The sequence below is a fragment of the Dulcicalothrix desertica PCC 7102 genome, assembly GCF_003991905.1.
In the GTDB taxonomy this organism is placed as follows: Bacteria; Cyanobacteriota; Cyanobacteriia; order Cyanobacteriales; family Nostocaceae; genus Dulcicalothrix; species Dulcicalothrix desertica.
Genome location: NZ_RSCL01000032.1, coordinates 1 through 92,416, shown reverse-complemented (window position 1 = coordinate 92,416; position 92,416 = coordinate 1). Strand labels below are relative to the sequence as shown.

71 protein-coding genes, 1 tRNA gene and 5 pseudogenes are annotated in these 92,416 nt (G+C 38.3%); 41 read left to right on the top strand and 36 right to left on the bottom strand.

All coding sequences use genetic code 11. The annotated features are described in order from the left end of the window. Positions 1-56: 56 nt before the first annotated feature. From DSM106972_RS43110 to DSM106972_RS43100, 3 genes and pseudogenes are all read right to left on the bottom strand, one after another. Positions 57-626, bottom strand: a pseudogene (locus DSM106972_RS43110) (JAB domain-containing protein); the annotation flags it as partial. A gap of 200 nt (positions 627-826) precedes the next feature. Continuing rightward, positions 827-1,765 carry a phosphoribulokinase gene (locus DSM106972_RS43105; RefSeq protein WP_127086475.1) on the bottom strand — a complete coding sequence of 313 codons (939 nt, stop codon included), beginning with the start codon at positions 1,763-1,765 and terminating at the stop codon, positions 827-829. Positions 1,766-2,034: 269 nt separating this feature from the next. Next, on the bottom strand, positions 2,035-2,283 hold the full coding sequence (locus DSM106972_RS43100; protein WP_127086474.1) for a hypothetical protein: 249 nt from the start codon (positions 2,281-2,283) through the stop codon (positions 2,035-2,037). A 254-nt stretch (positions 2,284-2,537) separates the two neighbouring features. Between DSM106972_RS43100 and DSM106972_RS43095 the strand changes: the two genes are divergently transcribed. After that, the gene (locus DSM106972_RS43095; protein WP_127086473.1) at positions 2,538-3,206 is read left to right on the top strand and encodes a class I SAM-dependent methyltransferase; all 669 of its coding nucleotides are present in this window, start codon (positions 2,538-2,540) and stop codon (positions 3,204-3,206) included. 43 nt (positions 3,207-3,249) lie between these two features. Here DSM106972_RS43095 and trhO read toward each other — a convergent pair whose 3' ends face one another. After that, positions 3,250-4,131, bottom strand: coding sequence for an oxygen-dependent tRNA uridine(34) hydroxylase TrhO (trhO, locus tag DSM106972_RS43090; protein WP_127086472.1), 882 nt, complete (start codon positions 4,129-4,131; stop codon positions 3,250-3,252). 63 nt (positions 4,132-4,194) lie between these two features. Here trhO and DSM106972_RS43085 point away from each other — a divergent pair. The 3 genes from DSM106972_RS43085 to DSM106972_RS56215 all read left to right on the top strand — a co-directional run bounded on the left by DSM106972_RS43085 (position 4,195) and on the right by DSM106972_RS56215 (position 5,624). Continuing rightward, positions 4,195-4,267 (top strand) — tRNA-Ala (locus DSM106972_RS43085). Between the two features lie 101 nt (positions 4,268-4,368). Beyond that, positions 4,369-5,235 carry an AIM24 family protein gene (locus DSM106972_RS43080; protein WP_127086471.1) on the top strand — a complete coding sequence of 289 codons (867 nt, stop codon included), beginning with the start codon at positions 4,369-4,371 and terminating at the stop codon, positions 5,233-5,235. Between the two features lie 17 nt (positions 5,236-5,252). Further along, positions 5,253-5,624, top strand: a complete 372-nt coding sequence (locus tag DSM106972_RS56215) for an AAA family ATPase (RefSeq protein WP_475395207.1) — start codon at positions 5,253-5,255, stop codon at positions 5,622-5,624. 180 nt (positions 5,625-5,804) lie between these two features. On the opposite strand, the gene DSM106972_RS43065 is transcribed toward DSM106972_RS56215, so the two are convergent. From DSM106972_RS43065 to DSM106972_RS43045, 5 genes and pseudogenes are all read right to left on the bottom strand, one after another. Further along, a complete protein-coding gene (locus tag DSM106972_RS43065; RefSeq protein ID WP_127086470.1) occupies positions 5,805-7,262 on the bottom strand; it encodes a hybrid sensor histidine kinase/response regulator in 1,458 nt (485 codons plus the stop codon). A 74-nt stretch (positions 7,263-7,336) separates the two neighbouring features. Beyond that, on the bottom strand, positions 7,337-10,030 hold the full coding sequence (locus tag DSM106972_RS43060; protein WP_127086469.1) for a hybrid sensor histidine kinase/response regulator: 2,694 nt from the start codon (positions 10,028-10,030) through the stop codon (positions 7,337-7,339). Between the two features lie 116 nt (positions 10,031-10,146). Next, positions 10,147-14,535, bottom strand: a complete 4,389-nt coding sequence (locus DSM106972_RS43055) for an amino acid adenylation domain-containing protein (protein ID WP_127086468.1) — start codon at positions 14,533-14,535, stop codon at positions 10,147-10,149. Between the two features lie 615 nt (positions 14,536-15,150). Then, positions 15,151-20,511: a trifunctional serine/threonine-protein kinase/ATP-binding protein/sensor histidine kinase gene (locus DSM106972_RS43050; protein WP_127086467.1), complete on the bottom strand. Its 5,361-nt coding sequence runs from the start codon at positions 20,509-20,511 to the stop codon at positions 15,151-15,153. A 122-nt stretch (positions 20,512-20,633) separates the two neighbouring features. Beyond that, positions 20,634-20,834, bottom strand: a pseudogene (locus DSM106972_RS43045) (undecaprenyl-diphosphate phosphatase); the annotation flags it as partial. Between the two features lie 344 nt (positions 20,835-21,178). Here DSM106972_RS43045 and DSM106972_RS43040 point away from each other — a divergent pair. The 4 genes from DSM106972_RS43040 (at position 21,179) to DSM106972_RS43025 (ending at position 24,802) form a co-directional block, all read left to right on the top strand. Then, the gene (locus tag DSM106972_RS43040; protein ID WP_127086466.1) at positions 21,179-21,829 is read left to right on the top strand and encodes an HAD-IB family phosphatase; all 651 of its coding nucleotides are present in this window, start codon (positions 21,179-21,181) and stop codon (positions 21,827-21,829) included. Next, positions 21,810-22,457: a methylthioribulose 1-phosphate dehydratase gene (gene mtnB / locus DSM106972_RS43035; RefSeq protein ID WP_127086465.1), complete on the top strand. Its 648-nt coding sequence runs from the start codon at positions 21,810-21,812 to the stop codon at positions 22,455-22,457. The genes DSM106972_RS43040 and mtnB overlap by 20 nt, the downstream gene beginning before the upstream one ends. A 25-nt stretch (positions 22,458-22,482) precedes the next feature. After that, entirely contained in the window at positions 22,483-22,773 is a 291-nt protein-coding gene (locus tag DSM106972_RS43030) for a putative quinol monooxygenase (protein WP_127086464.1), read from the top strand. A gap of 313 nt (positions 22,774-23,086) precedes the next feature. After that, the gene (locus tag DSM106972_RS43025) at positions 23,087-24,802 is read left to right on the top strand and encodes an alpha/beta hydrolase (RefSeq protein ID WP_127086463.1); all 1,716 of its coding nucleotides are present in this window, start codon (positions 23,087-23,089) and stop codon (positions 24,800-24,802) included. A gap of 59 nt (positions 24,803-24,861) precedes the next feature. Here DSM106972_RS43025 and DSM106972_RS43020 read toward each other — a convergent pair whose 3' ends face one another. Continuing rightward, positions 24,862-25,761, bottom strand: a complete 900-nt coding sequence (locus tag DSM106972_RS43020) for a hypothetical protein (protein WP_127086462.1) — start codon at positions 25,759-25,761, stop codon at positions 24,862-24,864. A gap of 245 nt (positions 25,762-26,006) precedes the next feature. On the opposite strand from DSM106972_RS43020, the gene DSM106972_RS43015 reads away from it, so the two are divergent. The 3 genes from DSM106972_RS43015 to DSM106972_RS52875 are packed head-to-tail and all read left to right on the top strand — an operon-like array spanning position 26,007 to position 26,377. Further along, positions 26,007-26,195, top strand: a complete 189-nt coding sequence (locus tag DSM106972_RS43015) for a DUF6888 family protein (RefSeq protein WP_127086461.1) — start codon at positions 26,007-26,009, stop codon at positions 26,193-26,195. Next, positions 26,179-26,247 (top strand): DUF6887 family protein, encoded by a 69-nt coding sequence (locus DSM106972_RS56075; RefSeq protein ID WP_411675394.1) that lies wholly within the window; start codon positions 26,179-26,181, stop codon positions 26,245-26,247. Before DSM106972_RS43015 ends, DSM106972_RS56075 begins: the two co-directional genes overlap by 17 nt. After that, positions 26,225-26,377, top strand: a complete 153-nt coding sequence (locus DSM106972_RS52875) for a hypothetical protein (protein WP_201800858.1) — start codon at positions 26,225-26,227, stop codon at positions 26,375-26,377. The genes DSM106972_RS56075 and DSM106972_RS52875 overlap by 23 nt, the downstream gene beginning before the upstream one ends. A gap of 124 nt (positions 26,378-26,501) precedes the next feature. Here DSM106972_RS52875 and DSM106972_RS43005 read toward each other — a convergent pair whose 3' ends face one another. Further along, positions 26,502-28,088, bottom strand: a complete 1,587-nt coding sequence (locus DSM106972_RS43005; RefSeq protein ID WP_127086460.1) for a S8 family serine peptidase — start codon at positions 28,086-28,088, stop codon at positions 26,502-26,504. Between the two features lie 128 nt (positions 28,089-28,216). Between DSM106972_RS43005 and rpe the strand changes: the two genes are divergently transcribed. The 6 genes from rpe to DSM106972_RS42975 all read left to right on the top strand — a co-directional run bounded on the left by rpe (position 28,217) and on the right by DSM106972_RS42975 (position 35,497). Next, the gene (rpe, locus tag DSM106972_RS43000) at positions 28,217-28,924 is read left to right on the top strand and encodes a ribulose-phosphate 3-epimerase (protein ID WP_127086478.1); all 708 of its coding nucleotides are present in this window, start codon (positions 28,217-28,219) and stop codon (positions 28,922-28,924) included. A 317-nt stretch (positions 28,925-29,241) separates the two neighbouring features. Continuing rightward, positions 29,242-30,021 carry an HAD family hydrolase gene (locus DSM106972_RS42995; protein WP_127086459.1) on the top strand — a complete coding sequence of 260 codons (780 nt, stop codon included), beginning with the start codon at positions 29,242-29,244 and terminating at the stop codon, positions 30,019-30,021. Between the two features lie 118 nt (positions 30,022-30,139). Further along, complete coding sequence (locus DSM106972_RS42990; protein ID WP_186538345.1) at positions 30,140-30,556, top strand: hypothetical protein; 417 nt, start codon at positions 30,140-30,142, stop codon at positions 30,554-30,556. Positions 30,557-30,713: 157 nt separating this feature from the next. Next, positions 30,714-31,922, top strand: a complete 1,209-nt coding sequence (locus DSM106972_RS42985) for a DNA double-strand break repair nuclease NurA (protein WP_127086458.1) — start codon at positions 30,714-30,716, stop codon at positions 31,920-31,922. A gap of 165 nt (positions 31,923-32,087) precedes the next feature. After that, on the top strand, positions 32,088-34,250 hold the full coding sequence (locus tag DSM106972_RS42980) for a response regulator (RefSeq protein ID WP_127086457.1): 2,163 nt from the start codon (positions 32,088-32,090) through the stop codon (positions 34,248-34,250). A gap of 197 nt (positions 34,251-34,447) precedes the next feature. Next, positions 34,448-35,497: a mechanosensitive ion channel family protein gene (locus tag DSM106972_RS42975; protein ID WP_127086456.1), complete on the top strand. Its 1,050-nt coding sequence runs from the start codon at positions 34,448-34,450 to the stop codon at positions 35,495-35,497. Here DSM106972_RS42975 and DSM106972_RS42970 read toward each other — a convergent pair. From DSM106972_RS42970 to DSM106972_RS42960, 3 genes are all read right to left on the bottom strand, one after another. Further along, a complete protein-coding gene (locus tag DSM106972_RS42970) occupies positions 35,477-36,259 on the bottom strand; it encodes a TspO-related membrane protein (protein WP_127086455.1) in 783 nt (260 codons plus the stop codon). The genes DSM106972_RS42975 and DSM106972_RS42970 overlap by 21 nt on opposite strands. A 25-nt stretch (positions 36,260-36,284) precedes the next feature. Further along, complete coding sequence (locus tag DSM106972_RS42965) at positions 36,285-39,395, bottom strand: two-partner secretion domain-containing protein (protein WP_127086454.1); 3,111 nt, start codon at positions 39,393-39,395, stop codon at positions 36,285-36,287. 165 nt (positions 39,396-39,560) lie between these two features. Beyond that, positions 39,561-40,958: an amidohydrolase gene (locus DSM106972_RS42960; RefSeq protein WP_127086477.1), complete on the bottom strand. Its 1,398-nt coding sequence runs from the start codon at positions 40,956-40,958 to the stop codon at positions 39,561-39,563. Positions 40,959-41,061: 103 nt separating this feature from the next. Between DSM106972_RS42960 and DSM106972_RS42955 the strand changes: the two genes are divergently transcribed. The 3 genes from DSM106972_RS42955 to DSM106972_RS42945 all read left to right on the top strand — a co-directional run bounded on the left by DSM106972_RS42955 (position 41,062) and on the right by DSM106972_RS42945 (position 43,355). After that, entirely contained in the window at positions 41,062-41,832 is a 771-nt protein-coding gene (locus tag DSM106972_RS42955) for a cysteine hydrolase family protein (protein ID WP_127086453.1), read from the top strand. Between the two features lie 91 nt (positions 41,833-41,923). Further along, positions 41,924-42,367: a cupin domain-containing protein gene (locus tag DSM106972_RS42950; protein ID WP_127086452.1), complete on the top strand. Its 444-nt coding sequence runs from the start codon at positions 41,924-41,926 to the stop codon at positions 42,365-42,367. Positions 42,368-42,578: 211 nt separating this feature from the next. Then, positions 42,579-43,355, top strand: coding sequence for a hypothetical protein (locus DSM106972_RS42945; RefSeq protein ID WP_127086451.1), 777 nt, complete (start codon positions 42,579-42,581; stop codon positions 43,353-43,355). Positions 43,356-43,709: 354 nt separating this feature from the next. Here DSM106972_RS42945 and DSM106972_RS42940 read toward each other — a convergent pair whose 3' ends face one another. Continuing rightward, positions 43,710-44,759, bottom strand: coding sequence for a type IV toxin-antitoxin system AbiEi family antitoxin (locus DSM106972_RS42940; protein WP_127086450.1), 1,050 nt, complete (start codon positions 44,757-44,759; stop codon positions 43,710-43,712). A 734-nt stretch (positions 44,760-45,493) separates the two neighbouring features. On the opposite strand from DSM106972_RS42940, the gene DSM106972_RS42935 reads away from it, so the two are divergent. Further along, complete coding sequence (locus tag DSM106972_RS42935) at positions 45,494-47,140, top strand: alpha/beta hydrolase (RefSeq protein ID WP_127086449.1); 1,647 nt, start codon at positions 45,494-45,496, stop codon at positions 47,138-47,140. An 835-nt stretch (positions 47,141-47,975) separates the two neighbouring features. Here DSM106972_RS42935 and DSM106972_RS42930 read toward each other — a convergent pair. Beyond that, the gene (locus tag DSM106972_RS42930) at positions 47,976-48,302 is read right to left on the bottom strand and encodes a hypothetical protein (protein WP_127086448.1); all 327 of its coding nucleotides are present in this window, start codon (positions 48,300-48,302) and stop codon (positions 47,976-47,978) included. A gap of 308 nt (positions 48,303-48,610) precedes the next feature. On the opposite strand from DSM106972_RS42930, the gene DSM106972_RS42925 reads away from it, so the two are divergent. Then, a complete protein-coding gene (locus DSM106972_RS42925; RefSeq protein WP_127086447.1) occupies positions 48,611-48,997 on the top strand; it encodes a helix-turn-helix domain-containing protein in 387 nt (128 codons plus the stop codon). A 24-nt stretch (positions 48,998-49,021) separates the two neighbouring features. Here the strand turns inward: DSM106972_RS42925 and DSM106972_RS56175 are convergent, their stop codons facing one another. Beyond that, positions 49,022-50,869: a sensor histidine kinase gene (locus DSM106972_RS56175; RefSeq protein ID WP_127086446.1), complete on the bottom strand. Its 1,848-nt coding sequence runs from the start codon at positions 50,867-50,869 to the stop codon at positions 49,022-49,024. Between the two features lie 512 nt (positions 50,870-51,381). On the opposite strand from DSM106972_RS56175, the gene DSM106972_RS42915 reads away from it, so the two are divergent. Next, positions 51,382-51,558, top strand: coding sequence for an NblA/ycf18 family protein (locus DSM106972_RS42915; protein ID WP_127086445.1), 177 nt, complete (start codon positions 51,382-51,384; stop codon positions 51,556-51,558). A 64-nt stretch (positions 51,559-51,622) separates the two neighbouring features. Here DSM106972_RS42915 and DSM106972_RS42910 read toward each other — a convergent pair whose 3' ends face one another. After that, positions 51,623-52,045: a COG3650 family protein gene (locus tag DSM106972_RS42910; protein WP_127086444.1), complete on the bottom strand. Its 423-nt coding sequence runs from the start codon at positions 52,043-52,045 to the stop codon at positions 51,623-51,625. A gap of 170 nt (positions 52,046-52,215) precedes the next feature. Next, positions 52,216-54,306, bottom strand: a complete 2,091-nt coding sequence (locus DSM106972_RS42905; protein WP_127086443.1) for an NAD(P)/FAD-dependent oxidoreductase — start codon at positions 54,304-54,306, stop codon at positions 52,216-52,218. 160 nt (positions 54,307-54,466) lie between these two features. Between DSM106972_RS42905 and DSM106972_RS42900 the strand changes: the two genes are divergently transcribed. Continuing rightward, on the top strand, positions 54,467-54,697 hold the full coding sequence (locus DSM106972_RS42900) for a hypothetical protein (RefSeq protein ID WP_127086442.1): 231 nt from the start codon (positions 54,467-54,469) through the stop codon (positions 54,695-54,697). Between the two features lie 143 nt (positions 54,698-54,840). Here the strand turns inward: DSM106972_RS42900 and hisC are convergent, their stop codons facing one another. Next, on the bottom strand, positions 54,841-55,911 hold the full coding sequence (gene hisC, locus DSM106972_RS42895; protein ID WP_127086441.1) for a histidinol-phosphate transaminase: 1,071 nt from the start codon (positions 55,909-55,911) through the stop codon (positions 54,841-54,843). 384 nt (positions 55,912-56,295) lie between these two features. Beyond that, entirely contained in the window at positions 56,296-57,912 is a 1,617-nt protein-coding gene (cimA, locus tag DSM106972_RS42890) for a citramalate synthase (RefSeq protein WP_127086440.1), read from the bottom strand. A gap of 81 nt (positions 57,913-57,993) precedes the next feature. Here cimA and DSM106972_RS42885 point away from each other — a divergent pair, with 81 nt between their 5' ends. The 6 genes and pseudogenes from DSM106972_RS42885 (at position 57,994) to DSM106972_RS42865 (ending at position 63,728) form a co-directional block, all read left to right on the top strand. Then, the gene (locus DSM106972_RS42885; protein WP_127086439.1) at positions 57,994-58,332 is read left to right on the top strand and encodes a 2Fe-2S iron-sulfur cluster-binding protein; all 339 of its coding nucleotides are present in this window, start codon (positions 57,994-57,996) and stop codon (positions 58,330-58,332) included. 51 nt (positions 58,333-58,383) lie between these two features. Further along, the gene (locus DSM106972_RS42880) at positions 58,384-58,719 is read left to right on the top strand and encodes a hypothetical protein (protein ID WP_127086438.1); all 336 of its coding nucleotides are present in this window, start codon (positions 58,384-58,386) and stop codon (positions 58,717-58,719) included. Positions 58,720-58,938: 219 nt separating this feature from the next. After that, positions 58,939-60,064 (top strand): annotated as a pseudogene (gene thiO / locus DSM106972_RS56060) (glycine oxidase ThiO); the annotation flags it as partial. 65 nt (positions 60,065-60,129) lie between these two features. Beyond that, positions 60,130-60,909, top strand: a pseudogene (locus DSM106972_RS56055) (thiazole synthase); the annotation flags it as partial. 109 nt (positions 60,910-61,018) lie between these two features. Beyond that, positions 61,019-61,189, top strand: a complete 171-nt coding sequence (gene psb34, locus DSM106972_RS42870; RefSeq protein WP_127086436.1) for a photosystem II assembly protein Psb34 — start codon at positions 61,019-61,021, stop codon at positions 61,187-61,189. Positions 61,190-61,517: 328 nt separating this feature from the next. Continuing rightward, positions 61,518-63,728: a tetratricopeptide repeat protein gene (locus tag DSM106972_RS42865; protein WP_127086435.1), complete on the top strand. Its 2,211-nt coding sequence runs from the start codon at positions 61,518-61,520 to the stop codon at positions 63,726-63,728. 272 nt (positions 63,729-64,000) lie between these two features. On the opposite strand, the gene DSM106972_RS42860 is transcribed toward DSM106972_RS42865, so the two are convergent. Next, a complete protein-coding gene (locus DSM106972_RS42860) occupies positions 64,001-64,381 on the bottom strand; it encodes a helix-turn-helix domain-containing protein (protein WP_127086434.1) in 381 nt (126 codons plus the stop codon). Next, the gene (locus tag DSM106972_RS42855; RefSeq protein WP_127086433.1) at positions 64,342-64,548 is read right to left on the bottom strand and encodes a hypothetical protein; all 207 of its coding nucleotides are present in this window, start codon (positions 64,546-64,548) and stop codon (positions 64,342-64,344) included. Before DSM106972_RS42855 ends, DSM106972_RS42860 begins: the two co-directional genes overlap by 40 nt. Between DSM106972_RS42855 and DSM106972_RS42850 the strand changes: the two genes are divergently transcribed. Continuing rightward, complete coding sequence (locus DSM106972_RS42850; RefSeq protein WP_127086432.1) at positions 64,541-64,789, top strand: hypothetical protein; 249 nt, start codon at positions 64,541-64,543, stop codon at positions 64,787-64,789. The two genes, DSM106972_RS42855 and DSM106972_RS42850, sit on opposite strands and share 8 nt — an antisense overlap. Before the next feature lie 151 nt (positions 64,790-64,940). Beyond that, complete coding sequence (locus DSM106972_RS42845; RefSeq protein WP_127086431.1) at positions 64,941-65,912, top strand: nucleoside hydrolase; 972 nt, start codon at positions 64,941-64,943, stop codon at positions 65,910-65,912. A gap of 80 nt (positions 65,913-65,992) precedes the next feature. Here DSM106972_RS42845 and DSM106972_RS42840 read toward each other — a convergent pair whose 3' ends face one another. After that, complete coding sequence (locus DSM106972_RS42840; protein ID WP_127086430.1) at positions 65,993-66,865, bottom strand: NAD(P)-dependent oxidoreductase; 873 nt, start codon at positions 66,863-66,865, stop codon at positions 65,993-65,995. Between the two features lie 424 nt (positions 66,866-67,289). Then, on the bottom strand, positions 67,290-68,453 hold the full coding sequence (locus tag DSM106972_RS42835) for a class I SAM-dependent methyltransferase (RefSeq protein WP_127086429.1): 1,164 nt from the start codon (positions 68,451-68,453) through the stop codon (positions 67,290-67,292). Between the two features lie 194 nt (positions 68,454-68,647). On the opposite strand from DSM106972_RS42835, the gene DSM106972_RS42830 reads away from it, so the two are divergent. Further along, positions 68,648-69,835, top strand: a complete 1,188-nt coding sequence (locus tag DSM106972_RS42830; protein WP_127086428.1) for a PAS domain-containing protein — start codon at positions 68,648-68,650, stop codon at positions 69,833-69,835. 194 nt (positions 69,836-70,029) lie between these two features. On the opposite strand, the gene DSM106972_RS42825 is transcribed toward DSM106972_RS42830, so the two are convergent. Then, a complete protein-coding gene (locus DSM106972_RS42825) occupies positions 70,030-71,214 on the bottom strand; it encodes an NAD(P)H-quinone oxidoreductase subunit H (RefSeq protein ID WP_127086427.1) in 1,185 nt (394 codons plus the stop codon). A 366-nt stretch (positions 71,215-71,580) separates the two neighbouring features. Here DSM106972_RS42825 and rsmH point away from each other — a divergent pair, with 366 nt between their 5' ends. Beyond that, positions 71,581-72,495, top strand: a complete 915-nt coding sequence (rsmH, locus tag DSM106972_RS42820) for a 16S rRNA (cytosine(1402)-N(4))-methyltransferase RsmH (protein WP_127086426.1) — start codon at positions 71,581-71,583, stop codon at positions 72,493-72,495. Between the two features lie 227 nt (positions 72,496-72,722). On the opposite strand, the gene DSM106972_RS42815 is transcribed toward rsmH, so the two are convergent. From DSM106972_RS42815 to DSM106972_RS42795, 5 genes are all read right to left on the bottom strand, one after another. Continuing rightward, positions 72,723-74,045 carry a PAS domain-containing sensor histidine kinase gene (locus DSM106972_RS42815; protein WP_127086425.1) on the bottom strand — a complete coding sequence of 441 codons (1,323 nt, stop codon included), beginning with the start codon at positions 74,043-74,045 and terminating at the stop codon, positions 72,723-72,725. Between the two features lie 121 nt (positions 74,046-74,166). Continuing rightward, entirely contained in the window at positions 74,167-75,492 is a 1,326-nt protein-coding gene (locus DSM106972_RS42810) for a PAS domain-containing sensor histidine kinase (RefSeq protein ID WP_127086424.1), read from the bottom strand. A gap of 100 nt (positions 75,493-75,592) precedes the next feature. Further along, a complete protein-coding gene (locus tag DSM106972_RS42805) occupies positions 75,593-77,452 on the bottom strand; it encodes a CheR family methyltransferase (RefSeq protein WP_127086423.1) in 1,860 nt (619 codons plus the stop codon). A 5-nt stretch (positions 77,453-77,457) separates the two neighbouring features. Then, positions 77,458-78,027 carry a chemotaxis protein CheB gene (locus tag DSM106972_RS42800; RefSeq protein WP_127086422.1) on the bottom strand — a complete coding sequence of 190 codons (570 nt, stop codon included), beginning with the start codon at positions 78,025-78,027 and terminating at the stop codon, positions 77,458-77,460. After that, complete coding sequence (locus DSM106972_RS42795; RefSeq protein ID WP_127086421.1) at positions 78,020-79,075, bottom strand: chemotaxis protein CheB; 1,056 nt, start codon at positions 79,073-79,075, stop codon at positions 78,020-78,022. Before DSM106972_RS42795 ends, DSM106972_RS42800 begins: the two co-directional genes overlap by 8 nt. A gap of 240 nt (positions 79,076-79,315) precedes the next feature. Here DSM106972_RS42795 and DSM106972_RS54325 point away from each other — a divergent pair, with 240 nt between their 5' ends. From DSM106972_RS54325 to DSM106972_RS42780, 4 genes are all read left to right on the top strand, one after another. Beyond that, positions 79,316-79,468, top strand: a complete 153-nt coding sequence (locus DSM106972_RS54325) for a DUF4258 domain-containing protein (RefSeq protein WP_233786984.1) — start codon at positions 79,316-79,318, stop codon at positions 79,466-79,468. Beyond that, positions 79,428-79,583 (top strand): hypothetical protein, encoded by a 156-nt coding sequence (locus DSM106972_RS54320; RefSeq protein ID WP_233786983.1) that lies wholly within the window; start codon positions 79,428-79,430, stop codon positions 79,581-79,583. Before DSM106972_RS54325 ends, DSM106972_RS54320 begins: the two co-directional genes overlap by 41 nt. Before the next feature lie 285 nt (positions 79,584-79,868). Next, positions 79,869-81,605 (top strand): transposase, encoded by a 1,737-nt coding sequence (locus DSM106972_RS42785; protein ID WP_127086420.1) that lies wholly within the window; start codon positions 79,869-79,871, stop codon positions 81,603-81,605. Between the two features lie 72 nt (positions 81,606-81,677). Next, on the top strand, positions 81,678-81,875 hold the full coding sequence (locus tag DSM106972_RS42780) for a DUF2283 domain-containing protein (protein ID WP_127086419.1): 198 nt from the start codon (positions 81,678-81,680) through the stop codon (positions 81,873-81,875). Positions 81,876-81,897: 22 nt separating this feature from the next. Here the strand turns inward: DSM106972_RS42780 and DSM106972_RS42775 are convergent, their stop codons facing one another. From DSM106972_RS42775 to DSM106972_RS42765, 3 genes are all read right to left on the bottom strand, one after another. Further along, on the bottom strand, positions 81,898-82,758 hold the full coding sequence (locus DSM106972_RS42775) for an alpha/beta fold hydrolase (RefSeq protein WP_127086418.1): 861 nt from the start codon (positions 82,756-82,758) through the stop codon (positions 81,898-81,900). 432 nt (positions 82,759-83,190) lie between these two features. After that, positions 83,191-85,062: an ABC transporter ATP-binding protein gene (locus tag DSM106972_RS42770; protein WP_127086417.1), complete on the bottom strand. Its 1,872-nt coding sequence runs from the start codon at positions 85,060-85,062 to the stop codon at positions 83,191-83,193. A 996-nt stretch (positions 85,063-86,058) separates the two neighbouring features. Then, a complete protein-coding gene (locus tag DSM106972_RS42765) occupies positions 86,059-86,646 on the bottom strand; it encodes a chromophore lyase CpcT/CpeT (protein ID WP_127086416.1) in 588 nt (195 codons plus the stop codon). A gap of 211 nt (positions 86,647-86,857) precedes the next feature. On the opposite strand from DSM106972_RS42765, the gene DSM106972_RS42760 reads away from it, so the two are divergent. After that, positions 86,858-88,075, top strand: a complete 1,218-nt coding sequence (locus DSM106972_RS42760; RefSeq protein WP_127086415.1) for a tetratricopeptide repeat protein — start codon at positions 86,858-86,860, stop codon at positions 88,073-88,075. A 95-nt stretch (positions 88,076-88,170) separates the two neighbouring features. On the opposite strand, the gene DSM106972_RS42755 is transcribed toward DSM106972_RS42760, so the two are convergent. Then, a complete protein-coding gene (locus DSM106972_RS42755) occupies positions 88,171-89,418 on the bottom strand; it encodes a glycosyltransferase family 4 protein (RefSeq protein ID WP_127086414.1) in 1,248 nt (415 codons plus the stop codon). Positions 89,419-89,694: 276 nt separating this feature from the next. Between DSM106972_RS42755 and DSM106972_RS42750 the strand changes: the two genes are divergently transcribed. After that, positions 89,695-90,516 (top strand): SDR family NAD(P)-dependent oxidoreductase, encoded by an 822-nt coding sequence (locus DSM106972_RS42750; RefSeq protein ID WP_127086413.1) that lies wholly within the window; start codon positions 89,695-89,697, stop codon positions 90,514-90,516. 7 nt (positions 90,517-90,523) lie between these two features. After that, positions 90,524-92,059: an FAD-dependent oxidoreductase gene (locus DSM106972_RS42745; protein ID WP_127086412.1), complete on the top strand. Its 1,536-nt coding sequence runs from the start codon at positions 90,524-90,526 to the stop codon at positions 92,057-92,059. A gap of 91 nt (positions 92,060-92,150) precedes the next feature. Here the strand turns inward: DSM106972_RS42745 and DSM106972_RS42740 are convergent. Beyond that, positions 92,151-92,348: pseudogene (locus DSM106972_RS42740) on the bottom strand (DUF2141 domain-containing protein); the annotation flags it as partial. Positions 92,349-92,416 lie beyond the last annotated feature (68 nt).

Sequence of the window (92,416 nt, the reverse complement as noted above, 5' to 3'; positions counted from 1 at the left end):
TTTGAGCATTATTTATATTAGGATGCCTGAAAGTATTGAAAAATCGTTGTTTTCTTGCTACCAGAAGGATGATTGTGTGCAACTATTAACCTAGTGGCGCCTTGACGTATGACTTCGCGGAAGATTTCTCTGGGTGGTGCAAGAGTTTCTGTTGCTGAACCGATAGTTATGACTTGCTTTCCTAGCATTTTATTTTTCACGTCTAGTAAAATGACGGCAAATCTTTCTTGCGGATACCACATTAAGTCTTGACTCAACACTGCTGCTGCATCTGCTGGACTCTCTACTGGAATCCGTTGATCTGGACTTGCTTGGAACGCGCGCTTACCTAATTCAACAGCAGCTAGAATAGTTGTTGCTTTTGCTGGCCCTATTCCTTTTATATTCATCAATTCCGAAGGATTTACCTCACGTAGAGCTGCTAAAGGGTCACGTTCACACTTTGACAACTCAGATATTATATGTTGTCCTAAACCTACTGCAGATAACTTTCCGGCGCCTTGACCTGTAGCTAGTAAAATTGCAATTAACTCTGCTGTGGATAGTAATTTAGAACCGTGTGCAAGCAAACGCTCTCGCGGACGCTCGCATTCTGCCATATCAATCACTCGAAGATTATAAGCCATATATTAGGTAGAAGCTTATTAAAACACAAATGTACCTATGTACATTTATCGTCTTTTTTTTTTCAAAAATCTCAATTTGACAGAATCTTCAATTAGTTTAAATGTACGCTTCATTAAGTTATGTATCAAAATATGACTATATATAAATTTAATTGAATATTTATGATGAGGGGACGGGCAAGGATGCCCATCCCACAAGACTATGGGTGTACTTGTGTTGCTTTTAGCATGTGGTAGGTTACTAGCAGTTGAGTTAAAGCTAAGGGATAACTTTGAATTGTTTCGCCTGTAGTACCAGAAACCTTACCTAGTTCGGGATTTGATTCACGGTCGCAGACGCTCTTTAAATGTGGCATATCTGAACAAATCATTTGTTCAAGTTTATTTACTTGTTCTAACGTTGCGTGTCCGTCAACTCCCAATACATCGACGGGTTTTCCCATATCTCGGTCTAGTTCTAATCGAATTGCTGAACTGAGATTGCCATTTCCAGAGGCTAGTACTTGGGTAAAATCGGGATGAGGTATTGTTGGACGAAGTACTAAGCGTACATTTAAATGTCCGTTAGCTTGGTCGATATCATCGTTAGGAGGGCAAAAACTAACTACAATATCTGACCATTGACGCTGCGGACGAATGTACTGTTCAGAATCTGGTTCTCGCTTTTCTAATTCTGCTAATACTTGCTCTTCGGTATAACCCCGCTTTTGGGTATCACGTTTAATTTTCCATTTTGCTCGCAGTCCTTCGGGAGGAGCTAGATATACTTTAACGTCGTAACAGTCTCGCGCTGCACGAGTCGAATATCCTAATAATCCTTCGACTATTACAAATTTACCAGGCTTTATATACTCCGGCGCCTCAAAGGTTCCTGTTTTGTGGCTATAAATAGGCTTTAGAATTGCTTGCCCCATTCGCAACAGTGATAGTTGCTGTTGCATAATATCTAAATAGTTACAATCTGGGTGAAGCGCTGTAATACCGATTTCTGCACGCTGCTTGCGGTCATACCTGTGATAATCATCAGTGCAAATCACCGTCACATTCTCCGGCCCTAGTACCTGAGCAATTCCTTTCGTTAAAGTTGTCTTACCTGCTGCACTATCACCAACAATACCAAGTATAATCGGACGGCTCATCGTACTTCTCCCAAAAACGCAGAAAATGGAGCTGGAAATTGTATTTTATTTTACCAATTATCATTAAAATAATCATTGAAATAATTATGCAAACCTTGACATTCTGCCAATGCTCAATAGCCTAATAGCTCTACAACCACGAATTATCAAGTTTATTAGAGCTAGCAAGTCTATTTATTTATTATTATTTTGTTTCATAACGTTTTGTAACGTGTAGAGACTAAAAATGTTATGCCTCTACACGTGATATTATTTATTTTTGGGAGGATTTACCTGTAGTTAGTATCTAAATAATTGAATGCATCTTGTGGAGTTTTGAAACTACCCACTATTTGCGGCGCCTGACTAAAAGGATGTTTTCCTGACCTACTGACTTTCAAGTAGTAACCAATACTATCTTCTGTATTCCATATTTCATAGCTGTAATCACGATTGTTTCCTTTTTTCACTAGGGGGCTGGTATTGTTTAATACAGGCGCGTTGAGCAAGTTTAATGCAGCTAAGAAATGTTCAGCCATTGTCTTTCCTGATTATTCTACAATAAGAGATTTTATATTTTTAATGATATTTTGTTAAAGAATCAAAAGTATGAAGTAGATTTGTATTTTAAGTAAATTAATTTTGTTTTTTTTAGCTTTTGATATTAGAAAATTAGTTAGATTCACTGATAAATATTTTGATTATGAAGAATTAACACAAACAAAATGTATAAAAAATTAAATGTATTAATGTATTAATACGCAGGTATTGACTGGAAGAGACGCTTATTAATATGACAAAACAAACGCTTGGACTTGATAATAACCTTCGTGATTACTTACTTTCTGTGTCGGTACGAGAACCAGAAATATTGATGCAGCTAAGACAGGAGACAGCACAGCACCCAATGGCAATAATGCAAATTGCTCCTGAACAGGGACAATTAATGAGTTTGCTTGTACAGTTAATTGGTGCGAAGAAAACTTTAGAAGTCGGTGTTTTTACTGGATATAGTGCTTTGGTAGTAGCGTTAGCTTTGCCACCTGATGCTAAGGTTGTAGCTTGCGATATTAGTGAAGAGTATACACAAATTGCACGGCGTTATTGGGAGAAAGCTGGAGTATCACATAAGATAGATTTGCATATTGCTCCGGCGGTTGAAACGCTCGATAAGTTAATTCAAACAGAACTCGAAACGTTTGATTTTGCTTTTATTGATGCAGATAAAAGTGCTTATGATGATTATTATGAGCGGTGTTTGCAACTTGTGCGTCCAGGTGGTTTAATTGCAATCGATAATGTATTGTGGTTTGGAAGGGTGGCCCAGGAAGAGGTGCAGGATAATAGAACGAAGAAAATCCGCGCGTTGAATGCGAAGTTACATCAAGATGCGCGGGTTAATATTAGTTTAGTGCCTGTTGGTGATGGGTTGATGTTGGCTCAGAAGAAGCACTCGTTGTAAGCACTCGTTGTAAGCACTTCAGTGCTTGTCTAAAACGAAAGCACTAAAGTGCTTTATTACGAAGACTTTGGCGCCTTTTTTCTTCCAAACCTGCGCGTTTTTCGGGGGTTAGGGTGTCAAAACAATGATGGCAACAAATTCCTTCAGAGTAGTGAGGGGAAAGTTTATCTTCGTCGTTAATAGGGTGTCCGCATCCTACACACATGTCATGGGTTCCTTGTTCTAACCCGTGTTGCACTGCGATGCGCTCATCGAATACAAAACATTCTCCCGACCAAAGACTTTCTTGCTGTGGTACTTCTTCTAAATATTTCAAAATACCGCCTTGAAGATGGTACACTTGCTCAAATCCTTGAGACATCATATAAGAGGAAGCTTTTTCGCAGCGAATACCCCCTGTGCAGAACATTGCTACTTTTTTATGTTTTTTGGGGTCGAGGTGATGACGTACATAGTTGGGAAACTCTCGAAACGAGTGAGTCTCTGGGTTAACGGCGCCTTTAAATGAACCGATTTTTACTTCATAATCGTTACGGGTATCTATAACAACTACATCGGGGTCAGATATAATAGCGTTCCAATCAGATGGTCTAACGTAGGTTCCAACTTGTTCAGTAGGGTTAACAGGTAAACCTAACGTGACAATTTCTTTCTTTAACTTTACCTTCATGCGTTCAAAGGGTGGTTCTGAAGCTGAAGATTCTTTATGTTCCAAGTCAGTTAGGCGAGAATCTGAACGCAGGTAAGATAATACTGCGTCAATAGAGTTACGCTCACCCGCTATAGTACCGTTAATACCTTCAGGCGCCAGTAAAATAGTACCCTTAATTCCTTGAACAGTACAAAATGCCAGTAAAGGGTCTTGCATCTGAGCAAAATCTGGCAGTTTAGTAAATTTATAAAATGCAGCTACTACCAGAGTCATTTTTCTTATAACCTCTTTCTTTTAAGGAAACTATCATATATAATCTAATTTATCAAAATGAAAGGGGGTTTAGCTCAGTTGGTAGAGCGCCTGCTTTGCAAGCAGGATGTCAGCGGTTCGAGTCCGCTAACCTCCATATGTATGTACTATAAAATCAATTAAATGTAGAGACGTTACATGTAACGTCTTTACAAAACAAATGGCACAATGTATTTGTAGCAACTGGGGCAAACTGCTATGGTAAATCCAGCGGATAAAGGTTTCATAGAACCTTATAAAGGCAAAAGCGCTTCTAAATTAGAAGTACTCAACTGCGTATCAGGGGAAAGGTTTAAGGTTGAAATTCTTGGTTACAAAACATTATCGGGAATAAACGACCCAGTAACAGCCCAAGCAATATATTACGCAAACCAAGCTGGAATGCAGCTTAAACAAATTAAAATTACTCTCCAAGGAGGAGAAGCGCAAATCGAAGCAGGCGCCTTACAGTATTTACATGGCAACATTCAAGTTGAGAATAGAGCGGGTGGAGTCGCTGGACTCGGAAAAGCAATGCTGAATAAGTTGCTTACCAACGAATCTATATTTATTCCTCGCTATCGTGGTGATGGAGTTATATATCTCGAACCGTCGTTTAGTCATTTCATGGTTTACTATCTCAACAACGAAGAACTTATCGCTGATAAAGGTTTATTTTACTGTGGTGAAGGCGCCCTTGAGGTTGGTGCCTTTATGCAAAAGAATGTTTCCTCAGCATTGTTGGGTGGTGAAGGTTTGTTCCAAACTCGTATTCGTGGTACAGGTATATCCATCTTTGAATTACCAGTACCTGCTGACGAAGTACATTGTGTACATTTAGAAAACGAAACGCTTCGAGTTGATGGTAACTTTGCTTTGATGCGAAGCGGTAGAATTGAGTTTACTGTCGAGAAATCAACAAAGAGTATTTTAGGCTCTTTAGCGAGTGGTGAGGGACTGTTGCAAACTTTTCGAGGTACAGGTAGAGTTTGGTTGGCGCCTACTCAAGGTGTTTATGAGCAAATTCGTCTTGGTGGTATCGATAGTTTGACCCAGGCACCGAAATCGTCGAATACGTATACTTAATTATGGTTCAGAATTGAATACGTTATCATTACCGCTTTGTTTATTGTTTATACACACTTAATAATGGTAAAGTTCTCATCTTTGATGAGCTTGACGCACGACTTCATCCATTGATTAGTTTTGCTATTGTTAGTTTATTTAATTCTAATGAAACAAATCCAAATAATGCTCAACTCATTTTCATGACTCACTATAAAAATTTACTTAGTAACAAACTGTTTCGTCGAGACCAAATTTGGTTTACAGAAAAAAATAGGTATGGTGCAACAGATTTATACTCACTAGCTGAATACAAAGTCCGTAATGATGCGTCATTTGAAAGTGATTATATTAAAGGTCGATATGGCGCCATTCCATATATTGGATATTTAAATTCTCTAATATCATAAAAAACAGCGAGACAATTTATGATGAACTATTAAATAAGCAAAGTACTGCTATTAAAAATGCCGAAAACCTTCTCAAGCAATATGAATCTCATAACCCAGCAAAGGATAATCCATCAACGGCAGTACATATACTTGTTAAAGAGCTAAATAGGTTTATTAGTTGATGAGAGTTAGTCAATATCAACATGCTCCGATTGTAACTGGGCTTTTGTATGTAATACTTTTAGTAACATTTTGAGACTGGCGCCAGTTTGTATCAGTTCGTTTTTGCTGTTGAATAGGAATTTCGATGATAAATTCGGCGCCTTTGCCTGGATTTGAAATACATTGTAATGTACCACCGTGTAATTCGGTTATAATTTGATGGCTAATGGACATACCTAACCCTGTACCTTTACCTACAGGTTTAGTTGTAAAGAAGGGTTCAAATAGGCGTTTTTTTACATGCTCTGGCATTCCTGGTCCGTTATCAGAAATCCGAATTTCAATGCGATTGTTCCTCAAAACCTCTGTGCTAATATAAATTGCAGGTGACATGATACAAGTGTCGTGGTTATCTAATTTGTCTTCCAAAGCTTCAATAGCATTGCTGAGAATATTCATAAATACTTGGTTGATTTTTCCTGCATAACATTCCACTTGCGGCAGGTTACTATATTTTTTAACTACTTGAATTTCCATATGATTTAATTTTGGCTTCAAGCGGTTGCGAAGAAGCATCATTGTACTTTCAATACCATCATGGATATCTACAACTTTAACGTCAGCTTCGTCATGACGTGAAAAGTTACGGAGAGACTGGACGATATCGCAAATTCGCTCGGTTCCAACTTCCATAGATGAGAGAATTTGAGGTATGTCTTCAGCTAAATAATCTAAATCTATTTCTTCTTGCTTCGCTAGAATTTCTGGGTTTGAAGAAGGACAATGTTTTTGGTAGAGCTTTAATAATTCTAGCAAGCCCTTAGTATATTGATTAACATGATAAAGATTTGCGTGTACAAAGTTAACTGGATTGTTGATTTCGTGAGCAATACCTGCTACTAACTGACCGAGTGTAGCTAATTTTTCTGCTTGTACTAGTTTAATTTGAGCAGTTTGTAAGTTATGCAGCGCTTGCGAAAGTTCTTGAGTTCTATCTGCTACTCTTTGCTCTAATCCTTGAGTTAATTGTTGTAAGGATGCTTCTGCGTTAGTTCGTTCTGTTATTTCTTTCTTGAGACAAATATTTTGTTCTTCTAACGTTAAACTCATGTTCCGCAGCTTCATATGAATTTGGATACGAGCTAGCACTTCCGCTTGTTGAAACGGCTTTGTGATATAATCTACGGCGCCTAAAGAAAGACCTTTAACTTTATCTACAGTATCAGAAAGAGCAGTCATAAAAATGACTGGCACATCTTTTGTAAGTGGATTTTGTTTAAGACGACGGCAAGTTTCAAATCCATCAATTCCTGGCATCATTACATCTAGCAAAATTAAATTTGGTAGCTCATATTCAACTTGCTGAAGTGCTATTTCTCCACTAGTTGCCACTGCAACTTCAAATCCAGCATCAGTAAGAGTTTCTGAAAGTACCTCTAAGTTTGTAGGGGTATCATCGACAATCAAAATTACGTTTGTTTCTGAGGTATACATGGCTAACTCCCTGAAATTATTTAAAAGGTGTATTGAATGGTGAGTACTTAGAGGTTAAATATTGATTAGCTTAATTATAGATATTTGTCAATGAATATTTTGATTTTTTCCATTTGAAAACCTTGAGCTAGTTGATTAACGTGTTTTACAAATGTAACAAATTTTTTGTCTGTTTGCTCTATCTCCTCTAACTTTTTGTAAATGCTTTTTATTCTACCCTTTAATACTAATTCTCTTAACAAAATTAATTCCTCTGTTGGTGGAGGAATCATTTCTTTCTCATCAATTGATAAGTGATTATTTTCTAATGTGTGAATTTTTGAATTTTGAGAAGTAGTAGTAGTATCTAGATTTGTTTCTTCATAAATCCATTCTAGTTCTAAATATTTCTGTAACTTTTCTAGTAGTTCAGGTGCTTGTATAGGTTTAGGAAGAAAGTCATCGGCGCCTGCATCTAAACTCTTCTGTCTATCCTCCTCAAATACACTTGCTGATGAAACTATAATTTTGAGGTTTTGTAATTCTGGCAAGGTTCGTAAGTTTTGTATCATTTCATATCCATCCATCAATGGCATCGAAATATCAGTAATCATTAAATTAGGTTTCCACTCAATGGCTTTTGCTAAACCGTTCTGACCATTTGTTGCCTCTGCTAGCTCAAAACCAATAGGTTCTAATAAATTAACAAGAACAGAGCGATTTTCACAAATATCATCTACTACCAAGATTTTTAGTGTTTGTCCTTTGTAAGCGGAGATAGTTCCCTGTTGGGAAATTCTAGATGTATGTGCCCATTCTTTTGATTCCAATATATCTGACTCAAACCAAAAAATAGTACCTTTGCCTACTTGGCTTTGTACTTCTAAATTGCTACCCATCATGGCAACAATTTTTTGACTGATAGATAATCCCAACCCAGTTCCTTCTGATTGCTTCTTGATATTGCCAACCTGTTCAAAGGGTAAAAATATTGTTTCTAATTCATCTTCGTTCATACCCACACCAGTATCTTCTACTTGGAAGCGAACTTTATAGATTGAGTCTTTATTCTTGACTAGCTCAACTTTAAAATATACACTGCCAGTATCTGTAAACTTGATAGCATTACTTAGCAAATTTATCAAAACCTGCCGCAAACGCTTTTCATCTGCTTGAACACCAATGGGGAGTAGTTCATCACATTGACATATAAATTCAATACCTTTTTGTTCAGCTTTAATTCGACATATTTCAGCAACACCTTGGAGAAATGAAGGAAAATGGAAACTTGTAGGATACAGTTCCAATTTTTGAGCTTCAATTTTAGAAAGGTCTAGAACATCATTAATGAGAGTTAGTAAATGTAAGCCACATTGATTAATGATATTGATACCTTTACGCTCTTTCTCAGTAATATTTTTTGAACCTTGAATAATTTGGGTGTAGCCTAAAATACCATTGAGAGGTGTGCGTAATTCATGACTCATATTAGCGAGAAATTCACTTTTGGCTCTATTTGCACAATCAGCAGCTTCTTTTGCTTCCTTTAGTTCTGTAGTACGTTCCTCAACTCGCAGTTCTAAGTCCTCCAATGACTCCTGTAATTGAACTGCCATTTGATTAAAAGACTGTGCCAAAATTTCTATTTCATCAGCATCCTGCAACTCAAACTTTTGGGTTTTGTGGCTATTAGCACCCCCTGTACCATCTTGGCCCAAACGAAGCGCCCTTTGGGCATCAGCTTCTGCTAGCTTCTGGCACTCTTGAAGAATGGGTTGCAAGCGATTATTCAGTCGGCGGATAAACAAAGTAACGACTAATGCTAGTACCATACCAGCGCCTAAAGCACCACCAACTGCAATAGATAATACTGGGACTAAAACAACCGACTGGGATACTACTGCTAGCATCAACCAGTTAGTACCTTTGACTTTTTGAAATACCCAGTATTTACCTTTTGCCTGCATAAAACCATCATCATCGTTTTCAATCTCCTGCCATACATTCTTTAGCTCTGGAATGTCTTTATAGGTTGCTAGTGACCTAGCTTTCTCCCCATCGGGTGGATATGCTAGCAAATTGCCTTTTTCACTTACAATTACAAACCAACCTTCTCCTCTAGTTACAGATTCTTTGAGTTGTTTACCTAGAGCCGTTACACTAATATCTACCCCCGTAACACCAATAACTTGATTACGATCATCGAATATAGGACCGGTGTAGGTTGTTAAAGTCAGTCCGTACCATTGATATGGCTCTAACCAAATACCTTTTCTGGATGCTACTACGGATGTGTAATAATCTTTTGTAGAGTAATTATCCTGTTGAACATCCACGTAGCGTATGTCTTGATGCGGTGCTGGTAAAAGCTCACCTATTTGATCTGATGTTTTTTGGTCAACATAAAAGTATGGCCAATACCATTGACGATCTTTTGCTAATTGAAAATCAGCCTGACCAAAACCAAGACCCATAGTCAGTGGTGAACGTTCCTGAAAGAGATCAAAAGCTAATTGCTTATAAGCTTCTGGTTTTATGATTCCCTGACGCTGCATAGTTTTGACTGAAGCAGATACGTCACCCATAGATTGTTCTACTCTAGAAAGCTCTCCTTCAATCAACTTCACTTGCTTACTGAGATTACCTCTAATCTCATTCTTAGCCTGATTTTCCAGCGCTTTATAAAAGAAGTATGACATGGCACTTAATCCGACTAAAGCACCACTTAATACGTAAAAAAATAGCCTCGAACCAATAGAATTATGTATGAGTTTTTTTCTAATTTTCATAAGTCATACCCTGATGCAACTGCATGATTTAATCACTTATATCTATTTACTCCCCTAATAGATTGCTAAAATAATAATTGCGAAACAATTCTTTAGATAGTAACATAATAACTTAACTAAGGTTTGAAATGTTGTTTGGTACTAGTTTTTATATTCAAAGAGGGTGCTACAATCATCCCATTTGGTTGCTGTTTCCAACGCTCCTTAGTGGTCGAGCTATTTTCTTCAAAATTGCCAAAAGGAGATGCCAAAAAACCACACCGTATGAAGTAAGAAAAGTATGCACTTAAAAGCTTGCTATTTGCGGGTGGGCAGACTATGGAAGTTCCTTGAAGCCCATTCAGGGTATTTTGATAGTCAAAAGCTTGACCCGTCAGTAGGAAGGTTTCCAAATAGGTCATTTGGGTTTGAGAGTGTTTCTCAGTGAACAGTGATTTAATAGGATTTAAAACATTTTCTTGGGAGCTATCCAATTGAAGTAACTCTGCTTGCCATTTATCAATTGGCTGCAATTGAATTGAGTAGCCAAAACTGCGAATTTCGCTCACAAGCTGTTTCCAGGGCAATGGGTTAGGGTTGACAATATGGAAGGCTTTCCCTAGCGATTCTTTTTGTCTTGATAGATGCACAATTGCTTTACTGGCATAGTCTATTGGAGTTATATTGACCCATTGATCTAGATCGGGCGCAGTTCCTAGTTGAATCATGCCTTTGATAATTCTGCCCATCAAATCGTTTGTGTGATAAGTGCCTGTTACACTATCACCTGAAATCATTCCTGGTCTGTAAATGCAAGCAGGAATTCCCCGCGATTGGGCTGCCATTACTAGCTGTTCGGCAACCCATTTAGTTTGAGTATAACCACTAGTTAGTTTTTCACAATCTACTAATCGTTCTTCTTTGATCGGTGTTGGATTGTTAAAGATCAGAGGCTCAAGTACATCAATCGTCGAGATAAAGTGGACAGGAGTGACTTTACCCAAACTGGCTAACCTGAGAATTTCCTGAGTTCCCTGTACATTGGTAGCTTGCAGTGCGTTGTAAGGATAAACTAGGTTAACGAAAGCCCCAGCGTGATAAATTAGGTCGAGCTTACTAGCTAATTCTTGGAACTTTTGATGATTTAACCCCAAAAAAGGCTTTGATAAATCGCCTAACAGTGGAACGATCCTAGAATTTAACTCGCCACTCCAAAGCGTATAACGCTCTAGATTGGTTTGAATTTTGTACCGACCCTCTTCAAGATTAGAGGAACGAACAAGACAGTAAATATTGGCTGATGTTTGTTGCAGAAGTTCGTTTAAGAGAAAAGCACCCAAAAAACCTGTTGCACCTGTTAATAATATATACTCTGGTTCGGTTGTCGGTTCAATAAACGGTATTTTAGGGCGAATTGTTGGGTCTAAGATAGCTTCAGCTAGTAAATCCACCTTTATGACTTCCTCAACAGGTTTAGTAGAATCCAAATTTTGTAAGACATCAATCGATTTGATTAATCCAGCTATTGTCGGCTCTCTAAGAAAGTAGAACAAGGGTAATTTAATGTGAATGACCTCTTCTATTTGGGCAAGTAGCTGAACTGTCAGCAGAGAATGTCCTCCAAGTTCAAAAAAGTTATTGTAAATGCCCACTTGCTCTATTTCTATTCCTAAAATCTGAGACCAAATTTTAGCCAGATGGTTTTGTATTAAAGTAGAAGGCGCGACGTATGGCTGTGTTAACATGGGTTGCTCTTTTGTCGGTTCAGGCATAGATCGCCGATTAATCTTCCCATTTGGTGTCAAGGGTAGGGTTTTCATAACTACAAATGCTGAAGGAATCATGTAGTCAGGTAGTTTTTCCTTTAAGTAAGTACGTAGTTGAAGAACCAAATTGCTTTTCTCGTTTACTTGAAGAGGATTATTGGCATAAGCACTCAATGGTTTTAACTCTAATGGTTGCTCCGGCAGGACAACAATAGCCCTTTGTCCTGTTGCTTTCAACTGGCTTTGTAACACAACGTCATATGTACCTGGAGTGCTTAACTCAGACCAAGTGATATGGACGTTATAGGGTAAATATTGACTGATATTCCAAAATTCCTCTGGATTGACACTTGCTTGTTCACAGATTTGTCCTAGGGCTTCCCTTATCTGTCCTACAGTTGCCGATTGATTGGCGCCCGCTAATAGTTCCACTGCCTTCACATCTAGGAAAACCCGGGCATTAGGCACATTGATGATCTTGAAAGTTTCTGGTTGTTTCTCTTGAAGAAATTTGCAGATTTGTGGTATTGATATATCCTGTTGTTGCCAATCCCAACATAAAGGCTTTGCATCTGGATAGACATCAGTCTCTACATGAAGAATAACATCAGACCGAAACCTAATAAGTTCGTTTTGAGACTGACCTCGTTTAAGTAAGTTTTGAATATGACTGATGCGAGGGATATGATGCTTCAGGGTAGGGAAGAAGTCTGGATGAATTACTAGTTCTCTGTCGTGGAAAATTCGTTCCCGGATCATCTGTTGGAGCTTGTCACTGGAAAGAGAAGAAATAGCTTTGCTGAGTTGAACTGCGGTATGAAAAGTTTCTAGTAACGGTAAACTACGAACATCACCAATAAAAATCTGCCCTCCCGGTTTGATCAACTTGACACTTTTGTCGATCACTTGCAATAAATAATCCACACTGGGGAAGTACTGAATCACAGAGTTAATAATCACCGTATCAAAGCTGGCTGGTTCTAATCCTTCAAGTTCATGAGCGGCGCCCTTGAATACTTTTACATGAGAATTATTTTGTTGATTGTTTTTTAATTGCTGCTCAATATGATATATAGCTTCTGTTGAAATATCCGTACCCACATAGTGACTACAATGAGACGCAATACGAAATAGAAGTAGTCCCTTTCCACATCCAATCTCTAACACTCGTTGCGGACGTAAAGAAAGAATCCGCTCAACAGTGCCGTCAACCCACTCACACACATCATTAGTAGGCATGGGTAGACCAGTAAAACTATCATTCCAACCAGCCCAATCTTCAGAGTAGAGACTGTAGGTATTGCTCCAAACTGTTTCCCACTGCTGAAGTTGTTGATTATGGGACTCAGCAATTGAGGTTGATGAGTTCAAATTACTGTCAGTTTTTGGAACAACATAGCCGATCAGGCGTTTATTACCAAAATTATCTTCTTTTGCAATCACAGCAGCCTCTCTTACTTCTGGATGCTGGCTCAAAACTGTTTCGATATCACCTAATTCCACGCGAAAGCCACGGATTTTAACTTGATTGTCAATCCGACCAATAAACTCAAGATTTCCATTTGGCAGATAGCGAGCTAAATCTCCGGTTTTGTAAAGGCGTGCTTCGGGTTCGTTACTGAAGGGATTATAAACAAACTTGTCGTGATTTAACTCTGGACGGTTGAGGTAGCCTCGTGCAACTCCATCTCCACCAATATATATTTCTCCTGGGGCGCCAATAGGAACTGTTTTGATTGGATCATTTTTCCGGCGTGCTGGTTCCTCTAGTAAGTAAATTTGTGTGTTAGCAATAGGGCGCCCAAGAGGTACGGAATTGCTCCCAGGTTCTACTTTGTAAACCATTGACCAAACAGTAGTCTCCGTGGGACCATACATATGCCAGAGAGAGCCTGCTTTTTCTAGCAACTGATTAGCTAGCGCTCGCGTTAGGGCCTCTCCACCACATAATATTTTCAGTCTTTTGTTCCCTTGCCAGCCTGCTGCTAGAACCAGTTGCCAAGTAGCTGGGGTCGCCTGTACAAATGTAACTTCTGGCTCAGATAAAATTTTTGCAAGTTCTGCCGCATCGGATGCTACTTGTCGCTCAATCAGCTTAATACGGGCGCCTACGACCAAAGGTAAGTATATATCTGGAACTGCCATATCAAACGAAATTGTCGTAATTGCTAGCAGTGTATCTTCCGCCGTTAGTCCTGGTTCCCGCTGCATGGAATTTAAGAGGTTGACTACTGATTGGTGTGTAATTTGGACACCTTTAGGTTTACCTGTAGAACCTGAAGTATAGATGGTATAAGCTAAATTTTCGCCAGTTACTCCACTATCGACATTTTCTGTGCTGTATTGCGTAATCACTTGCCAATCTGTATCGATACACACGACCTGTACATTTTCTAGCCGTGGTAATTGCTCAATCAGATGCTTTTGAGTCACCAATATTGGCATCTGAGAGTCTTCTACCATAAATTCCAAGCGTTCTTGGGGGTAGCTAGGGTCAAGGGGTATATAAGCTCCACCTGCTTTCAATATCCCTAATAACCCTATGAACATTTCTAGTGATCTTTCTATACAAACCCCTACTAAACTCTCTGGTTTAACCCCTAGGGTTTTCAAATAGTGTGCTAGTTGATTTGCTTTTTGATTAAGCTCTTGATATGTTAATTGCTTATCTTGAAAAATTATTGCTACAGCATCATGGGTTTGTGAGACCTGTAATTCAACCATTTGATGAATGGAAATATTTTTGAGATCATAAAGCATGGATTTTTTCATATAACCCAGATCTTGAGGTGGAAATGCTCAGAGTATTTAGCAGTAATATTTTGAAGTCTGTGGCAGTGTATACCCTATTTACTTTAGGATATTTTTTCTTGGAACACTCTAACATTTTACGTGTCAGTTCTGCTTAATAGCTTGAGTAATGTCACTGATTGCAGCGCAAGATACTTTATAGGCTATTTCATCTATGTTTTTTGGTAATTTATCAGTGATTTCATGCTGAAATCCACAAATAGTTTGGTTTAGATGTAAAGCTTTTAATTGTTAGAAATTGCTTCAGAGTAATATAACTGCTTTTATTACTTTTACTAGCAATATTTAAATTTTGTGTTGATAAGTATTATTTACTAGAGTTAGGGTGTGATTGATTAAAAATAGATAAAGAGTTTATAAAGTTTTTAAAAACTATAATATAACTATATGAGTTGTAAAACCTCTTCTTTTCTTCCTTTGCGTTCTACCCTGCGGATTATGTGTCTTTGTGGTTTATTACTAAATTATAAATTTTACGAATGATTTAGTACTGCTATGGCTTCTTTTATAAAGATATAGGGGTTTATGTTGGGTTCCGTTGCACGGAACCCAACCTAATTTATATTAATCTACGGGGATTTCAATGATAAATTCGGCGCCTTCTCCTGGTGTAGAATTTACTTTAATATTGCCGCCATGTTTCTCTATTATAATTTGCCGTGCAATTGCTAGTCCTAGTCCTGTACCTTTACCAACTGCTTTGGTAGTAAATAACTTGTCGAAGATGCGTTGTTTGACTTCTTCGCTCATTCCTTTACCATTGTCTTTTATATAGATAATTATTTTTTGTGCGTCTGTGCTTAAGCTGGTTTTGACGGTAATACAATTGGGGTTAAGTTGAATTTCCTCGAAGCTGCGTTCGGTGTTTGATTCTTCTAGCGCATCTATGGCATTAGCAAATAAGTTCATTAGTACTTGATTTACTTGTCCGGGAAAGCAGCGAATTTGAGGTAATTTTGCATAATTTTTGACTATTTCTATTTGGGGACGATGTTCGTTTGCTTTGAGACGGTGTGAAAGTATCATGATGGTGCTGTTGATACCATCGTGAATGTCAAAGGGAATTTTTGTTTCTGTGTCCGCACGCGAGAATGTTCGCAAGCTATTTGATATACTACGAATACGTTGCACACCTTCTTTCATGGAAGAAAGTAGTTTTGGTAGGTCTTGACGTATGTAGTCTAAATCTATTGTCTCTATTTCTTCGCTAATTTCGGCGCCTGGGTCTGGAAATTTTTGTTGATATAAATCTAGTAGTCCAAATATATCATTTACAAAGTTGAGCGCAGGTTGAATATTACCAGCTATAAAACCAACGGGGTTGTTTATTTCGTGTGCTACACCTGCAACTAAGTTTCCTAATGCTGACATTTTCTCGCTTTGGACGAGTTGAGTTTGAGCTTCTTGTAGTTCTTCGAGTGTTTGCTGTAACTCGTTTGCTTGAATTTTCTGCTCAGTAAGGTTTTGCTCTAATTTAATAGCGTAGTTTTGTGATGTTTGGTAAAGAGTTGCGTTGTCAAGCGATATTGCAGCTTGTGAACAAAGTAAATTTAATATTTCTACCCGGTCTGTTGTAAATGCTTCTCTAACTAAGTTATTTTCTAGATACAATACGCCAACTAAGCGAGTTTTATTTATAATTGGGGTGCATAGAACACTTTGTGGATGGAATTTTTCAAAGTAACCGTCTTCTTTCCACTCTGTACTGGCGTCAACATCATTCATTATTACCGATTTTTTCGCATAGCGCGCGTAGTTAATCAGATTCTCTGGTAATAGTACATCTATTTCATCATGACTGTGAGCAGCAACTCCCAGGATATTGTTCTTTAGTAGTAATAATATACCTTTGTCGGCGCCTGCGTTTTCTAACACAACCTGCATTAATGCTGATACTAAATTATCAAGTTGAATTTCACTTGATAAACTTTGAGATGCTTTGAGTACAGCTTTGAAATCTAAATATTCAGTAGCTGTTGTACTATGACTGCTTATAGTGGCAAATTTATCGGTTTTAACTGGAGATATTGTAGATTGGAATGAAGTTAGTAATTGAGGATAGTTTGACATCAAGTGGGTAAGTTTGGTTTTTGCTCCCCAGTGCTGATATGCTTCGTATGCTTTAACCATATAAGTTTGCGCGATTATTCTTTTACCCCATTCCAGATAGAATTTAGCTGCAAGTTCCCAACATAATGCTTCTTCGTTAATATATCCGTTCTCTTGAGCAAGAGCAATGGCTTTATCATAAAACTCTATTGCCTCAACTTTATTATTTAACACTCGATGCTGTTCTGCTTCTATTAAATACCATTTATGTAAATGGTTCATTGGAGCATGGTTTGCCCAGTTCTTGATTTTATCTTGGTTTTGTTTAACTTGGGTTAAAATGTTTTGCTGCTCTGGCGCCGTTTGTGTTGAATAAACTCCCAGTTGGCACAAACAACTATAAAATGGTATCAACGCTGAGTAATATGTTCCAGCAATGGCGCCTGCATACTGTTGGGCTAAAATAGAATTCTCTACTCCGTATTTGTTATCACCAAATAATACACATAACATCAACTTGTGTAAGTATAATGTACCAATTGAATAACTATCACCTGCTTCCGTGTGAACTGGCATCATTTCTAACTCGTTATATATTTCACCGTTTAATGATATTGGATTTGTATTATTTGTAGTGAAATTTAATGCTGCCTGGTAAAAAATACGCTGAAAGTTGCGCGCGCTTTCCTGCTTAAGTTGTAACATTGCTTGGTTATATAAATCCATTTCGTCTACTAACCAAGCTAAATTTTTACCTGACCAATATGATAAATTACAGTAATTAAAAGCACAATAGGCGCCGAATTCTAAATCTCCTGTTTCTAAACCACTGTGATAACCTTCTAATAAAGGCTGAATATTTGTTTGTAAATGAGTTTTCCAAGACAGAACAAACGGATATACTAAGTTAATTACTTTTGCTTTGAATTCACTTGCTCCTTGTAAAAGTTTTAATGCTGCATTTCCAGAGCGATAACCAGCTTCAATATCATTTCCAAAAGCACATAATATTAACCCATACGTTGCATATGCATATGTTGAACTAGGAGCATTACCATATTGTACTGATATACTAACTTGTTTGAGGATAATTAACGGGTAAAGTTGAGCCATACCAATATAGGCAGCAGATGCAACGCTTGATAAAATCCTCATTGCTGCTAGCATATCTTTTGACTGCATTGGCGCCAATACCGATAAGTCATTGATAGAATTCTCTGATATATATGTAGCAACTTCTGTCATCGCTTGCTGAAAGTGTTCTGGTGTAGGCAATTCAGGAAATTCTATTCCAAAACGCTTTAATATAACTAAGGCAGTTGAAATTGCATCTGCAAATCGATTTTGAGATATATACGCTTGAATTTTGATTTCGTGTACTTTAATTTGATGTAATAGTACACGGGTGTTATGGGTAACTTGATTGATAAAATACTCCATTTGCTCTAAGTCACCGCACAAGTAAGCTATTTCGGCACCAAGTTCGTGCAAAGCTAGTGTTGTTTCATAATGTCGTTCCCAGCTATCTTCTCCTAAAAGCTTAATTCCTTCTTTTGCATACTCTCTAGCTGCACTATACGCAGTGGCACTTTTAGCTTTATGACAAGCAATAAGATTTAGCTGTGCGAGTTCATCACGTTCAACTTGGTATGTTATTAACTCAACTCCATAATTTAGCTGGTTAACTATTTCAAATATTCGCTCTTCTCTAGTTGCTGATACAATACTCTTTAATAAAAGGCGCCCGATTTTTAAATGTGTACTTTTTTTATCGGCTTCTGAAATCAGTGCATATGCTGCTTGCTGTACACGGTCGTGCAAAAATTGAAATGTAAATGCTGATTTGTCATTATTGTCTGTCACCATACCATCAGCTTTTGATTGGTAGTACTTATAAACTTGACTAGTTGTCAATATCAACCCTTCCTGAATTGCTTTCCATAGGGCAGCAGCATCAATATCGGATACGGTAGATAATATGTCTAAGTCAAATTGATTGCCAATACAAGCTGCTAGTTTTAATATATCCTGAGTTGCAGTTGGTAAAGAAAGTAACTTCAATACTATAAACTCAACGATGTCATTACTTAAAGGCAAATTGTGAGCAACGCTCTCATCCCACTGCCATATACTTTTTTCGTAATCAAAGTAAATAACTCGTTCAGTATAAAGTGTGTTTAATAATTCACGGGTAAAAAATGAATTGCCTTGAGTTTTACTATATATATACTGCGTTAGCGAATAAGTTTTATCTGTACTACATAACAGCGTATCAGCGACTAATTTATTTACAGCATCGAAACTCAAAGCGTTTAATGTAATCGTTTCTATCGTTGCACCCGCATTTTGAATATCATCGATTGTTGACATTAAGCGATGCGTACTGTTGACTTCGTTATCGCGATAGGCGCCAATTAGTAATAAATACTCAAGCTCAACTGCTAAGAGATGAATTAATTGTAATGAAGCAGTATCAGCCCATTGTAAATCATCGAGGAATATTACGAGCGGATGTTCTGCACTACAGAAAACGCGAATAAAGTTTTTGAATATCAAATTAAAACGATTTTGCGCTGCTGTTACATCTAACTCTGTAGATGGTGGTTGTTTGCCAATGAGTAATTCAACAGATGGTATTGCATCAATAATTACCTGTCCATTGTCACCGACAGCATCCAATATAAGATTTTTCCATTTTAGAATTTGCGATTCGCTTTGAGTTAATAGTTGTTCAATTAAATCGCCAAATGCCTGTATTATCCCAAATAATGGTACATTGCGCGCGAACTGGTCGTATTTACCTTTGATAAAATAACCGTGATGCTGGGCAATTGGTTTTTGAACCTCTTTAACTAAAGCTGTTTTGCCTGTTCCTGAAAACCCACGCAATAAAAGTATTTCCACACCTGTTGTAGATACACGTGCGAATGCTTCTAGCAAAGCTGTAACTTCTTTGTCTCGACCGTATAATTTATTGGGAATTAAGAAACGGTCGGAGATATCTTTGGTTCCTAGAGGAAATATTGTATTACTGGCGCCTTCATTACTATGGTATAAATTTAAACAAGCTTCTAAGTCATACTTTAAACCAAGTGCGCTTTGGTAGCGTTCTTCAGGGTTTTTTGCCATTAACTTAGAAACTATCACTGCTAAAACTTTGGGAATATTTTTGTTGATAGCGTCAACTGCAACGGGTTGCCTGGTAATATGGCTATGTACTAACTCGCTTGGTTCATTACTAATAAAAGGTAGTTGCCCAGTTAGTAACTCATAAAAAGTCACACCTAAACTATAAAAATCGCTGCGGTAATCGACACCTCGGTTGATACGTCCGGTTTGTTCGGGTGAAATGTATGCTAATGTCCCCTCTAATATATTGCGTTGTAGTTGTTGAGTTTCGCGTATTAGCAAAGATGAAATACTAAAATCGGTAATTTTGATTTGTTGAGTGTCTGGGTTAATTAGGATGTTGGCAGGTTTGATATCTTTGTGAATAACACGGTTACGGTGTAGTTGGTCAAGGACAGTTGTAATTTGAATGGCAATTTTAAGGAAGTGAGGTATTGATAGTTGGGTGGATACTAACCAATCTTTGAGCGATATTCCTCCAAACTCCATGATTAATGCGTAACCGTTACCGTATATCTCTAAACTGTAGGGTTGAACGATACCGGGAATATTTAGGTTAGCAGCAATGGTGTACTGGTTACGAAAGTACACTATCTCGTCAAAGCTGGGGTCTGGGTTTCGCATTAACTTGATGGCAACAGGCGCCTGGTCTTGTTCGCGTACAGCTTGATATACAATTGTTCTAGCTCCGACATAGATTCTTTCGCTAATGCTGTACCCAGGAATCTTGATTGCTGCTGTCACCATTACCACTACCCGTAAAATTCAAGCTACCTCTACTAAACTATTATTCCCACTTTATAAAGATTTATATCAGGTTCATAAAGAAATTGAGATTTTATATAAATTGTGTTTATTTAAAGATTTAGTGCTGAACCTGGGTCTGTCCATCCTAATAATGCTGGTACTATTCTTAAATGAGCAGTACTGCTAATTGGTAATAATTCGGTAATTCCCTGCACAATTCCTAAAATTATTACCTTAAACCAACCTAGTTCTACAAACCCTAAATCTACATCACTATTTGTAGAAGCAGTAGCGATAAATGTATCCATGAAGCTGTTAATCATATTAGTTGTATAAGTTAAAATTACAAAGTGTAATATGTCATTCTGAGCGTAGCGTAAACGGAGTTTTCCCGCAGGGTAGAATCTCTTTTAGCTTGAAAATTTATGAGATGCTTCACGTAGTGAGGCATGACAGTATCGATAATTTATGAGATGCTTCACGTAGTGAGGCATGACAAGGGTTCTATTTCCATATTTATTTTCCAAAATCTTGACCGATAGTTTATCTATACAAGCCACACCAAGAATTTGACTAACTAGATTGTGGATTATTCTGCGAAAATAACTATAAATAATTTGCAAGTTTTTTTAATCTTGTCGGAAGGTATAAAATACTACAAGTAAAAATGAAGAATATAGTTTTTTGTGATTTTGATGGCACGATAACCGCACAGGAAACTTTTGTTGCGGTACTAAAGGAGTTTGCACCTGAACTTGCGGCAGAGTTAATTCCCCAAATGTATGCTTTAAAGGTGACGTTGCGTGATGGTGTACGTCGTATATTAGAATCTATACCATCATCATGTTTACCCGAAATTCTTGAGTACACTCGGCGCCAACAAATGCGTGCGGGACTTCTTGAGTTATTAGATTTTTTGGAAGAGCGAGATGTACCGTTTGTGGTGGTGTCGGGTGGGTTACGTTCGATGGTATGCGCGGTATTAGATTCTTTGGTGGAACGCGCACACGCTATTTATGCCATAGATATAGATACGAGTGGTTCGCATTTTCGCGTTGTATCACCATATGAAGGTGAAACTGAGTTGGTTGATAAAGTCAAAGTTATGGATTTATATGACGCAACGAATACTAAAATAGCAATTGGTGATTCTGTTACCGATTTAAATATGGCTACTTCGGCGCCTGTGGTTTTTGCTCGTGACCGTTTGGCTAAATATATCGATGAACGAAACTTTCCTTATATTGCTTGGAACGATTTTTTTGATATTCGCAACGCTTTAATAGAAATTTGGGACAATGAAGCAACAATTACTTGATACAGTCAGTATTAATTATGACCCGCGTGTAGAACTTATCGGCGCCGCTAGTTATTTCCATGCACAAGGCTGGATGTTAGGCACAGCAGGGAATTTATCAGCAAAAATGCCTGATGGTAGCTTTTGGATTACTGGAAGTGGTAAGTCTAAAGGGAAACTATCTCAAGAAGATTTTGTTCGTGTTTATCCTGATGGAAGTATACAGGCGCCACTTGAAGAATCTGTAAAACCATCGGCAGAAACTTCTATTCACTCTAGCATTTACGAACTGTTTGCCGATGCACAAGCTTGTTACCACGTTCACTCAGTCGATGCAAATTTAGTATCGAATTTTATTAAGGGTGATGAAATACCATTGCCACCTTTAGAAATGATTAAGGGTTTGGGTATCTGGGAAGAAAATCCTAATTGCGTTATGCCTTTATTCGATAATCATTTAAAGGTTCCACAGATTGCCTCGGATATCAAAACCCGCTTCTTGGCACAAAAACCCCAAATACCTGCTTTACTAATTCGCAACCACGGTGTTACAGTCTGGGCAAACTCTCTTGAAACCGCACGTAACTATATTGAAATTACAGAGTTTGTATTTCGCTATATGGTCGCGGCAAGAAAAGCTGGAATTTAGCTAGATATTCAACTAAGTACTAACTATGACTCTTCGCGTTGTTGCCCGTGTTGTGACGTTACCTGGTAAAGAAAGTGAATTTAAAGCTTTGGCATTACCTCTTGTTGAAGCTACAAGACTTGAAACCGGGTGTATTAAGTATGAACTTCTGCAAAATTTAAATGACCCGACTGATTTTACGTTTGTGGAAGAATGGGTAAATGATGCTGCTTTGAATTTACACTTACAGGCGCCGCATTTTGTTGAAGCTGCTGGAAAACTTGATGGTTTGGTTGCTATGGCGCCTGATATTCGTCGCTATGAGGTAATATTTTAAGTATATTCACGGTATATTTTCTCGTTACTTACTTATAATTTGAGCAACCTTGTTGTAACAAGATTGCTCAAAGTGGTTCAGTATATAGTTTGGCTTTAGAAGGTTCGTAATATATTTCATTTTATAAAATATAAATATTCAAATAAGCTTCAGTGAAAATACTAATTTATCGATTTTGTTCGTTACATCCTCCGAAAATATACGTGGTTTCTCTACTCAGTAAGCCAAAATCAACCGATACGGTGATGCTAGGATGCGATATTTAATGAAATAATGAGTTTGCTTGATTTATCTCTAATAGTATATTTGTTTTATGAGTTTTTCTGTTAGTCGTAATATTACTTATAGAGAGAAAAAACAGCACAAGTGGCAAAATACTATAGTTGGCGCCTTGATTGGCGTAGTATCAACATTCGTAAGCGCAACTCCAGGTAATGCTGCTGAACGTATTGCTTTTTATTACCCTCCGTTTGGAGAGTTTACAATTTCTACCTTGGATATAGAGACTTATGCGGAGTCTGGTAGGGTAACAAGAGATTTTGCTTTTTATCTAAATCGTGTACCTTCGTCTCAACGCGCACAATTTCGGCAGTTGCTTAGAACTTATTTCAATTTAGATGCTACTTTAGTTTCGCAGGTTACTTACTCAGCGCTAGGTGAGAGTGTAGTGCGACGGTTATCTGAGTTGATAATGACAGAAAGTAGGCAAGGTAGCTTTTATGCATTGCGTTCAGCGTTGATATTATCTGCGACTAACCCCAAAGGGTTAAATATTGTTGAAGTAATTCGTCGTTATCCATCTAGTACCATTCGTCTTAACTTAACTGAAGGACAGTCCATACTTACTAATTTTTCTGAGTTAATACGAAGAAGAGATAGGGTTGTCGGTGGTCTTAAAGAAGTTGCCACTGCGGAAGCTTCTAACCAAACTACCGATTTTTCACAACAGCAAGATTTACAAGTACCAGGTAGTCTTGGTTATAAAGTAGTATCTTGGGAGATGAACGATGTTGCCCGAAGTCGCGCTTTTCCTGTAGATTTATATTTACCACAGAATAACAATAACCGTTCAGGTGGCGCCTCAACTTCGGTTAAACCACCATTTCCATTAATTGTAATTTCCCACGGTGTTGCAGAAGACCGAGAAACTTTTGCTTATGCAGCACAGCATCTTGCTTCGTATGGTTTTGCTGTTGCAGTTCTCGAACATCCAGGTAGTGACGCTAAAAAAATTCAGCAATATTTTGAAGGTTTAGCAAGTCCACCCGAAGCACGCGAATTAATAAACCGTCCTTTAGATATTAAATTCTTACTCGACCAACTCCAACGTCTGAATAAATCAGGTTCAAATTTTGTTGGACAACTCAATGTTCAAGAAGTCGGTGTAATTGGACACTCTTATGGAGGGTATACAGCTTTAACATTAGCAGGCGCCACAATCGATGTTAACTCTGTTAATAAACAATGTAACCCTAACAACTCATTGAATTTATCAGTATTATTACAATGTCGAGCTAACGAATTATTACAAGGCAAAACACCAATTCCATCATTCCAAGACACGCGCGTTAAGGCTGTAATGGCTTTAAATCCTTTTGGTAGCGTTATTTTGAATCAAAAAGGATTTAGTAAAATACAAGTCCCGATAATGTTTATGGGAGGTAGCCAAGATGTTATTACACCAGCAGTACCCGAACAGGTAATTCCTTTCACTTGGGTTGCATCACAAAATAAGTATTTAGCATTAATTGAGAATGGAACTCATTTTTCAACTTCTGAAAAATTAAACGCTTCAAAACCTGTTCTACCAGTGCCTAGAGAATTAATTGGCCCCAATCCTGCTATTGCTCAAATGTATGTTAAAGCATTCAGCGTAGCATTTTTTCAAACTCATCTTGTAAACCAGCAGCAATATAGCCCATATTTGAGCGCAGCTTATGCTCAGTATATTAGTAAGGCGCCGCTCAATGTAGATTTAGTACGGTCATTAACAAGTGAACAATTAGAAAAAATCTTTGAAAATAATTAGTATATACGTGTAGAGACGTTACATGTAACGTCTCTAAGCGGGTTTTTGCTGATTTACGATTAGATAAATCTATTTAGCAATTCCTCGCGCGATAGCTGCTGTATCAATGGTATAAACTCCTCTTCTCCCAACGCTGACAAAGGTTGAATAATTTGATTGAGTTCATCATCTAGAGACCCAAACTTGAATTGCAGTAGCTTTTCGACAACGCTATATAAAGATTCTTGTCTCCCTTCTTGTCTCCCTTCTTGTTTAACTTCTTCGAGCTTTTGTAGATAAATGGGTGATAAAGTCATAATAAAGTCCTCATCCTCTGGTTCTTGGGGTTGCTTCAGTTCTAAGGTAGTCCTTAAATTTAATAATAGTTCAACTGCTTTTTCTCGTAACGGGTCACCTGTTGGTAGTGCTTCTAACTCAGCTATAGCTCGTTTTTGGGTTCCATCTCGACCTAAAATCCTTAACCATAACGTTTCAGGAGTTTCAAGCAGTTGATGAACGACAATAATGGCAGTTCTAGTATTGTTGCCTAAAAAATATATTCCTTTACCCCAGTTTTGCTCATCGGGTGTTGCATGAAAACCGTCACCCAAAAAAAGGTCTGATGCTGTCGGAGATATAATCCATAACCGTGGTAAGTCACCCATTCTTAAGGGGGTTTTTTCTCGGTTGCTTTTACGTTCAGCTTCAGCGAACGTGGAGAATAGTTTACCCATACAGCTACAAACTTCTAGAGGTTGCACTGCATTCCGAAACGGTTCAAACAATGCTGCTGTATCTGCGAATCTTCCCAATAATCCTAACTCTACTGAAGATTCAGGTGGGTGGGGAGATGGTGCAAAGTAAACGTCGATTTCTCTAATTTCTGATGGAACTTTTTTGTCTGTCTTTACTTCTCCTACTGTCCCTAATAGTGCTTGCAGATAATTTTTGGAAAACTCGTCGTATGGGAACTGAGTCATTTTGTCATTATTTTTAATCCAATAGAATTATTTTAAATACAAGTATATGTATAAAGGTACTAAACAAAATTATAATATAGCTGAACATTCCGGTTAAAATTTTCGTTTTACTTTTAGATTATGTTTGTGATTTATATTACTTTTATTGGTGAGGTAAAATAGGAATTATAAGCAAGTTGGCAACGGATTATGTAGCGGATTTAACGGATAGATTTATCAGTTAAATTTGATACATTTATTTATATATGAGTAAAAATGAACAAGCACATGCCTGTATGAGAGTCTGTCAGATGCTGTCTAATAGTTACCGCAACATCGAGATTTACCGTTTTGATGAATATATGGGAGTTGTGTTTATTTTTGCCAGTGAAGAACTTCAAATTATAGTACCACCCAATGGACAATGGAGGTTTTTAAATGCAACCGAACTTTGAAGCGATGACAAATAAAGAATTATTAGCTTATGCTCTTGCACATCGCTCTTGATGCTTCCCCATTACGTGAATTATACAGGCGCCGGACACCCGATGAGGAAGCAACTTGGTACGGACGATTTGTAACAGCAGATGGTACACCAATACAAGAAAATATTCGTATTGCACTTATAAGCTATTAAACAACGAATTGAGCAAGTTAATAAAATAGTTAATTAAGTTTTTGTTGGGTTACGCTGTACACGCTCCACCCAACCTACGATTTTATATTTGACTCAGGACTCAGCACTCAGTACTCAGCACTTTCTACTGTACTGTCCACCATGCTAGTGCATAGAGTTGTTTTGCTTCGTTGATTTGTTTTTTGTATTGAATGCGAATTTTATATTTACCTGCGGTTGGAACTGGGCAAAATATATGTTCTACGCTATCTACTTCGCTAACTGATGAACATGCTATTGATGTCGAACCGTTAGGAGTGTCTTGGACTAAATATAAATCTAGATTGTTTAAACCTCGGTCGCGGAAGTTTTCTTCTTCGTCGTACATTTTATTGTTATTTTTGTCTTCGAGTTCAACTAATCTATCCCAACTCAAAGTTAATGAAACGAAACTACCTGCTTTGAGTGGTTTTTTAAGTTGATAATCTACATTAGTATTTGCTGTAATTGTATTGTAATCCCATCCTAAAGCGGGGGCTGGTTGGTTTGGTTGCCACTGTCCGGCGCCAAATTGTTGTAATGCGCGCGATGCGTTCATGTGTCCGGTGCCCATTTGAGCATGAAGTGGTATTTTGGGGTCTCTATAAGCGTCGGAAGCTAGCCAGTCTAGGTTCTGCTTGTCGATAATTGTTCGCGTCATCCCTAAGCGTAAACCATTACCATCGTCTTTTAGTTTTTCGGCGGAGTTTAGTAATATTGCTTTCATGACTTCGTGGCGCCGTGAAGCCATACTCCAATTTGACTGTTTTTTTCGTATCTGTCTATCACCAAATTCTTGCAATAAAGCTACTGTTCCAGTAACGTGAGGCGCCGCAAAAGAAGTACCTGTAACTTTATTTATTTTGCCATCGGGGTTTAACATCCGAATATTACTACCAGGAGCAAGAATATTCACCGAACGACGAACTCCAATATTTATTTCTTTACCTGCTAGCCGAGCTGTGGCGCCTTCATTCGCTGCAGCTAAGTTGGAAACGTCAACTTTTGTAAAGATATCGCCACGACGCGAAGAAAATGCGACGTTTACAGCATTGAAGTTATCGGTGGGTATAGGAATTCCACCTTTACCTTGATTTCCAGCAATTACATATAGGGTATTATGAACTCTCGAAGACCAGTCAACACACATCGTTAGTAAAGCATTGCCGTCAAGAATAGGGTCGGGACGTGGGTCACGATTAAGTGGTTCACCAAAGCTAAAATTAATTGCACGCACATCACTACCATTTTGCGATGCGATATGTTGTGCTGATAAACATTCTTCGGGTTGACCTTGGCTTTTTGTCGAACCAACTGCTGAAGAATATAGTCGCGCGTTTGGCGCCACTCCAGGAAATGCTTTGTCGTTACTTGCCATTACACCCGCAACATTATGTGCGTGGGGGTCTACACCACTATTCGACTTGGCTGGAATAGTTCGTGCAAATACTGCTACAGGTGACAACGCACGATTATTAGAAACTGATTTATCAACACCAAACTTACCTGGGCGCCCAATTTCTACTTGACCAATGGCGATTTTGCGCCCAGTTAAATTGTAAGGAGGTTTGTGCAACTTCAGGGCATCAATTCCAAAACTATCTAGTGAACTGCTAAATTTAATAGCTAGAACTGGTGTACTCAACAAAGCCGCACTCAATCCCCAAAATATCCAGGTTTGTTTTTTCGCCATCGTCTTTATCTTTATAAAAGGTTAATAATTGTAAAGGGTTAATGTAGGATGAAATTAGACAGGTGAGCCAAAGCTCATATTTTGTTACAATCAATACAGAATTTCAAGCACCTATTAAGCGAAGCGCCATGACTTATACGCCATCCGACAAGCCCATTGTAATTGCTCCGTCTATATTATCAGCAGATTTTAGCCGTTTAGGAGAAGAAGTTCGTGCCGTAGATGAGGCAGGAGCTGATTGGATACATGTTGATGTAATGGACGGACGCTTTGTTCCGAATATAACCATTGGTCCGCTGATAGTTGAAGCAATTCGTCCAGTTACCAAAAAACCACTTGATGTCCACTTAATGATTGTGGAGCCAGAAAAATATGTGGCAGATTTTGCTAAAGCTGGCGCCGACCATATTACGGTACATTGTGAGCATAATGCTTCTCCGCACCTGCACCGTACCCTTGGTTTGATTAAAGAGCATGGCAAAAAAGCTGGTGTGGTACTCAATCCTTCAACTCCGTTGGACTTAATTGAGTACGTGCTTGATATTGTCGATTTAGTATTAATCATGAGCGTTAACCCTGGTTTTGGGGGTCAAAGCTTTATTCCTGGGATGGTGCCTAAAATTCGTCAGTTGCGTCAAATGTGTGACGAACGCGGTTTAGACCCTTGGATTCAAGTTGATGGTGGTTTAAAAGCGAATAATACTTGGCAAGTTTTGGAAGCAGGCGCCAACGCGATTGTAGCAGGTTCGGCGGTATATAATGCTCCTGACTACGCACAAGCTATCGAAGCTATCCGTAACAGCAAACGTCCCGCTCCAGAATTCGCGAAAGTCTAAGTATTGCGTAAGCTTTTTAACTTTTGCAGAAAGTATATAGTAGGTTTAAAATGGCAGTCTCTAAGGGCTGCTATTTTTATACTCGCTAAATATATTTATTTTATTTATGCTTCTTCACAGGTTATTATATATTTACTAATGTCCGCAGGTGTGAACAATATTCTTGACGACTTTTATGAAGTTAGGAATATGAGTCTCATTATAATGTTTATACAAATCAATTTACATAATCAACAATGATTTTGAGATTACTATTTAGTTAAAGAAAATTAATTTTAATTAATTACAGTTTTTGTAAAGTTTTAGGTACGGTGAAAATGACAGTGAATATTCCAACTATTTTAGCGTCTGATTTTGACGGTGTTATTTGTGACGGTATGGTCGAGTACTTTGAGGTTGCTTGGCGAACTTATTGTCAAATATGGGCGCCTACTCAACAAATAGCAACCGATGATTATGCATCAATGTTTTATAGTCTGCGACCAGTAATAGAAACGGGTTGGGAAATGCCTGTTTTAATTAAAGCAATAGTAGAAGGTATATCTGAAGATAATATCTTAAAAGATTGGGCAAATATTACTAAAAGAATTTTAGCAGAATCTAATCTTAAGTCATCAGAAGTTGCACATCAACTTGATTCATTACGTGATGATTGGATTGAGAATGATTTAGAAGATTGGATGAGTCTACATCGATTTTATCCGGGAGTTGCAGACAGAATAAAAAACATGATTGCCAGCGGCGTAAAAATATATATTGTCACAACCAAAGAAGGTAGATTTGCTCATAAACTCTTACAAAAAGAAGGAATAGATTTACCGCGCGAAGTTATATTTGGAAAAGAAGCCAAACGTCCTAAATATGAAATATTAAGAGAATTAAAAACTTCGACAGAAGGCGCCAATATTTGGTTTATCGAAGACCGTCTCAACACCTTACAATTAGTTAAAAAGCAAAGCGACTTAGATGATGTAACCTTATTTCTAGCTGACTGGGGCTATAATACTCCATCAGAACGTCTAGTTGCTCACAGCGACCCCCGTATGCATTTGTTATCATTAGCACAATACTCACAAGACTTTTCAGATTGGGTGTAAAAGAGTGTAAAGTGCTGAGTGCTGAGTGCTGAGTGGAAGAGTTAAGAGTGAAGTGTTTTACTCCTAACTCTTGTTTTGTAACAAAATAACCTTTTATAAATTTATAAATAAATGAAAAATGAGATATTCTAAGCCACTCCTAACTGAAAGGAGTCTTGATATAACTGATATTTCTGAGTTTGAGGATAGAATTGAAGAAATTAGAGACGCACTAGTTGAAGGTCATGCAGCTTTATCAAAAGAAGATATTAAAACACTACATTACTGTATAGCCAAGCTTGATTCATTTCGTTTACAAGCCATTGCACGACTTATCGAACCTCTTTTAGAAATTAATTTATATTCACAAAATGCAGCTTCAATAGTTAAAGTTTTGTTACAAAATCGTGAACCTGAAGTAAGATATGCAGCTTTAGAGGCAATCAGTTATGCTTTAGGTGAAGTAAAAATAGGTGACGAAGTACTTGCAGAAGCGAAGAATTTGCTTAAAAATGAAGAGAGTGCATTTGTTCGTGAATACTTGGAGTCATTATAAGGTGTAAGCGCGATATGTTATTACATACAGATTTTTCGCTTTTGGACTAATGGCAATTTATAATTTCTTTAACTTTTAAAACATCCTCTTAAACTCAGCACTCAGCACTCAGCACTTTCTACTTCTACTCAGCACTCAGCACTTTTTACTAATTTCTATGCTTGATATAACAAAACTCGCGGGTCAAATTCAAGGTTTGAGTCAGCATTTAACGCAAGAAGCTGTCGCAGGTCAAAAGCGTCTAGAGTTAGCTTCTAAATATTTGGTTGATGCAATAGGGCGCCAAGAGGAGTTTGTCGAGAAGCAAGATAAGTGGAAAGATAGGATTGTGTTCGCAAATGCAACTCCTATTGAACCGCTTGATACTCGTGTTGAGATTCCAGTTCCACCAAAGGTACACACTGTTATTGCTACTGATGGTTCGCAAATAGCACCGAATCATCACGAAATCGCTTACTGTTATCTTCTTAATATTGGAAGGGTTGTTTTACATTACGGACAAAATAAACATCCACTCCTCGATAGTTTACCCGAAGTGTTTTACCGTCCCGAAGATTTGTATGCTTCACGTAAGTGGGGAATACGTACCGAGGAATGGATGAGTTATCGTCGTACTGCTTCGGAAGCGATGGTTTTGGCAGAGTTAGCTTGTGGAATTGTAGGTGAGCAAACTCCGCTTTTGAATCAGCTAAACCCGCGCGTTCCAACTTTGGCAATGGTTGATGGTTCACTTATTTATTGGTTTTTAGAACAGTTACCTTTGGAAGCACGCGAACATATTTTGCCGCCAATATTAGAAGCGTGGGGTCAAATGAAAGCTAGTCGCGCTCCTTTGATGGGTTATCTTAGCGCTTCGCGTAATGTTGAGGGGGTAAACTTTTTACGTTTGCTTGCTTGTACTCATCCGGTACCAGACTGTGCGAGTTTTTGTCCTAACCAAAACGATAAGGTTCCATGCAAAGTATTCGACCCATTACGAGATAGTACCCTTTGGGCTACTCAACTTCAACCTGGACAGCGTGGACCTTTGTGGCGTAGTAATGCTCGAATTCTTGAATTGTACCAAGACCAGCAAATTTATTTTTGTTATGTTCACGTTGGTACTGAAATTGCACGAATTGAAATACCTAGATGGGTTGCTGAGGATACACAGTTATTCGATGAGTCGCTAGGTTTGATGTTGGCTCAGGTGCAAAAAGGTTATGGTTATCCTGTCGCTATTGCAGAAGCGCACAACCAAGCTGTTGTTAAAGGTGGCGATAAAGCTCGCTTTTTCTCGGTTTTAGAACGCCAAATGATTAAAGCTGGGTTGAGAAATGTTGGAACTTCCTATAAAGAAGCGCGTAAGCGGGGAAGTATTGCTTAAAATCCCCCCAACCCCCCCAACCCCCTTGACAAGGGGGCTTTTTTGTTGATAAATCGAATTATTCTCATTAACAAACTTCCTTGTTTTTACGGTGGATTTAATATAATTTTTAGCTTAGGCTACTTAGAAACACTGTGATTAAGCATCGATAGTTAATTAGACCAAATGAGAATTCTGCTTGTTGATGATGATGAAATATTTTCCGAACTGCTTAAAGCTAATTTGGTTGAGCAGAATTATGTTGTTGACATTGCTTTTGATGGAATAGAAGGTTGGGATTATATCGAAGCTGCTAATTATGATTTGATTGTTTTGGATGTCATGTTACCGAAACTTGATGGTATTAGCTTTTGTCGCAAGTTACGCGCGAAGGGTTTACAAGTTCCAGTGATGCTTTTAACGGCTAGGGGTATTAGCGATGATAAGATAGTTGGTCTGGATGCAGGCGCCGATGATTATGCGGTAAAGTCGATACCACTACCAGAACTCGAAGCACGCATCCGCGCATTGCTGCGTCGTAAAGCTAACACAGCAACTCCTGTGTTGATGTGGGGAGATTTACAGCTAGACCCGAGTAAATGCGAGGTAAGATACGGGGAAATTTTACTCAGTTTGACTGCAAAAGAATATGGCTTACTGGAATTGTTCATGCAAAATAGCCAAAAAATTCATAGTCAAACGAGTATTCTAAATAAATTATGGTCGTTGGAAGATGAACCACCTAGTTCAGAAACATTAAGGGCACTTATTAAACGGTTACGTCAAAAACTTAAATCGGTTGGCGCCTCCGATTTAATAGAAACTGTATATGGAATGGGGTATCGTCTCAACCCTGTTTTTCAAAAAGCACACAAGAGTAAAATTAATATCCCCATCTCAAACTCAACTAACACCTTAACAGCAGAATCCAGTCCAACACCACGTAATGATGTGTTACACAGTCTGGTTCAATCTGCAACTCAATCAAATATATTAAATACATACAATAATCATAATCAATCTCTAAATCAAAATATTAAACCTCCCAAACAACCTGAAGCAAAGGTAATGGTGGTAGATGACGATAAATTAGTATCGCGTTTAGTGCGAACTTTGTTAGAACCTTGGGGATTACAAGTTACAATTCTTAACGACCCACAGCGACTTTGGGAAGAATTAGATGCTGTAGTACCCGACTTACTAGTTCTTGATGTGCAAATGCCTGACACAAATGGCATCGAGTTATGTCAAATTATACGTAATAATCCCAAATGGGCATGGCTACCAATTTTATTTTTAACAGGACAACGCGACGCAGAAACAATTCAAAATGTGTTTGCGGCAGGTGGTGATGATTATGTAAGTAAACCTGTAGTGGCGCCGGAGTTAATTACTCGTATATTCAATCGTTTAGAGCGTGCGCGTTTATTACGTGAGCAAGCTGAAATAGATACTTTAACAGGTCTACCAAATCGTCACCGTTCCAGTCAAGATATAGACAAGTTTATACATTTAGCTTCACAGTATCAACAGCCTTTTTGTTTAGCAGTAGTAACATTAGACAAATTATCTCAAATCAACCGTGATTATGGACATCGACTTGGCGACCAAATGCTGCGTAAGTTAGCTCATATTTTACGTCAAGAACTGCGAAGTGAAGATGTTGTCTCACGTTGGAACGGCGCCGAATTTATTATTGGCATGTACGGTACAAATCGTGGTGAAGGTACAGACTGGTTAGCAGAAATATTAGAATTATTCAGACAAATTAAATTTTCTACATCTGATACAGAAAATAATCAAAATGACAATCAAAATCAAATATTTAATACTTTTAGTGCTGGTGTGGTTCAATATCCCGAAGACGGTAAAAATATTCAATCTCTTTATAAACAAGCTGTATCGGTTCTAGAGCAAGCCAAAATATCTGGATGTCGTGTATTATCAGCTACTTGGCAACCGCTGAAGACACATCCACTTCCAGTTTTTGATGTAATATTATTACATCGTGACTCGGAATTCGCGCATAAAATAATGGGCGCCCTCGAAATAAGAGGTTATCATACTCATTGGATACAGGATGGGCAGCGTGCTATCTCAGTAATAGTAAATAATCCTAGTATATACGGCAAAATTATTTTATTAGAAGATAATTTGCCCATTGTAAATGGGTTAGATTTACTCAAAGAATTTAAACGCTGTAAAGTTACACAACGTACAAAGCTATTGTGGTTAGCAACTCAATCTAATCATGTAGAAATTGCATTAGACTTAGGATGTCTCGATTATATTAATGTGCCTTGTAATGTTGATGCTTTTATGCATAGGTTACGACAAAGTTTGTTATAAGAAACCAGAAACCCGGTTTCTATGCAAACTTGTGATGTTTATTGCAAAATATAAATAAAGAAACCGGGTTTCTACGTAAAATTGCTGTTTTATACAAAATCTCTCTAAAGAAACCCGGTTTCTAATCGATGTTACAAACTTTCAATTAAGCTCAGTGTTAAAATTAAATATATTTCTTTAATATTTTCATACAAATTATGGCACAATTTGCAGTTCCAAGTGCTTTTATTTTAATTGGATTAATTGTTGGTTTTGCTCTGGAAAAATTTATTGATAGGCAAATTAAGTTAGTTAGCGTTGAAACTGAAGCGGAAGAACAACCTTTAACAGTAAAAATAATATTACTTCATTCGCTGAATAATCTCGCTTTTACCTGGTTTTTACTTGCTGGGTGTTTTGCTGCTCATCTTTCCTCATCATTAAAGTCTGATGCTTCACATGTTATTGAAACAATCTTAATAATTATCGCTTTATTATCTATTACTATATTTCTTGCTCGACTTAGCAGCAGTTTTGTAACTTTATTTGGACAAAAATCACAAGTTGTATCTGCTTCGCTTATATCTAATTTAGTAAAATTTATTGTATATATTCTTGGACTATTAATAATTTTGCAAACAGTGGGTGTTGAAATTACACCAATTCTCACGACTTTGGGAGTTGGAGGTTTAGCACTCGCTTTAGCAGTTCAAGATACTTTGTCAAATTTATTTGCAGGATTATATTTAATTATTTCACAACAGCTTAGAACCGAAGATTATGTAAAACTCGAAACTGGTCAAGAAGGTCATGTAATAGATATTAATTGGCGTAGTACAACAATTAAAGATATTTATAATAATATAATAGTTATTCCTAACTCGAAGCTGTCATCGGTAATTTTTACAAACTACCATTTACCAGTTAAAGAACTTGTTTTATCAATTGATATTGGGGTAAGTTATACAAATAATTTGGAGCATGTGGAAAGGGTGACTTTGGCTGTTGCGACTGAAGTTATGCAAGAAATTGCACCAGAACTAACTATAAATGAACCATTCATTCGTTATCACACGTTAGGTGATTATAGTATTAATTTAACTGTGTTTATGCGGCTGAATGAATTTTTAGACAGGCGCCTAGCAAAGCATATATTTATAAAAAAATTGCACGAGAAATATCAAGCAGAAAAAATAGAGATTCCCAACCCATCAAGAGATATTTACATCAAAGAAGGTTTAGATAAATTACAAACGATGAGTATTTAATCGAGGCAGAACCAAAACAATTAAAATCAAGAGTGCAACGGCGCCGGATGTTGTTACAGTTAGTAAAGCCAAATTACTCGAATGCTTGATAGCAATGGCAATTAATGCCCAAATTGTGACTCCAGTATAAGCAATATCTTGATATTTTGTCGTCATGATAGATGCTAAACCAGTAGCAATCAATACCATAATAATAGTCCAAGTAGTTGGAGAAATTCCTCCACCATTCCAACCTGAAGCAACAAGCGCAGAAGCAACATTGACAATTGTAGCAACACTTATCCAACCCAGATAAATACTGATGGGAATACGCGCATACCATTTGTAGCTACGAGTTGCAGGGTTTACTAATTTTAGCTGTAAAACGGCGCCTATAAGTGGTAACAAAATCAAAAGCATTGCCACTACTGACAAGGTAAACATGCGTGATAAAAATAAATACACCCATATGCTTTGAGCAATGCTAGCAACGATAATAAATAATCCAGCTTTGCGTAGATATGGATTATTTCGCTGTGCAGGCAAAATTTGATAAACTCCAAAGGCAAATAAACCCAGATAAATTACTCCCCAAATAGCAAAAGCATAATTTGCTGGTATAATTAAAACATCTTTGAACAAAGTATTAGAAATTTCTCCAATACTAAGTCCACCTAAAGGAAAAATATTTGACCATACATTTACAACAAATGCAGCAATGATTGCTACAAGAGTTGCAATGGGTAAAAGAATTTGACTAGAACTAGAGTTCGACTGTTGCATAGGGTTTGAGGTGCATAGGTTTTAGTTATTTACAATTTGGCGCCGAGTACCAATTTTGATGGGAAGCAGGTAAGCTAACATTGGCGACTAGCTCAACTTCACCTTTATTATCTACTACGATTCCTTGAGCTTCAACTAAATCTAAATTATTATTTACCTTAGAAGTGTACCTCTTAGTCGGATAAGAGCTAAAATTATCATTACTACGAACATCTTGCCAAATAGTTTCACCTACTAATGGTTGTATAGGTGACGCAGGAAAACCACCTCGTCCGGAAATAGTAAACCTATTTTGGTTCACAGTGCTACAAGTGTTGGTTACTTTAGTCTCGTTATCTACAAAACTCAGTGTAAAAGTATTTATTCCTTGAGTAATGTCAGCTTGAGGAACATTTAAATTTACCACACCATTTACACCAAACTCTGAACTGGCTGTAATATCACTTTGTGGTGTAAGTCCAGAACTAAATTGTCCACCCAAAAGTCCTTGAGTATTAATTTTGATGTTTCCACCACGACCATCAGATGCTTGAGCGATAACATCACTGTTTTCTAACTGCACAAATAATTGTGTATCAATTGTAATATTTCCGCCATTGCCTTGATTTTTAGCTGTGGCTGTAATGGTGCTATTACTTTGCATTTGTAATAATTTAGTTTGGAGACTAATATCACCACCTTCTCCAGAGTTTGAAGTTGCTTGAATATTACCACGTTCTAATTTTAAAGTATCTGCTATAATGTCTATTTTTCCTGCATCTCCAGTACCATCATGTTGAACACTAATTCTGGCGCCATCGTTAACAAGTATGTCTTTTGCATTTATATTAACTTGACCTGTGTTACCAGTTGGTACAGGTGGTAAAAAGTAAAATGCTCGTATTTCATCACTATAAATAAGAGCATTCGAGGAAATTTCAGATGGCATCCCATTAGTTCCTACCCCAGATAGATTTACAGTATCAGCATTAACTTGTATCGCTCCTATATTACCTGTAGCAACTGCAATTGAACCAACTCTGGCGCCATCTTTAATTGTTAACTTACGGGTATTAACTAAGGTATATCCTCCTGCACCCTGACCAGAAGAACCTGTTCCAATATTGCTAGGTGTAAAAATAAACTTATTTGTTCCGAGTACTTCAATTTCGTCAACATCTATACTTAAGTTACCACCTTGACCTTTACCAGCTCCTGGTGCAGGAACTCCTAAGCTCAAAGTTCCAGCTAGTACACCTGTTGATATCGAAGCACCATCTTTTATAGTTAAGCGTTGAGCAGTTACTTTCAGGTCTCCGCTACGTCCGGAACCAAAAGTTACACTTAATAAACCGCTATTGGTGTCAGGAGCTGAGGGACTCACTCCTACTATTTCAACTGTTTTAGCATTAACTGTGATATTGCCACCATTACCAAAACCAGATCTAAGCGGTAAACTTTTACTAAGCGGTTGATTAGATGAGAATGAACTAATATCGGCGCCGTCAAATAACTGTAATTTATCGGTCGAAATGAAAATATCCCCACCGTTAGCAGTTCCAAAAGTAGAAGCATTTATACCGCTAGATACACCTTTTAATAAAGGGTTGTCATCTCTAGCATAAATTGACTCACTTGCTTTAATATCTATGTTTGCACCTTTTCCGCTTCCGTAAGCATAAGATAAAACTGCTCCTCCTTGTTGCAGGTTTAACTGTTTGGTTGAAACACGAATATTACCACTAACACCAGTACCAAAATTTATTGCATTAATACCACTACTATAAGTTGGATTTATTTGGTTAGTTCCTGTGCTACTAATACTTTCTGTTGCATCAACATTTATATTTCCAGAAGCACCAGTTGCCCCTAGACGAGCAAAGGTACTGATAAAACCACCATCCAGCAATGTAATTTTTTGAGATGATACATTGATGTCTCCTCCTGCTCCAGCATCAAAAATTGCGCTATAAATTCCACTATTTTCAAGCCTATCTAAATTGTTTCGACTTTGGTTAGTAGTAAATCCACTTATATTTATTGTATTAGATTTAATATTTATATTTCCAGCTTTTCCTCTTCCAAAGCTCGCCGTTTCAAGTCTGCCGCCATCAGTTATATTAATTTGGGGTGTAATTATTGAAATATTACCACCGGTTGCTGAGGCATTTAGAGCAGATGTACTGATAATTCGAGAAGTGATTGGTTGAGTATTATCACTAGCACCAATATTTAAAGATTCAGTTGCTTTAATGTTTATATCTACTCCTGGTTGAGTGCTTGGGGTTAAGCTAGCAATTTGCGAACCCCCATTTAAGGTTATATTACTACCTTGAACTTGTACGGCGCCGTTTGCTTGTAAGTCTCTACCTAAGTTAGATATATTCGCACGGTTGACTAAATCAATATTTCCAAATTTATCTACCTGGTCGTACCCTAAACTCCAACCCTTGGCAATAGAATTAATACTAACGTTTCCGTTTTCAACGCTGCCTATTTCTACTCGTCCAGATGGTACTGTAATTAACCCTCCATCCAAGTTAATATTTCCACCAACTAAAGCTAAAGTGTTTCCTGGTACAATAGTTAAACCTTGACTTGTTGCATTTCCCGTACCGTTAACTTTAATCGTGGCATTATTATTTAAATTTAAACCAATTGGTGCAGTAATGCTTAAAAGTGGATTTGCAGCTTTATCTGTAGAAGAGAATTTTGTACCGTCGGCAAAATTAATGCTGTTAGCTGTTGATGCTAGAAACGAACCATTTATTTCTAAGCGTGCATTGCTACCAAAAATTATCCCATTAGGGTTTAATAAAAATAAATTAGCATTACCTAATACTCCAAGCGTACCATTTATATTTGAAGCGTTGGCGCCTATAACACGAGTGAGGATGTTAGTAACACCATTGGGGTTTGTAAAGTAAGCACCCCGTCCCACATTTATATTAAATTCACTAAAGCTGTGAAATAGGTTATTTCCTCTTACAGTACCTCCATTAATAACATCACTTGGCAATCCATTGATATTAACGTTAGTTGTTACCTGTGTAGGAATGGTATTATCGGGAACTATCTGAGCCAAACACCGAGGCGCCGTACTATAAGACCCTAAAATTAAAATGGCGATAATTGAGCTAACTGTGGTTTTATTCATCCTTTCTTGGCGCCGTATTAGGTATCGAGCGTCAGCAAGCTGGATGTTAATTATGCTGACTGTGTAGTTCCTAATATTACCATTACTTAAGTATTTAGTTTGTTATAAATTGTTTCAATACGTAGGGTGGGCACTGCCCACCCTACTGCCTACAAAAACTAAAATTTACAAACCCATTACAAAGCGATAGTGTTTTTCTAACTCCGCAGCAGTCTTTGACTTACGTGATTTTTGCCACTGACTATGTTTTAATAATTCTTGCCGTAGGTCTTGTACGTCAATTGTTGTAACATTTCCGCTCTTCACTATTTGCTTTCCATTTACCCAAGCACTATCTACTACGTTGACAGGGCGCCCAAGTACTAATAGTCCAATTGGGTCTGTACGGGGTAATAACGATAAACTGGTTAAATCGTAGAGTACTAAGTCAGCTTTTTTACCAACGTCAAGAGAACCATTATTATCAGCCATATTTAATCCAGTGGCGCCACCTAATGCAGCCATTTTGACAGATTGATGTGGTGTTATCCAGTGTTGATAATCAAAATCTGTCACATTATGTACTATTGAACCAATTTTAATAGCTTCGAGTAAGTCTTGCGAGTCGTTACTTGATGCACCATCACAACCAAAAGAAACATTTACACCAGCTTGACGATATTTAAGGATAGGGGCAATACCGCTACCTAAGCGTAGGTTACTAAGGGGGTTGTGAACGACTGTAGATTTAGTGTGTGCAAGAATTGCTATATCTTTATCGGTAAGGTGAACGCAGTGTGCTAGAGAAGTACGGTAATCTAAATAGCCTATACGCTCAAGATGTTCCACCGCAGTACAACCGTATTTTTCTTTAGCAAGTTTTTCTTGTGCTTTGGTTTCGAGTAAATGTGAGTGTCGGCAAAGGTCGTATTTATCGCTAAGTTCAGCGCATCCTTTAAATAAAGCATCGCTACATAGTTGAATACCTGTAGGCGCCACAGCAATATTAATACCTTTTTCAGGACAATGAAACTTTTTAACAGCTTCTTCGATAATATCGAGGGTTGCTTGGGTGGAACGGAAATAAGGTTCGTGGGTTTGCTTGGTATCTCCAGATGGTATTCCAGCAGCAAGTGACTCATCTTGAATAAGGGGAGCAACAAAAGCGCGAATACCAACTTCTTTATACGCACGAACTGCGGTGGCAATAGTTTCGAGTTCTTTACCTGGTATTAAAACTAAATGGTCTACAACGGTAGTACCACCAGAAAGTAAAGTCTCAACGGCAGTACCCAAAGCGCTTAGGTAAACTTTTTCAATATCAAGCGGTGCAAAGTCGTATAATTCAGCTAACCACAGTTCGAGGGGAAACATCGACATTATCCCACGCTGCCACATTTCGGAAGAGTGAGTATGAGCATTAACGAAACCTGGAAGTAAAAGTTTATTGTCAGCGTTTATTGACGTACCAACAGTATCAAGTTGTGAAGAAATACCAGCAATACGACCATCTGTAATCAGCACTTTAGTACTGGAGTAATCATCTGGTGTGGCAATTAAAGCATTCTCAATAGTAAACACGATTTCAACCTTTATTAAGTAATTAGACGTAATAGTGAATTTTCGAGTTAAAAAGTAAGGTACGGGAAGTAGCGAACCAATTCCCCTTCCCAATATAAATCGGTTTATGAACTTACCACTTCGGAAATTAGGGGTAGAACCAAACGCTTGGTCTGTGAATCACGAGGTTGCTGATATCACTCGCAAAGAACTAACCCCACAACCTGTGATTTTAACAACTGCTACCAAGCAGCTACGTATCGATTTGGCGAAAACAGCCATTCTCGTTATCGATATGCAAAACGACTTTTGTCACCCAGATGGTTGGTTAGCGCATATTGGTGTAGATGTAACACCTGCACGGCAACCAATTAAACCGTTACAAAAATTATTACCAATATTACGCCAAGTTAATATTCCTGTACTTTGGGTAAATTGGGGTAATCGTCAAGACTTGATGAACATTAGTGCTAACGTGCTACACGTATATAATCCTACAGGTGAAGGAGTAGGTTTAGGTGACCCACTACCAAAAAACGGCGCCCATGTATTAATGGCAGGAAGTTGGGCAGCAGCAGTAGTAGATGAACTCGAAGTGGCGCCATCAGATATTCGCGTCGATAAGTATAGAATGTCAGGGTTTTGGGATACGCCTTTAGATAGTATCATAAAGAACCTAGGACGCACGACACTATTATTTACAGGTGTAAATGCCGACCAATGTGTGATGGCAACACTTCAAGATGCAAACTTTTTAGGATACGACTGCATATTAGTAGAAGACTGTACTGCCACAACATCACCTGAATATTGCTGGCAAGCAACTATATATAACGTCAAACAATGCTTTGGTTTTGTCACCGACTCCCAAGAAATTCAAAAAGCAGTTAGGAGTTAAGAGGGGCGGGTTTACGAAATTGTTCGTCATAACGCTTGGTATGAGTTAACCCGCCCGTACAGAAGTTAAAGATTAAATAGGAGATAATTATATGCAAGTTAAGAGTTGTGTTATTCCTGTAGTTAGATCTCTCAAAGATTATCAAGTCTATCGCATTAGTCCCCATGATTCAAATCGATTAGCAATTATTTTCGATACAAAGAGCGCTAACACGTCTTTAACCTGCTGCGTAGAAATTTTTGATGTTGGTGGAAAAACTCCACCCAACCGTCATCAATGGGCAGTAGAAATGTTTTTTGTGCTTAAAGGAGAAGGAGTAGCAGTTTGTGATGGTAAAAATGTTTCAATTAAAACCGGAGATAGTTTACTAGTACCACCTACAGGTACTCACATGATAAAAAATACAGGCGCCGAACGTTTGTATACTTTAACAATCATGGTACCCAACGAAGATTTTTCTGAACTGATTCGTAGCGGTATTCCTGTCGAGTTAGACGAAGAAGATATGTCAGTACTCAGTAGACTGGCGCCTTAATTTTAACAGCTTCATTGTGACATAGTTGTGGCACAGGCATCCTGCCTGTGCTTTAATATTTATTGAATAATCATAAAAAATAAAAAAGCCTCTACCAAACGATAAATAATACATTCGTTTGATTTTGGCTCTTTAGAATGAGGGAACTGATATTGTAGATTCGTAAACTAAAACTTATACATTTACAAAAATCTGTAGCAAGTTTTACATTATGGCAGGCAAAACACAAGCAAAAAGTAAGCAGGAAGCAGACCATAACGAAGACGAAAAGCAACCTGTACAACAAAATGGCGCCTCTTCAAAAGCTGATAATGAATTATTAGAAAAGCTAGATGAGTTGCGCTCAACACTTAGTGGTGATTTGACCGACCTAGAAACAGAAGCAGCAGTTGAACTAGTTAACGAATGGCAAGGTGTACTGCAAAAAGTCAAAGAACCCGAAGTTAAAGAAATTGCTTCGCACCTAAAAGAACTAGCAAAACTCCTGAAAAGCAACAAAGCTACAGGACATGAAATTAGTGAAGTTTTAATAGAAATTGGCGAACAAACAGCTAACTATGCTGGGGACGCTGAAAAAGAAGTTAAAACTCCAGTACGTCAATTAGGTAAGCAACTAACTAAAGTTGGTAACACTGTAGGTAAAATTGAAGAACACGAGCAAATCGAAGAAATCGATGGCTTGATAGATACTTTAGATGGTGATTTAACCCAGGTTGATAGCGAAACTTCTGTAGGCGCCATTGATACTTGGTATAAGGTGCTGCATAATTCGGAAGACGAAAGTATTAAAGAAATTGCTAACGAGTTGAAAGAGCTTAAGCAAGTATTAAAGCGTAGCAAACCTAAAGCTACTGATATTGCAGAAGTATTAACTCGTTTGGGTGAGCAAACTCAACAAGCTGCTCACGAAGCAAAAAGAGGATTTAAGGGGCCTGTTCAACGTTTGGGTAAGTTACTATCTAAGACTGGGAAATCTTTGGAAGAGTAACCCTGGCAACGGATGTAACGGATGTAACGGATAATGTTTCAATTGTCATGAGTCACCGTAGAGAAGCATCTCAGTATTCAGTGAAGCATCTCAACATTCAGTAAATCCTCAGATTATTCGCTACTAGAATAATGACAATTTATACTTGCTGTTGCTTTTGAAGCATACTTTAAACATTCCCGACGCGCATAGAAGTGTCGGGAATCTTGCATTTTATGAAAATTAACTGTTTAAACCTTGTTCCAAAGCTTGAAAACGGCGTAGGATAGTGTCGAATTTAGCATCCCAATCTTCTGCTATATAAGTATTGCAATAGTTTTGATATCTAACAAAACTTGTTTATAGTTGTCATTTTCACGCACTTTTTGCTACTCCCTCAATATATAAATTAAAAATGCGTGTGGCAGTTTCCATCAGTCGGTCATCATTTGAAAGCATTAGCTCTGCATGAATCAATAATGGGTCAGCAATAAATTCTTCTTGTTTATTACCTAAAGCGTTATTAACTCCAAACTGTTGTAGAAAAGTTATTTCTCCTTGTAAACTGGGTTTTAGCTTAAGTTTGGCAGCAATGAGACGATGATTATCTAAAACATGTAATGTGGCGCCAATTGGATTTAAATATGATGTTACTATCGCGGCGCCTAATTCTCCACCAATCAAAAAATTTTGTTCTTTTGCCAAGCTAATAATAGTATCTGCAACTGGCGAAAACTTACTTTCTCCCACAGAAGTAAAAGTTCCAAGTAATAATTTTGGACGTAGCGTTTCAGTATAACCTATCTCCCATCGCTCTAGAAGCTTTGTGTAGTCTGCTATTCGGTAACTTCCGTTGCGTTGACGTTGAAGGTAGCCTAATTGATATAAGTTTTTTAGACTTTGACCAACTGTTCGTGTTGTTAAACCAGCAGCAATTGCCAATTCTTTAGATGCAACGTTTAAAATGTTGGGAGATTTGAGCAATATATAGATAAGTTTTAAAGTATTAGGTGTAATTTGTAAGGTGGGTGAAATTTTTTCTTTAGGACGATGCTTGCCACGAATGAGAACATAAGCTGCTGCACTATTAAGGTATGTATTGCCCGCGCTATCTATAAACTCGATATTTTCGTCGAGTAAATGTTCAATCGCATTGTTAGGTAAGTAGCGAGAAACAAGCAGAAGTTTTTGCCCAGCTTTTTCCTCATGACGTTTTAGGTACGCAATGACAAGTTCAATGATTTTTCCATTAACATCTGGTTGAATTGTGTAAGCGTAATCAACAGATTTTAACGGACTAGTGATGTTAATAATTCCATCAATTCCTTTGACCAAAGCATGAGATGATATCAACGAAGCCTGGATACCGGGCAAAGCTTGCAAATGTTCTAAGCACTTTTGTAATATATGGTTTCCTTGCTTCATATCTCACCAACTTTAGTTGCTACATTAGTCCTAAAACCTAAATTAAAATTTAAATTTATGAAACGAACCACAAAGTACAAAGGTTTGCCAAAGGTGTACATTCATGATTTACTCTATTTATAGCATTAGTCTTTCTTAATATAATGCCACGAGCTAAGAATAAGTGTCAATTTTTGCTCTTGTAAGTATTTTTGAGCAGAAAAAAGACTCATTTACCGTTTTTTCTTTGAGAACAAGGACACAGTTGTGGTATTTAATGAGTATGAGTATCCCTCCTCATAATCCAAATGACTTTTACATAACGTCATTGTTCACACCGAGTAATTATTCCGGCGCCTAATTCTCCATCAATCAAAAAATCTTGTTTTTTTGCCAAGCTAATAATACTATCTGCGAGTTGCGAAAACTTACGTTTTCCGACAGTAGTGAAAGTTCTAAGTATGCTAAAAATGGATTAATTTACTTTTAAACAGGTGTCAAAATCTTTAAGATGCGCGCGAAAGCGGGAAAACTGCGCCCTTCATTCGCGACTCATAACATGCGGCCTAGTGTTTTAGCATAAGCTATTTCCCATCATTTATCCGTTACATCCGTTACATCCGTTGCAAATTCTTCCAATCAAAACTAGTAAATCTAACCTAGACACAAGCACAGCAGCGATTATATAATTCCGGTGCTTTGCCAATTTCACCGTATTTTTGCGGTTATTACCACAATATAAGGTAACAATATTTATGGCGCAACACCGGAAAATCATTGAGTTAGTAGTGTGTTTATTGGGTACATTTGCGACAACACAGGTTTTAGGAATTGGCGCCGCTCAAGCTGCTGATACTTTAGTGGTGAGATATGGGCCATTTACTGAAAAGATTACGCTCTTGGAACTGCAACAAATAGCACAAACGGGTAAAATTCCTAGTGGCTATGATATTTATACAAAGGGTCTATCGCTTGGGCAGCGTCAGCAACTTGTTACAGCACTGCGGACGAATGTGCCAATTAGCGTTGTCACGATGAATAATTTATTAAGTACACGTATTGGTTCGACTATTCTAAATGACTTGTCAAGTATAATTCGGCGCCGAGATAACGCGCGGTTTCAAGCTGTGCGTGGTGCGTTGGTTTTAGCTTCAACGGCGCCTCAAGGTTTATCGATATTATCATTTATAGCTAATTATCCTAGCAAGCAGCTAGAAATAGATTTACCACAAGCTTTTAAAGTTGCAGGCAGTTTTAATACTGCGTTTTGGCAGACGCAACGGTTCATGGCAGCAATAGAACCTCGTTTGAGCAGTCGCAAAGTTCAATTAAAGTTACCGCTTGATGCTTCAAAACCTGGGTCAGCAGAAGTTCAAATTTTGAAGATGGACTTGGATGATAAAAAACGGGGACGGAAAATACCTCTTGATTTATATTGGTCAAAAGACGTTAATTCGAGTAAACCTGTAATTATTTTTTCTCATGGACTGGGGTCTGTACGCACAGAATTAAAATATTTGGCGGAGCATTTAGCATCACATGGTTATCCAGTAGTTACATTAGAGCATCCTGGCAGTAATGAAGCAAATGTAAATTCGGCACTTGTTGGCAAGAACCGAATTATGAAACCACAAGAATTTTTAGAACGTCCTCAAGATATTAGCTTTGTCTTAGACCAACTAGATGCGAGTAACCGTAATAAGTCTTTTTCTCTGACTGGCAAACTCGCTACTAATAATGTAATTATTCTTGGTTACTCGTTTGGAGGAAGTACTGCACTCGCTGTTGGTGGCGCCGAGTATCAGCTAGAATTTCTTAAACAACGGTGTAAAGAGAATCTTGCTGTTGTTAGTCTGGGTGAAGGTATGCAGTGTATTGCCCAGGAATTACCAGAAAACAATTATTCTTTTCGCGATAGTAGAATCAAACGGGTTATTGCACTAAACCCCACTACATCCTTATTATTTGGCGATACTGGTTTATCTAAAGTTCAAGTTCCTACACTTGTACTAGCTGCTTCTGCTGACAAAACAACACCTGCATTAACCGAACAAGTAATTAGCTTCGACAAACTTCCAAATCCTAAATCTCTAGTTGGTATTGTAGGCGCCACTCACCTAAGTGTAAAAGACCCAAACGCAACTCTTGACCAACGCGGCAAAATCGATACTCCCATCAGTGGGGGTGAAATCGTTGGCGACCAAGCAGTTGATGTCCGCAATTATGTAAAGAGTATTGTACTAGCATCTGCGGCTCAACTTACACCCGAAGCAAAAAAATATGAAGTCTTTCTAACTGCCGACTATGCTCAGTTTGCTTCTACACAAGCATTTCCCATCCGTCTAATCACTCAAATTCCCCCTGAAGCATTAGCTATAGCTAAGGAATTAGTTCAAAAGTAGGACATACAAGAAACCCGGTTTCTGATGAGAGATATTGTTAAAAAACTTGATTTATCAAAAAGAAACCGGGTTTCTATACCATTCGGAGTTTGACGATTTTGAAATAAAACGTTACATTACTTAATATCGGAGTAATTCCATCCTCTGATATCGGTTTTATGTATCTCCCATCATGTTTGAAGTAGAATACACCTCGGTGCGGTAGCCGAGGTTTTTTCATTTTTGGCACCAACGGAGAAATCTTGGTGATTAATCATCAGAGTTCAACATATATAAACGTCATTAAACCAGCACACGGCTTGCACTCATAACGAGAGCGCGCTTTATACAAGTGTGTGTTGAGGAGAGCTTTATTCTATGTTGTTTATTAAATTACTGGGGCTGTTTTTACTGGGGTTTGTTTGTTATAACCCCCAGTAAAACACTATCCCAATAGTAGTAGCAAGGCGCCTATCCATCCTTATTACCCTCAATCATCAGAGTTCAACATCTACAAACGTCATCAAACCAGCACACGGCTTGTAGTTATAACAAGTGTGTGTTGAGGAGAGCTTTATTCTATGTTGTTTATTAAAATTACTGGGGCTGTTTTTACTGGGGGTTATGATTTAATTCTGATTTTTTACTGGGGCTTGTTTGTTATAACCCCCAGTAAAACACTATCGTTTCCCATACCGTCAGGCGCCTATTAGCCTTTATTAATGTTATCCAATAAATACATATAAACTCATGTACTAATACTTACAATTACAAGTTTGTGCGTGAAAGCTACAAGTCTTAATAAATAAGCTGAAAATTTTTTGTAGGCTTCATGCATCCTATGTTCATTTTCTTATCATATAATCACCCCTAGTAGGTTTAATATCTCCTGCACTGGGGCTTTATTAGCATCTAACTGGATAATTTGAGTAAGTAGTTGTTTAGGAATGTAGCACGATGACTTGATAAAGCGTTCTCGGTTATTCCAAAACTCATAGTGATACCAAGGTTGTGAGTACTGTTTACCGTTAACAGTTACAGTTTTCCACTGAATATAGCCACTACCATCACCTTTATGTCTTCTTGTCTGGCTTTGACTAAGAGAAGAATTATATGTACTGGTATTATTTTGAATACCCACTAATACATTTTGGTTAGTTAAATTTGAGGCAACACCTAGCAAATATAATATCTCTTCGACTGGACGCTTCTGTTTATCGGCTTCTTCGAGAACCCCCAGTAATTTTTTAGGAATATACCTACTATACTTATTGCCATTCTGCTACTTGCTTAGGTGTGCTGGTATATAACTGGCTATAAATTGGAGTTAGTTTCATATCGAGTAAGCACCCTCACAATAACTATAATTCCCTAGTGGAATCAATTCTTTGTTTTCAGATGCGATACTAGGGGGTAAGCTCTATAAAAAATTTTGCTTCACTAATAGTGAATTTAAGTTAATTATCAGTGAATTAAGTCATTAAGTCAAGAATGCTGATACATAAATGTTTTGATGAAACTTTGAAAAAGTACAGAATTACGGGAGCAGTATTGTCCCGGCATGTTGGTGTCAGCCCTTCTCACGTGTCACAGTTTAGAAATGGTAAAGGTGGCGCCGTGTCGCACACAACTTTGGAACAAATGTTAGAAGCTTTGGAAGAGTTGGCGCCTGGGTCGAGGTTATACTTCTGCTTATTACTCGCGGGTAAAAATCCGGTTGATTTTCTGGCTAGCTCTCAAAATCCTGATTTGCGCGAGCTTGTTGTCTCCGCAACACCTGCCGAAAAAGCCGAGATTTTAAATACGATTGCAAATTGGGTTGTAAATAGTAAAGATGAACCCATCAAAAACAAAGTTGAATTAGAATTAGCAGGTTAGTGGAGGTTTTAGCATCAACGAGATTTAATTTTTATGTATTGGTAATTGAACTGTGAATGTTGCCCCTTTGTTTTCACCTTCGCTTGCTGCTGCTACGGTTCCTCCATGCAATTCGACTATTTGCCGTACAATTGCCAGTCCCAAACCTAATCCACCGAATGTGCGTGTAATGCTGCTATCTGCTTGACGGAAACGTTCAAATACGTGAGGTAAAAATTCTGGGTTTATGCCTTTACCTGTATCTGTGACGGTTATTTGAGCATAATTAGATGTATTAAAATCACCATTATTTATCTCTGATAGTATAATATTTACGTCTCCACCATTTGGCGTAAACTTAATCGCGTTTGTAAGTAAGTTACACATAACCTGCTGTAATCTATTTATATCCCCCATTACTGAGGATTGAGTTGTTTGTATAAATTGCAAATTAATTGATTTCGCATTTGCTGCAAGTTGAACCGTCTCAATTGCCGCTTGAATAACTGATTCTAAGTTTACTACTACTGCATTAAGTGTAAATTTGCCCCGTAATATTCTTGAAACATCGAGTAAATCGTCTATAAGTTGATTTAATAACACAGTGTTGCGTTCGATGGTTAAGAGCGCACGTTCAGTTTTGGCTTCATCGAGCTTACGTGCGCGCAATAGTTTAGTCCAACCTAAAATTGGGTTGAGTGGAGTTCGCAGCTCGTGGGAAAGTACAGCTAAAAATTCATCTTTGATACGATTTGCTGACTCAGCTTCGTTACGAGCAGATTGTTCGCGTTCTAATAGTTCGTCTTTTTCTTGATTTGATTGTTGTAGCTGGATATTGAAAAGCTCTAATTTCTGAGTTAGTTGAGCTTTTGCTTGGTATTCTGCCGCACGCACACGTTCAACGGCAAGCATTGTTTGCATTGTAGCTTGTTCCGTAATTGCGGAACCAATTAATAAGCTAACACCACACTGAACAAATAAACTTAGTTTGTGAACTTGTAAGATTTCTGAATCAAAGAGTATGTGTGAGGTATTTGCATTGGGAAAATTTATAATATAAGCCACAATCGTAGCAAATACACAGAAGCTCGCGGTAAGTGTACCACCAAGAATTTGATAGCGAGTTGCTGCCCAAATAATTGGGATAAAGTTTAAAAATGAGTAGTTTTTAAATAATACGCTCGATGTGTCTACTTTATGTACCGTTAGTATCGCAATAAATATACAGAATATTAAAATAATGCTTGCTTCCAACCAATTGGGGGTAATATTATCTACCTTGGAAAAGTTTAAATTAGTACTATCGTCAGGCGCCGTTAGTTGTATTGAAGATTGGGAAGATTGTTGGCTTCTAGACGAAATATAGCCATATTTAACTAAAATGGGGGTCAATAGCAGTAAAAGTAAAGGTGCAACTGCCATAACTCCTACAGCATTACCTAACCACCAACGCAAAATATTTCCAGTTAGGGAAAGCCAAGACATTTTACCCAGAGTTGAAAGCACCAAACAACCAATCAGCGCAGAAGCTCCACAACCCAGTATTGGTGCGCTGATAATAAAAGTCACTGCATCTCTTAATCGTTTAAAATTGAGGTTGCTGTGCCAATAATAACGAAACAGAAGTAAAGTTACTAGGGGTTCTGTAACATCCGTCAAACTTGCGAGTCTATACCAACCTTCATTTCCCCACAAATGAGACATTGAAAACGAAGCTATCCACGTTAAGATAACTCCTACCCAACCAAACCACAGACTGAGTGTTACCGCAACACCAGATGGTGGAAACCATAGAGATACTGCTGGACTAACTCGAAAAATTAGTGCAACATAATGTGCTATTACAAGTGCTACCAATCCTAACACAATTGGCGCCCATCTAATTAGCTTCATTCGACTACTCAAATTAAAATCAGCCAATTTATGTCTATATATAGAGGTAATAGTATCACTTTTTTATTATGCCCGATATCAAATCTAGTTTACATCTGTCTGATGACGTACAGCTATTAGAACCATTTTAAATAAAAATTGTTTTGGTCTTTATAAATACATTTTTTCTGAAGAGAATTTAATAGACGGCGCCTGAAGAATAACGAGATATAAAAAAAATCTATATTAACTATAAAATCTAGATATATTCTGGTGTCTACAAACTATAAGACTAAGGTAAAACACTAATAAAATTAATAATTCTTAAATCCTAAGACAAAATTAATACTTTTGTATTATGTTTCACTCTTTAGATAAACATGCGAGATATCTTAAGTGATACATATATCTGCAATCTCAAAATTGAATTCAGTCGCAAGATAGTGTGTAATATTGTTACGAGAATATAAATTAGTAGATAAGAAATAACGAATCTGCTATTCGATTTAATTTAACCCCCAAGGAGATTAACTATGGACACTACTATGTTTGAATTAAGTTTAGAACAACAATTCCAAATGCGCTTAATGCAAGAATCGGCTCAAGAATTAAGCCGTGAGCAAATGTTAGATGTACTTATGCAAACTTCACGTATGTTAATGGTAAAAGATAACATTATTCGGAATTTAGTCAAAAATGGAACTTTGTAAGGTTAGATGTGGAGAGTTAAGTCATATACTGCTGCTCTCCACTTTTCTTTAATAGTTTTATAGTTTACTTTTTTTCAGCACAACCCTCTAAAACCTTGTTACCCGAAATAAAAGTTGCCGAATAAGCATATTCTATTTCAGACATTCCATCACTACAACCATTCGCTTTTTTAATAATTAGCGTGTTATCATCACGAAGTTTATACACACGCACGCTATCAGGAGTGCGTCCGACTGGGAAAAGCGGTTGTACATAAGCGAAAGTTTGCTTTTTCGCATCGGGTGTTGAAAATATTATCGCGCGCTTACTTAAGTCAATATTCCAGAATGGTTCAGTACCTCGAATTTGAAACTCTATTGTTGCTGTTGAAGTGCTTGAGGGTAGTGGTGCGCTTTGAGCTTGTGTTACATGGTTGGTAATTATTACTAGACTAATAATTGGGAAAAATACGTATAATACTATTTTTTTCCAAATATTTTTTATCATATTAAGTAATATTCATTATAAATTCAGTCTTTAATATATCATATTAAGTGCTGATTGTCATGCTGAACGTAGTGAAGCATCTAATTGTTTATACTTGAATTATATAGATTCTTCGCTGCGCTCAGAATGACAGTTTTTGCATTTGGAAATATTAACGAAGGTAATTACTATTAAATTACCTTTGGATTTTGGACGGTTGTTGTTGTGGCAGCGTGGGGAACTATTTGCTGCTTAGATGGTGGTTTACCCGTTTTAATTGCGTACTCAATAGCTAGCAGTCGTAACCATAAACCTGGGTTGCTTTCTAGCCTTTTTTGATTTTTAGCGAGAAAGTTAGGATACCAATTGCCCAATAATGCACAAACTATTGCATGACGAGTAAAGTTGATATAATTACCTAACCATCGAAATAAATCTTTGGCGCCTGCTAATTCCCAAATCCACGGTAGTAAAGCGGGATTCTTTCTAGCTGCTTTGAGTGCGAGCAAGTTAAACGTTAACCAATCAAATCTATCTTTGATAAAGTTTTCGGCAACTTCAGCAGAAGAGTCTGCGAGTAAACCAAAGAAGTTATTTAACATTGAGTTAATGCGTTCTGGGGGTAAGAATTTTCCTGTTGGAACCATCATCCCCTTAGAAAACATCCAAGTTACTGCAATGTTACTTTGAAACGCGCGTATTCTATTTAAATGCTGTGCGCTCAATAAATCATGCTTTAAAGCACAGTCCAGAAGTTTGGTAAGACGTTCTAAGTTGCGAACTAGTGAACCAAACCCTGTAAATACTAATGGAGACTGTAACGAAGCTGCATCTCCAATTGCCACTAATCTATCAAAGGCAACGGTACGCGAGTTAGCGTTTGTGCTGAAATGTCCTGGTATATAACCAAATGTTGCCTTTTTCCACTCTAATGAATCTACGTCACAGCGGCGATATTCTGGCAATATTGTAAAAAAGTCTTCGTACATTTCCAATAATGAACCAGGATTAAGGGCGTTCACTTGATGGTAGTGAAATAAATAAATCGTTAACTCATCATTCTCTCCAGGGAATAGCTCCCAAATTAACTGCCGACCCCGCGATATATCACCATGACTGTATAAAACGTCACCGTAATGTGAATCCCATACTCCTTTTGTAAATCCGCTGACGACTGCTCCAACTGTTGGGCAAACGCTGTCAAATGCTCGACTGCCATTTAACTGCCAAGCTATTGGTGATGCAGTTCCCATTGCGTCTACTAATAATCTGGCGCCAACTTGTTTTTCGACGTTATTAGTCAAATTTTTAACTGTAACACTGACTTGATTATTATCTATATCAGCACGAATAAACTCAGTCTCATCCCATATTTCACCTCCTGCTGCTTTTAGTTTTTCTCCGCACATTTGCAGCCATTTATCTGATTTTAAGGATATATTTAATACAGTAGGTGTATGTAACACAGGCGCCTTAAGTTTTTTGATGTTATTGGCATCAAAGAATTTATTGAAACCGTCTTTATACTCACGGGCAATAATCGACTCAATTTCATTTGATGTCACTAAGCCTAAATTTATTAGACTCTGAATTTCATCTCGTGAAATATTCCATTCGCGGTTCATTCGCCCAAATGGTAATCTTTCAATTAGTAATACTTTATACCCAAGCTGCGCCATTACTGCTGCGTGAATAACTCCAAGGGCGCCACCAATGTAAATAATGTCGTATTGGGTAGAAGTAGAATTTTGTTGTCCATTTTGATGAGAAAAAATTACCTGTTGAGGTTGGGTGGGGTTTCTTACGCCTTGGCGCCAACGTTGTTCCCACCAGTACGCGCGTTTTAGGTCATATTCACCGTTAGGCATTTTTTGGAAATACTTGACGGTACTCGGGTAATGTGGCGCCAAAGCTTCAAATATAGTTTGCTTAGATAAATCAATTTCTGGTGGTTCAGGGTATTGATTGGGGAAACGGTTGCGAATTTCTATTGAAAGACGCTTGACAATTTGCGCTTCACTAGGAAACTTACTATCTCCCCAGCGAAAAACTTTCAAGTAGGTAGTTCGCTGTACTGACCATACAAATATCGAAAGTTCCTGAAGTTTGTCCGGAATAGTCGCTTTTTGGGATGTAGAAGCTACTCTCAATCGAATTCCGTCAGGAGTTCTTGATTTTGTACAAGTTGACTCATTTTGGAAAGGCGCAAAATCGTTTTGCAGCCAGTCTCGGACTGACGCTGTATCGGGGGTTGGGATTTCTAAATAAAGCAGTTGTTTCATTTTTTTGGCAAATCTCTGAAAAATCTACTCATTAAGACAGATTTAACAAACCTGTAAAGTGCGGTAATATCCGCCCTATCAGCTAGATGAAAATTCAGTAAAGAAATTTTAAGAGTTTATCAAAAATTATCATCCATTAGTTCGCTCTTTACATCACGCCATGAATTATCCCATCCCAAACAGTCCAGAACAAATTTTTGACCTACGTCAGGCACCAGTAGATGAAGAATTGGTAGCAGCTGCCATAGCAGGTGTAATCAAAATCGTCCGTGCCCAAGGTCAATCTCTCGAAGAACTCACGGCACAAGTACTTGCCGATGACTTGGTTCTCGATAAACAGCAACGTCGCTGGTTAAGTCAAGTAGTAGCCCAAGCATGGGACAGTTTGTAACTGTTTGTCATCAACTTAAAATCAATAGATAACTGAATAGCGATTAAGAATGATTGTGAAATTATCTGATGTTGATTGCCAATCACTGGATGCGCGGTGTGAGAGTCTCAAGTAGGTTTATATGAGATTGGCAATGATTCAGATTAAGTTTGAGACAAACAATTGTAAAGGATATTACTCAGCGTATCAGTTAATGTCTGATTTTGTTCGTCTGTGCCTACAGTAATGCGTAACTTATCATCAAGACCGGGTTGTTTGAAGTAACGTACTAGTATACCGTGTTGCTTGAGTTCTAAGTAAAGTGCTTCGGCTTTTGCATTTGGAGGTTGTACGAAGAGAAAGTTTGCTTGTGATTCCCAAACCTTAAAATCTAATTTTTGCAAGCTTAAGGCTAATTTGGTGCGGTTCAATTTTACCTTTTGACAGCATTCATTTTTGTAAAATTGGTCGCGCATTGCTTTCTCACCTACAGCGCAAGCGATAGCGTCGATATTATAGCTGTCTTTAACTTTAAACAAACCGGACAGTATTTTGGGATTAGCAATACCAAATCCTAATCGCAGTCCTGCTAGGGAGTATCCTTTAGAGAGAGTTCGTAAGCTTATAACATTATCAAATTCGTTTAGAAGTGCCAAGGCAGATTCTTCTGCAAAGTCAACATAAGCTTCATCAATAGCCAAGACTCCTTCTAGACGCGAAGCCAAACAGCGTAAATCATCTATTGGTACCGCGTGTCCATCGGGACTATTCGGTGATGCAATTAATGTTACGGCGCCGTTTGCCGCAACTAATTCTTCTATAGGTAACTTAAAATCTTCGCCATAACTCACTTCTATAGTTTCTGTTGGCTGCATTGCTCCTAAAGTACGATACAAAACATAAGTAGGCATTGGATACACAATTTTACGGACGCCTTCGCTACAAGCTCGAATCAACACGTTTAAAATTTCATCGCTACCATTACCAACAATTATCCAGTCACGCGGAACACCCAGCACATCGCTAACAGCTTGTCGAAACTCGTTAGCATAAGGGTCAGGATAGCGTCGTAAATATTCGCTATCTATATTTTGCAAAACTGACATTGCCTGAGATGAAGGTGGATAAGGATTCTCATTCGTATTTAACTTAATAATTTTTGTACCAGGTGGCGCCTGTTCTCCAGGTACATAAGGCGCCATTGCATCAACATTAGAACGAAAAAAAGAAGCCATAATTATTGTCGGGGCGGGTTAACCAATATCCTAAAACGAAGCCTTTTCTCTCGTAAACCCGCCCCCACATATCCAGCAGTCTATATCATTAATTTTGATCAGTTGTAGCACAGGCATCCTTGCCTGTGCAGTAATGTATTTTTTACCACACGATTCTACCTTGAGATACGCCCAATATTGAAAACGAAAATTGACGTGTTTTTTCACAACGTATACAAGGCGCCATTACATAAACATTAGAACAGAAAAATATCGTAGGGGCGGGTTAACCAATATCCGTGCAGCGAAGCGAAATATCTCGTAAACCCGCCCCCATCCAGGATATAGAACGGGCAGGGATGCCCATTCCACAAGAAAATTTAGACACCCATCCCACAACAAAGTTTATATGATATGAACCGCACATTCATGCGGCGCCCCCACATTTAACATCAACCCGTATTCCAACCCCTCAACCACTGCCTGATACGAAGCATCTAAAATATTTGCTGACACACCTACAGTAGTCCAGCGCTGTTGCCCATTACGTGACTCAACCAACGCGCGCGTCTTAGCATTTGTACCCGCATTTGGATTAAGAATTCTCACTTTATAATCAGAAAGTTCAAATTCACTGATACGAGGGTAAAAATTTATTAGAGCTTTGCGTAATGCTGCATCCAAAGCTGCTACTGGCCCATTACCTTCTGCCGCTTGTAGAATATCTTTACCTTCCACAGCAACTTTTACTGTCGCAAGGGCATTATTTATTTCTTTCCCCCGTGCTAAGTCACAATGCACTTGAAACCCTTTGACTTCAAAAAATAGTTGCCTTGTACCTAATGCTTCACGCATTAGTAACTCAAAGCTCGCTTCTGCCCCTTCAAACTGATATCCTTCGCTTTCCAATGCTTTTAATTTTTCTAATATTTCTCGCGTCGCTGGGTTTTGTTTATTAAGTTCTATACCAAACGTGCGCGCTTTTGCTATCACATTGCTGACTCCTGCTTGTTCAGAAATTACAATCCGGCGCATATTTCCCACCTGTTCTGGCTGAATATGCTCGTATGTCAAAGGATTTCGTTCTACAGCAGAAACATGTATCCCTCCTTTATGAGCAAAAGCTGAACGTCCTACAAATGCTGCATGTTCATCTGGCGCCAAATTCACTACTTCACTAACGAAACGACTCGTTTCTGCTAATAGAGCTATTTGGTTATCTTCTATACATTGATAACCAAGCTTAATTTGAAGGTTCGGTATTAAAGAACACAAGTTAGCATTACCACAGCGTTCGCCATAGCCGTTGATAGTGCCTTGAACCATTGTGGCACCTGCCATGACGGCAGCAAGAGCATTGGCGACGGCGGTATCCGAATCGTTATGTGTATGAATTCCGAGTTTGACTTCTTTTAAATGGTTGGTGACATCGGATACTATTTGACTGATTTCGTGGGGCAAGGTGCCGCCGTTGGTGTCGCACAAAACTATCCATTCGGCGCCTGCTTTAACTGCTGTAGTTAAAGTTTGTAGAGCATATTCAGGATTATTTTTATAGCCATCGAACCAATGTTCGGCATCGTAAATAACGCAACGCCCCAGCAATCGAAGATACTCGATACTATCGCGAATCATTGCGAGATTTTCTGATAAAGTAGTTTTTATGCCTTCAATAACGTGTAAATCCCAAGATTTGCCGAAAATTGTCACCCAATGAGTGCCAGCAGCAAGGATTGCTTGTAACATTGGTTCTGTTGCAGCGGTTGTGTTAGGGCGCCGAGTTGAGCAAAAAGCTGTAACTTGTGCGTTCTTTAACGGTTCCGTTTGTAATTGCCAAAAAAATTGCACGTCCTTCGGATTCGCACCCGGCCAACCTCCTTCAATAAAGGGAACACCAAGCTCATCCAACGCGCGGGCAATTCGTAATTTGTCTTCAATCGACACCGATAAACCCTCACGTTGAGTGCCATCTCGAAGCGTGGTGTCGTAAAGCCAGATTTGAGGTGAAGAATTTTTGGTCATAACGTTCTTAAGAAGCAAGACAACTACCTCGGTGATGTGTAAATATACAACAGAAGCTATTGCACGTGAAGTGGAAATAACATGCCAAAGGTACTAGCTCAGGGTAAAGCAATTGAATGTAAAAGTGGAGCAAACTTAAGAAAAGTTTTGCTCGCCAATTATGTTGACCTGTACAATGGCGGTTCTAATGTAATTAATTGTCGTGGTATCGGCAGTTGTGGCACCTGTGCTGTTGAAGTAGAAGGGGAAGTGTCACCAAGCAACTGGCGTGATAACGCTCGTCGTTCTCTGCCTCCTCATTCTCCCACCAGAAATTTACGTCTCGCGTGCCAAACTCAAGTTTTAGGTGACGTAACGGTAACAAAATATGACGGATTTTGGGGACATGGTTCTCAAATTGTCTGGACTTCCCTTTCATAAGTGGAAGTAATAAGGTGTACACAAATAAATTTAATTAAGGGGAATATTTATATGGGTAGATGGACACCATTAGTTTTGATGGCAGGCGGTTTAGCGATATTGTTAGGTACTTTAATTGGTTCTTTGTATCCAATGGGTCCTCAAACTGCTCAGTCTCCTCAACAGGCGCCAAACCGAGCATCAAGCGTTTTGCCAGCTAACATCAATGTTAACAGCACAGCAACTGGTTCAGGCAATCGCGGCGCCGTGGCTCAAAACAACAACGCAGCTCCAAGCAACAATAATAATAGTTCAACCACAAACGAGACTAATATCGACCAAAACCAATCTACAACCTCAAGAGGTTCTGATTCCAATGGCAACACGCCAATTAAGGCTTTATGGTAAGCAGGTAAACAATTATTAATATAAAAGCACAACAGTAGTTATATTGTTGTGCTTTTGTTTTGTTGCATTACGAGTTATAAGTAGTTGTATCTGATGGCATAGAATTTGCGTTATGAGTGTAAGTGTTAGGTAGTTGTAAGTCCTGAAGAGGAGTTGTAACATAAAGACCCTTGACGAATGACTAATTACTAACGGCTAATAACTAACGACTTGTGAGCAATGGCTAGTGATATTTTAATTATTGGTGGTGGTATTATTGCTTTGGCAACCGCCATCGAGCTAAAGATACGGGGTTGCAATGTTACTGTAATCAGTCGCGATAATAAAGCTGCTGCTACTACTGCTGCTGCTGGAATGTTGGCGCCTGATGCTGAGAAGATTTTACCAGGGGCAATGCGTGATTTGTGTTTACGCTCACGTAGTCTTTACCCTGAATGGACAAGTAAACTCGAACAGCTTACAGGTATAAATACAGGATACTGGGCTTGTGGCTTTTTAACACCAGTATATGACGTAAAAGACAAAAATGAACAAGATAATCATTCTTATTGGTTAGACTTTCAAACAATTCACCAATACCAGCAGGGACTGGGCGAAGAAGTAATTGGTGGCTGGTGGTATCCTGAAGATGCACAAGTAGATAATCGTGCGCTAAGTCGAGCATTATTAACTGCGGCACAATCACTTGGTGTGGAAATAAAAGAAAATTGTCGCGTCAATGGTATTTTAATTTCTGCGGGTCAAATTACAGGTGTACAAACTAGTGCAGGTGTAATGAGTGCTGAACATTACATCTTGGCAACAGGAGCATGGACAAACGAATTGTTTCCTTTGCCTGTATATCCTCGCAAAGGGCAAATGTTGAGTTTGCGCGTTCCAGATTTCCTTACGGAATTACCCTTAAATAGAGTTTTATATGGTGAGGAAATATACATTGTTCCCAGGCACGATAGACGAATTATTATCGGCGCCACGAGTGAAGATGTTGGTTTCACACCTTACAATACTCCTAGCGGAATTCAAAGCTTACTACAAAACGCGATTCGATTATTTCCACAGTTAAAAGATTACCCAATAGAAGAAATGTGGTGGGGATATCGACCCGCAACTCCTGACGAATTACCAATTTTGGGTGAAAGTCCGTACTCGAACTTAACCTTTGCCACAGGACATTACCGTAACGGCATTTTGCTGACACCAATCACTGCATTACTAATTGCTGACTCTATTACACAGCATTCGAGTGATGCTTTACTTGAACATTTCCATTACTCTCGCTTCCAAAAAAACGAAAAAAGCTCTACACCTATGTTTACGCATTCCGCCAACTTTAGTAACGGCAATATAGTAAAAAGCAATATTGAAACGAGACTATCACTTTCCAATTCTTCAGTAGCACCCTCTGATTTGCTTCAAATTGCCGGAAAATCCTTTACTTCTCGTTTAATGACAGGTACAGGTAAATACCGCTCCATTGAGGAAATGCAAAAAAGTGTTGAAATGAGTGGTTGTCAAATAGTTACTGTTGCCGTGCGACGGGTTCAAACCAATGCTCCAGGACATGAAGGATTAGCAGAAGCACTTGATTGGGGTAAAATTTGGATGCTACCAAACACTGCTGGTTGTAAAACTGCTGAAGAAGCTGTTCGTGTAGCAAGATTAGGACGTGAAATGGCGAAGCTATTAGGACAAGAAGATAATAATTTTGTCAAGTTAGAAGTAATACCCGATGCTAAGTATTTGCTCCCAGACCCAATTGGTACATTACAAGCAGCAGAACAGTTAGTCAAAGAAGGATTTGCCGTATTACCTTATATTAACGCCGACCCAATACTTGCCCAACGTTTAGAAGAAGTTGGTTGTGCTACTGTAATGCCATTAGCGGCGCCTATTGGTTCAGGACAAGGAATACAAACAGCCGCCAACATCCAAATTATTATTGAAAACGCCAAAGTCCCCGTGGTCGTTGACGCTGGAATAGGCGCCCCATCTGAAGCAGCTAAGGCAATGGAAATGGGTGCCGACGCATTACTAATTAACAGTGCTATCGCTTTAGCACGAAACGCTCCAGCGATGGCACAAGCCATGAACCTCGCTGCAACTGCTGGGCGCCTAGCATACCTAGCAGGTCGAATGCCAATTAAAGACTACGCTAGCGCCTCCTCTCCCCTAACAGGAACCATTAATTAAAAGTGGAAAGTGTTCCTAACTTTTTTATAAACTTTTGTAAAGTAAGGTGAGAGTACTTATGCCTAGTTATGTAACATAAAGCAAAAGAACTTAAATAAAGGAACAATTCATGCCTTATACCACAGAAGAAGGCGGTCGTCTTAATAATTTCGCAAGAGAGCCAAAAGTATATACCGCAGAACCTCCAAATGACGGGCAAAAGCGTAACTACATTTTTCTGGGAGTTGCAGCATTTGTACTAGTTTGTGGTTTAATATTTGTGGCTTTTTCGGTATCTTGACCTTTAGAAAATAATACGTTCTTAAATATTTCTTCAAATTTGGATCAAATTTCAGCATTCTAAAACTTGAGAAAACCTCAAGCCAAAAAACTTGCTATCATTTTCAGGTTCCCACTCATAGTGTGAACCTGCTTTTTTATTTGTTAAAATTACATAAAGTAGTGCGTATAATAAGATACTTGTTTTGCTAATAACTTTAAAATCACTATTTGTCCTGAACAGCAGGATTTAAAGTAGAAAAACGAAGTCATTGCAAGAGCTATAGGTAGCAAAAAGCAAATATCTCATCCAATTAAATGTAAACAGCAAGTAGGCATGTGACGCCACCATGAGCGTGAATGAAGCTACACACCCAGAAAATTCAGCTTGGAACAAGCAAGTGTACCACCGTCTCAAGCTTGCCCTAAGTCTTGGCTTGCGGAGACAAGTCTTTTTGGCGGTGTGTGATGATTTAAACCTCCGAAATCAGGTGGCAGCACGGTTGCATTCAACACTGGCGTACCCAGTAGGGCAGGTTTTGTACCAGCAGACCAATTTAATGGAAGCTAGTACATCAGCGTATCCGCGACTGGTAACGTTACGGTTGAATTTGAGTGACCCAAACCCTATTGCCCAAATTAACCAGTGGTTAATAAATTATCCACCACCAATTGTAGGTGGCACGAAAGATACTCCAGGTAGACCGCTACCAATACCAGCATTTCAAATAGTTGGAGTTGAGCAGTTAACGCGACAACCTGTTGCAGCGCAGCGGTTATTTTTACACTATTTGCGGCTAACTGAACAGCGTATCTCAACACAGGAATCAAATCGATTTTTAGAGTCGAGTTTATTACTCTGGGTACCGCGTCCGTGGTTACATGCTATACAACAATCGGCGCCACAGTTTTGGCGGTGTCGAACGGGTGTGTTTACTTTTGCTGGAGAACCAACACCTACAGCTAAAACTAAGGGTTCAGAAAGATTTTCATCCCAGGAAGTAGATTTAGGCAATCTGGAGGAATCTATATTAAATGATGCTATTCTTCCTGGTGGAGTAGGTAGCGAAGATGTATCATTTGATTTTCAACCAACCGAACAACCCGTCAATCGTAGCCACAAAAAGAAAGAACCAAAACCGTTAAAATCAGAACTGCTCGCGGTAGGATTACCTAGTGATGAACCTGCAAGTAGAGAAACAAGTAGAGAAACAAGTAGCGAAATTTCTAACGCACCTGAAAAGTCTGCACTCGAACATTTTACGCATATCACCAAAGAATTAGTCGAGCTTGTGCTGGCGACGTTGGATACTCGTGCAGAAGGTGAAACAACTTCACCCCAAGTAATTTTAGAGGAAATTGAAGAATTACATAGTCAAAAAGCAGTTCCTGAAAGTTTAGCGCTTGGATATCAAAAGCTTGGTAATTTATATCGCTTGCGGATTGAGCAGGGACAGTCTAACTTAGAAAGTTTAATGGTGGCGATAATAGCTTATCAAGAGGCAATTACATATGATGAAGTATCGCCTCAAGTTCCTGATATATTGAATGACTTGGGGACTTTATATTGGATGTTATACCGTACTCCTCCCAACTCAGAGGAGGGACAGTCATATATTGAGCAAGCAATCGAGTTTTATCAACTATCATTAAAATTAGTATCACCGCAAACCAATCCTGAAACTTACGCGCGGGTACAAAATAATTTAGGTACAGCATACGGTGACTTGGCGCGCTTTTCCAGTCCGGCAGAAAACTGGCAGTCAGCAGTGGCCGCATATTCCGAAGCACTGCGCTATCGAACTCCAGACATGGAACCGCTTAAATTTGCTGCATGTCAAAATAACTTGGGCACTGCGTACTGGCACTTGGCACAGTACAACCTTCCTGTTGTGCATTTAAAAAAAGCCATTACTGCGTATAATTTCGCGTTGGTGTATTACACCCCTAATCAAGAACCCTTAAAATATGGGATGATTCAAAACAATATTGGTACTGCTTATTGGAATTTAGCCCAGTACGAACACGAGTGCGAACATCTACGCACTTGCATTGGCGCCTATAACGAAGCCTTAAAATTTAGGACACCAGCAAATCAACCTGCTGCATGTTCTGCGACACAAAATAATCTTGGAACCGCTTATTGGCATTTAGCAAATCAAGTTAAAACACCAAAAGAAGAACGATACGAATATTTAGAACAATGTATTAAGTCTTATAAAGAAGCATTAAATTTAGCGCATTCACTAAGCGGAATCACATTAAGCTTTGATGTTTTTGCCACGCATAACAACTTAGGGTTAGCGTACTATCAACTTGTTACCGATGCTTATTATGATGGAAATAAAAATGAACGCTCGCAACATCTAGAAGCTTCGTTAGAAAACCATTTACAAGCGCTTAATGGTATGAGTAAACAACCTGAAACGTATCAAACAACGCTCTCATATATAATTAAAACTATACGCGAATTTCATAACGAGTTAGGTATTCAAGGGCAAAATTTAGCTTTATCTAAAGTTCCTGGTTCGTTGTTACCAGAAATTTTGCCTAAGTTGTAATCCTGGCAACGGATTATAACGGATGTAACGGATAGTTGATTCATCTACTTTTATTCATCCGTAGCATAGGCGTCCCGCCTGTGCTACACAAATCCCCATTATAAATAATACAGTTGACAGCATCCGTGCATTTAATAGTACATATATGTCGTTAAGCTGGACTTAATTGAGGCGCCACATTTTTCTCTTTTTTTGCTATCACAAAAGGTCGTCATCATGACTCTAAAATGGCAGCCAAAATTGTAGGGCGGGTTAACCTATATATTGCCACACTATGCCGCAATTGTACTTTTTTCACCACCATCCGCATCTTTCTGTTTTGATTTTTGCTTGGATGCTGGCTTCTTACGGATGTCACCTGAAGAGTAATCTACATCAAAATCGCGCTGCTCAGTATAGCGAAATTCAACTAAATCATCAAGTTGAATCAACATTCGATAATTCCCACGACTTTCACATATATAATTAATCGCACTTACTATCTGTATCCAACGTTTCTCGTTAATTTGTGGCAAATACTCAGCTTGGCGCCATCTAGTAACATTACTGACATCAATTTTCAATACACGCGCAAACTCGGTCGAGCCTATATCACGCTCGTCCATCAATCTCTTCAAATTCCAACGTACAGCGCCAACTGCTTTTTTAGCCATTTAAAACCGCGCCTTCCAATACCAAACACCGAACAACCATCAGCAGAATCATATAGTGCGGCAGAAATTGCGGCACTGCTACGCGACTGCGATACTTGGCTCGAAATCACAGTAATTACTTCAAAGCTAGATAAGCCTACACGCATGGCATCTTGGTCAATGCTCACTAAAGAAGAACAAAACCGCATTTACGAAATAAAATCAATTGCTACGGAAGAAAAAAATCAAAATATCACCACTGATGAACCTGCATCAATCAAAGTCGGTGACATAGTAGTTTGGGACAACTGCTATCCTCACCTCAGTAGTTGGCAGCCTTTTAGAGTGCAGCGAATCGAAGTTAATGGCTCTGTCAAACTCGAAAACGTCATTAATTTAATACCAATTGAAGAATTGAAATTAGCGTGACTGTCAATCATTTGCGGTAAAATAGTTAACGAATTAGTTACTAAGAATCCTAAATGATTTTTTGAAAATATTTAGTTATTTGTAAGCTTGGCTTCGCTACCAAGACAATGGTGGGCTTAAGCCACCCGAAGTAATATATCAAACAATTTACATGCAAAATAAAACCAAAATCATTTTAGATACAGATCCAGGTGGCGATGATATTTTTGCGTTGCTGTGGCTTTTAAGTTTGGTGAAACAAGGTTTTGTGGAGTTGATAGCTGTTACTACTGCTGAAGGAAATGTGAATGCTAAGACTACGTTTGCTTGTGCTAGTCAGGTGCTTAATTTTACTGGTTTTGCACAAATAGAGTTAGGCAAGGGAGTTGTAGAACCTACTGATATCGAGGATGCTGCTTATATTCACGGCGCCGATGGTATGGGAGGATTATCAGAAAGTTTACCAGATGTCAAGCACGATTATAGAAACGCACGCTATTCTGATGACATTATAATAGACAAGCTAAATGCCTACCCTGGAGAAATAACTTTATTAGCTGTGGCGCCATTAACAAATCTTGCTGCTGCTGAAATTAAATCTCCTGGTATTTTAAAAAAGGCTAAAGAAATTATAGTAATGGGTGGCGCCTTTGCAGTACCAGGAAACGTCACCTCACTAGCAGAATTTAATATCGCTTTTAATGTTGACGCTGCACAACTTGTATTTAATAGTCGTAATGATACTGTTGTATTGTCGTTAGATGTGACTAACGAGTTAATTTTTACAAAAGAAATGGCAGAGGAAGTTTATTTGTCTAACTCACAAAACCCTGTAGCGAAATTTATCGTGCAGTTATGTGAGTTTTTGACTTATACCTCATTAACTTACCGTCAAACAGAAGGTATAAAAGGCTTTCTAGTTCATGATGCTGCGACTGTTGCTTATTTGTTTTATCCAGAAACTCTTTTACTACAACGCGCGCAAGTTGATATAGAAACAGCAGGTAAATTTACCAAAGGTCAAACCATTATAGATAATCGACACGTAGCGAAAGCTTCGGTAAATGCTTGGGTAGCGTTACAGGTAGATGCTGTAAATTTATTGGCAAGTTTGGTAGAAGATTTAAAAGTGCTGATATCTTAAAGATGCTACCCTGCGGGAAAACTGCGTTAACGTTCCTCAGCATGACTTAAAGATGCTTCGTTCCTCAGCATGACATGATGTTATTCAGCGTCAGGGGATGAGGTCATTGCAGCAAAAAGTGAAGAGTAATCAGAAGAAGCAAATGACATGCGAATTGCTGTATCAAGAATACTACGGACACCATCAATGCCATTGATATTCAAACCCGCATTTTTTGCTTCATCAATAAATAAATCTGTATCTTTCAGTAGATGTTTAGTAGGAAAACTAGGATTGTCATAATTATTATCAAGCATTCGCTGTAACTTGTTGTCAAAAGTTGGTGCGTATAAAGCGCTTTCACGTAAAATTTGCATGAACACATTTACGTCTATATCTTGACGCTGTACAAATTTTAATGAGAGTGCAAAAGCTGCTGTCAGTGAACTAATTAGCTGGTTAAATGCTAGTTGTAAACCTGCTGCAGTTCCTACTTGTCCTACATATACAGGTTTTGGACCAAAGTGTTTTAGTAATTCTAAATTACGCTGATACTGTTCGCGATAGGCGCCAACCATTACAATTAGTTTACCCTGAGTCGCTTCAGTAGTGCTGCCCAAAACAGGCGCCTCAATATATTCTCCTCCAGCAGCAACAACAGTATCGCGAATTTCTTTGCTTTCTGTCGGGGTAATAGTCCCCATTTGAATTACAGTGCGTCCAGCTAACATTCTAAACGAAGTATCCGAAAGTAAAACGCTGTAAATAGCTGGAGCATTAGTTAACATCAGTATTACATAGTCTGCCGCACGAATCGCATGACGTGGGTGTTCAGCAATTTCTGCTCCTTTCTCTTTGAGTGGCGCCAATTTTTCTCTTGTACGGTTATAAGCAATTAAATCTACATCTGCTTCTAATAACCGCTGCGCCATCGGCAACCCCATTAGTCCTGTTCCCAGAAATGCCACCTTCATACTGTATCCCAATACTTGTTCTTTATATTCTCTATCCTAATTGTTAATTATTTATGTTTGAAAGTACAATCGCTACGAACAATAACTTCTTAATTAATAAATTATTTCAAAAGTTAGTTAATAACAGTGCTGAGTGCTGAGTGCTGAGTGTTGAGTGCTGAGTGCTGACTTGTAAGTGATAAATACTCAGAACTCAGCACTTTCTACTCAGCACTCATTTAGCCACCTGCTGCAAATGTTACCATTATTAGCACCGAGAGTAAAATACCTGGGGTAAGTAGTCCTACTAACATTAATAAATCGTGAGTACTCATTGTTTTTTACCTTGTTTTTTAGGTTTCAGTCTCTTTTTAGACTCTAAACGTTGAAATGCCGAATCGGCTAGTTTTACAAAAAGATTAACAATATTTTAATTTTTACTCTATTAAAGCGAAGGATAGGTCAAACCTTTGAGAGGTTGTGTGGGAGTGAATCCTTTGCTTTGAACCAAAACACCAAAATCTCCTAGTCCCATTGGGTCAATTAGTTGGTGTAATGAGTCACGGCGCCGCAGCATGTCGGATACTGAAAGATTAGATTGACTGATGTTGGCAATTCTTTCTCCTAAACCTAATGCCATCAAAAACAAACCTTGCTGTGTAAATCCGACTTTAGCCAATCCGCAAGTTTCACCCCATCTTTCTAAAGCAGTAAAGTCTACATGTGTAGTGATATCTTGCTTTCCTATATTTATATATGGATTATCGTGGCGCCGATGTTGGTAATAGCATTGCAGTGTACCTTTATTTCTACGAGGATTGTAATAACGATGTGCTGGGTAGCCATAGTCTATAGTAAGTACATACCCACGCTGTAATTTATCAGCGACTTGCGTTAGCCAATTGAGTGCTGAATTGTTAATTTCACTACGATATCCTGTAGGGTAATTACTGATATCAATTTCGATTAAATCAAAATATTGTTTTAGTTCTGGCGTTGAAGGTTCATCAATAATTTCTATGAATGTATCTTGATTGACTTGTTCTACTGAGTGTGATACGCCAACATAAACCTCTTTTAATTGCCCCTCTTCTACTACAAACTGATGTACTGGCAAAGCATCTACCAGTTCATTAGAAAAAAAACATCCAACTACTGAATTATTTTCTATATGTTCTAAATCGCACCAGTATGCAGAAAACCCTTGCAATTTTTCCTGCTGTACTTGTTTTAATAGGGGTGATTTTTCTACTATGGTATATTTCAAAACAGTAAATAAATCACTATGATGCATCCGTAGGTAATTTAAAATATCAACAGCTAAATAACCTTGTCCGGCGCCCATTTCTACAAGCGTAAACGGTGCTGGTTTTCCAAGAATTTCCCACATCTCGACAAATTGTATTGCCAACATTTCACCAAAGTCGGCGCCGAGGTGAACCGAGGTAAAAAAATCTCCACTTACGCCTATATTCGCTGCTTTTTGAGTGTAATAACCGTAATTAGGATGATATAATACTATATCCATATATTCGGCAAAAGTAATTCTCTGTTCAACTTTGGAGGTGATACAGGCAATAATTTCATTAGTAAAAGTTATAGGTTCCATTAAAATATGTAGGAGTTGTTAACTAAGCAATTTTAATATGACAATAATTTTGCAAATTGATTATATATACCATAAGTAAGTTGGCGTACTAAAACTAAACTATATAAAGTTTTGTAAGAGTAGGTAAAGGTTTTCGCTTTTACTTCACCTTAACCCCTTTAATACAGTTACATTTATTTGCACCGACTTAACTTATGCGCCCAATACTACCAGGTGGCAAAATTCTGGTTGTTGATGATAATGCTGATATGCGTGATTACTTACAGCGCATTCTTTCTGTACATTGGAGCGTTGAAGTCGCAAATAATGGCGAACAAGCAGTAATGTCTATAATTAACAACCCGCCAGACCTTGTTGTTACAGATATGAATATGACGGGAAGTGATGGTTTAGCGTTGCTGCGTGAGATTCGTGCAAATCGAAATACCATACCTGTATTAATGTTGACAGCACAAGCGGACGAAGAAACTGCTGTAAACGGTTTGTTTGAAAGCGCCGATGATTTTATCGTAGAACCATTTGGGGCACGCGAACTAATAACGCGCGTTGTCGCACAGCTTGAGGTTAGTCGCATTCGGCAATATAACCGACAAGCAGTTTTAGCTTCTGAGGAACGATATTGTCAGTTGTATGAGAATTTACAAAAAAAAGAGGAACAACTTGCTTATGCACAACGTGCTGCGGGCATAGGATTATGGAGCTACGATTTAAAGACAAATACAGGTTTTGTGACTTCAGAATGGCGCCATCTAATGGGATATCCAGAAGATGATGAAGCTTGGAGCTTTGCAAAATTTCTTATGTGTGTACATCGTGATGACCAAAAGCGAATTAAAGCGACCCATTGGAAAGCCGTGAATAGTGAATTAGGCTTGGATACTGAATTTCGTATCAACCACCCGAAAAAAGGACTACAATGGATTCTCTCGCGCGCTCAATATATTCCACCTACCGAAAATAATGATGCAGCTCGTTTACTCGGTTACATTATGAACATTACTGAGCGTAAACAATTTGAGCAAGTGCTACGTTTAAGCCAGGAACGTTATAACTGCTTAAAAATGGTAACTGCGGCAATTGTCTGGACTGCGGCGCCGGACGGTCGCATTATAGAGGATGTACCAATGTGGGAAGCATTTACAGGTCAAACTCCTGCCGAGTATAAAGGTTATGGCTGGTTAAATGCACTGCACCCAGATGACCGCGACCCAACTTTAACTCTGTGGATAGATGCGCTTGAAATAAAACATCCCATAGAAGTTTTATTTAGACTTCGCTTGCGTGATGGCACATACCAAGAAATGCTAGCAGTTGGATTACCTGTTTTCGATGTGGATGGCAACGTATGGGAATGGGTAGGAACCGTCACAGAAATAAGGTAGGGGCGGGTTAACCCAAATTTTCAACTATCAATTAGGATATTGTAAACCCGCCCGCATTGCGTTGGCGCCACAAACCCAAATTTGGAATCATCAATTCGGATATTATAAACCCGTGCGTGGGGTGGGGCGGGTTTAGCACGCATGTCAACTACCAAGAAGGGTATCGTATAACCCGCCCCTACGGATATCACCGTTTATCGGTCTACGGAACCCATGATAATGTCGATACTACCTAAAATTACTACGATATCGGCAACTTTAACACCGCGTAATAATTCAGGCAGAATTTGCAAATTATTATAATCTGCTGGACGAATTTTAAAGCGCCAAGGGAATACATTATCATCACCAACCATATAAATTCCTAATTCACCCTTACCGCTTTCAACACGCGCGTAAGCTTCACCTTTAGGAATTTTGAATGATGGAGAGACTTTTTTCGCAACAAACTGGTAATCAAAACCGTTCCACTCAGATTTTGCACCTTCCATCATTCTCTTGGCTTCGAGGTTTTCATAAGGTCCACCAGGAAGTCCTTTTAATGCTTGGCGAAGAATTTTTACTGATTCGCGCATTTCCCGCATCCGCACTACATAGCGTGCCATGCAGTCACCACCAGTTTCCCAATGTACTTCCCAGTCAAAATCATCGTAACATTCGTAGTGGTCAACTTTACGTAAGTCCCATTTCACGCCACTAGCACGTAACATTGGACCAGAAAGTCCCCAGTTTATTGCTTCGTCACGGGTAATAGTACCAATACCTTCAATACGGCGCCGGAAAATTGGGTTATTAGTCACCAATTTTTCATACTCGTCTATTTTAGGTACAATGTAATCGCAGAATTCAAAGCATTTGTCAACCCAACCATAAGGTAAGTCAGCAGCAACACCACCAACACGCCAATAGTTATTATTAACCATCCGATAACCTGTAGCAGCTTCCCACAGGTCATATATCAATTCGCGTTCACGGAACTGGTAGAAAAAGGGAGTTTGGGCGCCAACGTCCGCAAGAAATGGGCCAAACCATAGTAAATGGTTAGCGATGCGGTTTAATTCCAGCATTATCACGCGAATGTATGACGCGCGCTTGGGTACAGTTATACCAGCAATTTTTTCTGGTGCATTTACAGTAACAGCTTCGTTGAACATACCAGCTGCATAGTCCCAACGACTCACATAAGGGACATACATTATAGTACTGCGGTTTTCTGCGATTTTTTCCATTCCCCGGTGTAGATAACCTATCACTGGTTCGCAGTCAATACAGTCCTCACCGTCGAGGGTAACAATTAACCGCATAACCCCGTGCATAGAGGGGTGATGCGGGCCCATGTTCAGCACCATCGGTTCGGTTCTAGTTTCAATTCTTGCCATAAATTTTAGCGTTCTCCAGTTTGTAAAAATTTAAAATTGAACCGCGCACGATTGCTTTAGTTATGCTATGGTGTCCCAACGTGTAGGCACTTAGGGAATAAGATTAAGATGTTTAGTTTTGTTGCACATATTCAATTATATTGATATTGAGATTGAACCAACGAGCGGCGCCGGATTTTTTTTAAGAATATTGTCCCAAAGGGCTTAAAAATTGACCAATCAAGACGCACAAACCAAATTTACCAATTTTACTCCTATATATAGTTGAACTAAATATCTTAATACCCAATCACAAGCATAAGAAAATACTTACCGGTTCACTCCGCAACATACAAGTCGCTTTTAGTCAATATTATATTGTTACTTATGAACCCCGACTCTTTAAAATCGCTTGCTCCCGAAGAACTGATATTTTCCCATATTCCTGTCTTACCAACTGAAGTAGTCTCTGGTTTGGCAGTACGTGCGGGTGGTCACTATTTAGATGCTACAGTTGGTGGTGGTGGTCATACTCGTTTGATTTTAAATTCGGCGCCTAACGTTAGAGTCACAGCACTCGACCAAGATGAAGAAGCTTTAGCTGCTGCACAAAAAGAACTAGCGGAGTTTGGGGACTCTGTAAAATTTATTCATACTAATTTTGCAACTTTTAACTACCCACCTCTTAGTTATGATGGAATTTTGGCTGACTTAGGTGTAAGTTCGCATCATCTCGATACACCCGAACGTGGTTTTAGTTTCCGTAAAGAAGCTAATTTAGATATGCGAATGAATCAAAAGCAATCTTTAACTGCTGCGGATATTATCAACCATTGGAGTGAAGCTGACATAGTTGATATTTTCTTTAAATATGGTGAGGAACGATTATCACGACGTATCGTTAGACGCATTATAGAAAAACGTCCATTTTACACAACTACACAATTAGCTGACACTATAGCATCTGCCGTACCAGCAAAATACCGTCACGGAAGAATTCATCCTGCCACCCGTGTCTTTCAAGCATTACGCATCGCAGTTAACGACGAATTGAAAGTTCTCGAAACCTTTTTAGCAAAGGCGCCTTATGGATTGGCGCCTGATGGTAGACTCGTAATTATTAGCTTTCACAGTCTCGAAGACCGTTTGGTTAAACATACTTTACGTGAATCACCTTTGTTAAAAGTTGTAACGAAAAAGCCAATTATTGCCCAAGAAGAAGAAATCATCAAAAATTCCCGTTCTCGTTCAGCTAAGTTACGAGTCGCAGCAAAACTGGCAACGGATGATGAGCGGATGTAACGGATAATTTGTTTTATATAACAAGTCTTGTTTGTAACTGATAGCTCATCCGTTACATCCGTTTTATCCGTTGCCAAGTTCTCTTGTAATTTGTTTTATATAACAAGTCTTGTTTGTAACTGATAGCTCATCCGTTACATCCGTTTTATCCGTTGCCAAGTTCTCTTGTAATTTGTTTTATATAACAAGTCTTATTTGTAACTGATAGCTCATCCGTTACATCCGTTTCATCCGTTGCCAAGTTCTCTTGGTAATTCAACTTTAAAAGTTGAACCTTCTCCAAGTTGACTTTCAACGGTAATAGTTCCATGCATTAATTTGACTAGTTTGTCAACTATCGCAAGTCCTAAACCTGTACCTCCATGTGTACGGCAGTATGTTTGGTTTACTTGTCGAAATTCTTGAAATATATATTTAATATCGTTTTTAGAAATACCTATACCTGTGTCTCGCACTACTATTGCAATGCGATTTTCAGATGCTTCATATACTTCAAGTATTACGCTACCTTTATCAGTAAACTTGATAGCGTTATCGAGAAGGTTAACTAAAATTTGACGAACACGGTCGCTATCACCAATTATTGTGGGATTTTGTAATTTAATCTCAACTAACAATGATAATTTTTTGCGCTCTGCAAGGTGTTGTAGTTCTTGAGTAACCGTTTGAATGAGTTCAGCTAAGTTGAAAAGTTTCGAGTTTAAACTTAACTTGCCTGATTCTAAAGCTGTAAAATCAAGAATATCTTCGATTAATGCCAGCAAATGCTTGGCATTATTGTATATTCGCTCTACCATGTTTTTCAACTGCGGCGCCAAAAGCTGATATGGTTGACGTAGAAGCAGTTGAGCAAACCCTAATATTATATGCATAGGGGTACGCAGTTCATGCGACATCATCGCCATAAACTGTGACTTTAACTGTGCTGTCTCTTGGAGCTTTAAATTTTCAGATTTAATTGCCTGCACTTCTTCTGCTTGCTTACGTGCGCTAATATCACGTATCAACCAATGAAAATGGATTTCGTCATCAAGATTTTTGACTGTGTTTACACTAATTATCGCAGGAAATGTTTGACCGTTTTGTTTACAGAAAATAACTTCCCAGTCTTTAAGTGTTTGTTCTGATGGTAGTCTCTGTAACTGATGATGAAATGCATGATGTTGATGTTGGGGTAAAAAATCAATCAATGATTTATTTGCCCAGACATTCAGTGAGTGAATTTGTAATTGAAATAAATTGGCAGCAGCACGATTGGCATCTATGATATTGCCATTACGGTCAGTAATTAAATAAGCATCGGGAGCGAAGTTGAACAAATTGCGATAGCGCTGACGTTCAAGTTCTGCACTCTGATAACAGTTGGCTAATTGTTCTTTCTGATTTAGTAACTCATTGTGTGTAACTCGCAGTTCCTCTAAAGCATCGTGGAGTTGGTTAAAAGCTTGCACCAACAAACCTGGTTGTAGCGATGAGGGTTCAGCGAGACTTTGATTAAGTGTCTCCGTTCGTCGCTGTACTGCATTAATTTGTCGAGCAAATCTGTCCATAACTCACATACCGCTATTTCCCCTTCATTTAATATCGTAGTTGGTTTACCCAATGATTCGACTCTATCTACAGTCAAGCTATTGTCAGTACTTTAGGGTAGAAAATTTTTGTATAGCAGAATTAAACTTTGTTGCTGACTACTACTTTGGGTAATTCGACGCAAAAAGTAGAACCTTCACCGATTTTACTATTAACAGAGATATTACCTTGCATCAAGCTAACTAAATGGTTTACAATTGCTAGTCCCATTCCAGTACCATTGTATTTGCGTACAGTAGTTTGGTTGATTTGGCGAAAGGCTTGAAAAATGTATTTTAAATCTGCTTCGTCAATTCCAATTCCGGTATCTTGAACACAAATTGAGATTTTGTTTTGTGGTAGTTCTTTGACGTTAATATCTACACTACCTTTATCTGTAAATTTAATTGCATTAGAAACTAAGTTAACTAAGATTTGCTTGATGCGAATGCTGTCGTTCACAACAAAATTATCTTTAACTTCAAGATTTAAATTGAGTATTAAATTTTTGGTTTGTGCGATTGGACGCAGTTCATTTATAGTTGATATTATTAATTCAGGGAAATTAAATTGTTGTAATTGTAACTGTAATCGATTTGACTCTAATTTAGAAACATCGAGCATATCTTCGATTAAATTTAATAATTGCTTGCCATTATTAATAATTCTTTCTATCATCATCGAGCAATTTGATGAAGACTGCTTTTGAACTTGACGCTGAAGTAAACTCGCAAAACCTAAAATTGCATGTAACGGTGTGCGTAATTCATGAGATACTATTGACATAAATTGCGATTTCAATTTGGCGGATTCTTCGAGTTGCAAATTTTGCACTTCTACCGCACGTAATTTTTCTTCCGTTTGCTTACGCTCTGTAATATTTCGTAACATCCAGCGCCAACCTTGAACCTTACCGTTTTCGTTTTTGACTGTAGTTATACTGATAGAAACGTCAATTATACTACCTCCGCGTGGTTGTACACGAATTTCCCATTCCGAAATTCGCTCGCACTCATGCAGTCGCAATATTAAAGAACGAAATGCCCGACGTTCAGATTCTGGGATAAAATTAACCAAAACTTTGCCTTCAAGGAAATGCTTGGGAATATTAAGCATTTCAGCGGCAGCATTGTTTGCCTTTTGGATTTTTCCGTCGGTGTTAGTTACTACATAACCATCCGGCGCCAAGTCAAAAAGTTCTTGGTAGCGTTCTCGTTCTTGAGCAAGTGAAAAATGTGTCTCTGCTAAACTTTGATTTTGTGCGCGTAATTCTTCTTCTGCTACCTGCAACTCTTCTAAAGCAACATGAAGTTCCTCAACAGCTTGGACTAACAAATCTTGTTCGTGCAAAGGCGATTCATTAATTTGTTGATTGATTTTTTGTGTATTTTTGTATACTTTTTGTATTTTTTGATGAAAATCATGCATAAATAAGACCTTACTCACCCCCTAACATCTACAAAGTTATTAATAGTAGTGTTTTAATATATCTATCTGTAGAGGAAGTTATGTAGTCATTGTACGTATATTAATCATCTAATTTTTCGCGCTCTTCCATAAGCAGTATTACTCCTTGAATATCTGTTCCTGTACGCAGCGGGGTGCAGGTGACATGGCACTGTATCAGGCGCCCCCGACGGTTTCTAGCATCAAGTAAAATTTCGTAATAATCAGACTTTCCAGCAAAGATTTCGCGTATTGGTATTCTCAGGGGTTCGAGCGGTAAACCAATATCTAAGCTCATAAAGTGTTGTAACAAAACTTCATCGTTACGCAAACCCCATAAATCCTCTGCTTTACGGTTCCAAATTAGAATATTAAAATGGGGGTTAAGAACAACTACACCCGCACGTAAACTGGTAAGTATCGCTTCTAAAAAACTGTTAACGCGGTTAAGTTCTTGGCTGCGCTGACGTAATTCTTCGTTAATTGTCTGCAATTCTTCGTTAGTCGATTGCAGTTCTTCGTTCATGGTTTCGAGTTCTTCGTTCGTTGACTGAAGCTCTTCATTAGTAGTTTCAAGTTCTTCTACAGTCGATTGTAGTTCCTCGTTGGTTGTTTCTAATTCTTCATTTGTCGATTGGAGTTCTTCGTAAGCGGTTTCTAGTTCTTGGTTTGCGTATAATAATTCATTTTGTAACTGCTTGAAACGGGTAACGTCGGTAAATACAATTTTTACACCGACTAACTCAGCAGTATCACCATTGATCAATGGTAGAATTTGTACATCAAAATATCTGATTTCTCGTTCCGAGTCAGGATGCTCAACATCTTTTAAAGTGATGCTACGGGCATTACTGCGAACTTGGTCGATACGCGAGCGTAACTCAACAGGACGGTAAGAAAGTTCTAAGTCTTGTAAAGGGCGCCCAATATCGCGAAGATTGAGATTAAATACAGTTCTGGCTTGGTTATTGGCGAGTAATACAGAATTATTTAAACCAACTACAATTTGAGCAACTGGGTCAATTTCAAAAGCCGCTTCGTGAATACGAATTTGGTCAACCATTTCTGGGGCAGTTGGCTGATTATCAGAATTAGACATGCTTAAAAGCATATCGCGTAAGTTACCATTTGCTACTTTGGTGAATAGTCGGCGCCGTAAATCTACTGCTGTAAATGAGTGGCTACGAGTCAACAACATTTCAGCTTTACCCAGAAATAGAAATCCGCCATTATTAAGCGCGAAGTGAAAACGGTCAAGAATACGAGATTGTGTTTCGGTATTAAAATACATTAAAGTATTACGGCAAATCAGCAAATCAATTCTAGAGATTGGTGCATCCTGTACTAAATCATGGCGCCCAAAAATAACACAACGACGTAGTTCTTTAAGAACACTGTAGCGTCCATTAACGCGCTCAAAGTATTTTTCGAGTAAATCGCTATTGATATCTTGTACATCTTTGGGATTATAGATACCATGACGTGAATGATTGAGAGCTTCTGCATCCACATCTGTAGCAAAGACCTTAACACGCTTAGAATATTCTTCCATACCAAGAGCTTCAGCAAGCAACATGGCAACAGTATAAGTTTCCTCTCCCGAAGCACAACCAGCACTCCAAACACGGATAGGTTTAGACACAGGCTTACTATTAATAATATTAGGAATAATTTCTGAAGCGATATACTGCCAAGCTTGTGGCTCTCGAAAAAAAGCAGTTACGTTTATTAATATAGTATTAAATAAATCTATAAACTCATCTGGGTGTACTTCCAAATAATCAACATAATCATTATAATCATCTAAACCTATAACTTGCATTCGCTTACGTATACGACGACTTAAACTAGTACGCTTATAACCACTAAAATCGAAACCACGGTTACGACGAATGTACTCTAATAAAGCTTCTAAATCTGGTTCTTGTTCGGTAGAGGTCATAAAAATCAATCGGCAACCAATTTTAATAAATTAGGAGCAATCTCCTCTAAAGGCAATATAAAATCTACACATCCAGTATTAATAGCATTAGATGGCATACTAAAGAATTGCGAAGTTGCTTCGTCTTGAGCAATAACTTTACCACCCGCGCGTTTTACAGCCATAACTCCATCTGTGCCGTCTCCATCCATACCAGTTAAGACTACAGCAATAACACGTTCTTGAAAACTATTAGCTGCTGACTCAAACAATATATCCGCAGATGGACGCACATGACGTACTTTTTCAGCGTTTGATAAAGATAACGTCGCATCAGGGTTAACAACTAAGTGCCAATTAGGAGGCGCCATATACACCACCCCAGGAGTTAACATATCTAAGTCAGTCGCTTGTTTAACCAACAAAGGTGTACGTTGGTTAAGGATGTAGTCAAGACAGCTTGGATAATTTGGGTCAAGATGCTGCACCATCGCAATGGGTGTAGCAAAGTTTGCTGGTAAGTTTGATAAAATTGTACTCACGGCTTTGATACCACCAGCAGACGCTGCTAGCACCACTAAGTAGTGGTTACTCATTTGTTGATTTTCGATTATTAGACGGTTGATTAAAGGAGTTTACGATTTCTTCTTGGGCGCCACCATTTTGAATAAGTACACTACGAATAACATCAGCGCGCGCTTCGGTGTCTAATGCATCTTGTTCCAAACGTTGTGCAGATAAATTTTGGTTGCGTTCTCGCATCCTTTTAGACATGCGACGAGAAAGCGATGCTTTTTCTTCCAAAGCCCGAAATGCAATCCACAAAGCATCTTCTAGTGCATCAGATTGCTTCGCTAGCAAAGTTTCTGGTGAATAAGCATGACCAGTACGGCAGCGAAAACGAAATATGCCTTCTTCTTGTAGTTCCCAAAGAGTACCGCCACAATCTGGACAACCATAGCCCGATGGAATGCCAGGTTTATCATCTGAGTGAAGCCTTGTTACACTAAATTCTGCCATATCAGATTCGTAATTCATTAATTCAGGAACATGCTGTTGCTTTTTCGTCTTAACAGGTGTATTTACTAAATCTACTAGTAAAGATGGAATCGACGATAAAGGTACAATATGGTCAATGTCGTCAACATTCTCAATTGCGCTGCTCGGCATTCCACTATATAATGCGTCCGAAGGGTCTTGAACTACAGCTATACCACCTCTTATTTTTACCGCCGCTAATCCAGCAGTACCATCATCAAGCGCACCAGTTAATATCACACCTATTACTCTGCCATCGTAAGCGCGCGCTGCGGTGCGAAACGTTGGGTCAATAGCTGGACGATGATTATTTTCTTTTGGTCCACGAACTAAATTAACGTAACCAGATTTTACGAGTAAGTGATAACCCGGTGGCGCCACATAAATATGCCCCGGTTCTATGACTTCTCCGTCTTTAGGATGATGTGCTGGTAAACGTTTAGCTCGGTTAAGAATTTTAGGTAATACACTAGTACCTTCAGAAGGCACATGAAGAATTACAAATATAATAGCATTCAGGTCAGACGGTAAATTCTTTACTAAGTAAGTAAGTGCTTCAACTCCTCCTGCCGATGCTCCGACAACAATAATATCGTGATTGGGCATTATCTTTTTCTCCTAGAAAGCAATGTGTTTAAAACTCAACAACACTGCTTACAAAAAGTTAGCAGAATACAACTAGCTTAACCACCTAGCTCAAAGGTGATTTTCATAAATTAGGTCATCTACTAAAAGTTATAAATTATAATTATTACAAGATTTAAGTTGCAAAATTTCACAGGTGTCAGGGCGTATTAGAATCATAAATATGTAAATAGTAGTGAAAATGATTATATTAGAAATCAAATGGCATACCGAATATCGCGTCACGCCCAAACGGAAATTGAAAGGCGAGGTATTCCATTATACTTAGTAGAATCGGTTTTAACCAATCCACAGCAAATTGTGCTAGAAAAAGATGGTAGAAAAGCATACCCAGTCACAATTAGACTTTGGTGATGGTAAAGTTTTCTTGCTGCGCGTTATTGTAGCAGATGATATTGAACCTACAGTAGTTATTACTGAATATAAAACAAGCAGAATTGAAAAGTACTGCTCGTGTTCATATTGGTAAAACCCGGTAAAAACTACTAACATCCTAAGTGTGCTTTATTATACTTTTTACATATTTCAAACCTGTGTTTTGATAATAGCATGTGATAAATATAACAATTAAACCCGTTTAGGTCAGGGAATTATAATTTTTTATATTTATTTTATTTTCAAAATAAAAATGTATTTAAAGTCAAAGAACTGAGATAATTAATAAATGTTACAAGTTTAAATATATTTGAAAACAGTCAAATCATCTGTTAGTATAAAGATTAAAAGAAACAACTGTAGGTCGAGCAGTTATCATATGGCAAAATCATTATTGAGTGAGTTAACGCATCGCTCTTATTCAAAAACAAAAAATTCTGACGGCACACGTACTCCACAATTACGAATTGGGGTTGAAGCGAAATTACCATTACACTCATTTCTATCAGATTGGGGTGATAAATATCAGTCAATAATGCGTACAGCATTAAATGCACTACAAAATGGTCAATCAGAGGATGATATTGAAAAAACTTTTCAATCTAAATTTGATATTGATTGGGCATGGGCTGATTCAGTAGCAAGTGATGCCTCGGGAACATTTGACCAGCTAACAACTGCGCGCGATTTGAGGATAAAAGGCTTAAATGATGACCTAACAGCAGGTTGGAAGTCAGTTGCCTCTACAATTGAATCAATGGAACAACAATTAGCAAATCCGACACGTAAAAATATGAAAGGATTTGCAAAGCGGTTAATGGGATTGGAGTCAAAAATTAGTAGACTTGAACGCAAACAAGCTGAAAAACAAGAATTAGAACTCGCTAAAAGATTACATATATGCTTTGGCAGTTCCAAGTTGTTTAATGCTCAATATCATTTAGAAGAGAACGGTTACTCATCTCATGCTCAATGGCGTGTAGATTGGGAGAAAAAGCGTGGTGGAAACTTCTACAGTGTTGGTAAAGGCTCAGTTTCTGGCAATAATCCTGTAGCTAAAATATTTTATATAAACAACGATATATTTAATGTTGTTTTTACTGTTCCAAGATTTTTGCGGGGCAAATATGGAGATACAGTTACTCTTGAATTTGAGGTATCGGCAGCGCGTAAACATAATTTGCTTTATGCATTAGAATCTGGGAAGCCAGTTACAGTTCAATGCTTTCGACGTGAACATAAAAACGACCAGTGGTATATACATTTAACTACCTATGTTCAAGATGTCCCAACTATTTCTAGTATAAGTAATGGTTGTATTGGTATTGATTTAAATGCCGAAACTATTGATGTAATTTACATTAAACGTGACGGGAATCCCTTCATATGTCGTAATCCCATAAGTTTTCCTATTCCAACAGGTACAACTGGACAGAAAGAAGCAAAACTTCGAGATATAGTATGTGAAATTGTTAAACTAGCAGAAATTTATCAATGCCCAATTGCTTGTGAAAATCTTGATTTTTCAACAAAGAAAAATCAATTAAGGCATAGCGGTAATCAAGAATATAATCGGATGCTGTCAAGCTTTATATATGATAAGTTTCGTTCTTATCTTGTTGTTAGAGCAGAAAAATATGGAATAGCAATATTATTCAAATCACCGTTTATGACTAGTGTCATAGGCATGATAAAATATATGGCGAAATATGGCTTGAATAGTGCCAGTTCCGCCGCTATGGTAATAGCTAGAAGAGCTATGGGTTTCAAAGAGTATATCCCCCTTTCTTGGTTAAAAACTCTTTCTTCATTCTTTAAACCGGAGGATTCAAAGGATGGAGGATTTGGGGGAGGGTGGAGACGAATTTCGGCTTGGCTGAAAAAGTTTTGTATCCGTAGACCCCGCCTGTTTCAACTCGATACCGTACTTCGGTTCTTATTAGATTCCTTAGTAAATGAATCCCAGAAAAAGACCCAAACAAGGCGAAAGCCGGGAGGTAGCAATCAGTCTGGGGGTAGGAGAAAAGGAAGGGGAAAACCCACTGAAGGTCAAGTTCCACTTGAACGAGAAGAGGCAGTGGTTACTCTTAATGGGGCATTCACCGTGGCTCCGTAACTGGTAATGGTAATGATTTTATCGGTTATTACCAGTTTTTATCAGGTTTTTTAGTAGGTGGAGGCAGACAGAATGAAAATTACATATGACCCAGAAGTAGATATACTGAGAATTATATTTAATGACAACCAAATAGAAGAAAGCGATGAAGAAAAACCAGGTGTAATTTTTGACTATGACTCTCATGGAAATGTTGTTGGTTTAGAGATATTAGAAGCTTCCAAACGCCTTGATAATCCACGTTCTGTAGAATATTCTATTCCAGTATAAAAATCAGTTTTAAGTTCCGGTTTTAATTCTTGTATACCAAGAATCCATTTATTGCGTCAAAGAGCGCTTCTGGTTCATCTGCACGGATTAAATGACTACTATTCTCAAAAATTCTTAAGTCAGCGTTTTTAATACATGAAGCAATTTCTTCTGAAAATTCAGGAGCGCATATCCAATCATGGCGCCCACCGATTACCAATGTAGGTGCGGTAATCTTGTATAATTGGTCACGTACATCGTAAGTTCGTAGAAATCCACCAAATGCTTCATTAATAGCATCTATTGAGAGAATTTTATTATCCCAAACCTTTACAGAAGTATTTGGGTCATGTTTGAGTGAATACATCGGCGCCAGAATTTTAAAGTAGTCGCGCAATTGTTCTTCATTTTCAAAATTACCATCCCAAAGTCGCTGGGCAATCAAATTTTGTGCTTCAGTTCCACGTTCGGCTAAAATTTGCTTTGCCCGTTCCAAAAATTTATAACTCGCAGTGCTGACAATAATAATAAGATGCGAAACATTTTGCGGATAACGAATAGCATACGATAGTCCCACCATACCACCATACGAAGTACCGATAACAACAATTTTGTCAAGTCCTAAATATTGACGCAAAGCTTCCATATCCTCGACATTATTATCGAGAGTGTAAGTTTCCTTGGCGCCGCGTTTAGACCTTCCTTGCCCACGGTGGTCAAAATATACTAATTGCAGTCTACGTGTTAAAGCTGAAAAAGTCGGCTTGTAACCAGTATGGTCGGCGCCGGGACCACCATGAATTAAAAAAGCAGTGGGTTTAGTGTAGGTACGATTATTTTCAACTACTACACTACACCCTTCAACATCAAAGAATATTTCCGTATCTCTAATTTTAGCAAACATTATTTTAAATCTTGTGTATCTTGTGAATCTTGTGAACCTTCTTGTGGAACGGGCATCCTGCCCGTCTTAACATTTATAATTTTTAGAGAATTTGAGCAATTCACTATTAATCTATAATCTAATTAAAAAATACTAGCTAATCAACTCTTCTCTTCGCATCACGTATTTTTTGCCGAATACGGGCGACAATTTCGGGAGTTAATTCTGGTTCGGGGTCAACCGTTGTAACAGTTTATCAAAAGACTGCTTTTGCTGTATAAACTCTTCTATAGGTATTGTATGAACTGAATAATTTGAATAATTCATAACTAGTTACTTTTTGTAAAAACAAAGTTGAATTTTACAGCCACTTAATATTAATTTACAGTTGGGACGGGCAGGGATGCCCGTTCCACAAGATTGTTCCACAAGATTTTTGCAGAAGAGATTTATTTATGAGGCTTGGCGTTGCTTAATTCTTTCAGCGCTACCTGTAGGAATTGATGCAATGAGCTTTTGCGTATATTCTTGTTTGGGTTCGCGGTAAATTTCTTCGGCTCTACCTTCTTCGACAATTTGACCACGGTTCATGACCAGAATTCTATCACTCATAAATTTGACTACGCTTAAATCGTGGGAAATAAATATATAAGTCAAGCCAAATTCTTCTTGCAGTTCTTTGAGCAAGTTTAGTACTTGTGCTTGTACAGATACATCAAGTGCGGACACTGACTCGTCGCAAATAATAAATTTAGGATTTAAAGCTAGAGCGCGAGCTATACAAACCCGTTGCCGTTGTCCTCCAGAAAATTGGTGTGGGTAGCGGTTCATTGCGTCAGCACTAAGTCCGACTCGTTCGAGAAGATATGCTGCACGTTCGCGCTGTTCTTTTTTGCTTTTACCGATACTGTGAATTACTAACGGTTCCATTATTGCTTCCCCAACTTTCATGCGTGGGTCGAGGGCACTAAATGGATTTTGGAATACAATTTGCATCTGGCGCCGTAATTTTTGTAATTCTTCACCTTTGAGTTGAGTTATATCGTTATTTTCAAAGATAATTTGCCCACTAGTTGGTTCAATAAGTCGTAACAATGTACGAGCGAGCGTACTTTTGCCACATCCCGACTCACCAACAAGTCCCAAGGTTTCGCCGCGTTTGATATCAAACGATACATCATTTACTGCCCAGAAGTAACGTTTAGTACCGCCAAATACTCCTTTTATAGGAAAACCGACTTTCAGATTTTTGATTTGTACGAGTGATGGTTCTTTCTCAAGGTGATCTAGGCGCCGATTAATTTCTTCAAAACTAATTTCGATAGGTTCCGAGGGTGATTTACCTTGAATAACCATTTCTCCTGTTGGTGTTTCTTCAACGCTCATATAGTCAGAAACGGTAAGAAGTTTCACAGGACGACTATTAAGTGTTGGGCGACACGCGACTAATCCCTTAGTATATGGATGCTGAGGATTGTTAAAAATTTGATTAGAGGCGCCTTGCTCAACGACATTACCTTTATACATTACAGCGATATTGTCAGCAACTTCAGATATTAAACCTAAATCGTGAGTAATAAAAATCAACGCCATATCGCGCGTTTGTTGTAACTCGCGTAGCAAATCAATAATTGTTGCTTGTACAGTAACATCAAGCGCAGTAGTAGGTTCATCAGCAATTAGTAATAACGGGTTACAAGAAATAGCCATAGCGATCATCACCCGTTGCAGTTGTCCCCCCGAAAGCTGATGGGGGTAACGTTGGAGCATTGAATCTTTGTGTAGGTTAACTAGCTCAGAAATTTTTTGAGGTTCCACAGATGAACCAGTTTGTTTTGCTGTGTCCAAATACTGCTCACGTAACTGCTCATCGCTAGGGAGAAGCTTCACCTCTTGCAAACCAGCGATAGCTTTTTGTTTAGCTTCACCAGCAGAAATATTTTGGTGACGTAAAATAGCTTCAATAAGCTGATAACCAATAGTAAATACAGGGTTAAGCGAACTCATCGGTTCTTGAAAAATCATAGCAATATCACCACCCCGGTAAAGCTGCATTTGCTTCGCAGGTAGTTCCACCAAATTAACGGGTGGAGTATTTGGTTGAGGAGAAAACAAAATTTCACCGTTAGTTACCCGTCCCGGAGACTGTAACAAACCCATAACAGCAAACGAAGTAACAGATTTGCCGCTTCCAGATTCTCCTACAATGCCAAGAGTTTCGCCACGACGCAGGTCAAACGATATATTATCAACAGCTTTGACGGTTCTACCATCCCCTGGAAACTCAACACGCAGGTTGCGAACGGATAATATAGTATCACTCATATAGTTGTGTATGAATATTAACTAAAAATTATTTGGATTTTAACACTCTTATTTGTAATCGTATGCTTATACTCCCCTCTCTGTGTTCTCTGTGCCTCGGTGGTGAAATATAATGTGATAAATTAACTCAGTAATTGTAGATTTTTCAAATGCGGTGGGGCAAAAGTCCTCTAAAGATGACTGAAGTCATTAGTGATATTTATTACAACATGAATACAGTTAATGCATAATTTAGATAGTACTACTGGTTAAGCTAACAAGTAGTACCGTTAGTAATAGAGTTTTGGCGCCAGTACTACTGGTTAACGCTCGCAGGTAGTACCGTTAATTACTACGTTTCGGCACGAGTACTACTAGTTAACAAACAGGTAGTACCGTTAATCATTACGTTTCGGCGCCAGTACTACTGGTTAACGTAACCAGTAGTACCAAAGATGATTACTACATTTTGCAATGCTGCTTTAAATTCTGCTCGCGCGTTTGATAGTACAAAGGTAGGTATTTTGGATTTCAAGCGGCAATTGACTTTTGCTTATTAGTATCATCCTCTTCAAAATTCTTCTTTTTTTTATCCTTAGTGCTTGGTATTTTCACTATTAAACTTATTAATAAAAATATAGTCAGTACTAAAGTTTAGGCGCGCATAAATTGTTAATTAATAAGATTAATTAGTCGGACATGCAGATGCAACAACATGCGCGCTTGTTCTAATTTGTGGCGCCACTTGCATTAATATTCACATTTCCGGTATTACCTGCACCATAATTATCGGTGTTAGTTTGTCCACCATCGCTCAACGTTAATGTTCTTGTAGTAATATTGATAATGTTTATGAAAGTTTATTATTAAACTATAATTATCAGTATTTCTAACTATAATCAACTTATGCAGCTTTGTTATAAATTACTGCATATGTAGGCATTAAAGTAGGGTTTGTGAAATAAAACCGTCGGCGTCCCACCTGTGCCCTTGGTCAGGCGGGACGGATGCCGTGAGCTACGAGACTTCCTCAGCAAAATTAGCCCAACGCACAAAGTGGAAGGGACCAGCGACAGAACCCCATGCGTGTTCGTTGGTTTCAAAGTCTCTTCCTCGGTCTAGACTGAAAAATTCTTTTTCGCTAATTTCAAATTCGTTGTCTAGATAGGTTTTTTGACCGTTACGTTCGACTATACAACCTTTGCCTGGTTCAACGTGACCTTTAAAACTTGTACCTGTCCACTCAACTATCATGTCGCAACCGGGCATTTTTACAAGTTCGTCTACTGTTAATGATTTTAAACGTTCGGGTTCACGCGAGGCGCCGTAATATTTTTCCTCATTTTTGAGGGTATAATGCTCAATCTGAATATGGTTATCGGATGGTATCAACTTCATTACCCGCATCCGGTAGGGTTGATTTAAGGCAAAATGATAAGCTTGTTCAAGGAATAATCCTACCCCAGGTAAAAGTTCTGGGGGTAATGGTCGGATGCAAACACGGATGTGAGCAAAAAACGGTGGGTTTTCGTAAGCTTGTTCTTGGTTGCTAAAGTCCGCTGCCATTAAGCGCGCTAAAGATGCAACATCTGTAGAATGTGTCATTATACCAGTTTCGGATTATCTAATCAGGTCAAAATTGATTCATATCATTACCATTATTGTAAAGCTTGTAGCAATTTCCAGAGCAGGAGAATTTTTTGTTTGATATCGTCAATCATGTAGAGACCGAATTAATACGGTCTCTACGCGGGTATAATTTTTGACGATTCTTGTCGGTTGCCATATATATAGTTAAAACTAAGGAAAATTAGTTATGATACGTCGGTTTAGTATTATTGCTGCGTTAAGTTTATCTCTAATATCTACTTCTTCCGTACTAGCACAAACAAAAAAACCACAACCACCAGATAAGTTTCCACCAAACCCTTTAGAAATTAGAGTTTCTGACCCTTTACTTCCCGCACGTAAACTCGACCAACAACCCTTAACTCCTACTGAACAGCAGCAATTAGAAACTGCACTCAATAATCTTGACCAAGAAGCTACTGCTAAACTTCAAGCAGGAGATAAAGAGGGAGCTTTTGATACTTGGAACCGAGAGCTACGTTTACGTCGATATTTAGGAAATTTGAATGAAGTACAAGCGCTGTCAAGAGTTGGTGAAATTGCTTGGCGAGAAAATGACCGTCCACAAGTGCAATATATTACACAACGGTTACAGTCGATTCAAAAACCGAAGAAATTACAACCTGTTACTGACTTAGAAGTGCTACGAGCGCTTGGTCAAGCTTACCAAAATGTACGGGCGCCTAAACTAGCAATTGAAGTTTACAACCAAGTACTAACACAAGTGCGACAACAGCAAAATACTACAGCAGAAGTAGAAACTTTAACAACAATTGCGTCAATTCACATGAGTTGGTTTGATTATCCTCAAGCAGCAACGACTTATGAGCAATTGTTGAGTTTGGCTTCAACTAGAAATGACCGAACCAATGAAATAACATACTTAGAACAGCTAGCTTATATATATGACCAAGCGAGACTACCGCAGCAGTCAGTTACTGTTCGCAACAAACTAGCAGCAATTTACACGAGAGATAATAATTTAGCAGAACTACCGACATTAAAGATGGCTATAGCTAATAGTTACGAAGCTTTAGCGAAACAAGACCCAAGTCAATTAGAGAATGCATTTCAAAATTACCAACAAGCTTACACCATCGCTTGGGAACAAGAGCAATTCGTGCGTGCGGGTGAAGCGTTACAAAAGTTAGTAGCATTATATCGTTCGCAAGGGCAAATCGATGAGGCACTACAAACGAGCCAAATTTTACTCCAAAGCGAAGAACTCGCTGGTAATTTCTATGGAATGATGACTGCTTACGACCAAATTGGACAAATGCACTTGCAGCGTAAGCAGTTTCCCCAAGCACGGAATGCATTTGAAGAAGGACTCAAAATTGCCCGACAGCTACAATACGAAGATGGTTACTTTACAGAGCAAATTCAAAAAATTCCCACAAACTAAAAAAGTTAGGAGTGCGCTCGTGCGCTCGTGCTGAGTTGCAATTCCTAACTCCTGTACTGGCGGGTTAATCTATATCCTAATAAGTAATGGAAAATTTAGGTGAACCCGCCCCTCCTAACTATCTGGTAAAGTTTATCTTCAAATTTTTGCATACAAGCAGGCCAGTCAAATTGAAGTATTGACTCGCGTGCTTGTTGTTTCATTTGCGCTTTTAACTCTGGGTTAGAGAGAATGGTAATCACTTTGTTGGCAAAGTCTACGGGGTCATCCGCTTCTGCAAGAAAACCATTAACTCCTGGGGTTACTTGTTCAGATGTTGAGGGAGCTTTTGCTAAAACAATGGGTGTTCCCGATGCGAGTGCTTCGTTGTTGGAGGTACAGAAGTTTTCGGTAGTTGATGGGTTGACGAATACATCCGCACGTGCGTACCATCCCTGTAATTCGGCACCGTATGATTCACCCCAAATAGTGATACCATCGTACTTCTGTGCTAAGGTGCGAACTTCTTCGTCTAGTGGACCACTACCAATTATTACTAAATGAACATCGGGAATTTTTGCAGCTATATATGGGAATGCTTCAATAAGTTGGGTGACGTTCTTTTCTGCGGTAATTCTACCGACGAATAATAATGTGGGTCGTTTGTCGTCGGGTATGGGGTCGTGAGCAATATTTGCAGGTTGAAACTTTTGACAGTCAACACCTTGATAAGGTACATATTCGCTGCGCTGTGATTTAAATTCTTGGTAGCGAGCTAACTGTTCACGCGATGAGAAAAAATTATAGTCGTAAGCTTCACTAAATTTTTTAATGGTTATTGGTAGAATTGGGCGCACTAAGTTAAAGAATTTATCACCTAAGTAATATTTGATATAAGCTACTATATCAGTATGGAATAATGAAACTGTTGGTGTACCTGTTAACTTACCATATTCGGCGCCGATAGGACGACCGTAGCCTTGAAGATATAATGAATAAAATCCTCGTAATTGTGCCGCTTCTTCGATTACTACAACATCAGGTTTAAATTGTTTTAATAACTCAGTATCACTCCAACACCGATAACTTAATGCTTGAGGAAGTGATTTATAAAATATAAGAGGTTGAGTAGGAAAAGCATAATGTGAAAAATTAGGGAAAGATTTAACTTCCTCAAGTCCCGGCATTGAACGCTTAGATAACTTTTGTGGATATTTATTATTAAATTCTGGATGTATAAGAAAAACACTGTGTCCTTGCTTGAGTAACCAATGAACTCGGTGGTGTACACCAATTGAAACTCCCGTTAAAAAAGGAGCATACAAACTAGTAATTATAGCTATTCTCATTGGTTGTTTACTCATAGTATTAACGCTATTCATATATCAATAATTTTTCCTATACGTAAGGTGGGCATTGCCTACTGATATATTAATTGTTAATTAAAAAAGAATTGAATTATTAGCAACAATATTTATATTTTACGAAACTTATATAGTTAGTGATTAACTGTTCATACTTTGTTTCGATTTGATTGGCGCAATAAAGTATATTCAACAACAGAAATAATTTTTACATAAGTTAAATTAGCTATTAAATTCAAAATCTCTTTACTTATCGCTTCAGTAAGACTAATAATTATGACAAACATCGCTGCTCGAAACGTACTATTGACAGGCGCCTCTGGAGGTATTGGTGTATATATAGCGCGTGCATTAGCCAAACGAGGAGCTAATGTTATCTGCATCGCACGTTCAGAAGCTGCACTCTCAAAAGTAGTTACAGAGATAAAACTAAGTGGTGGTAAAGCAACTAGTTTTCCATTTGATATTAGTAAACTCGAAGAATTACCTAACTTAATCGAGCAAATTACTCAAACTGTCGGGGGAGTCGATATTTTGATTAATAATGCTGCTATCGAAAAATACTCTGCATTCCAGAATTATTACTTAGATGATATCCGTTCGATTTTAACAACAAATTTAATGGCTGGAATGGAGTTGACGCGGTTATTACTACCTGGAATGATAGTGCGTGATAGCGGTCATGTAGTTAATATATCTTCAGGTTCGGGTAAAAAAGGGGCGCCATATAACAGCATTTACTCAGCTACTAAAGCTGGGTTAATTATGTGGACAGATGCTTTACGTCAAGAACTAGCGGGTAGCAATGTTCGTGCAACAGTAGTTTGTCCTGGATATACGAATGCGGGAATGTTTATGGCATTCGGTTTATCTGCACCAAAAATGGCGCGCGTTTCTGAGCCAACCGATGTAGCGAATGCAATATTACACGCAATTGAGCGAAATTATGGTGAAGTCATGCTAGATGGGTTTTTGACTAAAATACTTTTCGCGTATATACAGCTTGTTCCTAATTTTGGTGACAGACTTTATAGATGGATTGGTTTAACTAAACTTAATCAAACATGTGCTACTAACCGGATGGCAACCAAAGGTTAAGAAGCCAATGAACAATAATCATTATGATGTAATTATTGTCGGTACAGGCGCCGGTGGAGCTACTTTAGCATATCAACTGGCGCCAAGTGGCAAAAAAATTTTAGTACTCGAACGTGGTGAGTTTCTACCAAGAGAAAAAGCAAACTGGAATCCGCAACAAGTTTTACAAGCATCTATTTACCGTAATGCTGAGAATTGGAGTGACAAACACGGTAAACTTATAAACACCAATGCACATTATTATGTAGGTGGAAATACCAAGTTTTACGGTGGCGCCTTATTTAGATTCCGTGAAAAAGATTTTGAGCAAGTTACTCATTATGATGGTGTTTCTCCAGAATGGATATTGAAATATCGTGATTTGGCGCCTTATTATACGATTGCAGAAAAACTCTATGAAGTACATGGACAACGCGGTTTAGACCCAACTGAACCAGAACAAGAAGCTTATCCCTTTCCTGCTATTACGCATGAACCTCATATTCAAGCCATCTATGAAGGTTTAAAAGATGAAAACTTTCATCCTTTTTATTTACCCCTATCAATTAAACTTAATCAAAGCAATCCGTTACAAAGTGCTTGTATTCGCTGTGACACATGCGATGGTTTTCCATGTTTTCTCAATGCCAAAGCTGACGCGGATATTAACTGTATGCGTCCGGCAATGAAACATTCAAATGTAACTTTAATAACTCGTGCAAAAGTTACACACTTACATACTAATGCATCTGGGAAAGAAGTTACTGGTGTGAATGTAGAAGTTGCTGGAGAACCAAGATATTACTCAGCTAATATAATTGTACTTGCTTGCGGCGCCGTTAATAGTGCGATTTTGCTATTAAAATCTGCTAACCACCAACACCCCAATGGGTTAGCAAATAGCTCAGGTTTGGTTGGACGGAATTACATGGCACATAAATTTGGAGTCGTTTTAGCATTATCAACACAAGCGAATCCGACAGTATTTCAAAAAACAATAGGATTCAATGACTTTTACTGGGGTGAAAAAGATTTTCCATATCCAATGGGTAGCGTACAGATGCTAGGTAACATTCATAAAGAAAGAGTGCTTGCAAATGCTTCATTCATACCTTGCTTTATAGCACAGAAAATTGCAAATCATTGTGTCCCTTGGTTACTGATAACAGAAGACTTACCTGATTCTAAGAATCGTGTTTATCTTAAAAATGGCAAAATACGTTTGGACTATACGAGTAATAATAATAAAGCATTTAACCGTTTGATAAAACGCTGGGTTGAAGTTTTAAAATCTATTAAGCACAGATATAAATCAAAACAATTATCTATATATCATGCAGAAAAAATGTCTATAAAAGAAGTTGGACATCAATGCGGTACATGTAAATTTGGCGAAGACCCTAAAACTTCAGTACTCGATATTAATTGCCGCACGCATGATATTGATAATTTGTATGTTGTGGATAGCAGCTTTTTCCCTTCAAGTACTGCAATAAATCCATCATTAACTATTATGGCAAATGCTTTACGTGTAGGAGAACATTTACTTACTAGATTGACATAAATATATTAGGGAGTCGTATGGTGGGCATTGCCCACCCACCTAACTTGCTTACTCTAGATAAATCATCCGCTACATCCGTTTAATCCGTTGCCTAATCTAGCGAATACTTCATTTTAATATTGATGGTTGTGCTTTTATCGAGTAAAAAACTAGCATCTTTAAATTTTGGTATACCTGTTGTGACTGATACGGTTGGGTTACGAGAAATACCAAATCCTTCTGTAGGGATACCTAACCAATCTGTATGAAGTTTAGCGTCTCCATTTTCATCGTCTATTAGGGTGGCCGCCGAGATACGTGCAAAATGGGACACGATGCAAAGTTTTGTTAAGATACTTGCAATAAATTAGCCTTTAT

What these genes read in the sequence shown, in the direction of transcription:
- DSM106972_RS43105 (WP_127086475.1), bottom strand. Translation starts at nt 1,765, where the DNA reads ATGAGCCGTCCGATTATACTTGGTATTGTTGGTGATAGTGCAGCAGGT.
- DSM106972_RS43100 (WP_127086474.1), bottom strand. Translation starts at nt 2,283, where the DNA reads ATGGCTGAACATTTCTTAGCTGCATTAAACTTGCTCAACGCGCCTGTA.
- DSM106972_RS43095 (WP_127086473.1), top strand. Translation starts at nt 2,538, where the DNA reads ATGACAAAACAAACGCTTGGACTTGATAATAACCTTCGTGATTACTTA.
- trhO (WP_127086472.1), bottom strand. Translation starts at nt 4,131, where the DNA reads ATGACTCTGGTAGTAGCTGCATTTTATAAATTTACTAAACTGCCAGAT.
- DSM106972_RS43080 (WP_127086471.1), top strand. Translation starts at nt 4,369, where the DNA reads ATGGTAAATCCAGCGGATAAAGGTTTCATAGAACCTTATAAAGGCAAA.
- DSM106972_RS43065 (WP_127086470.1), bottom strand. Translation starts at nt 7,262, where the DNA reads ATGTATACCTCAGAAACAAACGTAATTTTGATTGTCGATGATACCCCT.
- DSM106972_RS43060 (WP_127086469.1), bottom strand. Translation starts at nt 10,030, where the DNA reads ATGAAAATTAGAAAAAAACTCATACATAATTCTATTGGTTCGAGGCTA.
- DSM106972_RS43055 (WP_127086468.1), bottom strand. Translation starts at nt 14,535, where the DNA reads ATGCTTTATGATCTCAAAAATATTTCCATTCATCAAATGGTTGAATTA.
- DSM106972_RS43050 (WP_127086467.1), bottom strand. Translation starts at nt 20,511, where the DNA reads ATGGTGACAGCAGCAATCAAGATTCCTGGGTACAGCATTAGCGAAAGA.
- DSM106972_RS43040 (WP_127086466.1), top strand. Translation starts at nt 21,179, where the DNA reads ATGAAGAATATAGTTTTTTGTGATTTTGATGGCACGATAACCGCACAG.
- mtnB (WP_127086465.1), top strand. Translation starts at nt 21,810, where the DNA reads ATGAAGCAACAATTACTTGATACAGTCAGTATTAATTATGACCCGCGT.
- DSM106972_RS43030 (WP_127086464.1), top strand. Translation starts at nt 22,483, where the DNA reads ATGACTCTTCGCGTTGTTGCCCGTGTTGTGACGTTACCTGGTAAAGAA.
- DSM106972_RS43025 (WP_127086463.1), top strand. Translation starts at nt 23,087, where the DNA reads ATGAGTTTTTCTGTTAGTCGTAATATTACTTATAGAGAGAAAAAACAG.
- DSM106972_RS43020 (WP_127086462.1), bottom strand. Translation starts at nt 25,761, where the DNA reads ATGACTCAGTTCCCATACGACGAGTTTTCCAAAAATTATCTGCAAGCA.
- DSM106972_RS43015 (WP_127086461.1), top strand. Translation starts at nt 26,007, where the DNA reads ATGAGTAAAAATGAACAAGCACATGCCTGTATGAGAGTCTGTCAGATG.
- DSM106972_RS52875 (WP_201800858.1), top strand. Translation starts at nt 26,225, where the DNA reads ATGCTCTTGCACATCGCTCTTGATGCTTCCCCATTACGTGAATTATAC.
- DSM106972_RS43005 (WP_127086460.1), bottom strand. Translation starts at nt 28,088, where the DNA reads ATGGCGAAAAAACAAACCTGGATATTTTGGGGATTGAGTGCGGCTTTG.
- rpe (WP_127086478.1), top strand. Translation starts at nt 28,217, where the DNA reads ATGACTTATACGCCATCCGACAAGCCCATTGTAATTGCTCCGTCTATA.
- DSM106972_RS42995 (WP_127086459.1), top strand. Translation starts at nt 29,242, where the DNA reads ATGACAGTGAATATTCCAACTATTTTAGCGTCTGATTTTGACGGTGTT.
- DSM106972_RS42990 (WP_186538345.1), top strand. Translation starts at nt 30,140, where the DNA reads ATGAGATATTCTAAGCCACTCCTAACTGAAAGGAGTCTTGATATAACT.
- DSM106972_RS42985 (WP_127086458.1), top strand. Translation starts at nt 30,714, where the DNA reads ATGCTTGATATAACAAAACTCGCGGGTCAAATTCAAGGTTTGAGTCAG.
- DSM106972_RS42980 (WP_127086457.1), top strand. Translation starts at nt 32,088, where the DNA reads ATGAGAATTCTGCTTGTTGATGATGATGAAATATTTTCCGAACTGCTT.
- DSM106972_RS42975 (WP_127086456.1), top strand. Translation starts at nt 34,448, where the DNA reads ATGGCACAATTTGCAGTTCCAAGTGCTTTTATTTTAATTGGATTAATT.
- DSM106972_RS42970 (WP_127086455.1), bottom strand. Translation starts at nt 36,259, where the DNA reads ATGCAACAGTCGAACTCTAGTTCTAGTCAAATTCTTTTACCCATTGCA.
- DSM106972_RS42965 (WP_127086454.1), bottom strand. Translation starts at nt 39,395, where the DNA reads ATGAATAAAACCACAGTTAGCTCAATTATCGCCATTTTAATTTTAGGG.
- DSM106972_RS42955 (WP_127086453.1), top strand. Translation starts at nt 41,062, where the DNA reads ATGAACTTACCACTTCGGAAATTAGGGGTAGAACCAAACGCTTGGTCT.
- DSM106972_RS42950 (WP_127086452.1), top strand. Translation starts at nt 41,924, where the DNA reads ATGCAAGTTAAGAGTTGTGTTATTCCTGTAGTTAGATCTCTCAAAGAT.
- DSM106972_RS42945 (WP_127086451.1), top strand. Translation starts at nt 42,579, where the DNA reads ATGGCAGGCAAAACACAAGCAAAAAGTAAGCAGGAAGCAGACCATAAC.
- DSM106972_RS42940 (WP_127086450.1), bottom strand. Translation starts at nt 44,759, where the DNA reads ATGAAGCAAGGAAACCATATATTACAAAAGTGCTTAGAACATTTGCAA.
- DSM106972_RS42935 (WP_127086449.1), top strand. Translation starts at nt 45,494, where the DNA reads ATGGCGCAACACCGGAAAATCATTGAGTTAGTAGTGTGTTTATTGGGT.
- DSM106972_RS42925 (WP_127086447.1), top strand. Translation starts at nt 48,611, where the DNA reads ATGCTGATACATAAATGTTTTGATGAAACTTTGAAAAAGTACAGAATT.
- DSM106972_RS56175 (WP_127086446.1), bottom strand. Translation starts at nt 50,869, where the DNA reads ATGAAGCTAATTAGATGGGCGCCAATTGTGTTAGGATTGGTAGCACTT.
- DSM106972_RS42915 (WP_127086445.1), top strand. Translation starts at nt 51,382, where the DNA reads ATGGACACTACTATGTTTGAATTAAGTTTAGAACAACAATTCCAAATG.
- DSM106972_RS42910 (WP_127086444.1), bottom strand. Translation starts at nt 52,045, where the DNA reads ATGATAAAAAATATTTGGAAAAAAATAGTATTATACGTATTTTTCCCA.
- DSM106972_RS42905 (WP_127086443.1), bottom strand. Translation starts at nt 54,306, where the DNA reads ATGAAACAACTGCTTTATTTAGAAATCCCAACCCCCGATACAGCGTCA.
- DSM106972_RS42900 (WP_127086442.1), top strand. Translation starts at nt 54,467, where the DNA reads ATGAATTATCCCATCCCAAACAGTCCAGAACAAATTTTTGACCTACGT.
- hisC (WP_127086441.1), bottom strand. Translation starts at nt 55,911, where the DNA reads ATGGCTTCTTTTTTTCGTTCTAATGTTGATGCAATGGCGCCTTATGTA.
- cimA (WP_127086440.1), bottom strand. Translation starts at nt 57,912, where the DNA reads ATGACCAAAAATTCTTCACCTCAAATCTGGCTTTACGACACCACGCTT.
- DSM106972_RS42885 (WP_127086439.1), top strand. Translation starts at nt 57,994, where the DNA reads ATGCCAAAGGTACTAGCTCAGGGTAAAGCAATTGAATGTAAAAGTGGA.
- DSM106972_RS42880 (WP_127086438.1), top strand. Translation starts at nt 58,384, where the DNA reads ATGGGTAGATGGACACCATTAGTTTTGATGGCAGGCGGTTTAGCGATA.
- psb34 (WP_127086436.1), top strand. Translation starts at nt 61,019, where the DNA reads ATGCCTTATACCACAGAAGAAGGCGGTCGTCTTAATAATTTCGCAAGA.
- DSM106972_RS42865 (WP_127086435.1), top strand. Translation starts at nt 61,518, where the DNA reads ATGAGCGTGAATGAAGCTACACACCCAGAAAATTCAGCTTGGAACAAG.
- DSM106972_RS42860 (WP_127086434.1), bottom strand. Translation starts at nt 64,381, where the DNA reads ATGGCTAAAAAAGCAGTTGGCGCTGTACGTTGGAATTTGAAGAGATTG.
- DSM106972_RS42850 (WP_127086432.1), top strand. Translation starts at nt 64,541, where the DNA reads ATGCTCACTAAAGAAGAACAAAACCGCATTTACGAAATAAAATCAATT.
- DSM106972_RS42845 (WP_127086431.1), top strand. Translation starts at nt 64,941, where the DNA reads ATGCAAAATAAAACCAAAATCATTTTAGATACAGATCCAGGTGGCGAT.
- DSM106972_RS42840 (WP_127086430.1), bottom strand. Translation starts at nt 66,865, where the DNA reads ATGAAGGTGGCATTTCTGGGAACAGGACTAATGGGGTTGCCGATGGCG.
- DSM106972_RS42835 (WP_127086429.1), bottom strand. Translation starts at nt 68,453, where the DNA reads ATGGAACCTATAACTTTTACTAATGAAATTATTGCCTGTATCACCTCC.
- DSM106972_RS42830 (WP_127086428.1), top strand. Translation starts at nt 68,648, where the DNA reads ATGCGCCCAATACTACCAGGTGGCAAAATTCTGGTTGTTGATGATAAT.
- DSM106972_RS42825 (WP_127086427.1), bottom strand. Translation starts at nt 71,214, where the DNA reads ATGGCAAGAATTGAAACTAGAACCGAACCGATGGTGCTGAACATGGGC.
- rsmH (WP_127086426.1), top strand. Translation starts at nt 71,581, where the DNA reads ATGAACCCCGACTCTTTAAAATCGCTTGCTCCCGAAGAACTGATATTT.
- DSM106972_RS42815 (WP_127086425.1), bottom strand. Translation starts at nt 74,045, where the DNA reads ATGGACAGATTTGCTCGACAAATTAATGCAGTACAGCGACGAACGGAG.
- DSM106972_RS42810 (WP_127086424.1), bottom strand. Translation starts at nt 75,492, where the DNA reads ATGCATGATTTTCATCAAAAAATACAAAAAGTATACAAAAATACACAA.
- DSM106972_RS42805 (WP_127086423.1), bottom strand. Translation starts at nt 77,452, where the DNA reads ATGACCTCTACCGAACAAGAACCAGATTTAGAAGCTTTATTAGAGTAC.
- DSM106972_RS42800 (WP_127086422.1), bottom strand. Translation starts at nt 78,027, where the DNA reads ATGAGTAACCACTACTTAGTGGTGCTAGCAGCGTCTGCTGGTGGTATC.
- DSM106972_RS42795 (WP_127086421.1), bottom strand. Translation starts at nt 79,075, where the DNA reads ATGCCCAATCACGATATTATTGTTGTCGGAGCATCGGCAGGAGGAGTT.
- DSM106972_RS54325 (WP_233786984.1), top strand. Translation starts at nt 79,316, where the DNA reads ATGGCATACCGAATATCGCGTCACGCCCAAACGGAAATTGAAAGGCGA.
- DSM106972_RS54320 (WP_233786983.1), top strand. Translation starts at nt 79,428, where the DNA reads ATGGTAGAAAAGCATACCCAGTCACAATTAGACTTTGGTGATGGTAAA.
- DSM106972_RS42785 (WP_127086420.1), top strand. Translation starts at nt 79,869, where the DNA reads ATGGCAAAATCATTATTGAGTGAGTTAACGCATCGCTCTTATTCAAAA.
- DSM106972_RS42780 (WP_127086419.1), top strand. Translation starts at nt 81,678, where the DNA reads ATGAAAATTACATATGACCCAGAAGTAGATATACTGAGAATTATATTT.
- DSM106972_RS42775 (WP_127086418.1), bottom strand. Translation starts at nt 82,758, where the DNA reads ATGTTTGCTAAAATTAGAGATACGGAAATATTCTTTGATGTTGAAGGG.
- DSM106972_RS42770 (WP_127086417.1), bottom strand. Translation starts at nt 85,062, where the DNA reads ATGAGTGATACTATATTATCCGTTCGCAACCTGCGTGTTGAGTTTCCA.
- DSM106972_RS42765 (WP_127086416.1), bottom strand. Translation starts at nt 86,646, where the DNA reads ATGACACATTCTACAGATGTTGCATCTTTAGCGCGCTTAATGGCAGCG.
- DSM106972_RS42760 (WP_127086415.1), top strand. Translation starts at nt 86,858, where the DNA reads ATGATACGTCGGTTTAGTATTATTGCTGCGTTAAGTTTATCTCTAATA.
- DSM106972_RS42755 (WP_127086414.1), bottom strand. Translation starts at nt 89,418, where the DNA reads ATGAGTAAACAACCAATGAGAATAGCTATAATTACTAGTTTGTATGCT.
- DSM106972_RS42750 (WP_127086413.1), top strand. Translation starts at nt 89,695, where the DNA reads ATGACAAACATCGCTGCTCGAAACGTACTATTGACAGGCGCCTCTGGA.
- DSM106972_RS42745 (WP_127086412.1), top strand. Translation starts at nt 90,524, where the DNA reads ATGAACAATAATCATTATGATGTAATTATTGTCGGTACAGGCGCCGGT.